The sequence below is a fragment of the Phaeobacter sp. BS52 genome (assembly GCF_045040595.1).
Classification (GTDB): Bacteria; Pseudomonadota; Alphaproteobacteria; order Rhodobacterales; family Rhodobacteraceae; genus Phaeobacter; species Phaeobacter piscinae.
Window position 1 is genome coordinate 458,056 of sequence record NZ_CP090662.1, and the last position, 115,343, is coordinate 573,398.

94 protein-coding genes, 17 pseudogenes and 1 riboswitch (2 of these 112 only partly in view) are annotated in these 115,343 nt (G+C 60.6%); of the genes and pseudogenes, 69 read left to right on the plus strand and 42 right to left on the minus strand.

Going from position 1 to position 115,343, the window contains the following annotated elements:
* Positions 1–1,571 carry the 3' portion of an AsmA family protein gene (locus L0Z65_RS02240; protein WP_405110383.1) on the plus strand. The gene continues 382 nt to the left of window position 1, outside the view, so only the last 1,571 of its 1,953 coding nucleotides appear in the window; its start codon lies beyond the left edge, outside the window; its stop codon occupies positions 1,569–1,571.
* Between the two features lie 78 nt (positions 1,572–1,649).
* On the opposite strand, the pseudogene L0Z65_RS02245 reads toward L0Z65_RS02240, so the two are convergent.
* From L0Z65_RS02245 to L0Z65_RS02260, 4 genes and pseudogenes are all read right to left on the minus strand, one after another.
* A pseudogene (locus L0Z65_RS02245) lies at positions 1,650–3,147 on the minus strand (phosphomannomutase/phosphoglucomutase).
* A 21-nt stretch (positions 3,148–3,168) separates the two neighbouring features.
* Positions 3,169–4,002 carry a 3-deoxy-8-phosphooctulonate synthase gene (kdsA, locus tag L0Z65_RS02250; RefSeq protein ID WP_405110386.1) on the minus strand — a complete coding sequence of 278 codons (834 nt, stop codon included), beginning with the start codon at positions 4,000–4,002 and terminating at the stop codon, positions 3,169–3,171.
* Positions 4,003–4,006: 4 nt separating this feature from the next.
* Positions 4,007–5,715, minus strand: a pseudogene (locus L0Z65_RS02255) (capsule biosynthesis protein).
* Entirely contained in the window at positions 5,693–6,352 is a 660-nt protein-coding gene (locus L0Z65_RS02260) for an ABC transporter ATP-binding protein (RefSeq protein ID WP_014875338.1), read from the minus strand. The pseudogene L0Z65_RS02255 and the gene L0Z65_RS02260 overlap by 23 nt, the downstream one beginning before the upstream one ends.
* Before the next feature lie 279 nt (positions 6,353–6,631).
* On the opposite strand from L0Z65_RS02260, the gene L0Z65_RS02265 reads away from it, so the two are divergent.
* Together L0Z65_RS02265 and L0Z65_RS02270 are read left to right on the plus strand one after the other, a co-directional pair.
* Positions 6,632–7,225 (plus strand): uracil-DNA glycosylase family protein, encoded by a 594-nt coding sequence (locus tag L0Z65_RS02265; RefSeq protein WP_096871862.1) that lies wholly within the window; start codon positions 6,632–6,634, stop codon positions 7,223–7,225.
* Entirely contained in the window at positions 7,222–8,019 is a 798-nt protein-coding gene (locus L0Z65_RS02270; protein WP_405110390.1) for an SseB family protein, read from the plus strand. The genes L0Z65_RS02265 and L0Z65_RS02270 overlap by 4 nt, the downstream gene beginning before the upstream one ends.
* 98 nt (positions 8,020–8,117) lie before the next feature.
* On the opposite strand, the gene yghU is transcribed toward L0Z65_RS02270, so the two are convergent.
* Entirely contained in the window at positions 8,118–8,999 is an 882-nt protein-coding gene (gene yghU / locus L0Z65_RS02275) for a glutathione-dependent disulfide-bond oxidoreductase (protein WP_405110393.1), read from the minus strand.
* A gap of 394 nt (positions 9,000–9,393) precedes the next feature.
* Between yghU and L0Z65_RS02280 the strand changes: the two genes are divergently transcribed.
* Positions 9,394–9,912, plus strand: a complete 519-nt coding sequence (locus L0Z65_RS02280; protein WP_096871858.1) for a YHS domain-containing (seleno)protein — start codon at positions 9,394–9,396, stop codon at positions 9,910–9,912.
* A gap of 153 nt (positions 9,913–10,065) precedes the next feature.
* Here L0Z65_RS02280 and L0Z65_RS02285 read toward each other — a convergent pair.
* Positions 10,066–10,675 (minus strand): annotated as a pseudogene (locus L0Z65_RS02285) (GcrA family cell cycle regulator).
* Between the two features lie 315 nt (positions 10,676–10,990).
* On the opposite strand from L0Z65_RS02285, the gene L0Z65_RS02290 reads away from it, so the two are divergent.
* On the plus strand, positions 10,991–11,827 hold the full coding sequence (locus tag L0Z65_RS02290; protein ID WP_405110397.1) for an ABC transporter permease: 837 nt from the start codon (positions 10,991–10,993) through the stop codon (positions 11,825–11,827).
* Here the strand turns inward: L0Z65_RS02290 and L0Z65_RS02295 are convergent.
* Positions 11,809–12,738: a DMT family transporter gene (locus L0Z65_RS02295; protein WP_040174117.1), complete on the minus strand. Its 930-nt coding sequence runs from the start codon at positions 12,736–12,738 to the stop codon at positions 11,809–11,811. The genes L0Z65_RS02290 and L0Z65_RS02295 overlap by 19 nt on opposite strands.
* Here L0Z65_RS02295 and L0Z65_RS02300 point away from each other — a divergent pair.
* The 3 genes and pseudogenes from L0Z65_RS02300 (at position 12,737) to argF (ending at position 15,298) form a co-directional block, all read left to right on the plus strand.
* Positions 12,737–12,910, plus strand: coding sequence for a hypothetical protein (locus L0Z65_RS02300; protein WP_405110401.1), 174 nt, complete (start codon positions 12,737–12,739; stop codon positions 12,908–12,910). The two genes, L0Z65_RS02295 and L0Z65_RS02300, sit on opposite strands and share 2 nt — an antisense overlap.
* A 164-nt stretch (positions 12,911–13,074) precedes the next feature.
* Positions 13,075–14,262: pseudogene (locus L0Z65_RS02305) on the plus strand (aspartate aminotransferase family protein).
* A gap of 109 nt (positions 14,263–14,371) precedes the next feature.
* The gene (gene argF / locus L0Z65_RS02310) at positions 14,372–15,298 is read left to right on the plus strand and encodes an ornithine carbamoyltransferase (protein WP_118068341.1); all 927 of its coding nucleotides are present in this window, start codon (positions 14,372–14,374) and stop codon (positions 15,296–15,298) included.
* A gap of 105 nt (positions 15,299–15,403) precedes the next feature.
* On the opposite strand, the pseudogene L0Z65_RS02315 reads toward argF, so the two are convergent.
* The 3 genes and pseudogenes from L0Z65_RS02315 to hrpB form a co-directional block, all read right to left on the minus strand.
* Positions 15,404–16,886 (minus strand): annotated as a pseudogene (locus tag L0Z65_RS02315) (inorganic phosphate transporter).
* 90 nt (positions 16,887–16,976) lie between these two features.
* Entirely contained in the window at positions 16,977–17,435 is a 459-nt protein-coding gene (locus tag L0Z65_RS02320; RefSeq protein WP_040174005.1) for an NUDIX hydrolase, read from the minus strand.
* Positions 17,436–17,618: 183 nt separating this feature from the next.
* Positions 17,619–20,126 (minus strand): annotated as a pseudogene (gene hrpB / locus L0Z65_RS02325) (ATP-dependent helicase HrpB).
* Between the two features lie 142 nt (positions 20,127–20,268).
* On the opposite strand from hrpB, the gene meaB reads away from it, so the two are divergent.
* The 5 genes and pseudogenes from meaB to L0Z65_RS02350 all read left to right on the plus strand — a co-directional run bounded on the left by meaB (position 20,269) and on the right by L0Z65_RS02350 (position 23,573).
* Complete coding sequence (gene meaB / locus L0Z65_RS02330; protein ID WP_405110405.1) at positions 20,269–21,291, plus strand: methylmalonyl Co-A mutase-associated GTPase MeaB; 1,023 nt, start codon at positions 20,269–20,271, stop codon at positions 21,289–21,291.
* A 310-nt stretch (positions 21,292–21,601) separates the two neighbouring features.
* On the plus strand, positions 21,602–21,892 hold the full coding sequence (rpmB, locus tag L0Z65_RS02335) for a 50S ribosomal protein L28 (protein WP_024096446.1): 291 nt from the start codon (positions 21,602–21,604) through the stop codon (positions 21,890–21,892).
* A gap of 183 nt (positions 21,893–22,075) precedes the next feature.
* On the plus strand, positions 22,076–22,432 hold the full coding sequence (locus L0Z65_RS02340; RefSeq protein WP_405110408.1) for a DUF2946 family protein: 357 nt from the start codon (positions 22,076–22,078) through the stop codon (positions 22,430–22,432).
* Positions 22,433–22,485: 53 nt separating this feature from the next.
* Entirely contained in the window at positions 22,486–22,956 is a 471-nt protein-coding gene (locus tag L0Z65_RS02345) for a copper chaperone PCu(A)C (RefSeq protein ID WP_040180187.1), read from the plus strand.
* 160 nt (positions 22,957–23,116) lie between these two features.
* Positions 23,117–23,573: pseudogene (locus L0Z65_RS02350) on the plus strand (low molecular weight protein-tyrosine-phosphatase).
* A gap of 3 nt (positions 23,574–23,576) precedes the next feature.
* Here the strand turns inward: L0Z65_RS02350 and L0Z65_RS02355 are convergent.
* From L0Z65_RS02355 to L0Z65_RS02370, 4 genes are all read right to left on the minus strand, one after another.
* Positions 23,577–24,542, minus strand: coding sequence for a LysR family transcriptional regulator (locus L0Z65_RS02355; RefSeq protein WP_040174015.1), 966 nt, complete (start codon positions 24,540–24,542; stop codon positions 23,577–23,579).
* Positions 24,543–24,709: 167 nt separating this feature from the next.
* Entirely contained in the window at positions 24,710–25,021 is a 312-nt protein-coding gene (locus tag L0Z65_RS02360) for a hypothetical protein (RefSeq protein WP_014875319.1), read from the minus strand.
* A 192-nt stretch (positions 25,022–25,213) separates the two neighbouring features.
* The gene (locus L0Z65_RS02365) at positions 25,214–25,396 is read right to left on the minus strand and encodes a hypothetical protein (RefSeq protein WP_096871845.1); all 183 of its coding nucleotides are present in this window, start codon (positions 25,394–25,396) and stop codon (positions 25,214–25,216) included.
* Between the two features lie 175 nt (positions 25,397–25,571).
* Positions 25,572–26,828: a hypothetical protein gene (locus L0Z65_RS02370; RefSeq protein ID WP_405110413.1), complete on the minus strand. Its 1,257-nt coding sequence runs from the start codon at positions 26,826–26,828 to the stop codon at positions 25,572–25,574.
* On the opposite strand from L0Z65_RS02370, the pseudogene lepA reads away from it, so the two are divergent.
* The 7 genes and pseudogenes from lepA (at position 26,775) to L0Z65_RS02405 (ending at position 35,321) form a co-directional block, all read left to right on the plus strand.
* A pseudogene (lepA, locus tag L0Z65_RS02375) lies at positions 26,775–28,590 on the plus strand (translation elongation factor 4). The gene L0Z65_RS02370 and the pseudogene lepA overlap by 54 nt on opposite strands.
* A gap of 426 nt (positions 28,591–29,016) precedes the next feature.
* Positions 29,017–30,252, plus strand: a complete 1,236-nt coding sequence (locus L0Z65_RS02380) for a helix-turn-helix domain-containing protein (RefSeq protein WP_405110416.1) — start codon at positions 29,017–29,019, stop codon at positions 30,250–30,252.
* 609 nt (positions 30,253–30,861) lie between these two features.
* Positions 30,862–31,125 (plus strand): hypothetical protein, encoded by a 264-nt coding sequence (locus L0Z65_RS02385; protein WP_405110419.1) that lies wholly within the window; start codon positions 30,862–30,864, stop codon positions 31,123–31,125.
* Between the two features lie 376 nt (positions 31,126–31,501).
* Positions 31,502–32,017, plus strand: coding sequence for an alkylphosphonate utilization protein (locus tag L0Z65_RS02390; protein ID WP_096871832.1), 516 nt, complete (start codon positions 31,502–31,504; stop codon positions 32,015–32,017).
* A gap of 105 nt (positions 32,018–32,122) precedes the next feature.
* Positions 32,123–32,776, plus strand: coding sequence for a protein-L-isoaspartate O-methyltransferase (locus L0Z65_RS02395; protein WP_096871830.1), 654 nt, complete (start codon positions 32,123–32,125; stop codon positions 32,774–32,776).
* 136 nt (positions 32,777–32,912) lie between these two features.
* A pseudogene (locus L0Z65_RS02400) lies at positions 32,913–34,332 on the plus strand (TolC family outer membrane protein).
* Positions 34,333–34,460: 128 nt separating this feature from the next.
* Positions 34,461–35,321: a hypothetical protein gene (locus tag L0Z65_RS02405; protein WP_405110423.1), complete on the plus strand. Its 861-nt coding sequence runs from the start codon at positions 34,461–34,463 to the stop codon at positions 35,319–35,321.
* A gap of 318 nt (positions 35,322–35,639) precedes the next feature.
* Here the strand turns inward: L0Z65_RS02405 and L0Z65_RS02410 are convergent, their stop codons facing one another.
* The 3 genes and pseudogenes from L0Z65_RS02410 to L0Z65_RS02420 form a co-directional block, all read right to left on the minus strand.
* Entirely contained in the window at positions 35,640–35,813 is a 174-nt protein-coding gene (locus tag L0Z65_RS02410; RefSeq protein WP_405110426.1) for a hypothetical protein, read from the minus strand.
* 78 nt (positions 35,814–35,891) lie between these two features.
* Positions 35,892–37,353 (minus strand): annotated as a pseudogene (locus L0Z65_RS02415) (cobyric acid synthase).
* Between the two features lie 190 nt (positions 37,354–37,543).
* Complete coding sequence (locus tag L0Z65_RS02420) at positions 37,544–37,861, minus strand: DUF6280 family protein (protein ID WP_008207990.1); 318 nt, start codon at positions 37,859–37,861, stop codon at positions 37,544–37,546.
* 216 nt (positions 37,862–38,077) lie between these two features.
* Here L0Z65_RS02420 and efp point away from each other — a divergent pair, with 216 nt between their 5' ends.
* Entirely contained in the window at positions 38,078–38,641 is a 564-nt protein-coding gene (gene efp, locus L0Z65_RS02425) for an elongation factor P (protein WP_014875305.1), read from the plus strand.
* Positions 38,642–38,732: 91 nt separating this feature from the next.
* Here the strand turns inward: efp and L0Z65_RS02430 are convergent, their stop codons facing one another.
* The 3 genes and pseudogenes from L0Z65_RS02430 to L0Z65_RS02440 form a co-directional block, all read right to left on the minus strand.
* The gene (locus L0Z65_RS02430) at positions 38,733–39,302 is read right to left on the minus strand and encodes a hypothetical protein (protein ID WP_102898185.1); all 570 of its coding nucleotides are present in this window, start codon (positions 39,300–39,302) and stop codon (positions 38,733–38,735) included.
* A 101-nt stretch (positions 39,303–39,403) separates the two neighbouring features.
* A pseudogene (locus L0Z65_RS02435) lies at positions 39,404–40,145 on the minus strand (YgfZ/GcvT domain-containing protein).
* Between the two features lie 56 nt (positions 40,146–40,201).
* The gene (locus L0Z65_RS02440; protein ID WP_405112432.1) at positions 40,202–42,043 is read right to left on the minus strand and encodes an ABC transporter ATP-binding protein; all 1,842 of its coding nucleotides are present in this window, start codon (positions 42,041–42,043) and stop codon (positions 40,202–40,204) included.
* A gap of 417 nt (positions 42,044–42,460) precedes the next feature.
* Between L0Z65_RS02440 and L0Z65_RS02445 the strand changes: the two genes are divergently transcribed.
* Positions 42,461–43,714, plus strand: coding sequence for a pyridoxal-phosphate-dependent aminotransferase family protein (locus L0Z65_RS02445; protein WP_405110431.1), 1,254 nt, complete (start codon positions 42,461–42,463; stop codon positions 43,712–43,714).
* A gap of 25 nt (positions 43,715–43,739) precedes the next feature.
* Here the strand turns inward: L0Z65_RS02445 and L0Z65_RS02450 are convergent, their stop codons facing one another.
* Positions 43,740–44,849 (minus strand): pyridoxal phosphate-dependent aminotransferase, encoded by a 1,110-nt coding sequence (locus L0Z65_RS02450; protein WP_405110434.1) that lies wholly within the window; start codon positions 44,847–44,849, stop codon positions 43,740–43,742.
* A 205-nt stretch (positions 44,850–45,054) separates the two neighbouring features.
* On the opposite strand from L0Z65_RS02450, the pseudogene L0Z65_RS02455 reads away from it, so the two are divergent.
* A pseudogene (locus L0Z65_RS02455) lies at positions 45,055–45,775 on the plus strand (crotonase/enoyl-CoA hydratase family protein).
* Positions 45,776–45,905: 130 nt separating this feature from the next.
* On the opposite strand, the gene L0Z65_RS02460 reads toward L0Z65_RS02455, so the two are convergent.
* The 3 genes from L0Z65_RS02460 to secG all read right to left on the minus strand — a co-directional run bounded on the left by L0Z65_RS02460 (position 45,906) and on the right by secG (position 49,270).
* Positions 45,906–46,808: a fructose bisphosphate aldolase gene (locus L0Z65_RS02460; protein WP_405110437.1), complete on the minus strand. Its 903-nt coding sequence runs from the start codon at positions 46,806–46,808 to the stop codon at positions 45,906–45,908.
* Between the two features lie 192 nt (positions 46,809–47,000).
* Positions 47,001–48,644: a CTP synthase gene (locus L0Z65_RS02465; protein ID WP_024096471.1), complete on the minus strand. Its 1,644-nt coding sequence runs from the start codon at positions 48,642–48,644 to the stop codon at positions 47,001–47,003.
* A gap of 263 nt (positions 48,645–48,907) precedes the next feature.
* Positions 48,908–49,270, minus strand: a complete 363-nt coding sequence (gene secG, locus L0Z65_RS02470) for a preprotein translocase subunit SecG (protein WP_014875296.1) — start codon at positions 49,268–49,270, stop codon at positions 48,908–48,910.
* 249 nt (positions 49,271–49,519) lie between these two features.
* Here secG and nthA point away from each other — a divergent pair, with 249 nt between their 5' ends.
* The 8 genes from nthA to L0Z65_RS02510 all read left to right on the plus strand — a co-directional run bounded on the left by nthA (position 49,520) and on the right by L0Z65_RS02510 (position 56,002).
* Complete coding sequence (gene nthA / locus L0Z65_RS02475; RefSeq protein WP_405110441.1) at positions 49,520–50,146, plus strand: nitrile hydratase subunit alpha; 627 nt, start codon at positions 49,520–49,522, stop codon at positions 50,144–50,146.
* Positions 50,143–50,847, plus strand: coding sequence for a nitrile hydratase subunit beta (gene nthB, locus L0Z65_RS02480; RefSeq protein ID WP_405110444.1), 705 nt, complete (start codon positions 50,143–50,145; stop codon positions 50,845–50,847). Before nthA ends, nthB begins: the two co-directional genes overlap by 4 nt.
* Positions 50,844–51,200, plus strand: coding sequence for a nitrile hydratase accessory protein (locus L0Z65_RS02485; RefSeq protein ID WP_405110447.1), 357 nt, complete (start codon positions 50,844–50,846; stop codon positions 51,198–51,200). Before nthB ends, L0Z65_RS02485 begins: the two co-directional genes overlap by 4 nt.
* Positions 51,201–52,124: 924 nt before the next feature.
* Positions 52,125–52,802 carry a hypothetical protein gene (locus L0Z65_RS02490; RefSeq protein WP_405110450.1) on the plus strand — a complete coding sequence of 226 codons (678 nt, stop codon included), beginning with the start codon at positions 52,125–52,127 and terminating at the stop codon, positions 52,800–52,802.
* Between the two features lie 11 nt (positions 52,803–52,813).
* Positions 52,814–53,854: a hypothetical protein gene (locus L0Z65_RS02495; RefSeq protein WP_405110453.1), complete on the plus strand. Its 1,041-nt coding sequence runs from the start codon at positions 52,814–52,816 to the stop codon at positions 53,852–53,854.
* Positions 53,818–54,519 (plus strand): hypothetical protein, encoded by a 702-nt coding sequence (locus tag L0Z65_RS02500; RefSeq protein ID WP_405110456.1) that lies wholly within the window; start codon positions 53,818–53,820, stop codon positions 54,517–54,519. Before L0Z65_RS02495 ends, L0Z65_RS02500 begins: the two co-directional genes overlap by 37 nt.
* Before the next feature lie 172 nt (positions 54,520–54,691).
* Entirely contained in the window at positions 54,692–55,015 is a 324-nt protein-coding gene (locus tag L0Z65_RS02505) for a hypothetical protein (RefSeq protein ID WP_405110459.1), read from the plus strand.
* 18 nt (positions 55,016–55,033) lie between these two features.
* Positions 55,034–56,002, plus strand: coding sequence for a calcium-binding protein (locus tag L0Z65_RS02510; RefSeq protein WP_405110462.1), 969 nt, complete (start codon positions 55,034–55,036; stop codon positions 56,000–56,002).
* 656 nt (positions 56,003–56,658) lie between these two features.
* On the opposite strand, the gene L0Z65_RS02515 is transcribed toward L0Z65_RS02510, so the two are convergent.
* The 4 genes from L0Z65_RS02515 to L0Z65_RS02530 all read right to left on the minus strand — a co-directional run bounded on the left by L0Z65_RS02515 (position 56,659) and on the right by L0Z65_RS02530 (position 59,056).
* The gene (locus tag L0Z65_RS02515) at positions 56,659–57,168 is read right to left on the minus strand and encodes an IS3 family transposase (protein ID WP_405110465.1); all 510 of its coding nucleotides are present in this window, start codon (positions 57,166–57,168) and stop codon (positions 56,659–56,661) included.
* Complete coding sequence (locus tag L0Z65_RS02520) at positions 57,126–57,515, minus strand: IS3 family transposase (RefSeq protein ID WP_405110468.1); 390 nt, start codon at positions 57,513–57,515, stop codon at positions 57,126–57,128. The genes L0Z65_RS02515 and L0Z65_RS02520 overlap by 43 nt, the downstream gene beginning before the upstream one ends.
* A gap of 158 nt (positions 57,516–57,673) precedes the next feature.
* Positions 57,674–57,970, minus strand: coding sequence for a transposase (locus L0Z65_RS02525; protein WP_405110471.1), 297 nt, complete (start codon positions 57,968–57,970; stop codon positions 57,674–57,676).
* 294 nt (positions 57,971–58,264) lie between these two features.
* Positions 58,265–59,056 (minus strand): helix-turn-helix domain-containing protein, encoded by a 792-nt coding sequence (locus L0Z65_RS02530; RefSeq protein ID WP_096872038.1) that lies wholly within the window; start codon positions 59,054–59,056, stop codon positions 58,265–58,267.
* Positions 59,057–59,166: 110 nt separating this feature from the next.
* Here L0Z65_RS02530 and L0Z65_RS02535 point away from each other — a divergent pair, with 110 nt between their 5' ends.
* The 10 genes and pseudogenes from L0Z65_RS02535 to L0Z65_RS02580 all read left to right on the plus strand — a co-directional run bounded on the left by L0Z65_RS02535 (position 59,167) and on the right by L0Z65_RS02580 (position 70,972).
* Positions 59,167–61,146, plus strand: a complete 1,980-nt coding sequence (locus L0Z65_RS02535) for a CocE/NonD family hydrolase (protein WP_405110475.1) — start codon at positions 59,167–59,169, stop codon at positions 61,144–61,146.
* Between the two features lie 22 nt (positions 61,147–61,168).
* A complete protein-coding gene (locus L0Z65_RS02540) occupies positions 61,169–62,731 on the plus strand; it encodes an ABC transporter substrate-binding protein (protein ID WP_096872034.1) in 1,563 nt (520 codons plus the stop codon).
* Between the two features lie 18 nt (positions 62,732–62,749).
* The gene (locus L0Z65_RS02545; protein WP_096872032.1) at positions 62,750–63,688 is read left to right on the plus strand and encodes an ABC transporter permease; all 939 of its coding nucleotides are present in this window, start codon (positions 62,750–62,752) and stop codon (positions 63,686–63,688) included.
* Positions 63,689–63,701: 13 nt separating this feature from the next.
* On the plus strand, positions 63,702–64,580 hold the full coding sequence (locus L0Z65_RS02550; RefSeq protein ID WP_405110479.1) for an ABC transporter permease: 879 nt from the start codon (positions 63,702–63,704) through the stop codon (positions 64,578–64,580).
* On the plus strand, positions 64,577–65,554 hold the full coding sequence (locus L0Z65_RS02555; protein WP_405110482.1) for an ABC transporter ATP-binding protein: 978 nt from the start codon (positions 64,577–64,579) through the stop codon (positions 65,552–65,554). Before L0Z65_RS02550 ends, L0Z65_RS02555 begins: the two co-directional genes overlap by 4 nt.
* Positions 65,551–66,480 (plus strand): oligopeptide/dipeptide ABC transporter ATP-binding protein, encoded by a 930-nt coding sequence (locus tag L0Z65_RS02560; protein WP_405110485.1) that lies wholly within the window; start codon positions 65,551–65,553, stop codon positions 66,478–66,480. The genes L0Z65_RS02555 and L0Z65_RS02560 overlap by 4 nt, the downstream gene beginning before the upstream one ends.
* A gap of 10 nt (positions 66,481–66,490) precedes the next feature.
* The gene (locus L0Z65_RS02565) at positions 66,491–68,131 is read left to right on the plus strand and encodes an amidohydrolase (RefSeq protein ID WP_405110488.1); all 1,641 of its coding nucleotides are present in this window, start codon (positions 66,491–66,493) and stop codon (positions 68,129–68,131) included.
* Positions 68,128–69,654, plus strand: coding sequence for a M81 family metallopeptidase (locus L0Z65_RS02570; protein ID WP_405110491.1), 1,527 nt, complete (start codon positions 68,128–68,130; stop codon positions 69,652–69,654). Before L0Z65_RS02565 ends, L0Z65_RS02570 begins: the two co-directional genes overlap by 4 nt.
* Positions 69,655–69,833: 179 nt before the next feature.
* Positions 69,834–70,503, plus strand: a pseudogene (locus L0Z65_RS02575) (NAD(P)(+) transhydrogenase (Re/Si-specific) subunit beta); the annotation flags it as partial.
* Positions 70,504–70,537: 34 nt separating this feature from the next.
* Positions 70,538–70,972 (plus strand): BLUF domain-containing protein, encoded by a 435-nt coding sequence (locus L0Z65_RS02580; RefSeq protein ID WP_405110494.1) that lies wholly within the window; start codon positions 70,538–70,540, stop codon positions 70,970–70,972.
* A 26-nt stretch (positions 70,973–70,998) separates the two neighbouring features.
* Here L0Z65_RS02580 and L0Z65_RS02585 read toward each other — a convergent pair whose 3' ends face one another.
* Positions 70,999–71,172 (minus strand): hypothetical protein, encoded by a 174-nt coding sequence (locus tag L0Z65_RS02585; protein ID WP_405112615.1) that lies wholly within the window; start codon positions 71,170–71,172, stop codon positions 70,999–71,001.
* On the opposite strand from L0Z65_RS02585, the gene L0Z65_RS02590 reads away from it, so the two are divergent.
* The 3 genes and pseudogenes from L0Z65_RS02590 (at position 71,153) to L0Z65_RS02600 (ending at position 74,799) form a co-directional block, all read left to right on the plus strand.
* Complete coding sequence (locus L0Z65_RS02590) at positions 71,153–72,007, plus strand: XdhC family protein (protein ID WP_405112435.1); 855 nt, start codon at positions 71,153–71,155, stop codon at positions 72,005–72,007. The two genes, L0Z65_RS02585 and L0Z65_RS02590, sit on opposite strands and share 20 nt — an antisense overlap.
* A 1,231-nt stretch (positions 72,008–73,238) precedes the next feature.
* Positions 73,239–74,554 (plus strand): annotated as a pseudogene (locus L0Z65_RS02595) (adenylosuccinate synthase).
* The gene (locus L0Z65_RS02600) at positions 74,554–74,799 is read left to right on the plus strand and encodes a DUF2842 domain-containing protein (RefSeq protein WP_014875282.1); all 246 of its coding nucleotides are present in this window, start codon (positions 74,554–74,556) and stop codon (positions 74,797–74,799) included. Before L0Z65_RS02595 ends, L0Z65_RS02600 begins: the two are co-directional and overlap by 1 nt.
* 172 nt (positions 74,800–74,971) lie before the next feature.
* Here the strand turns inward: L0Z65_RS02600 and L0Z65_RS02605 are convergent, their stop codons facing one another.
* The 3 genes from L0Z65_RS02605 to L0Z65_RS02615 are packed head-to-tail and all read right to left on the minus strand — an operon-like array spanning position 74,972 to position 77,256.
* Positions 74,972–76,375: a hypothetical protein gene (locus tag L0Z65_RS02605; RefSeq protein ID WP_405110497.1), complete on the minus strand. Its 1,404-nt coding sequence runs from the start codon at positions 76,373–76,375 to the stop codon at positions 74,972–74,974.
* Positions 76,308–76,664: a hypothetical protein gene (locus tag L0Z65_RS02610; protein ID WP_405110499.1), complete on the minus strand. Its 357-nt coding sequence runs from the start codon at positions 76,662–76,664 to the stop codon at positions 76,308–76,310. Before L0Z65_RS02610 ends, L0Z65_RS02605 begins: the two co-directional genes overlap by 68 nt.
* Entirely contained in the window at positions 76,618–77,256 is a 639-nt protein-coding gene (locus tag L0Z65_RS02615; protein WP_405110502.1) for a hypothetical protein, read from the minus strand. The genes L0Z65_RS02610 and L0Z65_RS02615 overlap by 47 nt, the downstream gene beginning before the upstream one ends.
* Positions 77,257–77,338: 82 nt before the next feature.
* Here L0Z65_RS02615 and L0Z65_RS02620 point away from each other — a divergent pair, with 82 nt between their 5' ends.
* Positions 77,339–78,004 (plus strand): thiamine diphosphokinase, encoded by a 666-nt coding sequence (locus L0Z65_RS02620; RefSeq protein WP_405110505.1) that lies wholly within the window; start codon positions 77,339–77,341, stop codon positions 78,002–78,004.
* A 21-nt stretch (positions 78,005–78,025) separates the two neighbouring features.
* Here L0Z65_RS02620 and L0Z65_RS02625 read toward each other — a convergent pair whose 3' ends face one another.
* The 3 genes from L0Z65_RS02625 to L0Z65_RS02635 form a co-directional block, all read right to left on the minus strand.
* The gene (locus tag L0Z65_RS02625) at positions 78,026–78,988 is read right to left on the minus strand and encodes a DMT family transporter (RefSeq protein ID WP_405110508.1); all 963 of its coding nucleotides are present in this window, start codon (positions 78,986–78,988) and stop codon (positions 78,026–78,028) included.
* Between the two features lie 112 nt (positions 78,989–79,100).
* Positions 79,101–80,474 (minus strand): L-serine ammonia-lyase, encoded by a 1,374-nt coding sequence (locus L0Z65_RS02630; protein ID WP_102896635.1) that lies wholly within the window; start codon positions 80,472–80,474, stop codon positions 79,101–79,103.
* A complete protein-coding gene (locus L0Z65_RS02635; protein WP_102896636.1) occupies positions 80,474–81,181 on the minus strand; it encodes a glutathione S-transferase family protein in 708 nt (235 codons plus the stop codon). The genes L0Z65_RS02630 and L0Z65_RS02635 overlap by 1 nt, the downstream gene beginning before the upstream one ends.
* 182 nt (positions 81,182–81,363) lie before the next feature.
* Between L0Z65_RS02635 and L0Z65_RS02640 the strand changes: the two genes are divergently transcribed.
* The 7 genes and pseudogenes from L0Z65_RS02640 to L0Z65_RS02670 all read left to right on the plus strand — a co-directional run bounded on the left by L0Z65_RS02640 (position 81,364) and on the right by L0Z65_RS02670 (position 88,802).
* The gene (locus L0Z65_RS02640; RefSeq protein WP_405110512.1) at positions 81,364–81,750 is read left to right on the plus strand and encodes a hypothetical protein; all 387 of its coding nucleotides are present in this window, start codon (positions 81,364–81,366) and stop codon (positions 81,748–81,750) included.
* A 207-nt stretch (positions 81,751–81,957) separates the two neighbouring features.
* Positions 81,958–82,746, plus strand: coding sequence for a ribose-5-phosphate isomerase RpiA (rpiA, locus tag L0Z65_RS02645; RefSeq protein ID WP_024096485.1), 789 nt, complete (start codon positions 81,958–81,960; stop codon positions 82,744–82,746).
* Positions 82,747–82,808: 62 nt separating this feature from the next.
* The gene (locus tag L0Z65_RS02650) at positions 82,809–83,375 is read left to right on the plus strand and encodes a hypothetical protein (protein WP_405110515.1); all 567 of its coding nucleotides are present in this window, start codon (positions 82,809–82,811) and stop codon (positions 83,373–83,375) included.
* A gap of 165 nt (positions 83,376–83,540) precedes the next feature.
* Positions 83,541–84,896 (plus strand): glutathione-disulfide reductase, encoded by a 1,356-nt coding sequence (gor, locus tag L0Z65_RS02655; protein ID WP_096871794.1) that lies wholly within the window; start codon positions 83,541–83,543, stop codon positions 84,894–84,896.
* A 69-nt stretch (positions 84,897–84,965) separates the two neighbouring features.
* A pseudogene (hflK, locus tag L0Z65_RS02660) lies at positions 84,966–86,125 on the plus strand (FtsH protease activity modulator HflK).
* The gene (gene hflC, locus L0Z65_RS02665; RefSeq protein WP_118068308.1) at positions 86,125–87,015 is read left to right on the plus strand and encodes a protease modulator HflC; all 891 of its coding nucleotides are present in this window, start codon (positions 86,125–86,127) and stop codon (positions 87,013–87,015) included. The pseudogene hflK and the gene hflC overlap by 1 nt, the downstream one beginning before the upstream one ends.
* 287 nt (positions 87,016–87,302) lie before the next feature.
* On the plus strand, positions 87,303–88,802 hold the full coding sequence (locus L0Z65_RS02670; protein WP_405110520.1) for a Do family serine endopeptidase: 1,500 nt from the start codon (positions 87,303–87,305) through the stop codon (positions 88,800–88,802).
* A 556-nt stretch (positions 88,803–89,358) separates the two neighbouring features.
* Here L0Z65_RS02670 and L0Z65_RS02675 read toward each other — a convergent pair.
* Positions 89,359–90,120 carry a Crp/Fnr family transcriptional regulator gene (locus tag L0Z65_RS02675; protein ID WP_405110523.1) on the minus strand — a complete coding sequence of 254 codons (762 nt, stop codon included), beginning with the start codon at positions 90,118–90,120 and terminating at the stop codon, positions 89,359–89,361.
* Between the two features lie 42 nt (positions 90,121–90,162).
* Positions 90,163–90,747 (minus strand): peptidoglycan-binding protein, encoded by a 585-nt coding sequence (locus L0Z65_RS02680; protein WP_405110526.1) that lies wholly within the window; start codon positions 90,745–90,747, stop codon positions 90,163–90,165.
* A 321-nt stretch (positions 90,748–91,068) separates the two neighbouring features.
* Here L0Z65_RS02680 and L0Z65_RS02685 point away from each other — a divergent pair, with 321 nt between their 5' ends.
* The gene (locus L0Z65_RS02685; protein WP_014875267.1) at positions 91,069–91,392 is read left to right on the plus strand and encodes a 2Fe-2S iron-sulfur cluster-binding protein; all 324 of its coding nucleotides are present in this window, start codon (positions 91,069–91,071) and stop codon (positions 91,390–91,392) included.
* 51 nt (positions 91,393–91,443) lie between these two features.
* On the opposite strand, the gene L0Z65_RS02690 is transcribed toward L0Z65_RS02685, so the two are convergent.
* A complete protein-coding gene (locus L0Z65_RS02690) occupies positions 91,444–91,629 on the minus strand; it encodes a hypothetical protein (RefSeq protein ID WP_405110529.1) in 186 nt (61 codons plus the stop codon).
* A gap of 15 nt (positions 91,630–91,644) precedes the next feature.
* Between L0Z65_RS02690 and L0Z65_RS02695 the strand changes: the two genes are divergently transcribed.
* The 4 genes from L0Z65_RS02695 (at position 91,645) to L0Z65_RS02710 (ending at position 94,241) form a co-directional block, all read left to right on the plus strand.
* The gene (locus L0Z65_RS02695) at positions 91,645–92,175 is read left to right on the plus strand and encodes an FG-GAP repeat domain-containing protein (protein WP_405110532.1); all 531 of its coding nucleotides are present in this window, start codon (positions 91,645–91,647) and stop codon (positions 92,173–92,175) included.
* 287 nt (positions 92,176–92,462) lie between these two features.
* Positions 92,463–93,599 (plus strand): DUF1217 domain-containing protein, encoded by a 1,137-nt coding sequence (locus L0Z65_RS02700; protein ID WP_405110535.1) that lies wholly within the window; start codon positions 92,463–92,465, stop codon positions 93,597–93,599.
* Entirely contained in the window at positions 93,568–94,071 is a 504-nt protein-coding gene (locus L0Z65_RS02705; protein WP_405110538.1) for a DUF1217 domain-containing protein, read from the plus strand. The genes L0Z65_RS02700 and L0Z65_RS02705 overlap by 32 nt, the downstream gene beginning before the upstream one ends.
* A gap of 5 nt (positions 94,072–94,076) precedes the next feature.
* A complete protein-coding gene (locus L0Z65_RS02710) occupies positions 94,077–94,241 on the plus strand; it encodes a hypothetical protein (protein WP_405110541.1) in 165 nt (54 codons plus the stop codon).
* A 639-nt stretch (positions 94,242–94,880) separates the two neighbouring features.
* Here the strand turns inward: L0Z65_RS02710 and L0Z65_RS02715 are convergent.
* The 3 genes and pseudogenes from L0Z65_RS02715 to purD all read right to left on the minus strand — a co-directional run bounded on the left by L0Z65_RS02715 (position 94,881) and on the right by purD (position 98,123).
* Positions 94,881–95,513, minus strand: coding sequence for a LuxR C-terminal-related transcriptional regulator (locus L0Z65_RS02715; RefSeq protein ID WP_040174078.1), 633 nt, complete (start codon positions 95,511–95,513; stop codon positions 94,881–94,883).
* Positions 95,514–95,780: 267 nt separating this feature from the next.
* Positions 95,781–96,541: pseudogene (locus L0Z65_RS02720) on the minus strand (bestrophin family protein); the annotation flags it as partial.
* 316 nt (positions 96,542–96,857) lie between these two features.
* A complete protein-coding gene (gene purD, locus L0Z65_RS02725) occupies positions 96,858–98,123 on the minus strand; it encodes a phosphoribosylamine--glycine ligase (protein ID WP_405110545.1) in 1,266 nt (421 codons plus the stop codon).
* 144 nt (positions 98,124–98,267) lie between these two features.
* On the opposite strand from purD, the gene xseA reads away from it, so the two are divergent.
* Entirely contained in the window at positions 98,268–99,833 is a 1,566-nt protein-coding gene (xseA, locus tag L0Z65_RS02730; RefSeq protein ID WP_405110548.1) for an exodeoxyribonuclease VII large subunit, read from the plus strand.
* Between the two features lie 100 nt (positions 99,834–99,933).
* Here xseA and L0Z65_RS02735 read toward each other — a convergent pair whose 3' ends face one another.
* Positions 99,934–100,347, minus strand: coding sequence for a hypothetical protein (locus tag L0Z65_RS02735; RefSeq protein WP_405110551.1), 414 nt, complete (start codon positions 100,345–100,347; stop codon positions 99,934–99,936).
* 228 nt (positions 100,348–100,575) lie between these two features.
* Between L0Z65_RS02735 and L0Z65_RS02740 the strand changes: the two are divergent.
* The 11 genes and pseudogenes from L0Z65_RS02740 to L0Z65_RS02790 form a co-directional block, all read left to right on the plus strand.
* A pseudogene (locus tag L0Z65_RS02740) lies at positions 100,576–101,254 on the plus strand (lysoplasmalogenase).
* Between the two features lie 111 nt (positions 101,255–101,365).
* Positions 101,366–102,616 carry a signal recognition particle-docking protein FtsY gene (ftsY, locus tag L0Z65_RS02745; RefSeq protein ID WP_405110554.1) on the plus strand — a complete coding sequence of 417 codons (1,251 nt, stop codon included), beginning with the start codon at positions 101,366–101,368 and terminating at the stop codon, positions 102,614–102,616.
* A gap of 93 nt (positions 102,617–102,709) precedes the next feature.
* Complete coding sequence (locus L0Z65_RS02750; RefSeq protein ID WP_405110557.1) at positions 102,710–103,612, plus strand: EamA family transporter; 903 nt, start codon at positions 102,710–102,712, stop codon at positions 103,610–103,612.
* A 123-nt stretch (positions 103,613–103,735) separates the two neighbouring features.
* Positions 103,736–104,350: an inner membrane-spanning protein YciB gene (locus tag L0Z65_RS02755; RefSeq protein ID WP_405110560.1), complete on the plus strand. Its 615-nt coding sequence runs from the start codon at positions 103,736–103,738 to the stop codon at positions 104,348–104,350.
* Positions 104,351–104,512: 162 nt separating this feature from the next.
* Positions 104,513–104,592: riboswitch (SAM riboswitch) on the plus strand.
* A gap of 60 nt (positions 104,593–104,652) precedes the next feature.
* On the plus strand, positions 104,653–105,843 hold the full coding sequence (gene metZ / locus L0Z65_RS02760; RefSeq protein ID WP_405110563.1) for an O-succinylhomoserine sulfhydrylase: 1,191 nt from the start codon (positions 104,653–104,655) through the stop codon (positions 105,841–105,843).
* A gap of 210 nt (positions 105,844–106,053) precedes the next feature.
* Positions 106,054–107,157 (plus strand): GTP cyclohydrolase FolE2, encoded by a 1,104-nt coding sequence (gene folE2, locus L0Z65_RS02765; RefSeq protein ID WP_102896652.1) that lies wholly within the window; start codon positions 106,054–106,056, stop codon positions 107,155–107,157.
* A gap of 224 nt (positions 107,158–107,381) precedes the next feature.
* Positions 107,382–108,128, plus strand: coding sequence for a hypothetical protein (locus L0Z65_RS02770; RefSeq protein ID WP_405110567.1), 747 nt, complete (start codon positions 107,382–107,384; stop codon positions 108,126–108,128).
* A 64-nt stretch (positions 108,129–108,192) separates the two neighbouring features.
* The gene (locus L0Z65_RS02775; protein WP_096871776.1) at positions 108,193–109,641 is read left to right on the plus strand and encodes a TrkH family potassium uptake protein; all 1,449 of its coding nucleotides are present in this window, start codon (positions 108,193–108,195) and stop codon (positions 109,639–109,641) included.
* Between the two features lie 157 nt (positions 109,642–109,798).
* Positions 109,799–111,037 (plus strand): aspartate kinase, encoded by a 1,239-nt coding sequence (locus L0Z65_RS02780; RefSeq protein ID WP_040170303.1) that lies wholly within the window; start codon positions 109,799–109,801, stop codon positions 111,035–111,037.
* 45 nt (positions 111,038–111,082) lie between these two features.
* Positions 111,083–113,323 carry a phosphoenolpyruvate--protein phosphotransferase gene (gene ptsP, locus L0Z65_RS02785; protein WP_040170305.1) on the plus strand — a complete coding sequence of 747 codons (2,241 nt, stop codon included), beginning with the start codon at positions 111,083–111,085 and terminating at the stop codon, positions 113,321–113,323.
* 676 nt (positions 113,324–113,999) lie between these two features.
* Positions 114,000–115,343, plus strand: partial view of a bifunctional salicylyl-CoA 5-hydroxylase/oxidoreductase gene (locus tag L0Z65_RS02790; RefSeq protein WP_405110572.1) — the 5' portion only. It continues 951 nt past the right edge of the window; only the first 1,344 of its 2,295 coding nucleotides appear in the window; the start codon lies at positions 114,000–114,002; its stop codon lies off the right edge, out of view.

Below are 115,343 nucleotides of genomic sequence, written 5' to 3' on the forward strand. Positions count from 1 at the left end.
CCATTGAAGACGGCCAGACTGGGGCCGCGCCAGCCGCAGAGGGCCGCATGGAAAGCCTGCCGGTCAGTATTGAGGCGCTGAACCTCACTGGCGCCAGCCTGCGCTACGCCCCCCATGGCGAAACCCCGATTGAGCTGACCCAGGTTGATCTGGCGCTGCAGTGGCCTGAGCCTAACGGGACTGTGCTGGCCGATATCACGCTGCGTCCGGCTGGCGCGCCGGTGCAGATCGCGGCGGAGATCGGCACGTTTGAGGCATTTCTGGCAGGGCAGGTTGCCTCGGTCGGGGCCAGTGTGACCGCTGATGAGACCGAACTGCGGTTTGACGGGCGGGCCACTATCACTGGCGCCGCGACGGGTCGCCTGACTGGCAAAAGCTTTGATCTGGCGCGCAGCCTTGCGGTCTTGGGCGGCGCCGAGGGCGTTGAGACACCCGCGGTGAAGACCTGGCTCATCGGGTCGGATCTCACCTATACCACCGATGGGCGTCTGGCGCTGCGTGATCTGACACTGGAGGCAGATGCCAATCGGTTGCGCGGCGCAGCGGATGTGGTGCTCGGCGATGTGCCCAAGGTGACCGCGCGTCTGAGCGGTGACCAGCTGGATTTCTCGGCGTTGCTGCCTGCGGGCGATGCGGACCTGCCTGCGGCGGCTGCGGCTGGCAAGGGTACCGATCCGGTCAGCGACGGCTGGTCGCGCGAGCGCATGGATTTCGGCTGGCTGGCGGCGCTGAATGCGGCGATTGCACTGGATGTTCAGGGGGTCGACACCGGCTTCGTCAAACTGGGGCCAAGCAAGCTGGACCTTGCGCTGGACAACTCTCGTGCGGTTCTGAAATTCCAACCTGCCAGTGTTTTTGACGGTCAGGTGCAGGGACAATTGGTGGTCAACAATCGCAATGGTCTGTCGGTCGGTGGCAAGCTGAATTTTCAGGACATCCGGCTGGAACAGGCGCTGGGGCAAACCATGGGATATGATCGCCTCAACGGTGAGGCGCTGGGTGAACTGGAATATCTGGGTGTCGGCAATTCAGTGGCGGAGATCATGTCTTCGCTCAGCGGCAAGGGCTGGCTGGAGGTCGGCAAAGGGTTCTTTACCGGCTTTGATCTGGAACAGCTGATGCGCAGCGGCAGTGGCAATGGCGGCAGCACCGTGTTTGATCAGCTGACCGCCAGCTACACGATGGAAGGTGGCAATCTCCTTAACCGGGATCTGCTGCTGACCCTGCGCGGGCTGCGCGCCGAGGGGGAGGGCCGCATCGGGCTTGGGGCGCAGGATCTGGACTATCTCTTTACCCCCAGCATCCAGCGCGGCGATGGCAGCACCCGCCTGTCGATCCCTGTGGCCATCACTGGCCCCTGGAGTGATCCGAAAATCCGCCCCGACCTGAAACGGGCGCTGGAGCCGGAAATCGACGCGGTCGAACAACAGGCCAAGGATCGCCTGCGCGAGAAGCTGAGCGAAGAGTTGGATACAGAGATCGCGCCAGAGCAGGATATCAATGAGGCCATCCGCGACCGGATCGAGAAAGAGGCAAAGGACCAGTTGCTGCGGCTTCTCGGTGGCGATTGATGCTGCGGCGAGATCACGTGCCCTACAACAGAAAACGCCCGCCAATGGCGGGCGTTTTCACATCAACTTTGAGGATGATCAGAAGGTCTGATCATAGTCACCGACCAGCGGTTCGGTGCGGATCACCGCGTCAATCTCGGCAAAGATTTCGCGCAGTTCCGCTTCGCTCTCGCTGCTCTCGCAGACCACCACGAGGTTGGGCGTATTGGACGAGGCCCGCACCAGCCCCCAAGACCCGTTATCAAGGATCACACGCGCACCGTTCACGGTGACGACCTCCTTGATGGGGCGGCCTGCCAGGGTATCGCCAGCCTCGGCCTTGGCAACCAGCTTCTCGACCAGACGCTCCAGTACGGTGTACTTCTCGGTATCGGCACAATAGGGCGACATGGTGGGCGTCGCCCAGGTCTTGGGCAGCGCCTTCCTCAGGTCGGACATGCTCTTGTCCGGGTTGCGGTCCATCAGTTTGCAGATTTCTACCGCCACGCGCATGCCGCAGTCGTAGCCCCGGCCCACAGGTTCGGCGAGGAAATAGTGGCCGGATTTCTCAAACCCTGCCAGCGCGCCGATTTCTTTCACCCGCCGTTTCATGTGGCTGTGACCGGTTTTCCAGTAGTCCGCCGTCACGCCATTGGCCTTCAGCTCGGGATCGGAGGCAAACAGCCCGGTGGATTTCACATCCGCCACAAAGGTCGCATTCGGGTGCAGTTTGGACAGATCGCGGGCCATGATGACACCGACCTTGTCGGCAAAGATCTCTTCGCCCTCATCATCCACCACGCCGCAACGATCGCCGTCGCCATCAAACCCCAGCGCCATATCGGCGCCGGAGGCTTTCACGCTGTCGGACATATCGTGAAGCATTTCCATGGCTTCGGGGTTCGGGTTGTAGTGCGGGAAGGTATAGTCCAGCGCATTGTGGCTATCGACCACCTCGACCCCCATCCGTTCAAACAGCTCCGGTGCAAAGGCGGAGGCGGTGCCGTTGCCGGTGGCGCAGACCACCTTCAGCAGGCGGGACATTTTGAAATCGCCGACCAGATCGTCGAGATAGGCCTCTTTCACACCATCCACAAACTGATAGGAACCGCCCGGGCGGGCAATACCTTCGCCGTTCAGAACGATGTCACGCAGTTCACCCATTTCGTCCGGACCATGGGTCAGCGGGCGTTCAAAGCCCATCTTGACCCCGGTCCAACCATTGGGGTTATGCGAGGCTGTGACCATGGCCACCGCAGGCACATCCAGATGGAACTGCGCGAAATAAGCCATCGGCGACAGGGCCGGGCCAATGTCGCGCACCTCGATGCTAGGCCTGCATCAGGCCGATGATCAGCGCGTGTTTGATAGAAACCGAATAGTCGCGGTAGTCATTGGCCACCGCAATCACCGGCGGGATGCCGCGCTTGTGCATTTGCGTGCCAAGCCCCAGCCCCAGCGCCGTCATGCCGGGCAGATTGATTTCCTCAGGGTATTTCCAGCGCGCGTCATATTCGCGAAAACCGGTGGGCGTGATCATCGGATCGCGCAGGAAACTCCAGGTGTTCGGGCGCACCTCGGGGATGGGTTTGGTCATGGGATTACGCTCTCTTGTCGATCAGATGCGGATAGGGTCGGCCTTGGCCAGCGCATCAAAGCGCATCAGGCTTTCGATCAGCTTGGGCATCTGGTCCAGATAAATCATGTTTGGCCCGTCAGAGGGCGCGTTGTCCGGGTCCTCATGGGTTTCAATAAACACCGATGCGATGCCCAGCGACACTGCCGCACGCGCCATCAGCGGCGCAAATTCGCGCTGTCCACCAGTGGAGCCACCCTTGCCACCGGGCTGCTGCACAGAATGGGTGGCGTCCATCACCACCGGGTAGCCGCCCTGCGCCATCTGCGGCAGCGACCGCATGTCGGCGACCAGTGTATTGTAGCCAAATGAGGTGCCGCGCTCGGTCAGCAGGATGTTCTTATTGCCGGTGCTTTCCACCTTGGCGACGACATTGGCCATGTCCCAAGGGGCCAGAAACTGACCCTTCTTGATGTTCACGGCTTTGCCGGTCTTGCCTGCGGCCAGCAGCATATCGGTCTGGCGGCACAGGAAGGCCGGGATCTGCAGGATATCCACGGCCTCGGCCGCCACTGCACATTGCGCCTCCGTGTGGACATCGGTCAGCACAGGCACGTCAAATTCCTTGGCGATGGTTTGCAGAACCTTCAGCCCCTCATCCACGCCCAGCCCACGTTTGCCGGACAGCGAGGTGCGGTTGGCCTTGTCGTAGGAGGCCTTGAACACATATTGCGCGCCATATTTTGCGCAGCCCTCTTTCATCCGACCCGCGATCATGCGCGCATGATCCAGGCTTTCCAGCTGGCAGGGGCCAGCAATGAGGGTCAGCGGGCGGTCATTGCCGATGCTGAGGTCGGCGACGGAGATATTTTTCATGGCGTTATGACGAAACCTGTTCTCGGAGGATGGACGCAGTAAGCGAGCACATCAGGTAGATACCGGAAAAGATCAGGAATGCCAAAATCGTATTTTCAAATCGGCGGGGATAGGACGCTTCCTCACTTGGGACAGGTTCCACCGCTGTCGTCAGATAGCGCACCTGACGGTTTGCCTCCATCCGGGTCTGCTCCACCTGTTGCAGCGCCGATTGCAGCATCATGTCACGGGTGGCCAGATCGGCCTGCGCCATCTGGATCTGCACCGTCAGGCTGGCGAGCGAGTTTTCGTGCGGCTGAGGCGTCAATCATGCGGTCATTCAGCCGCTGAATGAGGCTGTTCAGCCGCGCGATGTCGGCGCGCGCGCCATCCACCTTGGCCTGGTTGGGGCGGGCGTTGTCCAGCAGGGCGGCCAGCTCCAGCTCCTTTTCCTGACGCTGCAGTTCAAAGGTGCTGATCTGTGAGCGCAGCGACATGATCACGCCCTCGGGGTCAAGCACGGTGCCACGCTGTTGCAGCTTGACCAGCCGTTCCTGGGCATTGCGGCGTTTGTCCTCCGCCATCTCCAGCGCGGTTTCGGCATCGCCCACCTGATCGGAGCGTTTCTGCACCGACAACTGGTTCACCTTTTCCTGCGCATAGCTGATCAGCTTTTGGGAAAACTCGGCCGAGACCTGCGGGTCGGCGGCGGTGACCTCCATCCGGACAACGCCCTCCGTCGGGTCATAGCCAATCTTCACGTTGCGTGAATAGGTCTTATAGGCTTCCTCGTTGGTGGGGTTGTCTTCCAGCCGCTGGATCGGGTCGATCCACTCCTGCGTGAAATGGGATTTGAACCCGACCTCCCGGTCCAGCCGCAGCATCGCCTCCTTCGATTGCAGGTAGCTTTGCACCGCGATCAAATCCTGACTGGTGGCAAACTGCGTGCCACTCAACAACCCGCCCAGCCCGCCGCCACCGCTCGGCGCTGTCGGCCTTGAGCACCAGAAATTCCGATTTCGCGGCGTACATCGGCGTCGCAACGCCATAGAAATAATAGCCCGTAAGCGCCGTTGGCAGCATCACGAAAAACGCCAGCCGCGCGCCGAGCAGCAACAGCTTGCGACGACGGCGACGGGCGATATCGCGCTGAATTTGCTGGATTTCGCGGTTGCGCCGCTCCGCCGGGCTCAACTCGGTTGCGGGCAGGGACACCTTGTCGGACGGCACCGTTTGCGGCAGCTGTACGCTGCCCGGTGCCTGCGGCGCACCAGCGGGCTGGGCCGTGTTGGGCTGCACCACCAGCTCCAGCATGTTGGCGCGCTGGAACGGGTCGATCCCCTTCAGTCGCAGCTGACGCACAGCATCGAAATCGGAGGTGGCGGGCAGGTTGTTTTTCTGCGCGATGCGGCGGGCCAGCCGCAATTGGCGTCCCGTTAGCCCCTCCTTGCGGATCTCATCCAGATCGGTGGAGGGTTTGCCGGTCTTTGCCTTTGACGGCTCCCTAATGGAGATCGCCTCATCCGCAGGTGAGGTCCCGACGCTGCCAGGCGCCCCGGAGCCGATCTCTCCGGCGTCAGTCTTGCCTGCAGCTGTCGCCGATGCAATGGGCGGAACAGCCTGGGCCGCGTCAGCGGCGCTGGGCGGCGGTACGGGGCGTGCAGCCGCGGGCTGCGCTGCGGCGCCACCACTGCGGCGGACCCGAAATTTCTTAGCCTTGGGTTTGGTAGTCATAGAGCTGTTTCGCTTCTTCCAAGGTTTCAAACATATGCAACTGGCCATCCACCAGAACAGCCGCAGAACGAACAAATTTCTCCAGCGTCTTGGGCTGGTGCGACACCATGATAATGGTGGTGGTTTCAAGCCGTTCCTGCAGGATTGACCCGGCTTTCTTGTTGAATTCCACATCCGTGGTGCTGGGCATCCCCTCGTCGATGAGGAAGATATCAAAATCCAGCGCCAGCATCAGCGCAAAACTGAACCGCGCCCGCATACCGGAGGAATAGGTGCCGACAGGTTGGTCAAAATACTCGCCCAACCCACAGAGCCAGCGACAATAGGCTTCGACATAATCGGGATCCAGCCCGTAGAGATTGGCGATATAGCGGGCATTGGCCATCGCCGACAGGCGGTTGATCACCCCGCCCATAAACCCCAGCGGAAACGAGATCCGGCAGCCACGGCGAATTTCACCCTCATCGGGTTTCTCCAGCCCGGCCATCATATTGATAAGGGTGGTTTTGCCGGTGCCATTGGGCGCCAGCACCCCCATTGATTTGCCGAGGTCAACGCGAAAGGACACCCGGTCAAGGATCACCTTGCGCTGGGTGCCGGTCCAGAAGGACTTGCTCACGTTTTCAAACTCAAGCATCGCGTGTTCCGGTGCTGCTCTCGGCCCCGTTCAGGGGCCTCTGGTCCTCATGATGCGTCAGGCGGATCCCGACGGCCTTATGCCTGCACTAACAGATTTGTGTTAACGATATAGGCTGCTATTTGGACCATATTATGTCCAATTGTTATGGGATTTATCAACGCTCCGTTAACCAGATGACGCGGCTTTGATCACGTGGCAGCGTTCTTGCAGGCTGCGTAGCAGGTGAATGGACAGGGTGCCACGAGGCTGCGAACGGGCAGATAACAGGGGGCAGAGATGACCACAACCGAGCATCTGAGGCAGGAGATTCGCGCCTGTCGGCTATGTGCGGAACGGTTCGCCGCAACCGTGACCCGGCACAGCCCGCGCCCGGTGGCCTGGTTCGACAGTGCCGCGCGTATCCTGATCGCCGGTCAGGCACCGGGCGCGCGCGTTCACGCCAGCGGTCGCCCCTTCACCGATCCGTCCGGGGATCGCCTGCGGGAGTGGTTGGGGTTGAGTGAGGCGCAATTCTATGACCAGTCGCTGGTGGCAATCGTACCGATGGCCTTCTGTTTTCCGGGATACTCCGCGAAGAAGGCCGATCTGCCGCCCCCCGCGATCTGCCGCACCACCTGGCATGATCGGGTGATGACCAGCCTGCCCAATATCGGTCTGCGCGTGCTGGTTGGCGGCTATGCTCACAGCTATCATCTGGGCGGCAAACAGTCGGTGCAGGCGCGGGTCGAGGGCTGGCGAGACCATGCGCCGCAAGAGTTTCCCTTGCCACATCCGTCCTGGCGCAATACCGCATGGCTGAAACGCAATCCCTGGTTTGAGACCGATCTGCTGCCGGTCCTGCGCGCCCGGGTTCAGGAGCTGATATCATGACTGACGCCACCCCTCTGGATCACAGCCACGCCGCAATGCTGGCCGCCCCTCAGGACGATGCGGCCCGCCTGCGGTTCTACGAGCGGCTGGCAGATAGCGAATTATTCCTGATGCTGACCAAAGAACCCGAGGGCGACACCATTGCGCCGGAGCTGTTTGAGACCTCCGATGGCACCTTTGCACTGGTGTTTGATCGCGAAGACCGGCTGGCAGAATTCGCCGGGCGCATCGTTCCTTATGCCGCTTTGTCGGGTCGGGTCGTGGTGCAGATGCTGGCGGGGCAGGGGGCAGGGGCCAAAATTGGCCTTGGTGTTAACCTTGATGTGGCGCCGTCCGCGATCTTGATCCCGGCTGAGGCGGTGGCCTGGTTGCATGACACGCTGGGCCAGACCCCGGCTGAGGTCGATGCCGAGATCGAGGCGATCACCGCGCCCAAGGGCCTGCCGGAGATGCTGATCACGGCGCTTGACACCAAACTCGCCACGGCTGTGGGGCTGGCTCAATCCGCCTATCTGGTGGGACTGCACTATCGTGGCGGCGGGCAGGGCCATCTCTTGGGGTTTGTTGATGCCAAGGAGGCTGCGCAATCCGCATTGGCCAAGGCGGTGGGAGAGGCGCTGACCTTCTCCGGGGTTGAGGCGGGCGCGCTGGATGTCGGCTTCTTTGCCAGCAGCGATGCGATGGCCGCGCGGCTGGCGCAGGCCGGGCTGCGGTTCGATCTGCCGCAACCGGCGGAACCGGCGCTGCCTTCGGCGCCCGGACGCGACCCGGAAAACCCGCCCCGGCTCAGCTGAGGCAGTAGGTCTCAAACAGAAACATCGCGGCCCTGTTCGGGGCCGCGATGTCCAGTGTCTTCTGCCGTGGTGACAGGCGGGGCAGGCCCGGCACGCGGTCAGCTGTCCGCGTCAGCCGGTTCCAGTTTGTCCTGCGTCTTGGTCTCAAAATCGGACGCATCGTGACGTTCGCGCAGCTGGGTGTGCAGCTCACCAAAGGCCCGGTTGACCATGCGGCCCCGTGACACCGCCGGACGCGCGTCGATTTCCTTCGCCCAACGCAGCACATGGGTGTAGCTCTCTACATCCAGGAACTCTGCCGCCTCATAAAGACGGCCCAGCACCAGCTGGCCGTACCAGGCCCAGATCGCCATATCGGCAATAGAATAGTCATCTCCCGCGATATAGCGGTTGTCGGCCAGCTGCCGGTCCAGCACATCCAATTGGCGTTTGGCTTCCATCGAGAAGCGATTGATCGGGTATTCGTATTTCTCCGGCGCATAGGCGTAGAAATGGCCAAATCCACCGCCGAGATAAGGCGCGCTGCCCATCTGCCAGAACAGCCAGTTGATCACCTCGGCGCGGGCAGCGCCGCCTTTGGGCAGGAAGGCGTCGAATTTCTCCGCCAGATGCACCAGGATTGAGCCGGATTCAAACACCCGTACCGGCGCATCGCCGCTGCGGTCCATCAATGCCGGAATCTTGGAGTTCGGATTGACCTCGACAAAACCCGAGCCAAACTGATCCCCTTCGCCGATATTGATCAGCCAGGCGTCATATTCGGCGCCACTGTGGCCAGCGGCCAGCAGCTCCTCCAGCATCACCGTGACCTTCACCCCGTTGGGTGTGGCGAGTGAATAGAGCTGATAGGGATGCTCGCCCACCGGCAGGTCCTTATCATGGGTGGCCCCGGCAATGGGACGGTTGATCGAGGCAAAGCGGCCGCCGCTTTCCTGTTCCCAGGTCCAGACTTTTGGCGGGGTGTAGGTTGTGTCACTCATCTGTTGGCCTTGTTTTGAAACGGTTTTTGAATGTGTCAGGCGGGCATGTTGCGCCGCCCGGATTAAAGGGGCGACGCGGCATTGTGCAAAACATAAGCAGGCCGCGCAAAATTCCAATGACTGGAAGGTCTGCCGCCTACACTTTTTGTTGACCATCGCTGGGCCAAGGTCGCTGGCGTCGATGTCATGATGCCACGACACATGTCTCCACCCAGAACCCGCCTGTAACAAAACATGCGCCTCAGATCACGCAGGCTCCGTATCGGACACAGGGGCGTGAGCCCCCCTTCGCATCGCGGCGGATCTGAATATTGTCTAGCCAGCCCGACTGTGATGGTCGGCGTCCAGTTTTGCTCCGGGGATCCTTTGACCCGTGCCCTTGAAAGGATAGTCTATGAAACGCGTTCTCTTTGCCGCCCTTGCCGCTGCCTCCTTTGGTCTGCCTGCGTTTGCCGGGGATCAATATATCGACAGCACCGGCTTTGCGGTCTCCGGCTATGACGTGGTGGCCTACCGCGATCTGGCGCAGAACCCCGTTGGCAGCGCCCAACCCGCAGCGGTGCCGGGCAATGCGGCCTACACGGCTGAGCATAACGGCGCCACCTTCGCCTTCTCCAGTGCAGAAAACCGCGACAAATTCGCGGCCAACCCTGATTATTACGCGCCGCAATATGACGGCCACTGTGCTTATGGCGTCTCCAAGGGTGGCAAGGTTCCGGGCAATCCAAACCTGTGGCGCATCGTGGATGACAAGCTGTATCTCAACATCACCAAAAACGTTGTTGGCTTCTGGGAAGAGGATATTCCCGGCAATATCAACCTCGCTCAGGGCAACTGGCCCGAGATTGAACCGGCGGACGCCTCCAAAAATGTGATCCCGAACTTCACATCCTCTGCCCCGGAACAGGGCTGATCCTAGCGATCCGTTAAGGAGAGGGCAGGGGGTCGCCCTGCACCCTCCCCAACGGCTGCACCCAAAGAAAACAGCGCCCCGGAGCAATCCGAGGCGCTGTTTTGATCTTCAAGCGATGGCCGACCTTTCGCAAGGTCGAAGCCGACCCGCAGCTTACCGTTTGCGGTCGCGGCGTGCGCTCATCGGCTGGAACGCCACTCCCACATGGGCTTCGCAATAGGGTTTGCCCTGCTGAACAGGCAGGCCGCAGAACCAGAAATCCTCGGTCGCGGGATCACCCACGGGCCATTTGCAGGTCCGTTCGGTCAGTTCCATCAGGCCCAGCTTCTTGGCTTTCTTCTCGATCTCGTTGACCTTGGCCAGCGCTTCGGGGCTGATTTCATTGGCTGAGGGCTGCGGCGGCAGTGGCTGGTCGAGCCGGAATGATCTGGCGGCGTGCAGGCGTGGCCGGGCGACCTTCGGCAGAGGCCGCAGGCTCAGGCGTCACCGGGCGGGCCGGTTCGGTCTTGGGCTGCGGCTTGGGCTTGGCCGGTGCGGCCGCAGCTGCGGCGGGCACCGGTTTTGGCGCCGCGGCGGGTTTTTCCTTGGGCTCGGCGGCGGGTTTGGCCGTACCGCTGTTGCGGTTGGACAGTCCCAGGCGATGCACCTTGCCAATCACGGCGTTGCGGGTCACGCCGCCCAGTTCTTTGGCGATCTGGCTTGCAGATTGCCCTTCGCCCCACATTTTCTTGAGCAGTTCGACGCGCTCGTCTGTCCAGGACATCTGTTGCCTTTCCAAGCTAAAAGCGGCCCCAGATCCTGCGGCCGCCATCGAATTCCGTATCAGGCCCCTATTCTAATCACTGCGTGCCGAGTTACAAGAGCGTCTTGCGCCTCGGGGTCTGCTCTCTTGGTCCTTATTGGATCCTGCCAGCCTGTGGCAGAGGCGCTTTGGGGGTGAAAGCCGCTTGCCCCGGCAGGGTGGGCATGGTTTGACGCAGAAGATCGACCGATGAGGAAGACCTGTGGCCGTCACCGATCGGCAAGCCCACAAGATTGGCCCGCAGATAGTCCCCGCAGATAAGCAAAGAGGCGCGACATGGCACAGCACACCCCAGAGCAGACAGCACCGGCGACACCGGCCATCGCCCTTGGAGAGCGGCGCTTCGGGCGGATGAACTGGCTGGGTCTGCGCACGCTGGCGCGGCGCGAAATCACCCGGTTTCTGGTGGTCTGGACCCAGACGCTGATGGCGCCGATGGTGACGGCCGCCCTGTTCCTGATGATTTTCAACATCGCCATTGGTCCGGGGCGGGGCAATGTCATGGGCGTGCCCTTCATCGAATTTCTGGCCCCCGGGATCATGATGATGACGGTGATTCAGAATGCCTTTGCCAATACATCATCGTCGATTGTAATCACCAAGGTGCAGGGCAATATCGTCGATACGCTGATGCCGCCCTTGTCGGGGTTTGAAATCCTGCTTGGCTATCTGGCCGGGGCGGTGGCGCGCGGCGTTCTTGTCGCGCTGGGCATTGGCACCGGGTTGATGCTGGTGCTGGGTGTGGTGCCGGAACATCCGCTGGTGGCCCTGCTGTTTGTGGTGCTTGGTGCGCTGTTTCTGGGCGGGCTGGGCATCGTCGCCGGTGTCTTTGCCGAGAAATTCGATCAGATGGCGGCGATCACCAATTTCATCGTGACCCCGCTCGCCTTTCTCTCGGGCACATTCTATTCAGTGGAAGCGCTGCCGCCGGTGCTGCGGCTGCTGTCACATCTCAACCCGGTGTTCTACCTGATCGACGGGGTGCGATTCGGGGTGATCGGCACCTCCGACAGCTCCCCTCTGCTCGGACTGCTGGTCTGCAGCCTGTCCAGTGCGGCGATTGGCACATTGGCCTGGCTGATGCTGCGCAGCGGCTACCGGCTGAAGTCCTGATCCGCCTGCGCGCCCGGATCCACATGCAGGGTCGGCACCCGCTGCCGCCCCTCGCGCCAGGCCAAGAGCGCCGCGCCCGCCAGGATGATCACTGCGCCCAGAACGGTGATCGCATCCGGCGCCTCGGCAAAGACGGCAAAATCATAGATCGCGGCAAAGATCAGCGTGGCATAGCTGAACGGCGCCACAAAAGAGGCATCCGCCCGCGCCATTCCATTGATGAAACAGCCCTGCGCACAGGCCATCATGGAGCCAAGCGCAACCATCAACGCCCATTGCTCGGCTGTTGGTGGCTGCCAGACTGCCATCACCGCAACGCTGGCAATCACGGACCCCAGCAGATTGTTGAACCACAGGATCTGCAGCGGCTTCTCCCGCCCGGCCAACCGTTTGATAAAAATCAGCTCCAGCCCCATCACCGCAGCCGCCGCCAGCGCCAGCAGGCTTGCGGGCTGAAAACTGGCAGGGGTGGGACGCAGCAGAACCATCGCCCCCAGAAGCGCAATCGCTGCCGCCGCCCAACGCCAGCGCCCAACCGTTTCCCCGAGCAGGGGGATCGCCAGCAGCATCCCGAATACCGGGTTCAGAAAGGTGATCGCGGTGGCATCGGCCAGTGGGATATAGGCCACGGCGGCAAACATCAGCGTTACCCCCATCCAGCCAAAACTGGTGCGCCCCAGATGCAGCCCCCAATGCGGCGCGGTAAACCGGGGGCGCCGCAGCGCAACCAGGGTGCTGATCGCCAAAAACGCAAACACGAACCGGCCAAAACTGATCTGCAGCGGATGCAGCGGCGCCCCCAGAGCTTCTGTGCCAAGCGCTTTGGCCACCAGCGTGGTGCCTGCGATGAACACCGTGGCGAGCAAGATCAGCGCAGCGGCGAGGGCGGGGTTCTGACGGGTGTTGATCATGCTGCCAGCACTGCCCGTTGCTGCCACCAAAAGCAAGCCACCAGAGGGGGCATCGTGGGTGAGCTGGCTGGCGTATCTGCCGATTACAACAGCTGACACCTTCGAATTGATCAGTGAGGCTGACAAACAGTCTTTTCTTTTCCTGAAACCTCCGTTATGGATGCAATCATGATCACCGCTGCACATATCACTCTGCTGCGACGCCGACGCCACAGCGCGTAATCCGGCCCCGATCCCCCGTGCCCTGTTGCGGCACCTCCAACTTCTCCAATATCGTTGACCCTGCGGCCCGGCTGCGTCACTGCTTGGCCCAACATGTCCAAAAGGAAGATCCCGATGATCCCGTCCGTTCTGCCCACCTATAATCGTGCGCCCCTCAGCTTCGTGAAGGGCGAAGGCGCCTGGCTGATCGAGGCGGATGGGCGACGTTTTCTGGATCTGGCAGCGGGCATTGCGGTGAATGCGCTGGGGCATGCCCATCCGGCCCTGGTGAAGGCGCTGACCGATCAGGCCGAAACCCTCTGGCATGTCTCCAACCTCTACCACATCCCTCAGCAGCAGGCGCTGGCCGACCGGCTGGTGGAGCACAGCTTTGCCGATACGGTGTTTTTCACCAACTCCGGCACTGAATCCTGTGAACTAGCGGTGAAGATGGCGCGGAAGTATTTCCACGACAAGGGCCAGCCCGAGCGGGTGGAGATCCTCACCTTCTCCGGCTCATTCCACGGTCGCTCCTCGGCCGGGATCTCCGCTGCTTAGCTCTGAAAAAATGACCGGTGGCTTTGGGCCCATGTTGCCGGGGTTCAAACATCTGGCGTTTGGCGATCTAGATGGTGTCACGGACGGCATCAGCGAACAGACTGCCGCCATTCTGATCGAACCGGTGCAGGGGGAGGGCGGCATCCGCCCGGTGCTTGACACCGAACTGAAGGCGCTGCGCCAGATCTGTGATGAGCATGGTCTGTTGCTGATCCTCGATGAGGTGCAATGCGGCGTGGGCCGGACCGGCAAGCTCTTTGCTCATGAATGGGCAGGCATCACCCCGGACATCATGATGGTGGCAAAGGGCATTGGCGGCGGCTTCCCTCTGGGCGCAGTGCTGGCCACCGAAGAGGCTGCCTCCGGCATGACCGCTGCGGCACCCATGGCTCCACCTATGGCGGCAATCCCTTGGGCTGTGCGGTGGGCTGTGCGGTGATGGATCATGTCACCGACCCGGAATTCCTTGCCGAGGTGAACCGCAAGGCCGGTCTCCTGCGCCAGAAGCTTGAAGGGCTGGTGGCCGCCCATCCGCAGGTCTTCGAAGAGGTTCGCGGCAGCGGTCTGATGCTGGGTCTGAAATGTGTCGCGGCCAATACCGATGTGGTGGCCGCAGGCTATCAGGCTGAAGTGGTCACCGTGCCCGCCGCCGACAATGTGGTCCGCCTGCTGCCGCCGCTGACTCTCACCGATGAGGATATCGCCGAGGCCTTCACCCGGCTTGATCAGGCCGCCACCGCTGTGGAGGCCAAAGCGGACGCCTGAGGCGTCATCTTTCCAGAAATACTCCGGGGGTGCGGGGGCTGGCCCCCGCGCCTGGCCGCAACGGCACCGGCCCCGGCAAGACACAAGCACAACGAAAGCGACGTTCGATATGAACCATTTCCTCGATATCCATAAAACCGACGCCAGCGCCCTGCGCAGCATCATCGATCAGGCCAGCGCCACCAAACAGGCCCGCCTCGGTCGCCCCAAGGCAGCGCCGGATGATGAGCTGCCGCTGAAGGATCGCATGGTGGCGCTGATTTTTGAAAAACCCTCCACCCGGACCCGCGTGTCCTTCGACGTCGGCGTGCGCCAGATGGGCGGCCAGACCATGGTGCTGTCGGGCAATGATATGCAGCTGGGCCACGGTGAGACCATCGCCGACACCGCCCGCGTGCTCAGCCGGTATGTCGACATGATCATGATCCGGACCTTTGATGAAACCGTGCTGACCGAAATGGCAGACTATGCCTCGGTGCCGGTGATCAATGGCCTCACCGATCGCACCCATCCCTGCCAGATCATGGCTGATGTCTTGACCTATGAGGAACATCGCGGCCCCATCAAGGGCAAGAAAGTCGTCTGGTGCGGCGATGGCAACAATGTCTGCGCGTCTTTCCTGCATGCCGCCGCGCAGTTCGAATTCGATCTCACCTTCACTGGCCCGTCCCAGCTTGATCCGGAGCCTGAGTTCATCGGCCTTGCGCGCAAGGCAGGGTCACAGGTGATCATCGAACGCGACGCTGCCAAAGCGGTCGAGGGCGCTGATCTGGTGGTCGCCGACACGTGGGTTTCAATGCACGACAGCCAGTCCTCCAAGGAGCGCCGCCACAACATGCTGCGCGGCTATCAGGTGAATGACGCGCTGATGGCCCATGCCAAACCCGATGCGCTGTTCATGCATTGCCTGCCTGCCCACCGCGAGGAAGAGGTCACCTCCGCCGTGATGGACGGCCCGCAGTCGGTGATCTTTGACGAGGCCGAAAACCGCCTGCACGCACAAAAGGCGATCATGCGCTACTGCCTCGGGGCCTGAACCAGGCTCCTCAGCCCGTGAAGAGCGCAATAAAAAACCGCCGCACCCGATCAGGATGCGGCGGTTTTTCTATTTCAGGTCGGGGCGTCAGGCCGGGGGCCGGGATCACATGGTGATCGCGGTCAGCGCCAGGAAGACACAGCCCGACAGCAGGGCGGCGGCTAAGCACGGTGATTACCCAGGCCGCAGCAATGGTCATGAAGTGGCTGCGACGCACCAGCTTGCGACGACGGCGCTCTTCCGGTGCAATCCGCTTGGTTTCAGGCCGCGTGGCGGAACTGCGCTTCAGACGGCGTTCCATATGCCATTCACGGAAGAAACCCACGCCAAACACCGCCCCCACCGCGATATGGGTGGAGGATACTGGCAGCCCCAGCCAGCTGGCCACAATCACGGTGATCGCTGCCGACAGCGACACACAATAGGCGCGCATCGGGTTCAATTTGGTGATCTGGCTGCCGACCATGCGGATCAGCTTGGGGCCAAACAGGAACAGACCAAAGGAGATGCCAAAGGCGCCGATCACCATGACCCAGGTCGGGATCGCCACTTTGGAGGCGATATCGCCAAACTCGGTGGTGTGCACAATCGCTGCCAGCGGACCCACCGCATTGGCCACATCATTGGCGCCATGGGCAAAGGACAAGAGCGCGGCAGAAATCACCAGCGGGATTGAAAACAGCACCTTCAGAGATTTGTTGCGGTTCTCCATGCCCTCGGACTGACGCTTGATCAGCGGCGCGGTCACCACATAAGACAGCCCGCCAACCGCGGCACCAATCAGCAGCGCAATTTCCAGATCAATCTTGATGATCCGCTTCAGGCCCTTCAGCGCCAGATAGGAGGCAAACGCCCCCGCCATGATGCCCACCAGCACCGGCACCCAGCGGCGCGCAGCGGCGATCTTGTCATCCTGATAGATGATCTTGGCCTTGATAAAGGCCAGGAACAGCGCCGCAATCACGCCACCCAATACGGGTGAGATCACCCAGCTGGCAGCGATCTTGCTCATGGTGGGCCAGTTCACAGCCCCAAACCCGGCCGCAGCAATGCCTGCGCCCATGACGCCACCCACAACCGAATGGGTGGTTGAGACCGGCGCGCCGATCCAGGTCGCGAGGTTGACCCACAGAGCTGAGGAAATTAGCGCCGCCATCATGGCCCAGATGAACACTTCGGAGCTGGCAACGCCCGCCGGATCAATGATGCCTTTGGAAATGGTCGAGACCACATCGCCGTCTACCAGCAGCGCACCGGCGCTTTCGGCGAGCGCAGCGATCACAATGGCCCCACCCATGGTCAGCGCATTGGCGCCAACCGCAGGCCCCATATTGTTGGCCACGTCATTGGCACCGATGTTCAGCGCCATATAGGCGCCAAAGGCTGCAGCCGCGATCACCACAAAGTTCGACGGCGCCGAGCCGAGGAACACCGCAGCACCAACACCGGCGAGGGCGATGAAGACCAGCGCGATGCCGGGGGCAACCAGCGGGCGCGACACATAAGATGTCGCCAGTTCAAGTTGAGAAATCCGGTTAAGATCCCGGTCCAGTGTCTTCCACTGCGGTCGCTGCGGTGCGTCGCTCATTGTATCGATCCCGATTCAAAAGTTGCGCACGCGCCTAGCGTCCCCGTTGCAGTCATGCAAGGGGTTTGTCATATTTCAATCACGGATCTGTTACAATTGACGCAGAAGATCGCTCAATTCAGGCTCCGCCACCAGCTCTGCCGCGGCCTTCGGGGACATCCACTCACGGGTCCGCTCGGACTGTTCCGGGTAATCATCAGAAAGCTCCAACACCTCGGCGACATAGACCAGAGTATGGACAACTTCCTTGGTGCCGTTGTCTTGCAATTTGACATATTCATAGGTGCCGACCGGGTCGCCCTCAATCCGGGCTTCGCGCACACCGGCCTCTTCCCAGGCTTCCTGCAGCGCTGACTGCGGGCCGTTCATGCCCTTGATGGGCCAGCCCTTTGGCACGATCCAGCGACCGGTGCCACGACTGGTGATCATCAGAACCTCTTTGCCCTCAGCACCAGTGCGATAGCACATGGCGGCCACTTGCAGCCGCTTGGGACGAAAGAACATTGGCCGGAGATACTCCTCCCAGGCGCTGGACATGATATGTTTCATTGCTGCTCAGCTTTCTCGTGCCCGTGGTGAACTGCGGGCCCGTTTTTTTGCTTTGTAACAATCTTTGCACGTTAGGGGCGAAATACAAGAGGGGGCGGGCGGTAAAATTCGGGGATTTACCGCATATCGGTGCAAAATACCGTGAAATTGCGGGGAAATTGCGTGTTTGGGCGTCGTTTTTGCCTATTTGCGCGGTTTGGCCCGCAATGTCGGATCGGCTTGTGTGGGGTCTTCGGGCCAGGGGTGTTTGGGATATTGCGCCCGCATGTCCTTACGCACATCCGCATAAGACCCGGACCAGAAACCGGGCAGGTCGCGGGTGATCTGGATCGGTCGCTGCGCTGCAGCGACAGCAGGGAGACCTTCAGCGCCACGCCACCCACCGTGGGATGGCGGGTGACCCCAAACATCTCCTGCAGCCTGACGGAAATCTCCGGCACTTCCTCTGCGTAATCAATCGGCACCTTGCGCCCCAGTGGCGTGGTGAAATGTGGCGGCGCCATCTGGTCCAGTCGCTGCGTCTGCTCCCAGGTCAGCGCCGTGCGCAGCGCGGGCAGCAGGTCAAAGCGTTTCCAGTCCTCGGCGCTACGGACCCCCTCCAGCATCGGCAGCAACCAGTCTTCCAATGTCGCCAGCAAAGCCTCGTCGCTGAAATCCGGTAGATCCTCGCCATCCGCCTGCAACAATCGCACCCGCGCCACAAACCGCGCAGCGGCGCCGCTCAACCTCAGACCCAGCTCGCGCACCCCTTCCAGCATGGCGGTGGCGATGGCCTCGGCGGGAACATCCTTCCAGATGTGATCCTCCAGCACGATGGCCCCCAGACACTGCTGGCGGCGCGCCACCACCCGACGGTCACGTTTGGACCATGTGCAGGTCTGCTGCGGTGTGATCTGGTCGGCAAATTCGGTGCGCAGTTCCGATAGGGAGATCGGCGTGGCCAGCCGCAGCCTCGCTTCACGCGGGTTGCCGTCACTGTCCAGCCCCACCAGAAACGGGGAGGCGGCAAGGCTGTCCTCCGGTGGCAGCACCGCGCCCTTGCCCCCGGAGAGCACATAGCGTGGCGCATCGCCCTTGCGGCGCTGTCCGATCCGGTCGGGGTAGGCGGCGGCGGCCATCACGGCAGCACTCGCCGAAGCTGAGGGGGTGCCACGAGGGGCCTGCCGCGCCAGTCGCCTGGCCTCGCCTTTGATACGCTCCAGTGTGGGGACATTCAGCTGATAGCTCCGGCGGCGCTGAAACCCTCTGGCATCGCGCAGCGCCTCCAGCCGCAGCGCCAGATCCACCGGCGCACCGCGCAAGGGATCGCGTTCCGCCAGCAGAGCCGCCAGCGGTGCCGCATCAGCGCCAAACCGCGCCAGCATATGCCCCAGACGCGGATGCAGCGGCAGCTTGGTCAGAGCCTTGCCATGGGGGGTGATCCGACCCTCCCCATCCAGCGCGCCCAGCAGCCGCAAGAGCGCCTGCGCCTCCTTCAGCGCGCCGTCCGGCGGTGGCGTGAGAAACGGCAGATCATCCGGAGCCGCCCCCCAAAGCGCCAGTTCCAGCGCCAGTGATGTGAGGTCAGCGGCCTGGATTTCCGGCGGTGGGAAGGCGGCCAGCGCCCCGTCTTCGCCCTTGGTCCACAGCCGGTAGCCGACCCCCGCCGCCACCCGGCTCGGCACGGCCCTGCCTTTGGGTGGCCTCGGCGCGGGTCACACGTTCGGTGACCAGCCGCGACATGCCCGACCCCGGATCAAACCGGCTGCGCCTTGCCAGCCCCATATCCACCACCACGCGAATGTCCTGAATGGTGAGTGAGGTTTCCGCAATGGAGGTCGCCAGCACCACCTTACGCAGCTTTGGGTCGGGCTGGATCGCGGCGCGCTGCTCGGCAAAAGGCAGGGCGCCAAACAGCGGGCGCACCACGCAATCGCCGGGCAGCCGACCAGCCAGCGCGGCAGCGGCTTTGCGGATTTCGCCCTCGCCGGGCAGGAACACCAGAATGCCGCCGCCCTTGGCCTCGGAGCTGCCATTGCCGCCAGATCCTGCGGGTCGAGTCTCCGCCTCGGCGCGTTGCACCAGATCGACCAACGCATCCAGCCGCCGGGGGCCACGTCCGCTGCGGCTGTCCGCTGCCAGCGGCGCCTCCAGCCAGCGCGTCTCCACCGGATAGCTGCGCCCCTCGGAGGTGACCAGCGGCGCCTCCATCAGTGCAGCCACCGGAGCGGCATCCAGTGTCGCCGACATCGCCAGCAGGATCAGATCGTCGCGCAGCGCGCCCGCCACCTCAAGACAGAGCGCCAGACCAAAATCGGCATTAAGGGAGCGTTCGTGGAATTCGTCGAAAATCACCGCGCCAACGCCGGGCAGATCCGGGTCCGATTGCAGCATCCGCGTCAAGATGCCCTCGGTTACCACTTCGATCCGGGTGTCTGCGCTCACCTTCGCTTCACCGCGGATCCGGTAGCCCACGGTCTGCCCGACCGGCTCGCCCAATGTGTCGGCCATGCGCTCGGCGGCGGCGCGCGCGGCCAGTCGGCGCGGCTCCAGCATGAGGATGTGCCTGTCGCACAGCCCCGCTTCCAGCATCGCCAAGGGCACCCGCGTGGTCTTGCCCGCCCCCGGCGGGGCCTGCAGCACGGCGCGTTTCTGGCGCTGTAGCGCGGCAATCAGTTCGGGCAGGGCGTCATCAATGGGCAATCTGGTCATGCTGCCTTATCGCCAATGGCGCGGGTCTGGTCCAGCGCCGACCGCACCGGCTTTGTCCTCCTGCGACGGATGCTCTCTGGACAATCGCGGCCCGGCTGCGCCATCAATGCGCGACAGGCGGATGGGAGCGGGAGAGGCCGATATGTCAGCAACAGACAAACCTAAAGGTGCCACGCGGGGCGCCGTGCCGGATATTGACGATCTGGCCACCTGCATTCTGAATGGCGAACGCCGGGCGCTGGCGCGGGCCATCACGCTGGTCGAAAGCGGACGCGCCGATCACCGCGAGGCCACCACCCGCCTGCTGGACCTGCTGGCCCGCGAAAACCGCCAATCCCTGCGCATCGGCCTGTCCGGCACGCCGGGGGTGGGGAAATCCACCTTTATCGAGAGCTTCGGCATGATGCTGATCGCGGCGGGCCTGCGGGTGGCAGTGCTGGCAGTGGACCCCAGTTCAACCCGCTCCGGCGGGTCCATTCTGGGCGACAAGACCCGGATGGAGCACCTCAGCCGCGAGAAAAACGCCTTCATCCGCCCTTCACCAAGTCAGACACATCTGGGCGGCGTCGGCCGCCGCTCCCGCGAGGCGGTGGCGCTCTGCGAGGCGGCGGGATTTGACGTGGTGCTGATTGAAACCGTCGGGGTCGGGCAGTCCGAAACCGTAGTCTCGGAAATGTCCGACCTGTTCCTCTTGCTGTTGGCCCCGGCGGGGGGCGATGAGTTGCAGGGTGTCAAACGCGGCATTATGGAGATGGCCGACATCATTTTGGTCAACAAGGCGGATGGCGATCTGAAGCCCGCTGCAACCCGCACCTGTGCGGATTATGCCGGGGCTCTGCGCCTTTTGCGCAAACGCCCGCAGGGCCCGGATGGTTATCCCAAGGCGCTGATGGTCTCCGCCGCCACCCGTGACGGGTTGGAGGCCGCTTGGGATGATATGCAGATGCTGGCCGACTGGCGGCGCGAAAACGGCCACTGGCAGCGGCGGCGCGGCGAACAGGCCCGCTACTGGTTCGGCGAAGACGTGCGTCAGGCGCTGCTGGCCCGGCTGGAGACACCCTGGGCGCAAGGCCGTATGGCCGATCTGTCAGAAGAGGTCGCCGAGGGGCGCGTCACCCCGGCGGCGGCAGCCAGGGACCTGCTTGCAGGGCTGGGGGTTGGCTGAGCGGTCTGGCTCCGGGCGCCGGGCGGTTGGCGGGAACGCCACCCATGACGACACCGAAAACCTGCGATCAGCGCTGGATTTCACAGCTGAGGCAGGCTAGAAGGGCGCGAACCTTGGATGCGGGAATGGCCCGTTAGGGGGTGTGCACAGGTTGTCCCATAAAACCGTTTCATATGGCTTGACCCTGCACGCGATTCCTCCTAAACGCATCCAACCAGTTTTCGGGCGCAGCCAATGGCCGCGCCCCTTGTAATTTGGTGCTCGATTCGAACCATGATCAACGGGCGCCCCAGATACGAAGGATGAACCTATGTCGCGCCGTTGCGAACTGACCGGAAAAGGCCCGATGACTGGCAACAATGTCAGCCACGCCAACAACAAAACCAAGCGTCGCTTTCTGCCGAACCTGAACGACGTTACGCTGCAGTCCGAGACACTGAACCGTGGCATCAAGCTGCGCATCTCCGCTGCTGCTCTGCGCACCGTCGACCACCGTGGTGGTCTGGACGCCTTCCTGGCCAAAGCCAAGGACGAAGAGCTGTCCAACACCGCGCTGAAGGTCAAGAAAGAGATCGCCAAGGCACAAGCCGCAGAGGCCTGATCGCCGACCTCCCCGCCCAAGGGCCGGGACAGAGATTTTAAACGCCGTGCATGAGATCATGCGCGGCGTTTTCTTTTGCCGATGCGGCCGTTGGGGCCGGGACCGGCCTGTTGCATGTGCCTTTGCCTGCGTCGCTTTTTCGCCTTGCGGCGGCGAGGTTACAGGCGCATATCTCATCCCGACATGACCTTTCTGCGATCATATCTGGCGCTTGCCCTGATCGCGCTGATGGCTCTCACCGGCGTCAGTGCTCAGGCCGGGATGCGTGATGCGACCGGTCAGATGGTGATCTGCACCGGCACTGGCCCGGTGATGGTTTATATCGACAGGGATGGGCAGCCGGTGTCACCGCCGATGGACTGCCCCGAGTGTCTGACCTTTGTTGCGGATCTGGGCCTGCCCCTGGCGGTCTTTGGGCACAGCACCCTGCCGCAAAAACTGCCGCGAGACATAGTGCAGAGCGCTGAGATACGGACTGTGGTGTGGTTGGCGGCCTTTGCCCGTGGGCCGCCGGAACTGGGACGTTCCCGCGCGGTATGACCGCGCTGTTTCTGACCCAAATTCCAAAGTCTACGTATCAAGGATCAAAGACCATGACCTTCAAGACCACGATCGCCGCCACCTTCGCCGCACTCAGCTTTGCCACTGCGGGGCTCGCGGCTGACGTCACCGTGACGGATTCCTACGCCCGCGTGTCCTCCAAAGCGGCCAAGAGCGGCGCTGCCTTCATGATGATCGAAAACGCCACTGACAGCGATGACCGGCTGATCGACGCGCGCAGCGATGCCGCAAAGCTGGTGCAGCTGCACACCCATAAAGAAGGCGAAAACGGCGTCATGCAGATGCTGCACGTCGAGGAGGGCTTTGCCATTCCCGCAGGCGACACCCATATGCTGCAGCGGGGCGGCGACCACGTGATGCTGATGGGACTGACAAAATCGCTGGAGCATGGCGACGCCATCGACCTGACACTGGTATTCGAGAAGGCCGGTGAGGTCACCGTGACCGTCCCCGTCGATCTTGAGCGCAAGCCCGATCACGGCGCGATGAAACACTCGCATTGATCGACCCGTTGATCAGGGTCTGATCTGACACCTGATCAAACACACTATGGCCAATCCGCGCTCTGCTGCATGGGTTGGCCATTTTCTTTTGCCGCAGTCAGGTTACGATAGATCTCGCAATTGGTGCCGGGTGGCGGTGCAATCTTCAAGGGAGATAATAATGGCGCAAAAGATCCTCTTTGTCTGTCTTGGCAATATCTGCCGCTCGCCCGCTGCTGAGGGTGTGTTTCGCGCCTTATGCCCGGAGGTGGACACCGACAGCGCCAAGCACTGCCAGCTACCACGTGGGGTCACCGCCCTATGGGCCGATGCAGGCCGCCGCCAGCGCGCGCGGGATTGACCTCTCCGACCTGCGCGCACGTCAGTTCGCGCCGCAGGATTTCACCCGGTTTGATCTGATCATCGCAATGGACGGCGACAATCTGGCAGACATTGAGGCGCAGCGCCCCGTGGGCAATACCACATCGGTGCAGCTGTTCACCGATTACGCGCCGGGGCAGGGCGCTGATCACGTCCCCGATCCCTATTACACCCGCGATTTTGAGGGCTGTCTTGATCTGATTGAGAGGGCCGCCGCTGGCTTGACCAAGGCGCTGCGCAACAGCGATGCGGGCTAGGTCTTAGTCTTCCAGCACTTTCAGATCGCCCGCCAGCCAGGGCAGGCGCTGCACGGCAGGATCAATCATATGCCCCTGCACCAGCCGCCGCATGGTCTGCGCCACGTCGCGCGGCACCCGGTCGGCCCAATCGGCGCTGGAAAACAGCGAAATCCGCCGCGAAAACGCGCCAAAAGGCAGCGGGAAAGCCTCAATCTCATCGTGGAACCGCGCTGCCCGCATATAGCCCAGCGGCGTGGTGATCGCCCAGCCAATCCGACGCGCCACCAGCGCCATCAGCGACAGGTGGGAGCCGATCTCAAACCGTTCTTCAAACAGCAGTTTTTGCCGCGCCAGATGCGCCTCGATCTGCTGTGAGATCAACTGGCTGCCCTCGTAGCGCAGAAACGGCAGCGCGTTGAGGATATCCTGTTCTGCCTCTGGCTTGCGCAGCATCCCACGCGGCGCCACCAGCATGAAGGGATCCTGCACTAGCGGGTATTCGGTGATCCCCTCGCGCAGGGCGCCAGAGGTGGCCGCCACCGCGATATGCAGCTCGCGCGCGTCCAGCGCGTCCAGAATGTCGTGGCTGGAGGCGGTGATCATCTTGAAGCGGCAATTGACCAGGCTTTCGGCCAGAGTGGTCGCCAGACGCGGGGTCAGATCATTGTCGAAATCGTCAATCAGCCCGATGGACAGCGTCGACAGGTGGTTGAGGTCAACCACGCTCAATTCGCTCTGTGCCAGCCGCAGTTCCGTCAGCACCGCCTCTGTTCTGGCCAGAAAATTGCGCCCGGCAGGCGTCAACACCATCGGGCGGCGGCCATGGTTGACCAGCTCCGCCCCCAGCGCGCTTTCCAGATTGCGCAGCTGCTGGCTGACCGCAGGCTGGCTCAACCCGGTGAGCGCGGCGGTCTGCGCCACGGATCCGGTTTTTGCCAGCGCTTCGAACACTTCAAGCCCGCGCAGCGTCACCCCTTTCATCAACATATCTGCGGTCCTGCCTGATGTTGCGGGCGCGGTTCTGCGTCCCGTCGATGGGAAAGGGGAGGGGCGATGCGGATCGTCTACTCGGCTGCGGTCCGCGTTGGCGTCTTATGCGATTTCATCCGGGCAGAGGGGGAGGTGCGCTATTGCACCAACCCTGCCAAGTCGGATCAGCTGCAGACGCGTGCGGCATTCTCGCCAAAGGATTTGTAGCGCTTCCACAGCCGTTCATCCGAGCTGCGGCTCGACTGGCGCACCACTTGTGCCTGATGCGGATCGCTGAACCATTTGGAGACGGTCTTGCGCTCACTGCGGTTGAGGCTGGCGTTGGCCACCGACTGAATGCAGCGACACAGCGAGGGTGAGGCGGCGGTGCGGTCCGACTGGCGGCAGGCTTTCTCGATCGCGCCGGCACCGGCGGGGGCAGGCATCACCCCGGTGATCATCACGGCGCATAGCGTGGCGGTCAGCAGTAGCTTCATCTTCATTGTCCCTAGAAATCTGCAAGTGCTCTGATCTGAGCGGGTCTATCGCCCGCGCTTGCCGGGACTATGCCGCAAGCGGCGGGGGCTTTCAATCTAGGTAAACAGGGGGTTGAGCCTCGGCGGAAACCCGCCAATGGGGGTATCCCAGTTTTTGGAGCAGGGGCGCTGACAGGGCCAGCACCCCTCCGGTCAGGACTGGTTTGGCCCACGCAGGGACAGGAGCATCTGGCGCACGGACTTCCAGTCCTCGGCCTCCGCAGTCTTGCCAGCCTCCTGACAGCGCCGCATTTTCTGCGCCACTTCGGCCACAGCCTTGTCGCCATGCGCCGAGTAAAGCGCACGGGCATATTCAGCACTTCTGATCGCATCCATATCAAAATCCTCCTGAGCAGTGGGATCCCCCGCAGCGGGGGCGCGCGTCTCGCGGAATAGCCGCAGTATAGCGCATTTTTAGCCCTCCCGCAGGAGGCCGGGTGAATTTGCGGTGTTTTGGCGAGGATGCGCTGAGGCGCGTGCCTGACCCTTGAGGCCGGGTGGAAGAGTTATTTCAGCCGGGCGGCAGCGTTTTGACAAAGGCCCAAATGGCTTTGGCAACCGATTGCACGCTTTCTGTCTGCGCAGTGACAGTCACTGCGGTTGCTCCAGCGGTCCATTTGGCCCCGGCCTTTGCCAGTTCTTTGGATCCTTCGCGGATCATGCCGTCTGCAACCGATCCGCAGTAAGCCGCCAAGCGCCGTGAAATATCCCAGAGAACCTCGGCGATTTTTTCCAGGTGCGAAGGGGAGGGGGATGGCTTTGCAATTTCCTCCTCCAGCTTCTCAACCTGTTTCCAGATCAGCGCAAGGTCGGTTTGAAAAGCACGCGCCGGGGCGTCCTCCAGCGGTGGCCCGCCATTGTCGCCGATCAAAGAGGCTGCGGGAGTATCCTGAACGATTGCCAACTGCTTCTTTAGGTTGGCAATTTCCTGTTCCAACTCGTAGCGGCTGCGGATGCGATCAATCTCGGCAGCGACGGCTTCGGGGCCTGCGTCCCAGGTCGCACCGTTGATCAACGCAATGCGGCGCTGGAGTTCCCAGTCGAGCGGTTTGCCATCGAGGAAACCTTGGTACCATTCGCGCCAGAAAACCCACGGAGAATTGGGGGCCTGTGCCATGTTACGCAGGATTTCCCATCCGTCTTTTGAGCCAGTGAACATAGGAGTAAGGTTGGATGTAGGAGGCATGTCCTCAGCGATCCCGTCGCGAACTAGTATTTCCTCGGCACGTAGAAATATTAGAAGTTCATCATCTTCGACGAATGCGGATACGGAATCCAAGATGTCTTCCAATCTCGCCAGAGCTGGTTGGCGTCGTCCTCTCGACTTCGCGAACTGGGTGCAACTTAAGAGTATTGACCTGTATGAGCTGTCTACAGTTTCAAGCTCGCGTTCAGGTGATCGGGCGCGAAACCCACGCTTGGTCTTGTGCTCCCCAATGGAGTGGTAGGCATTGTATGTCGCCAGAAGTGCTGCTCGTGTGGCCTGTAGTCGAAAATCTTCGATACGTAGTCTGTCAACGTCGTTTGCGGAAGCAGAAAAGATTCTTGGCCATACACGCATGGCCATCCGCCATCCGAGCAGTCGGATAAGCGATGCATCTTGGGTAGGCATTTCACAGTCTAAAAATTCTTGAATGTTATCTGGCAGCATAATGTTCCCTTGGGCAATCATCCAATCTTGACCAAACCCTAAAACCAAATCATATCCCCTTGCATGACAGACCTCGCTCACATCCGCAATTTCTCCATCGTCGCGCATATCGACCATGGCAAATCCACCCTCGCTGACCGGCTCATTCAGGAGACCGGAACGGTTGAGGACCGCGATATGAAGGAGCAGCTGCTCGACTCCATGGATATCGAGCGCGAGCGCGGCATCACCATCAAGGCCAACACCGTCCGCATCGACTACACCGCCGACGACGGTGAGACCTATGTGCTCAACCTGATCGACACCCCCGGTCACGTCGATTTCGCCTATGAGGTCTCCCGCTCCATGCGCGCGGTTGAAGGCTCGCTTCTGGTGGTCGACAGCTCGCAAGGGGTGGAGGCGCAGACGCTGGCCAATGTCTACCACGCGCTGGACGCGGACCATGAAATCGTGCCCGTCCTGAACAAGATCGACCTGCCGGCCTCCGACTGTGACCGCGTCGCCGAACAGATCGAGGATGTCATCGGCATCGACGCCTCCGAGGCGATTCAGGTCTCCGCCAAGACCGGCCAGGGCATCCGCGACACGCTGGAGGCCATTGTCCAGCAGCTCCCGGCGCCCACCGGCACCCGCGATGCGCCGCTGAAGGCGATGCTGGTGGACAGCTGGTATGACGCCTACCTCGGCGTGATCGTTCTGGTGCGGATCATGGATGGCGTGCTGAAAAAGGGCATGCGGGTGAAGTTCATGTCGAACAACACCCTGCACCATGTGGACCGTATCGGCGTGTTCCGCCCCGCGATGCAGGTGGTGGATGAGCTGGCGCCGGGCGAAATCGGCTTCCTCACCGCCTCGATCAAGCAGGTGCGCGACACCCGCGTCGGCGACACCATCACCAATGACCGCAACGGCACCGAGGTGGCGCTGCCGGGCTTCAAACCTGCGCAGCCCGTGGTGTTCTGCGGCTTGTTCCCGGTCGATTCAGCTGAATTCGAGGACCTGCGCGACGCCATCGACAAGCTGGCGCTGAACGACGCGTCGTTCAGCTTTGAAATGGAAACCTCTGCCGCCCTCGGCTTTGGCTTCCGCTGCGGCTTCCTCGGCCTCCTGCACCTTGAGGTGATCCGCGACCGGATTGAGCGCGAATATAACATTGAACTGATCACCACTGCGCCCTCCGTGGTCTACCATGTCTATATGAAGGGCAAGGACGGCGAAGCGGGCGAGATGATGGACCTGCACAACCCCGCCGATATGCCCGACATGTCGAAGGTCGACCACATCCAGGAACCCCGCATCAAGGCGACCATTCTGGTGCCGGATGAGTATCTCGGCGATGTGCTGAAGCTCTGCCAGGACCGTCGTGGCATTCAGGAAGACCTGACCTATGCCGGTTCCCGCGCCATGGTGGTCTATGACCTGCCGCTGAACGAGGTGGTGTTTGATTTCTACGACCGGCTGAAATCGGTGACCAAGGGCTATGCCTCCTTCGACTATCAGATGACCGGCTACCGCGAGGACGCGCTGGTGAAGATGTCGGTGCTGGTCAACGACGAGCCGGTGGATGCGTTGTCGATGATGGTGCACCGCGACCGGGCGGAGATGCGGGGCCGCGCCATGTGCGAAAAGCTCAAGCGACCTGATCCCGCGCCACATGTTCAAGATCCCGATCCAGGCCGCCATCGGCGGCAAGGTGATCGCCCGCGAAACCCTCTCCGCCCTGCGCAAGGACGTGACCGCCAAATGCTACGGCGGCGACGCCACGCGTAAGCGGAAGCTCTTGGACAAGCAGAAAGCGGGCAAGAAGAAAATGCGCCAGTTCGGCAAGGTGGATATCCCGCAAGAGGCGTTCATTTCCGCCCTCAAAATGGACAGCTAAAGCTGGCCATTTTGAGGGAGGGCGGGCGAAAGCGGTTGGCAAAGCCAATTGCGTGCCCGCACCCTGGCAATGACGCGGTGACTATGCGACACCTTCAAACGCATGCAAAACGGGGCCGTGGCCCCGTTTTTTGTTTCGACGATTGCCACTGTCCCGCCCGGCCGAGAGGCCGGGCAGCGCCCGACCCTCCCGTCAAACCGCAGGTTTGCCTTTGGCAAACGGGGGAGGGCGCTTCGCACCCACCCAGGGTCGGGCGCTACCCTGTGGCTTTTCGGAAGAGAGGCCCGGGGTAAGAGTATAGTAGCTAGTTCTGATTTCTGGCTTCATTAGATCTTCTGACGCAAAAAGCATTTTAGCACTTCACGGTCTTGTGAAACGGCTCTATCGGCCCAATATAAGCACTTAACCATTCGAGGTGTGAAATACGTGAAAAGAAGTGAATACTCACCTAAAGAGCTGAGAGTTAGGGCGGTAAATCAGGTCGTGGACCTGCTGGATGAGTTTATAGAGAGAATGCCTGCGCAATTTGATCGCAGGTTGTTTTTGGAACTTCGTAATAGAACTTTTTCTCAAGCTGAATGGGCCGCCGCTGCAGGAGTAGCTCAAGGCACCATTGGTAACTGGGAGCGAGGATACACCTCACCCACAGGTACTTACCGGCACTCGCTCAAGCGGGCAGCGGTGATGCTTCGAGGTGCATTCATCGCGCGGCACACAGACGATTTAGCGTCAAGTCACTCGCTTTTTGACCCTATTGCAACTAGTGACCAACTTCAGAAGTCCATCTTGCGCGCTGCTCTTACGGACTTTGAGTTTGATTCAACAAGCAACCAAATCATCCCTGTGCCGTTTGCTTCTGATTGTGTGAAATCAAACATTCAAGAGATTGAGGCAGACAGGGAAAACCTTATTGCGTCTCTGGTTCAACAAGCAGATTCCTTGCTTGAGGATCTTGATAGCGGTGCGAATGCTCCGACCGGAAAGGTTAGAAAATACCTTGAAAGGTACAAGTCTGCAGCGGAACAGGGGGCTCCTAACCCCAGGCTGCTAAACCGCTTTGGGCAGATAATCTCGCGTTCGATCAACGAGGAGGATTTCAGTTCAGCGTTGAATGATGTGGACAACGCAGCGCTCCAAGGGTTTGCAAGTGACCACATGGAGCTGATGAGGCTTTACTTTAGAGAAGCTCTGGCTAGGTCGCAGGAAATCGAGGCATCCGAGATCTCAGACGAAACTGAGATCGACGATGGCACTCAGTTTGTTGAAATTGCAACCCTTATGGACAAGGCGCAAGCAGAAACTGGCGCGCCCCTTGTTAACAAGGACATTCCCACCATTTTGCGTGATATCGCTCAGGAAATGAGAGATATCTCGGATGCTATTGCGTTTTCGGTTGATCCGGCTCGGCTTAAGGTCTTGTCTAGAAGGCGGGCACAAGCTTTTAAAACTGGATCAGTTTATGTAGGAAGGTTTGTCTTCTTCGGTGCCTTGATGTCTGCGGTTTCAGACGGGGGCGTTATGTCGATTTCTGGATCACTCGCCTCCATTCTGGGTGTTATAGAAGTCGCCGTTCCGGGAACTATTCGCGGACAATATGAAAAACTCCGTCAAAGGTTTCCCATACTGCCAGCTCTTCCGGAGGTCAAAAGCGAAAAGAGCTAGACGTGCTCTGTTATCGCAATTTTCCGCATCCAAAAGCGCCCGACCCTCCCGTCAAACCGCAGGTTTGTCTTTGGCAAACGGGCGAGGGCGCTCGCACCCACCCATGGCCAGACACGCCCCCTCTGCGGTGTCACACGACCCTGGCGAGCCAACAAAAAAAACCGCCCAACCCCTCGGGCCAGACGGTTCCTCTCTTCCCTTCAACCCCAACGAAATCAGAGGCTGTTCTGCACGTCCTGTGCGGCGCCGCTGATCGCCTGGCTTAGCTTTGGAAATGTCGCGGCCTGCGCCTTTGGTGGTTTCGCAGGCGGTCAGGCCAAACAGCGCGCCGGTGAGGGCAAGCGTGGTGAGGGTGGTTCGGATCATCTCATATCTCCCGTGGTCGATCTTGCCCAACAGATAGCAAGGCGGACTGAGCCGTTCCAGTGGTTTGCGGGGCGATATATCGGCGGCATTTTCACGACTGCCATCGCGCTGGACCCCATCGCCGACACTGACCCCATCCCCCATATCCAGCGAGTACCACTTTGGGATAAAACCGCATAGGTTGAGTCGGGCCGATAAAATTTCGTCAGCAAAACCTGTCACCGATCCGGGGAGGACCTCTGAATGAACCACGCCGCTCAAAAGGACATACTGACACATTTGCGCAAGGGCCTGCCAGCCGTTGGCGCGCCGATCACTGCTGAGGCCACTGTGGTGCCGCTGGCGCCCCGGCGCGCAAGCCCGGCCATGGCGCAGCCGTCCGAGGCCGTGCTCAGCCGCAAATGGCTGGAGCTGCGCCGCGATATCGACTGTGCCCTGGCCCGTCTGGATGAGGGCCCTATGGCTATTGTCAGATCTGCGGCGATCGGATCTGCGACAGCCATCTGAGTGCGCATCCAACCACGGCGTTCTGCGCGTCCTGCGCGGGCTGACGGCGCCGCGTTATTGCAGGGCTGGCGTGTTGCGGGATTGGCGCGTTGTGGGACTGGCGCCTCCAACCAGTGCCCGCAACATCCTCCAGCGCCGACGCAGGCCCTGCCAAGGCAAGCCCCTGCCAACGCAAGTCCCAGGCCAACGCAGCCCCCGGCAGGCCCAATCCTCCGCAAGCCCAATCCCCTGTGGATCCGCAGCACATCTCCGCGCTGCATCCCAACTCCGCCCGCGCCTCCACGCGGGCGCTTTTCTTTTTGACGGTTTTCATTGTCGGCCCGCTCCCCTACAGCAGAACCATCCTGTTCTGACCTGCCCCGATGGAGCTTTGCCGATGTCCTGCGCCCTATGTGCTGCCGAAACCCCGCTGGTGTCTTATGAGGTGACCGGCGCCCCCGATGGCCAGTCCCCGGAGGTGGCGCTTTGCGAGATTTGCGCGGAACAGGTGGCCGGGGACCTTGATCCCAATCACATGCGCTGCCTGTCCTCGGCGATGTGGTCCGAAACCCCGGCGGTTCAGGTGCTGGCGGCCCGGCTGCTGGCGCGGCTGGCGGATCACGACTGGGCGCGCGACCTGGCCGAGCAGCTCTGGCTGGAGGATGAGACCCGCGCCTGGGTCGAGGCGGCACCGGCCACCAGCGCCCACCGCGACAGCAATGGCGCGCCGCTGGCGCAGGGCGATTCCGTTGTGCTGATCAAGGATCTGCCAGTGAAGGGCGCAGGCTTCACCGCCAAGCGCGGTACGGCTGTCCGCAACATCTCCCTCGTTGCCGACAATCCCGAACATATCGAAGGTCGGGTTGATGGGCAGCGCATCGTCATCCTCACCAAATTTGTGAAAAAGAAATAGGCGACCCAGTCGCCACAGGGCCGCAGAAATGCGCGCCCGCCCGTTGCCGCTCTGTCCCGGATGTGGCACAACCGGATCAACTGACTGAACAGATGAGTTTAGCATATGACTGACTTTGCCGAACGTCGCCGCATGATGGTCGACACGCAGATCCGCCCGTCGGATGTCACCAAATTCCCGATCATCGAAGCCATGCTGGCGGTGCCGCGCGAAGCCTTTGTGGCGGATGCGCAGCGCGAAGCGGCCTATGCCGATGGCAATCTGGATCTCGGCCCCGGTCGCGTGCTGCTTGAGCCGCGCACCCTGGCCAAGATCCTTGATGCGATTGACGTGCAGCCGGATGAGCTGGTGCTCGATGTGGCCTGTGGTCTGGGCTATTCCACCGCAGTGATCGCCCGCGTCGCCCAGATGGTGATCGGCGTGGAGGCGGATGAGTCCATGGCCGCTGAGGCGCAGGACCAGCTGTCGGCGGTTGGCGCCGACAACGCCATTGTCCACACGGGCGCGCTGGAGGCGGGAGCCGCCGAACATGGCCCCTATGATGTGATGATCATCGAGGGCGGCGTGGAAACCGTGCCGGAGGGGCTGCTGGATCAGCTGAAGGACGGCGGTCGTGTCGCCGCGATCTTCATGTCCGGCCCACTGGGAGAGGTCAAAGTCGGCTATAAGAGCGGCGGCCAGATCTCCTGGCGGCTGGCGTTTAATGCCGGTGCTCCGGTGCTGCCCGGTTTTGCGGCGGCAGAGGAATTCGCTCTCTGATCCGCAGGGGGTTTACCTTCAATCCGCGCGGATCCTGATCGGCGCGGATTACAACAGACGGGCGCCTGACATTTCGCAGCGCCAGAGAGCAGAACGGCACTGCCGCGTCGGTGGGCCGGACCACATGAGGCTAAAGATGCGCAATAAACTGACGGCAAACCTGTTCAAGGCCTTCGTCTTCGCCGGAAGCGCAGCATTGCTGCTCGGCGCCCCGAAACAGGCCGCCGCCGATAATCTCTCCGATGCGATGATCGGCGCTTACAACACCAGTGGCCTGCTGGAACAAAACCGCGCATTGCTGCGGGTACAGGATGAAAATGTGGCGGCGGCTGTTGCCCGTTTGCGGCCGGTTGTCGACTGGGTCACGCAGGCGGAACGTCGGTATGTTCGCACCGGGTTTGGCAACTTTGCGGTCTCCAACCACGATTCGTCGATTTCAACCGGACTGGATCTCACCTGGTTGCTGTTCGATAACGGGGTCTCCCGCCTGAACCAGATGGCCGCACAGGAAACCGTTCTGGCCACGCGTCAGGCATTGATCGACATTGAACAGCAGGTGTTGTTCGCGGCGGTTCAGGCCTATGTCAATGTGCTGCTGCAGCAGGATACGGTGTCATTGCGCAGCAACAACCTGCGTCTCCTGCGGGAGGAACTGCGTGCCGCCAATGACCGGTTCGAAGTCGGCGAGGTCACTCGGACCGATGTCGCCCTCGCGGAGAGCCGGGTTGCGGGCGCGCAGGCCAGCCTGATCGAAAGTCAGGGCGATCTGCTCAATGCAAAAGCAACCTATGTCCAGGCCGTCGGCCGGGAGCCGGGGACAATTGCGGGCCAGCCGCCGCTGCCGCAACGGGTCGCCTCGTTGCAGTCCGCAGAAGCCATTGCCATGCGCAATCATCCCAGCCTGCTGACACAGCAGCACGCGGTCAAAGCTGCCGATCTGAGCGCTCAGAGCGCTTGGCCGTGGCCTTGGCCCGACAGTGAACCTCCGCGCCAGCGCGGCCCACGGTGAAGACCCCAGCGGCTCCGGCACAAGTGACACGTCAAGCGCAAGCATTGTGCTCAGCCAGCGTCTTTATGCAGGCGGGGCAGTGGCTGCGGCCCGGCGCGCCAGTATCGCCCGCCTTCAGGCCGAACGCGGCGCATTGATCACCACCCAGCGCAGTGTGGTGCAGGACGTCTCCGAGGCCTTCGTGGTGCTGGAAGCCGCGCGCGCCAGCCTTGTCTCCTCCAACGAACAGGTCCGCGCCGCGCGCGTCGCCTTTGATGGTATCCGCGAGGAGGCCACGTTGGGCGCCCGCACCACGCTGGATGTGCTGGAGGCAGAACAAGAGCTGCTGAACGCCCAGACCGCCCGTGTTCAGTCGCGCGCCAATCAGGCCCTCGCAGCCTATGCGCTGTTGCAGGCGCAGGGGCTGCTGACCGCAGAACACCTTGGTCTGGCTGTGGAAATCTACGATCCGACGCTGTATTACAATCTGGTGAAGGACGCTCCGGCCCATGTCAGCCAGCGCAGCAAGGATCTGGACCGGGTCATGCGCGCTCTGGGCAAGAACTGAGGCCCGGTTGACCACCAATTGGAGGCCCGCCAGTGCGGGCCTTCCTAAAAACCACCTGATTCACACGGTTGTCTGGACCGGGACAGGTCGCTACACTCAATCGCAAGAGGCGAGAGTGATAAGCAAAAATGTCCGAACCGGTTACCCAAGCTGAAATTGAAGACGTCCTGTCATCGATCCGCCGTCTGGTGAGCGAGGACAGCCGCGCCGCTGGCTCCTCGCTTGGCAAGGGGGCAGAGGCGGCATTGGCCGCGCAGATCGCCAAACCCGTCCCGGCAGCACCCGGGGGGCAGGGCGTCGGCGCGCCGGGACCCGCCAATGGCGCCACAAATGGCAGCAGCCAGCCGGTCACCCGTCTGGTTCTGACACCGGCGCTGCGCGTCCCCGAAAGCAAGCTGACCCCCGTCGCCCCAACGCCAGCAGCGCCAACACCGGCCGCGATCACTGAAACCGCCCCGGTGGACACCGCCCCGCATCCCGACGGCGAAGCGGCATCCGGGAAGGCCCGATTTGAGGCGCTTCTGGCGGCAGACGCCATAGAATTCTGGACTGAGCCGAAGGACCTCATCGCGCAGGGGATCGCCCTGCATGACAATGATCCCGGCAATGAGGATCTGGCCTTTTTCAACGGGATCACCGCCGCCACAGCGGCCGATGAGGCCGCCGACGAGGCCCAAGATGCGGCGCCCGCCGCCGCAGATACGCCCGGCACGCCAACAGCGCAGGCTGAGGCGGCGCTCAACACTGAGGCGCCTTGGACTGATCCCGACGCCACGCTCTATCAGGCCGCCGCCAGCACAGATCACGAGGAGGAGACGCGGGCCGGGGACTCCGTTGCGCTAGGCGCCCCCGACAAAACCCGCGTCGCAACTGAACCCGAAGGTCGGCGCGGTGGTGCAGAAACTGGCGGAGATGGAAGCAGCCAATACGGCCCGTCCGGTCCTGTGGGAACCCGACGGAACCCGCGACACGCCCTACGCCGGCAGTGATCTGGAAACACTTGCCTGGGATGATCAGGACAGCGACACGGATGCACAGGGCCAGACGGAACCCGTCGATCAGACCCAGAGCGTTGCGGATGTCGTCATCAGATCCGAGGGGGAGGATACGCAGTCTGAGGCTTCGCAGGCCGAGGTCCCGCAGCCTGAGACATCGCAGATCGAACCGTCCCCCCTCAGCCGGAGCAGCACACGCAGGCAGAGGCGCCCGCCGCCGATACCGCGGTTGAGGAGAACACACGCACCGACATCCCAGCAGCGCCAGCCGCATCCACCGCCGACGAGGTTGATCGCGATCTACTGGAGACATCAGTCACCGAAACCGCACTTGAGGCGCTGGACGCTCTTGGCTCCGATGAGAGCTTTCTGGATGAGCACGCGCTGCGTGAGCTGGTTTCGGAAATCGTGCGTGAGGAGCTGCAGGGCGCCCTGGGTGAGCGCATCACCCGCAACGTCCGTAAGCTGGTGCGCCGCGAAATCCACCGCGCTCTCTCGGCCCAGAACCTGCTCTGAGGTTGCCACCTCGGGGGTGACGGATCTGAGACGATGCAGATGGCGCGCTTATGCGCTGCGTACCGGCTCTGCCAGCGCCAAGAGCGCATCCAGATCCATACAATCCTCAAGGTGATCTGCCAGCGCGTCCAGCGTGGCCTCAACCCCGTCGTCGTAGCCCGCGACACTCTCATGGCCGAGACCGGAGAGCACGGACGCCCGAAACGCATCCGAACTGAACAGCCCGTGCAGATACGAACCGCGCACTCGTCCATCGGGGGAGACGGCACCTTCCAGACGGCCATCAATCTCCAGCCAGGCGCGGGCGCAATCCGTCCCATCAGTGCGCCCCATGTGGATTTCATAGCCGCTCACAGGCAAGTTGCCATCGCGGGTCACCGCCTCGGTCAATGTCACCCGCTTTTTACCGGCCATGACGGTATGCACATCCAGCAATCCCAGCCCGTCAACCTTGCCCGGATGGCCATCCACGCCGTCCGGGTCATCAACAGTCTGCCCCAGCATCTGATAGCCACCACAAAGCCCCATGACATGGCCACCCCGACGGTGGTGGGCGCGGATATCAATGTCCCAGCCCTGCGCCCGCAAATAGGTCAGATCGCCAATGGTGGATTTGCTGCCGGGGATCAGAACCAAATCCGCATCACCGGGCAGGGCGCGGCCTGCAGGCACGATTTCCACCGTAACATTGGGTTCCGCTGCCAGCGGGTCGAGGTCGTCGAAATTGGCCATCCGCTCCAGCTGCGGCACCACGATCTTGCAGGCGCCACCGGGGCGGGAGGCGATGTCCATCATATCCTCAGCTCGGCAGTTTCCACGCATCCCAGAACCACGGGATCACCCCCATTGAGGGCCAGCCGGTGCGCGCTGCGATATCATCGCGACCGGCATCGAACAGGCTGCGATCCCCGCGAAACCGGTTGACGGCAAAACCCTTGATGCGCGCCAGATCCTGCGGGTCCAGCACCGTATGGGTGCCGACAATCTGGGCAATCACACCGCCACGGTGGATATCACCCACCAGCACCACCGGCACCTCCGCCGCGCAGGCAAACCCCATATTGGCGATGTCGTTCTTGCGCAGGTTGGTCTCAGCGGGGGAGCCCGCACCTTCGATCAGGACCAGATCCACATCCGCCGCCAACCGGTGAAAGCTGTCCAGTGCCGCCTCCAGCAGGCCGGTCTTGTCGCGCATGAAGGATCCGGCCGCCTGTGTGCCCCGTCGTTTGCCCTGGACAATCACCTGCGCGCCGGTCTCCGTCTCCGGCTTCAGCAGCACCGGGTTCATATCGGTGTGGGGCGGGCGCATGGCCGCGCGGGCCTGCAACGCCTGTGCACGGCCAATCTCGCCGCCTTCGGGCGTCACGGCTGCATTGTTGGACATGTTCTGCGGCTTGAACGGGGCCACCGACAGGCCACGGCGCACAAAGGCGCGCGCCAGCCCTGCAACGATCATTGATTTGCCGACATTGCTGCCGGTGCCTTGGATCATGATCGCCCGTGCTGTCATGGCGGCCTCTCTCATGCTGTTGGTGGTATGATCTCTTACCTGTCAGCCATGGCGGATTTTTCCCGTCCTGAAAAGGCCGCAGAGCGGCCTATTCCGCGTTGAAACCGCCACCGCAAGAAGAAAAAACGCGCCCCCCAGGACGCGCTTTTCTTCGACAGTCATATATAGTCTTTCAGACTGGCAGGTCTGATCAGGCCGCTTCGGCCTGTGCCGCATTGCGGCGTTCGCTCTCTTCGCGCGACAGCGCAACAGAGGTGCGGACACCCCGGCCCACAAATTCCATCAGGCCGCCGACCACACGTTCGTTCGGGTCGATGCCTGCACAGCTCAGCACTTCGCGCCCGTCGCGCGACCGTGCCCACCGAGCGATCTGCTCGGGGCCGTTACCATATTTCTTGTCATCGGCAATCGCATCATCAAGTGCCGCCAGCACAACCGCCGCAAACAGCTTGCGTGCCCGGTTGCCTTGCTCGTTATTATATGCGGTGCCGTCAACGAAATCTCGCATCGTGCTTCCTTTTTGTTCTTGCTATTGCAATTTCGGCGTGGCGCTCCTTATGGCGGAATTGTGACGATTCGGATAGCCTGCAAACGCATATCTTTTATGCGCAATTTGCATAGCTCTCCGGTCTGTCACACGACATATCGTTGTCTTGCCAGCCGACTCCCTGCCAGATATAGGGGCAGTTAACAGTTCATCAACCACCCGAGAGGGATTTTTGTCATGCCCAAAATCAACGGTAACGAGATCCGCCCCGGCAATGTTCTCGAGCACAATGGCGGTCTGTGGGCCGCTGTCAAAGTCGATCATGTGAAGCCCGGCAAGGGCGGCGCCTTTGCTCAGGTCGAGCTGCGCAACCTGCGCAACGGCTCCAAATTGAACGAGCGTTTCCGCTCCGCCGACAAGGTTGAGAAGGTTCGTCTGGAGCAGAAAGATCAGCAGTTCCTCTATGAGAGTGACGGCATGCTTGTGTTCATGGATGCTGAAACCTACGAGCAGATCGAACTGCCCGCGGAGCTCTTGGGCGACCGCCGTCCGTTCCTGCAGGATGGCATGACCATCGTTGTTGAATTCCACGACGACGAGGCGCTGAACGCCACCGTGCCGCAGAAAGTCACCTGCAAAATCGTCGAGACCGAGCCGGTCGTCAAAGGGCAGACCGCCGCCAACTCTTTCAAGCCGGCGATCCTTGATAATGGCGTGAAAGTTATGGTGCCGCCCTTCGTTGGTCAGGACGAGATGATCATCGTCAACACCGAGACCATGGAATATTCTGAACGCGCATAAGCAGTTAGCGCCAACAGATCCGTGAAACAGCAAACCCCCGCAGCCCGGCTGCGGGGGTTTTTTCTTGCGCCGAAGGTGCTGACAGCTGCCCTCAGTTATAGTCGATATCGAGTTTGCGCAGCTCCAGACTGTGGCCGCATTCATCCATCATCTTGCCGTAGGCGGCAGTAAATCCGGCCAGAGATGCGTCCAGAACCATCTCGCCAGCGGCATAGGGCACCACCGTGCGCACCTCCATCCGCTGACCGTTCTGCATCCACAGAATGCTGTTCAGCGCGTCCATCCAGCGGATCTGCGCGCGCGCCTCAGCGAGGCCTTCGTCGTTGATTTCACCGTTGGCGACCCCGTAGAACACCGCTTCCCGATCAATGATGAACCCAATCGCCTGACCATTCTGTACCTGTGTCGGGTAGTGGCGCGGGGCGCTCTCAAACAGCTCCAGCTGCGGGTAAGTTTCCGGCGGTCCGACATCGCCTTGGGTCACCGAAAGCCTCAGCAGCGGCAACCCGTCGCCGCCGGTCCAGGCCGTGCAATCGCGCCAGTCATGCTGTTCCGTGACCCGAATTTCAGCGGCGACAGACCAGTCCTGATACTCCCAATACTCCGTCGCAAGGGCGGGCAGGGGCAGCAGGCTGAGGGCAAGACAGGGGAGCAGGCGCATCGGCAATTCCTCGAAAAATGATCCCTCAGACATAGCCGAGCGGTGGATCAACCCTGCTGTGACGTCGCGTCACAAGCTGAGGGCGCGGCCACAGAATTGCCTCAGGTCTTACCCGGCCAGTCGATCCGCGCGTCCTGCGCACACATGTCGTCACCGGCGCGGTCGAGATCGCAGATAGGCGATGGCCTGATTTCCGGCCTGCGTAAACAGCGTGCCGACGGGTTTATCGGCGCGCCGGATCTCGGTGCCGATGGGGGCCGCGCCCGTAACAGTGACCGTGGTCAGCCCCTTGCGCAGGGTGGTCTTGTGCTTCATCCGGGCGGTGACCTCCTGGCCGACATAGCAGCCTTTGCGGAAATCGACGCCGTTCAGCCGTTCAAACCCGGCTTCCGAGATGTAGCTGTCCGGCCCCAGCTCAATGCCGGTTTCGGGGATGCAATGGGCGACGCGGATCGCGTCCCAGTTGCTGCCGTCGTCGCCCGCCTCAGCGCCATAAAGCCGCCAGCCGAGATCCGGGTGTCGCGGATCCGCCAGAGCGCCCTCAGGCGCGGGTCCGGTGCCCCGGCGCACGGCCAGATCGGTTTCCTCAATGGTGATCTTGGCGCGCAGCCGGTACATGGTCAGCCGTTTGGCCAGACTGGCGGCCAGGCTCTCGTCCACATCCAGCAGCAGATCTTCGCCATCCGCAGCGACAAAGAAATCCGCCAGATATTTGCCCTGTGGCGTCAGCAGGGCGGCATAAACCAGCCCCTGATCGACCTTGGCGACATCATTGGTGATCAGCCCCTGCAGGAAGTCACGGGTCTCGGCACCGGAAAGGCGCAGGATGCGGCGGTTGCTCATAGGTCAGGCTCCTGAAGGATCATGAGAGGCAATGTAGGTCGCGGGGTGGGTAAGGCCTAGCCGAACATGCGGCGGGCCAGTTTCTGGAACCAGCGGGGCTGGTCACCGCCATCGCGGACTTGTTTCGGCGCCTGTGCGGCGACGCCTTCGCGGTCGACCAGCGTTTTGCCGTCCTGAAACTGTAGTCGGTAGAGATCCGCATAGATGCCGCCGCGCTCCAGCAGCTCTTCATGGGTGCCATGGTCCATCACCTCGCCGCGTTCCATCACCACGATTTTATCGGCATTGCGGATGGTCGACAGCCGGTGCGCGATGACCAACGTGGTGCGCCCGCCGGAGAGTTTCTCCAGCGCTTGTTGCACCACCTTTTCAGATTGCGCATCCAGGGCCGAGGTCGCCTCATCCAGCAGCAGGATCGGCGTGTCCCGCAGCAGGGCGCGGGCAATCACCACCCGCTGGCGCTGTCCCCCAGACAGGGCCGAGCCACGCGGCCCCACCAGCGTATCCAGCCCATTGGCCAGCTTCGGCAGGAAATCCGCCACATGGGAGGCTTTCAACACCTCCTCAAGCTGCGCATCACTCACATCGGTGCGCCCCAGAAGGATGTTCTCGCGCAGGGTTTCGTCAAACAGCAGCGCCTCCTGTGTGACCACGGAAAACAACCCGCGCAGGTCATCCAGATCCAGATCCCGCACAGCGACACCACCCACGGTGACGGATCCCTCCTGCGGGTCCACCAGCCGGGTCAGCAAGTTGAAGATGGTCGATTTGCCTGCACCCGAGGCGCCGACCAGAGCGGTGGTCTTGCCTGCCTCTGCCACCAGCGACAGCTGGCGCAGCACATCCGAGTCGCCATAGCGCAGGGTCACATCTGTCAGCGCCACTTCTGGCAGGCCCTTGGGGGGGGCGACGGGGTTTTCCGGCGATACCAGTTTGATGGGCGAGTCCATCAACTCCTTGATGCGTTCCATCGCGGCGGCGGCCGCCTGCCAGGTGCCGCTGATCGACGCCAGACGGCGCATCGGATCAAAGGCCAGACCGATGGCGGTGAAGAAGCTCATGAACTCACCAACGGTTTTCTTGCCCTCTATGATTTCTGCGCCGCCGTAAAGCACCACGCCCATCACGCCCAACCCGGCCATAATGTCGATCATGCCAGTGGTGGAAGCCACGCCAAAGGAGGCGCGCACTTCTGAGCGGACAAACTGATCCATATGGCCGCCAAACCGGTCGGTCTGATAGTCCTCAAGATTGTTCAGCTTGATTGGAACGATGCCGTGAAAAATTTCATCCAGCCGGGTGGAGAGGGACGCGCCCAGATCCCGTGCCTGCGAGGCCTTGCGTCGCACGTAGCGTTGCACGGCTGCCAGCGGCAACAGCAGCATCGGTAAGCCAACCAGCATGATCGCGGTCCAGCGCCAGTCCACGCTGATCGCCACCGCCAGCACGGCAACCATCTGGGTGACATCGCGGCCCGCCCCGGTGATCAGCGCCTGCCAGACCGAATTGATCGCCATCACATCGCTTTGCACCCGCTGGATCAGAAACCCGGGCGGGTTCACCTGATGAAACGAGGGATCCTGTCGGATCAGCCGCGCCAGCATATCTTTACGCATATGCGCCGCAGAGGTCTGGGAAATCTTGCTGAGGATCACCTTCTGGCAGACGCTGGACAGACCCCGCATGGTAAAGATGATCAAAAACGCCAGGCTGACCCAGAACAGCGCATTGGTATTGCCCGCGACAAACACCAGATCGAACATCGGCTGCATCATGTAGCTGAGGCCACCAACGGTGCCGCCCTCAATCAGCATGAACAGGATCGCCAGACCCAATAGCCCCATGTAATGGCGCAGATAGCCCCGCCAGAGCCAGCCGAGCAACTCGCGCGAGGACATGTGTTCGGGCTTGCTCTTGATGGCCGGGGGCTCCCCTGTGACGGGGGGGTTTGCCACGGTCTGATCCGTTGCGGGAGCTGTGGCCTGCGTCGGCGATGCGGCCTCCGTGGACGCGTCCGTGGCGGGGGCCGTGTCCGGCGCTGCGGGCGAGGGGGTCTTGGGGTCAGTCTGGGGCAAGGGGTCCAACCGCTGTGGTTTTTCTGGCGCTGACATCTGCGTCAGACCTGCGCCATTTAAGCAGCTGAGGGGAAAGGTGCAAGCATTGGCGCGGCTGTCACCCGTTGCAGGCGGGGCGCCGACCGGGATCACGACATCGCTACGTCAAATTTATTTGCACGGCAGCGCAAGGGCTTGCAGCCTGTGACCCCGCAGGCCACAGTCGCCGCAATCAGACCGTTTGCAGGACAGGAGTGCAGCATGACAGCGGGTGTTTCCCTTGCCGCGGGGCGCGGATATCTGGCGATCCCCGGACCGTCGGTCATTCCGGATGCGGTGTTGCAGGCGATGCACCGCCCGTCGCCGAATATCTATGCCGGAGAGCTGGTGGAGATGACCGCGACGCTGATCCCTGATCTGCGCCGGGTTGCGCGCACGGATCATCATGTGGCGATCTATATCTCCAACGGCCACGGTGCCTGGGAGGCGGCGTTGCAGAACACGCTGAAACCCGGCGACACGGTGCTGGTGGCCTCCTCCGGTCGCTTTGCCATCGGCTGGTCCGAAATGGCAGAGGCGCTGGGGATCCAGGTTGAGCTGCTGGATTTCGGCACCGGCGCGCCCTGGGACATGGACCGGATCGCCAGCCATCTAGCGGCAGATACCGCGCATCGGATCAAGGCGGTTCTGGCAGTGCATGTCGATACCTCCAGCTCCATCCGCAATGATGTGGCGGCGATGCGTGCGGCGCTGGATGCCTGCGATCACCCCGCATTATTGATGGCCGATTGCATTGCCTCGCTCGGCTGTGACCGATTTGAGATGGACGCCTGGGGCGTCGATGTGATGGTTTCTGCCTGCCAGAAGGGGCTGATGGTGCCTGCGGGCATGGGGTTTGTGTTTTTCAGCCCCAAGGCCGCCGAGGCCCGCGCCCGCCTGCCGCGAGTCAGCCGCTATTGGGATTGGGAGCCACGCGCCAATCCGGAAGAATTCTACCAGTATTTTGGCGGCACCGCGCCGACGCATCATCTCTATGGTCTGCGGGCCGCGCTGGATCTGATCCACGCTGAGGGCATGGAGACCGTCTGGGCGCGGCATCATCATCTGGCGCGCGCGATCTGGGCGGCCTGTGACGCTTGGGGCGCGGATGGTCCGCTGCGGATGAATGTGCAGGACGTTGCCTTGCGCTCCAATGCGGTGACCTCCCTGCATCTGGGCGGCGATCACGCCACCCGCCTGCGCACGTGGGTTGAGCAGACCCTGGGGCTGACGCTGGGCATCGGCCTTGGCATGGCGCCGCCGAACAGCCCGGAGTGGCACGGCTTCCTGCGCCTGGGTCATATGGGCCATGTGAGTGGTCAGATGATCATGGGGCTACTGGGCGGCGTTGATGCCGGGCTGAAAGCGCTGGAGATCCCGCATGGATCCGGCGCGCTGGAGGCTGCGGCATCTGTGATCGCCGGGGCTGGCAGCACAGAAACCAGCGCGCCCTCAAGGCTGAGCTGCTGCGGGTGATCCGCTGCAGGCCTTGCGCGCGGCCTCAGCCGTTGCGCGCCCGCGCCAGCGCCATAGGCAGCGCGCGGGCGAAGGCGTCGAGCTGTTCCTCCGGCCCGCAGCTCACGCGGATGCAGCGGTTTTGCGGCGCGGCAAAGGGCATCCGCACAAACACGCCCTGATCCACCAGACCGTCCAGCACCGATTTGGCAAAAGCGCCGTCTCTGCCACAATCGATGGCGACAAAATTGGTGGCTGAGGGCAGCGGCGTCAGCCCATTGTCGAGGGCAATTTCGCCAATCCGGTCGCGGGCGGTGCTGATGCGGTCCAGAACCTCAACCAGCCAGCCCTGATCCTGCAGGGCCGCCAGCGCGCCAATCTGGGCGGTGCGGTTCATGCCGAAATGATTGCGCACCTTGTTGAAGGCGGCGATCAGTTCCGCCTCTGCCAGCACGTAGCCCACCCGCGCTCCGGCCATGCCATAGGCCTTGGAAAACGTTCGCGTGCGGATCACGCGCGGATCATTGATGTCGATGGGCAGGGCAGTGCCTTCCGGCGCGCAGTCGATATAGGCCTCGTCTAAGAGCAGCAGGCAGCCCTTTGGCAGGGCATCCATCGCCGCTAGCAGATCGGCGCCGCTGTGCCAGCTGCCCATCGGATTGTCGGGATTGGCGAGATAGACCAGTTTCGCATCGACCTCGGCCGCCTTGGCAAAGAGCGCGGCGGGGTCTTCGTGGTCGTCCTTATAAGGAACGGTATGCAATACGCCACCAAAGCCTGCGACATGGTAGTTGAACGTCGGATAGGCCCCAAGGGAGGTGACCACCGCATCGCCCTCGCCAATCATCAGCCGCACCAGATAGCCGAGCAGCCCGTCAATGCCCTCGCCAATCATGATGTTTTCCGGTGCAACGCTGTGGTGGGCGGCCAATGCCGCGCGCAGGTCGTGGCTTTCGGCGTCGCCGTATTTCCAAATCTCCGTGAGCGAAGTCTGCATCGCCGCAATCGCCTTTGGCGAGGGGCCAAAGATATTCTCATTTGCGCCCAGCCGTGCCTTGAACACCGCGCCGCGCTGGCGTTCCTGGGTTTCCGGCCCGACAAAGGGAACCGAAGCGGGGAGGGATTGGGCGAGCGGGGTGTAGCGTGGCTGTGTCATGGGGGCAGATAACGTGATCGGACCCTCTCGGGCAAGCGCAGGTCACAGCCTGCCGCTTTGCCCCGGCGTTACGCTGGCGCGGGCCGGGGATCCGGGGCAGTCTGCGGCCAAGAGAATGTCCGAGAAAGAGGGGGCCGACATGGCACGGGTATCGGTAGAGATCGAAGACCACATCGCACGGGTGACGCTGACCCGCGGCGACAAGATGAACGCGCTGGACAGTCAGATGATCGAAGAGATCATTGCCGCAGGCGAAAGCCTGATGGACAGCAAGGCGCGGGTGGTTGTGCTCTCGGGCGAGGGCAAGGCGTTCTGCGCCGGGCTGGATCTGATGAGCTTTGCCCAGATGGGGCTGAAAAACCCTGAAGAGTGGCTGATGAGCCGCTCTCACGGTGATGCCAATCAGGTGCAACAGGTGGCGATGGTCTGGCGGCGGCTGCCAATGCCGGTGATTGCGGCGGTCAATGGCGTGGCCTTTGGCGGCGGGCTGCAACTGGCGCTGGGGGCCGATATCCGCATTGCCGCGCCGGATGCGCGGTTTTCAGTCATGGAGATGAAATGGGGTATTGTTCCCGACATGGGGGGCATGGTGCTCTTGCCGCAGCTGTTGCGGTCCGATGTGCTGCGCCGAGCTGACCTATACGGCGGAGAAGGTCTCGGCGCCGCAGGCGCTGGACTGGGGGCTGGTTACGGAACTGGCCGAAGATCCCGTCGCCCGCGCCCATGAGCTGGCGACCGTGATTGCAGGCCAAAGCCCGGCCGCCATCCGCGCGGCGAAAGCGCTGATCGAGACGGCCGAGGCCAGCACCGACAGCGCCGAGGTGCTGCTGGAGGAATCCCGCGTTCAGGTCGGTCTGATCGGCAAGCCCGAGCAGATGGAGGTGGTCGCCGCCCAGATGCAGAAACGCGCGCCCAAATTCGACTGAGCCCGGCGTCAGCCAGGTCCGAAATGAACCGGTGCTGAAATGAACCCGTGATGAAACGAAAAAGAGCCGCGCCGGGATCTGACCGGCGCGGCTCTTTCCTTAGTGTCTTACCCCGTCAGGGGCGCGCGCGTCAGATCGAGGCGCGGTAGATCTTGTCGATGTTGGAGCCAAGCGCCGCGTTATAGTCCTCATCGCTCATGGCCACGTTCAGACCTTCGGTCAGGGCGCGGCTGAAGGAGGCGATCATGGTCTTGTTCTGGGACAGCTTCTCACAGGCGTCATCGGTGGTGTAACCGCCGGACAGGGCCACGACGCGCACCACATTGGCGTGGGCTGCCAGATCGTCATAAAGACCGGCCTCGGTCGGGATGGTCAGCTTCAGCGCCACTTTGGTCTCGGCGGGCAGGGCGTTCAACTCGGCCAGAATCGCGTCTTTCAGCAGCGCTTCTGCTTCGGCTTTGGTGGCGGAGTGGATGTCCACCTCAGGTTCGATGATCGGCAGCAGGCCGGCAGCGGCAATCTGGCGACCGATGATGAACTGCTGACCTACGACATTCTTGATGCCGGTAGCATTCGCGCCCTTGATGACCGACCGCATCTTGGTGCCGAAAATCCCGGCCTTCACCGCGCGCGACAGCAGCGCATCAAGATCAGGCATCGGTTTCATGGTCTGGGCGTCGTCCGCCTCATCCGCGAGGCCTTTGTCCACTTTGAGGAAGGGCACAACACCGCAAGTGTTCCAGAGGTAGGCAGGCACCGGGGTGCCGTCGATGGCCGCATCCATGGTCTTTTCAAACAGGATCGCGCCGAGGATTTTGTCGCTGTTGAAATCGGGCGCGGTGATGATGCGGGCGCGCATCTTCTGGATCTCGCCGAACATCTCGTCGTCATTGCCATAGGCGTCTTCGGTCACACCATAGAGCGCCAGCGCCTTCGGGGTGGAGCCGCCGGACTGATCGAGCGCCGCAATGAAGCCCTTGCCGTTTGCGATACGATCAAGCTGTGCGGTCTGGGTCGAAGTTTCTTGCGCCATAGGTCGGGTCTCCACGAAAAGGGATTGTCTGTCTGGCACCGTCTATACCGCGCCTGCGGCAGGAAACAACTATTAGCATCAGGTGGTTGCGCTAACGCCGTCGCTAACATGACGCGTGGGCAAGAAAAAAGGCAGACCGCGCGGGCCTGCCTTTTTCGTTGTAATGATCTGTGGCGCATGCGGCGCCGGGCGTCACACCAGACGCGAGGCTTCCTTGGCGGCGCGAACGAAATCGTCGAACAGCGGGTGCGGATCAAACGGTTTCGATTTCAGTTCCGGATGGAACTGCACGCCGATGAACCAAGGGTGATCCGACCATTCGACGATTTCGGGCAGGCGACCATCGGGGGACATGCCGGAGAATTTGAGGCCACAGGCCTCCAGCTGTTCGCGGTATTTGGTGTCCACCTCATAGCGGTGACGGTGGCGTTCCTCGATCTTGGTGGTGCCATAGACTTCGGCCACTTTGGAGCCTTCGGCCAGCGTGGCGTTGTAGGAGCCCAGACGCATGGTGCCGCCCTTGTCGTCATCGACCTTGCGCGCGACAGTGTGGTTGCCCTGCACCCATTCTTTCAGGTGATAGACCACCGGCTCAAAGCGTTTCTTGCCCGCCTCGTGGTCGAATTCTTCCGAACCCGCCTCGGAGATACCTGCAACGTTGCGCGCGGCTTCGATCACCGCCATCTGCATGCCAAGGCAGATGCCCAGATAGGGCAGCTTGTGCTCGCGGGCATATTGCGCCGCCTTGATCTTGCCCTCGGTGCCGCGCTCGCCAAAGCCGCCGGGAACCAGAATGGCGTTATAGCCCTGCAGGTAAGGCGCGGCGTCTTCCTTGTCGAACAGCTCGGCGTCGACCCATTCGATCTTCACCTTCACGCGGTTCGACATGCCGCCATGGGTCAGTGCCTCGGCGATGGATTTATAGGCGTCTTCCAGCTGGGTGTATTTGCCCACGATGGCGATTTTGACTTCGCCTTCGGGGTTGTAGATGCGGTCGGCCACGTCTTCCCAGCGGGCCAGCTTGGGTTTCGGGGCGGGGGCAATGCCAAAGGCATCCAAAACCGCCTGATCGAGACCTTCGCGGTGATAGGCCAGCGGCGCCTCATAGATGGACTTGAGATCTTGCGCCGCAATCACAGAGTCGGCGCGCACATTGCAGAACAGCGCCAGTTTTTCGCGTTCTTTATGCGGGATCGGACCCTCGGAGCGGCAGACCAGAATATCGGGGGCCAGACCGATGGAGCGTAGCTCCTTCACGGAGTGCTGGGTCGGCTTGGTCTTCAGCTCACCGGAGGCCTTGATATAGGGCAGGAGGGTGAGGTGCATGAAAATACACTGGCCGCGCGCCTTGTCATTGGCGAACTGACGGATCGCCTCAAAGAAGGGCAGACCTTCGATGTCGCCGACGGTGCCGCCGATTTCGCACAGCATGAAATCAACTTCATCTTCGCCGATGGAGATGAAGTCTTTGATTTCATTGGTCACATGCGGAATGACCTGAATGGTCTTGCCGAGGTAATCGCCGCGGCGTTCCTTTTCCAGCACGTTGGAATAGATCCGGCCCGAGGAGACCGAGTCGGTCTTGCGGGCGGCCACACCGGTGAACCGTTCGTAGTGGCCCAGATCGAGATCGGTTTCGGCGCCGTCGTCAGTTACGAAGACTTCGCCATGTTCGAACGGGCTCATCGTGCCCGGATCGACGTTCAGATAGGGGTCCAGTTTGCGCAGGCGGACGGAATAGCCGCGCGCCTGAAGAAGTGCCCCAAGAGCGGCGGATGCCAGCCCTTTGCCCAGAGATGATACAACACCGCCAGTAATGAAAATGAAACGCGCCATGAGTGTTCGGCTGCCCCCGTGAGAAGTCAGAATTCAGCTGCCCGGCGGTTGCAGAAACCGCAGCATCACGGGGCTTTACGTATAAAGGATTCGCGCAAAATGCGCAAGCAAGCCGCAAGATGCTGTTACGGCTGCTTTTGTTCATTCTAAGTGTAGTGGATTCTCGCGAATCCCGCGTCAGACGCAGTGGTCATTGTCGGATCTGCCCAAAGCGGTGAGATCCGCCGGGCCGATCCAAAGGTCCGGACCTGAAAGGGCCGGATTTAGTCTGCGCTGGGAACCAGCGGTGCGTTGTCGCCCTGAACCGGCGGCAGCAGATCGCTGCCGAGCGGCGCTTCGGGGGCATCAGCGGCACCCTCTGCGGCAGGGGCGCTCAGGCGGTCGGCGACCGAAGAGCCTGCGGATTTCTGTGCCGCCAGAATGGTCAGCGTGATCGAGGTGCCGATAAAGGCCACGGCCAGGATCCAGGTCAGCTTGCTCATCGCGGTGGCTGCGGCCCGGCCAGACATGGCCCCGCCACCGCCGCCGCCCATGCCAAGGCCGCCGCCTTCGGAACGCTGCAAGAGGACAACGGCAATCAGCCCCAAGGCCAGAAGAAGATGGATGATGAGTACGACGTTTTCCATAGGATCCTACGGCGGTTGGCTGAGTATCGGGCGGTAAATAGGGAAGATTGCTCTGAGGGGCAAGAGCTCAGTTTGCCGAAGCGTGGAGAACGCGGCGCTGTGGCCTCTGAGGCGGCTGAAATGTGCAAGAAATAGCGCAGGATCGGCGCCTGCGGGAGGAGGCGATGGCGCCTTGCATCAGGCCCGTTGATCCCATCCATGACGGATTGTGACTGGACAGGTTTGCGCTGTGGCGGGCAGTCTCACCCCATGCCTCATGATCACGCCGACGCCCCGCATAGCCTCTTGCCCTCGGATCCCGCCCTGCGCGTCAAGGCGCTGGAAACCCTGTTGACCCAGAAGGGGCTGATTGATCCGGCCGCGCTGGATGAGATTATCGACACCTATCAGAACCGCATCGGTCCTGCGAATGGCGCGCGGGTGGTGGCACGCGCCTGGTGTGATCCGGACTTCAAGGCGGCGCTGCTGGCTGACGCCGATCCGGTGCTGGCAGATCTTGGCTACTATGGCCGTCAGGGCGAGCATATGGTGGTGGTTGAGAACACCCCCGCGCAGCACAATATGGTCGTCTGTACCCTGTGCAGCTGTTACCCGTGGCCGCTCTTGGGCATTCCGCCGGGGTGGTACAAATCGGATGCCTACCGCGCCCGCGCCGTACGCGAGCCGCGCCGGGTGCTGGCGGAGTTTGGCGTGACCTTGCCTGCGGACACATCGGTGCGGGTCTGGGACTCCACGGCCGAGGTGCGCTATCTGGTGCTGCCGATGCGACCCGAGGGCAGTGAAGGGATGAGCGAAGAACAACTGGCCACATTGGTGAGCCGTGACAGTATGATCGGCACAGGATTGGCGATCGCGCCCGAGGTGGTAGCGTCATGAGCCGGGTCCATGACATGGGGGGACGATTCGGCGATGGGCCGGTGACGCCCGAACCGCAAGGCGCCCCGGTTTTTGCCGAAGACTGGCACGCCCGTGCGCTGGCGATAACGCTGGCCTGCGGCGCGTTGGGGCAGTGGAATATCGACACGTCGCGCCATGCGCGCGAACGGCTGGCACCGCTGGATTACACGCGGTTTTCCTACTACGAGAAATGGCTGGCGGGTTTGGCAACGCTGCTGGTGGAAAAACGGGTGCTGAGCGCCAAGGATTTGGCCTCAGCCACTGACGGCAGGGATGGCACGGGTGCAGATCGCGCGGCCCCGCATCCGCTGGCTGCCCGTGCCCTGAAGGCGGCGGATGTGGCCGCAGCACTGGCCAAGGGTGGTCCGGCAGATCGCCCCAGTGATGTGGCCGTTGCCTTTGCCCCCGGTGACCCTGTGCGCTGTCGCCGCCCCGGCGGCAATCGGCTGGTGGCGGGCGGCCACACGCGGCTGCCGACCTATGCGGTCGGGGCGCGGGGGTGGATTGTGCGGGTGCATGGGACGCATGTTCTGCCTGACAGTGCCGCCCATGGTCTGGGCGAGGCGCCAGAGCCGCTTTATGCGGTGGCCTTTGCGGCATCGGACCTGTGGAGCGCGCCGGAGCATCCGGGTGACGAGGTGGTGCTGGATCTGTGGCAGAGCTATCTGGAGGCGGTATGAGCGGATTTGAGAATTTGGCACAGGCGCAACCGGACCCGGCCTTCGGGCAACCTTGGCACGCGCAGGTCTTTGCGCTGACGGTGCACCTGAATGAACGCGGGGCGTTTTCCTGGGGCGACTGGGTGGCGCGGTTTTCTGCGACGCTGCGCCGTCACGGGTTGGCGAAGGATCTGAATGGTGGCGAGGATTATTTTGCCGCTTGGCTGGAAACGCTGGAACACTATCTGGCCGAGGCTAGCACGGTAGCGGTCGAGGACGCCGCGGATATGCGCCTGAAATGGGAGGCGGCCTATCTCACCACGCCTCATGGCCAGCCGGTGCGGCTGGCAGAGCCCGCAGCGCAGGAGGGCTGAGCCCGCGTTATGCACAACGGGCGGTTCCGCTGCGGCGGGTTCTTAAACAGGGTGTTCAGACACTGTTGGGGGCATGGTGCTGTGTTGGTGTCTGCGGCTGGATGTCTCCGGTGTGACCTCTTGGTCAGATGGGGGTTGTTCGGTGTCTCCTCTTATGGATAAAGAGGAAAGAGGGCGGCGCCGCCGCTAAAGCTCTGGTCAGGCCCGGGTGGGGCCTGGCGGACAGGATATCCTGATCTGCCCCCGCATTGCCTGGCGTGCCAACTGCGCTCAAACGCAGCACCCTGCAGATGCGGAGCCGATCTTGGGTCGTCTTGGTTGGTGGCGCAGCAGGGCGGTTATGCCGACTGCGCAGAGATGATCGGTCATCGGTCAGTCTGGCAGATTTGCGGGTAATGATCGTGAAGAGGGCGCGCGGTGGCTGTGCAACGGGTCGCACAGGAAGTGGGCTTTGCGAGGTTTGGCCAACGGCCGATGGACCACCTTCGTGACAGGCAAGTCGGATGTCCGTTTCCAGCCCAAAGCAGACATTCGTAGAGTCGGCGGCGCTACCATGCCGCAGGTGCCTAAACGCCAGCCAGTTTTCCCGAAAGCAGACGTGCAAAGGTAAGTCACTATCCCAGCTGGTGCTGCGAGGGTCATCAGCGATGTTGATGCGCCGTTACAAACGATGAGGCCGGATCGAGCTCATATTCGAAGGGATCAAGCACTGGCGGTGAATGACCAACACACATCGAATGCCTTCTATAGTCTTCGAACTTGACAAAAACCATAACTGCTCTTGCCACCTATTGGCTACTATTTGCAGCACCCTTCTTGCATGAGATGTAGTCCAACAATACAATCGCCATGTTACAGCATCAGAGTGATGCGACACCTATCTTTTGTCGGATAAGATTAAGATCTTTACACTTTAGAATCGCAATGAAAAGTATTGAATTAATAATTACCTACATACTTACGTCAATTTTTTATGCGAATGGAGTCTGCGCGGAAACGTCAAACGATATCTCCATCTCCATCTCGGGTGAAACAATTAGGATCCCGCTGACAGAAAATTTATATAAAAAAGATACTTACCAAGCACTAAAGCAAGAATGTGGGGGTAAGCCTATAGCATTCAGTGAAGTTATAATTCTAAACTCAGTACCCGGCACCAGTCCCATTCTGGAAACTCTGCTCGATCAAAATAGCAATTTTCGCATAAGTCAAATAGGATTCGGATTTATCGCTGAGGAGGAGTTGGTGGAATGGCCGAACAAACACCCACGCTTTGAAGTGTCTCGACGCGGCAATAAAATTTTTCTTGTAAACACGCCAGGTCTTTTTGGGAATGAGGTAAAGGTAACTTGCCGAGCCAATCTACCAATCTATTCTGATGATGATAATTCTTATGCCTGCCTGGGCATTGGTGTTCGGCCCAGCGGCATGATTATTGATTTTTCTTTTTTTACGGGAGAGGATTTGAAAGGGCATTGGCCAAAGCCGCCAGATATGGAAATGGAGTTTGACGACTTCAGCTGGAGCGAGCCACTGAGTGTTATCGAAAAGTCAATTGAAAATAGAGTTTACTCACTAGAGGAAGAAGTATTGTGCAACTAAGTGCAATCTAAATGGAATTCATTTCAGCTCTGATGGAAGGAAACTTCACTGCAGAGCATGTCAATGGTTTGACGGAGGATCTATTTCCATTAGCGACTGGGCTTATAACAGAAGGTATTATTGACAGCCATCCAGAAGCAGCATTCTACCTTGCGCTTGCTGTGATGGTCGAAGGGCAACCAGGTGTGGAACCCCCTGTCTGGCTTTGGCTGCGAGGCGCAGCAGAAGTAAATATTGGTGTTGGAAATCAAGCAAACTGTATTCGAAATTACAATGACTCACAAGCCGGAGCACGTACCGGAGATTCGGTGCCATTTGATGAGATCAGTGATATCTCAAATATAATGGCACAAAGACTATTTCTCGACATAAAGAGAAGCTCTGGAGTCATTCCTAATTTGAATTTCATTGCGGAGAACGATGCGCGTGCGGCGGCAGGGATATTGTTTCAAGACGGGGATTTCGGTGGATGGGCCGGATCCCCACTGTTCTTGGCGCTCGGGATCAACGACTACTTTAATAGATGTATTGTTGGCGACCAAAACGGTACTTATGACGCATTTGCAATGCTCAAGTTCATGCTTGAAAGTTACCAATCTGCCAACATCGTTGATGCGCTGCTACAAATCTACCAATGCCCAGATGGAGCTGATGTGGCTGTTACGGCAGTGGCTAGCTTGGCTACGTTTCTGGAAGAACATTATGGAGTAGACGGAACAAACCTACTTGCGTACTTAACCGTTGGCACAGATATTAAATTGGGCAGGTTGGGTTCAGACGACACGCTCTCGGCGACTGATGAAATGGACGCCATTCATGGCGGCGCTGGGAACGACACGGTAATTGGTGGGAGTGAGCAAGCCGGTTTTTTTGACGGTAACGACCTTTTAGATGGTGGAGACGGTTTGGATAAAGTGAATTTTAACCAAGCCATCGAAACCAAAGCGTTAAACAAAACATTTACGTCTTTAGGTGGCGGAATATCCGGGAACATAAGTTCTGTGGAAATCGAAAAATGCGTTTTTCTCAGATTTCAGGTTTTGAAGCGCTAGAACTGGGAAAAATAAACGACACTGTACGCATAATAGATTCCTCTGATGTTACGACTATTGATGCGAGTTCTGAAACCGAGGGCGCTGGTGATATTTTCGATCTGAGCCAACTAAAAGTCGGAGCTACGGTCGACATCCAAGAAGAAGCGCTCGAATTTTCGGGAATTCATGTTGAAGTTATTGATTTTGAAACAGTGTTGGGATCTGATCACTCAGATAGCATTACGGGCAACGAAAAGAACAGTCTTCTTTTGGGAGGTGACGGAGCCGACGATATAGATGGCGGCGCTGGCGATGACGTCCTGGTCGTAGACTCCTCTGACCTAGGCAGCTCTGTGAGCATAAATGTATCCGGCGGCGAAGGTCGTGACATCCTCTATGTTGATGACACAGATGGCGTGAAAGCCGATATGGCGGCTTTGAATGTGGAAGTCGCCGTAGGAAATTCTGGCGATGATGAGTTCTATATGGATGCATCCCATGGCAGCCAAATGGTCGCAGGGGGCGCTGGCGACGATATTTTTGCTGTTTGGTCAACAGATGAAGACGGCCCAGCAATTATTTGGGGCGGCGCCGGTGCTGACCAGTTTCATACAGGCGGCGGAAATATGATCGTGGCGTCAGTTTCCGGCTTGAGCACGGAAACTTCGAAAATTTCGAACTAGACCTCTTGGGGCTTGGAGAGATTTTTGACTGGAGTGACATATCTGCAGTGATTATTAACTCAGGTTCCTCAGATGAATTCTACAGAGGAATGAAATACGATTTCAATTCGGAGACTATGGTGCCCGACAGAATGGGTGTTGGAACTCATAGATCAAATTACTAGAAACTAAAGTGGATGAAGAAGATTCAGCATTCATTGAGATGTATCCTGAAACAACCAATTATTCACTTTCTGAGATAGAAGGTCTTCGGGAACCCGAATATGCCGAAGACAGAAGCGACATACATAGTGGGGCGGTGAGGTTTGGTGATGTTTCCCTTAATGTTCAAACCTCTGTTTACGCAGCTTATACATCGGCACGATACTGGGGTCCAGAAGGGGACGATGATGGGCTGGTCGGTTGGCCCATTAACGGCTATGGACCACATATGGATGAGCTTTCAAGTTATGAATTTGCATCGGGAGCAGAAAATGGACCGTTCATTGATAAATAATACAGAACGCATCAATCATTGACAGAAGGTGAAACGGTTATTGGTGATATTGAATTTCCCAATCAAATCTCAGACCTTATCTCACATTGGTCCGTTGCAGGAGGTAAATTTTCCGGAACATCTTTAGTTTCGAATGGTTCAGTAGCTGCGGTTATGCCGGTAGACAGCGAAACTCCTTCTACTCTTGAGATCTTGCAGAAAATTGAGTTGACGCACAATATCAAAAATCACACTGATCCGGACGGGCTTACCGCAGAAACCGGATCTTCTGGAGCTGATAGCTTCACGCTGGTCACTGGTGGCCGATCTACGATTATTACCGAATTTGAACCAGAGTATGATAACTTACTTATAAATGGGGAAATACTAATCCCAAACACTTCAGACGATAGGGTTTCAATTGAGCAGGCGGGAAACAACGTAACAGTCACACTAAAGACTAGTGAGATGGTAATCCTGCAAGACGCCGATTTGGAGATCTGGCGAAACTTCGCTGATGTGAGCGATGGAATTGTAGAAGGAACTGAAAGTGCAGATTTAATCGACCGTTCCTTCGCGGATGGCGGGGGCGATAGCGTTCAAGAGGATAGCGCAGTCTCTGACACCGTTTACGGCTATGGTGGAGATGACCGGATCCACCTCTACAATGGCAATGATATCGCCTATGGCGGCGAGGGTAACGACGTGATTTATGGTCAGAAGGGCAATAATTCACTCTACGGGGGAGCAGGGAACGACTTCCTTCACAGTGGTGATCACAGCTCAATACTGAACGGTGGCGATGGGGATGATGAGCTCAGAGCCAAACTCCTTAAGGGTGGTGATCACATCCTTACTGTCGGTGCTGGGGCGGATCTTTTTGTGTTTGGAACTAACAAAGCAACAAATTCGTCGATTCTGGAAATTACTGACTACGAAGTCGGAATAGATCGCTTAACCATCGAAGGCTTCGATATCGAAACTTGGAAAAATCTGCGTTGCCTGTAGGTTTCACAACCACGAGTGCTGTTGGGGGTGATTTGATATTCCATTTAGATGGAAGTGGCCAGTTAACATTGCGCGGGATCACTGAAGTAGAGTTCTTTGAATAGTGTTACTTTCGAATTGGAACGATTTTCTGCCGTCAATTTTCTACGACAGAAAATCACCTTAACCTCTCAATTTCGCACATTTTCACCTCCGATGTCACCAACGCAAGTCAGCTTTGAACCCATTGCTACAACTCTCTCATCGGTTAGCATTGGTCGATGAAAACACTCGATTTGCAGATCTCTAGAGACATCCATCCGAATACCAAGTCGCTTGAGGTTTGGGGTAGTGATAACAGGCATGTCGCGGACATCATTCGGTATGATGATACGACCCAAATATAATCAAAACCTATTCGAATGAATTGGACGTCGAGACGCTCGAGAGAATAATAGAATTGGCCAGCGAACACCTAGGTGATTTTGAAGATGACACACCTCTTCAGGAATCAAATCTATCAACTAAGTGCTTTAGCTAGACAGTCGCTTTGTTCGTACAATCGCCGATCGAAGCCGCCAGAGGCATGCGCTTGCAGCGAAGGGAGGCTTCTCGACGCGGCGGCGCAGTGAAAACCGTGGCCGAACTTGGCGACAGAGATGACCTTGCAAAGGTCGCTATCTGCGCATCGCGACCGCCCCTGGTCGTTCGTGCTGCGCCTGCAGCGAATGGCCGGAAGGTCCGCATCTTCCCAGTTGGAGTTCACCCCGATTTCCGGACAGATTGATTATTGACCCTATGCTGCGCTTTTCCAAGTCATGGTTTCGTATGCTTGCGCGGGGGTTTGGTAGGCTATGGCGGAGTGCTTGGCGCTGGCGATTGTAGAAGACCTCTATGTATTCGAAGATCGCAGCCTTTGCCTGGGAGCGCGTTTTGAAGCGCTCCTGGTGGACCAGCTCCTTTTTCAGGGAGGCAAAGAAACTTTCCATTGGAGCGTTATCCAGGCATTCGCCGGTTCGGCTCATTGATTGGATGATCTTCGCAGACCCGAGCAGCGCACGGTATTCGCTGCCAGCGTATTGCACGCCGCGATCCGAATGGTGAATGAGCCCAGGCACCGGACCACGCCGCCCCAGGGCCATGTTCAAGGCATCACAGCACAGTTTGGATCGCAGATGATCGTCCATTGCCCAGCGACGATTTCACGTGTTGCCATGTCTTTGATGGCGGCGACGTAGAGCCATCCTTCGTCCGTATCGACGTAGGTAATGTCGGCCAGCCAAACCCGGCTTGGAACGGAACAACCGAACTGTTGCTCCAACAAATTCGGCGATGGTTTCAGAGAGTGATTGCTGTCAGTCGTGCGCGGCTTCCGGCGCTTGCGCAGACGCGGTGAGATACTGTTTTCTCTCATTATTCTGGCGACGCGTCGCTCCGAGACTGCCTCGCCATCGGCTTTCAGATCCTGGTGGACCCGCTTTGACCCATATCGTGTTTTGCTTTGAGAAAACGCCGCTTTTATCTTTGGCAGCAACTCGGCGTCCCGGTCGGTACGCAGCTTTTGCCGCTGATCTCGGGTTGGTTGCGACTGAGTAAAACCATAAAATCAACTGCGGCCGATCCCCAGAATGCGACAGAGCAGGGAAATGGGATAAAGAGCCTTATGGGCAGCGACAAATGCATGTTTCGCAGTCATGTCTTCGCTGCTCTTGAGGCGAAAAAAGCGGAAGCTTTCTCAAGGATTGCATTTTCCAGCTTCAAACGTTTGTTTTCCTTCCGAAGACGATCCAGTTCCGCCGCATCCGCCTGCTGCCTGCGCAGTGCCGCCGTTGATCCTGCTGCTTCGATCTGCAAGCGCCACGTCTTTAATTGCGAGTTCGTCACTCCAAGCTCCTTGGCAACACCACCTTGTGTGGCACCAGGCTTATAAAGCCGACCAACAGCTGCGGCTTTGAATTCATCTGTGAACGTCCGTCTCGTTTGTCCCATTCCATGCTCCTTTCCTAGACAGGGGTAAATTACCCTGGTGTCCGGGAACAGGGACGAAGTTCAACGACAGCGAACCACAAGAATGCGGACATTAGGGCGGCCCGTTGAACCTAACATCGGTTGCGGATTCGTTGGCTGGGTCTCAGTGGTCTTGCAAGCGCTGACGTATCCGACAACGATAGAGATGGCCAAACTCGCCCAACAGTCAAACCGCCCTTAGGCTGCGAAAACTAATGTATGGGCCTGGAGATATCAGAGGCCAATATTGCTATGATTTGTAATAGGAAAGGGCTGCTACTCCTCTCCCGTTAGGCCCGATTTTTCGAGCAAGAAGTTGCGCACGGTGGGATCAATGGCTTTATCGTCTATCCGATAAACGCCACATTTGTTGAGAATTTCGCTCGCCACTGTAGTTGCTTCCGTTCGCTTCCAAATGACACGTGCGGAATAGGGCATGCGACGCGGCCGCCAGGATATGCCCATCGTCAGGCCTCGCAAATAGGTACGCTGTTGTCGGTGCGAAGGGTACAAGATTGTTTCGGTAAATGACCCGTCCTGATCTGGTTCAAACTCGACAACGAAGATTCGGCTACCGTGATAGCTTGCCTTACCGTCATATCTAGTCCGCTGAAGCAGTTCCCGTTCCGGTCCGAGGCCACGTTCGATGGTTCGGGTCAGGATTTGCCCCTCATATTCATCCAGAAATGTTGCCCCGATCATGACGTTGCCCGGCCAGGACGGCGACAAGAAATGAATGTGATAGGCCCCCAAAAAGCCGCGCAACCGGGCAAGATCACCGGGGAAGGCGTTGGCAAAGGGATCTTTGCGTTGCGGTATAGCGCCTTTATTCGACAGGCCGCGCAGCGCTTTGAACGTTGCGTGATCCGCCAGTAAGTCCTGCTCCTCCACCTCAAAATACAGGCAAATTCTGCGCAGGTTATGCGCAGACGGCATGCCCGCCCCTGACAAGTATCGATTGAACTGCTGCGGATTGATTCCAATTTCGCGACACACTTGCGCGACCGATACTCTCTCCGCGCAGATGTGGCGGAGATTTTTGGAGAACTCAGAGCGTTTTTGTTTCATTTATTAGCGATCTTACGCAACATCGTACATTTTCGCTAACTTTAGCGTAATCTCGTCTAGTTGTCATGGCCCTGTCGTCCGGCTCAGACTCTCGGATCTTTGGGGGTCATGTGACACATATTACTGTTATAGAAAACGAATGGATCGTATTGCCGGACGGGCGACGTCTGGCGACGCGGATCTGGATTCCGGCGGGCACTGGTCCGTTCCCTGTCATTCTTGAATACCTGCCCTATCGTAAGCGCGATGCCACCGCGTCGCGTGATCAGACGACCCATGGGGTTTTTGCGGCGGCGGGTTATGCCTGTGTGCGGGTGGACATCGCCGGCACCGGCGATTCAGACGGAGTTTTTGATGATGAATATTCCCAACAGGAATTGAGCGACGGCGAAGCCGTTTTGGCTTGGATCTCCTGTCAGGATTGGTGTGATGCCAATATCGGCATGATCGGAATTTCGTGGGGCGGGTTTAACGGCCTGCAATTGGCCTATCGTCAGCCCCCCGCGCTGAGGGCGGTTGTCAGCGTGGCTTCGACCACCGATCGCTATGCGGATGATATACATTTTATGGGCGGCTGCCTGCTGAGCGACAATGTAAATTGGGCCGGGCAGATGTTCGCCTATAATTCGCGCCCGCCTGACCCGTTGCTGCGCAGTGACTGGCGCGAGGTCTGGCAGGAGCGGATGGAGAACCTGCCGTTTATGGCCGCTGACTGGCTGGCCCATCCAAACCGGGATGCGTTCTGGAAACACGGCTCGGTTTGCGAGGATTATGCGCGGATCAAGGTGCCGGTGCTTGCCACCACCGGCTGGGCGGACGCCTATGTGAATGCGCCGTCCCAACTGGCGGCACATCTGAACGGCCCTGCCAAAGCCCTAATGGGGCCATGGGAGCACCGCTACGCCCATATGTCAAAGCTGGGCGCGTCGGACTTCCATTCCGAGGTTCTCGGATGGTTTGATCGCTGGCTCAAGGCCGAGGAGAACGGTGCAGAGGACTTGCCCGATTACCGCGTTTTCATGCAGGAACATTTTGACCCGACGCAGGCCAATAAGCCGCGCAAGGGGCGTTGGATTGCCGAACAGCGCTGGCCCTCGCCGAATGTCACGCCCCGGATGCTCTGGCTGGGCAACAATGGCTTGAGTGACCGTGCAGAAAACGCACAGCTGAACGTCTCCACTGCGGCGGATGTGGGTCAGGCCAGCGGTGTCTTCTGCCCCGGCATGCGCATCGACAATGAGCTTGCGGGTGATCAGAGCGGCGACGACGCGCGATCGGTCTGTTTTGATCTGCCTCTGGATGCCTCGATGGAATTGCTGGGTCGCGCCGTGCTCAAGATCGCCTTTACGGTTGATCAGCCCGCAGCGCAGATTGTCGCGCGGCTGTGTGACGTGTCCGCGGATGGCGTGTCGCAACGGATCAGCTACCGAGCCTTTAACCTGAGCCATCACGCCGGGCATGACCGCCCAGAAACACTGGTGCCAGGCCAACGCTACGAGGTGGAATTTGCCCTGAACGAATGTGCGCACCATCTGCGCGCCGGTCACAGGCTACGGCTTGCGTTGTCTAACAGCTATTGGCCGATTGTCTGGCCTGCACCAGTGCGTACGAATGTCATGCTTGATTTGGCGGGCTGTGCGCTGACGCTGCCTGTGCGGTCTGTCATAGAGGAGATTGATCCCTGTGCACCGGGCGCGCCCCAATTGGGACCAACGTCTCATAATGAAACCTTGCGGGCCGCCGATGCCAGGGTGTCAACCGTTACCCAAGCGGATGGCACCATCGTTCAGGAAACGTTCGATGACTTTGGCGCGACGCGCGATCCCGATCACGGAATGGAGGTTGGGAGCCACGTCACGACCCGCTACTCCATTCATCCCGATGATCCGGTCACCGCCTGTTTCCAATCCGCTTGGAACTTCGCGTTTAGACGCAAGGATTGGCAGGTTGAAATCAACACTGAAAACGCCATGACCTGCGATACACAAAATTTCTATTTGCACCGCAAGTTGCGCGCCACAGAGGGCGCGACACGAACCGAAGTTCTGACAAAGGAATGGTCGCAAACCATTCCACGCGGACATTTATGACCAACTCAAAGGGAGACAAGACATGAGAATTGAATGGAAAAAGGCACCTGTCGGACGACGTGGTTTCCTGAAAGGGGCCACTGCACTGGGGGCCGCTGCCATGCTGCCGATGGGTTATGCCGGACGCGCGATGGCGCAAGCCGATGGCGTTTTGCGGGTGCGCAACTACGGCGATCTCAGCACCATGGACCCGGCGCACAGCGTTGGTGTTGTGGATGAGACGATCCACGCCGCTGTTTACAACAAGCTGATCCAGTATACGCCGGGCTCTGAGTGGGGCTGGAAACTGGACGCCGCCGCAATGATCGAACAGGCCGATCCCACCCACATCAAATTCGCCCTGCGCGATGACATCGGGTTCACCAATGGCCACGGCGCGATGACGGCAGAGGATGTGAAGTTCTCGTTTGAGCGCATCATCGCAGATGCCACTGAATCGCCCAACAAGCCCGACATGGGCCCGCTCAGCCACGTTGAAGTGACAGGCGAGCGTGAAGGCACAATCGTGCTGAACGATCCCTTTGCCCCGCTTTGGACCATCGCTCTGCCCTATATCACCGGCAACATTGTGTCCAAGGCCGCCACGGAAGCAGCCGGTGGTCGTATCGGCGTTGATCCGGTCGCTGAATCCGGCCCCTATCTGCGCACCAGCTGGGCGGCCAAGGAAAAAACGGTTCTGACACGCAATCCCGATTGGAAAGGGGAGGCTCCCGCCTGGGATAGCATCGAGATTCTGCCGATTGACGACGAAAGCACCGCCGAAATCGCGTTTGATTCAGGCGAGATCGACCTGACACGTGTCTCTCTGGGATCGGTCGAACGCTATCGCGCGGGCGTGCCGAATGGCGGGACATTGGTTGAAAACCCATCGCTGTTCTACGTCTGGCTGGGCATGAACCTGGACCACCCAAAGCTGCAGAACCAAAAGCTGCGCCAGGCCATCCAGCATGCCATCGACGTGCCGTCGATCCTTCAGGCGGCGTACTTCGGTGCGGTTGAACCCTCCACCGGCATCATCGCACCGGGTCTTGCGGGCAACCGCCCCGAGAGCCTTGTGCCTCCGGCGGCGGACTTCGCCAAGGCCGCGGAACTGCTGGCGGAATCAGGGGAAACCAATGTCACGCTGAAGTTGGATGTGCTGAACAAGAACGAGTTCACTACAGCCGCGCAGGTCATTCAGGCCACGCTTGCCTCCATCGGCATCACGGTCGAGATCAACCTGCTTGAATCCGGCGCGTTCTGGTCCAGCGGTGACAACGAAGACCTGCAGCTCGTGCTTAACCGGTTCTCCATGGCACCTGATCCGTCCTATGCGACGGCCTGGTTCATCACCGAACAGGCTGGCATCTGGAACTGGGAACGCTTCAGCAACGAAGAGTTCGACAAGATCCACGCCATGGCTTCGCAAGAAACTGACCTTGAGGTCCGTGGCGAGATGTATCGCCGCGCGCAGGATCTGATGGAAGAAAGCGGTGCTTACCGTTTCATCACCCATGAGGCTACGCCGGTTGTTCACTCCGCACGTATCACACCGGGCCTGCGGCCTGATGGTCTGATGCTGCTGCGTGACTTTGGCAAAGCGTAATTAAACAGGAGCGTCGCAATGTTGAAATTCACTCTCAAACGTTTCGCCCTTGCGGCGCTCATCCTTGTGGTGGCTGTCACGATCATGTTCCTCATGATCCGTGCGGTGCCCGGTGACCCGGTGTCGATCATGCTGGGACCACGGGCGACGCCAGAACTCAAGGCGCGGCTGATTTCGGAAATGGCGCTGGATCAGTCGATCCCAAAACAGCTGTTGCTGTTCTTCGGGGGCCTCTTGCGCGGCGATCTTGGCGTTGATGTCTTTTCGGGACGCTCGGTCACCGAGATTGTTTTCGAACAATTGCCCCACACCCTGAAGCTAATTTTCTCGGCCATTGCTTGGTCGGCGATTTTAGGTATTGCACTCGGTTGCTATGCTGCGGCGCACCCCAACACTTGGATTGACCGCGCTGCGGCGACACTTTCGGTCAGTTTTATTGCGGCCCCCGCCTTTGTGGTCGCCCTTTTGTCGCTGCTGATATTTGCGGTGCAATTGCAATGGTTTCCGGCCATCGGCGTCGGCGAAGGGTTCTGGGACACGGCGTGGCATCTTGTGCTGCCCTCTTTCGCCATCGGCCTCAGCTGGGTGGGCTATATTGCCCGGCTGGTGCGCGCCTCCATGCTGGAGGTCATGGGCGAAAGCCACATCCGCACCGCCCGCGCCTTTGGCCTGAGCGAGCGTCGCATCATCGGCGTCTATGCCCTGCGCATCGCGATCCTGCCCGTGGTGACCGTGATTGGCGTCGGCATGGGGTTCCTTCTCAGCTCTGCCGTCTTTACCGAAATCGTCTTCGCCCGTCCCGGTCTGGGCAAGCTGGTGATCGACAGTATCACCACCCGTAATTACCCCATCGTGATGGGCGCAGTGCTGGTGTCGACCGGGCTGTTCGTTGTCTCAACCGCATTGGCTGATCTGATCAATGCGCTACTCGATCCGCGCGCGCGGACGGCCACATAAGGGAGCCCTGATCATGACAGATGCAACAGCCGTCCCCACCAAAAGCAAATCCGAACTGGCCATCATCATCGCAGGCGTTGCGCGCGACCCCTTGGGGTTAATGGGCCTGATCATCGTGGGTGTCATCGTGTTCTCCGCAATATTCGCATCCTGGATCGTGCCTTATGATCCGGTTGCGATGAATATTCAGGATCGGATGCAGGGGCCGTCCGCCGCGCACCTGCTGGGCACGGACCAATTGGGCCGGGATACGTTCTCGCGGGTCATCATGGGCGGACAGGTCGCGCTTAAGGTCGCCCTGCCCGCGATTTTCGGTGCCATGGCGATTGGCCTGACGCTGGGCATGATCGCGGGTTACGGCCCCAAATGGCTCGATAACTTCCTGATGCTGCTCTTTGACACCATCCGGTCCTTCCCGACCGTGATGTTCGCCCTCGCGGTTGTCGCGCTTGTCGGCCCTAGCCTGCAAACCGTGGTGTTCGTGGTCATGGTCACCTCTATCCCGACATATGGGCGGGTTGCCCGCACCCAGACGCTGACCCTGCGCAACAGCGAATTCATTCTGGCCGAGCGCGCCATGGGGGCCAGCATGGCCCGCATTCTGGCGGTGCATATGCTGCCCAACATCATAGGTGTTTTGGCGGTGCTGGTGGCGATGGACATCCCAACCGTGATCGCCCTTGAGGCGGGCCTGAGCTTTCTCGGTCTTGGCGTGAAACCACCAACCCCAAGCTGGGGTGCACTGTTGAAAGACGGCTATGCGCTGATCCGCCAGACCCCATGGCTGGTTGTGGGGGGCGGTCTGCCCATCGTGATCGCAACCCTTGGGTTTACCTTCCTGGGCGAAAGCCTGCGCGACGTGGTTGACCCAAAACTGAGGAAGAACAGATGACAGAGACATTGCTCGAAATTGACAACCTCAGCGTTGATTATGAAACCGCACGGGGTGACCTGAAGGCCCTGCGCAACATCACCTTTGATGTGAACAAAAGCGAGATTGTGGGGATTGTGGGCGAAAGCGGCTGTGGGAAATCCACGCTGATTTCCTCCATCCTGCGGCTGATCGCCCCCAACACGCGGTTCCGCGAAGGCGAGGTGCGGTTCAAGGGTGAAGACTTGCTGACAGCCACCGAACGTCACATTCGCGATCTGCGCGGAGATGATATCTCAATCGTGTTTCAGGGCCCGATGCAGACCCATAATCCGGTAATCTCCATCGGGCAGCAGATGGTGGATATCCAGCACCGTTCCAAGGCCAGCAAGGCCGACAAACGGGCAAACGCGGCCAAGATGCTGGGCGCGGTGGGCATCCCCGACCCGGAGGCGCGGTTGAACCAGTTCCCGCACGAATTCTCAGGCGGGATGCGGCAGCGGATTGCGATTGCGATGGCGCTGATGTCCGAACCTGACCTGCTGATCGCGGATGAGCCGACAACCGCCCTTGATGCCACGCTTGAGGTGCAGATCATCGAGCGGCTCAAAGACCTGCAAAGCGACTTTGGCTGCGCCATCCTGTTCATCTCGCACCATCTGGGCGTTATTGCGGAACTGTGTGATCGGGTGGTCGTGATGTATGCCGGAGCGGTCGTGGAAAGCGGCACGGTGCGCGAGATTTTCCATCACCCCAAGCATCCCTATACCCGCCGTCTGATCGAATGTGATCCCGGTCATATCAAGGAACGCGCGCGGGTGTTGCCGACCATTCCCGGTGAGGTGCCCGATCTGACCAACTTGCCCAAAGGTTGCATTTTTCGCGACCGCTGTGATCAGGCCTTTGCGCGCTGCGCCGAAGTGCCACCGTTGACGCGCCTGAGCGAGGGGCAAAACGCGGCCTGTTGGCTGAACCATGCGGAGGAGCCAGCATGAGCCCGATCCTAGACGTGAAAGACCTCCAGACCAGCTTTGGCGCTGTGAACGTTCTGGCAGGTGTCAGCTTTGCCGTCGAACAAGGCGAGACCTATGCCATGGTTGGCGAGAGCGGCTCCGGCAAGACCACCGTGATCCGCGCCATTGCCGGTCTCGCGCCCGCGCAGGCGGGATCGGTCAAATTCGATGGGCAGGAAATCCGAGGGATGAGCGAGAAGAACCTGCGCCCCCTGCGCAAGGACATCGCGATGATGTTTCAGGATCCCACCGGATCCCTGTCGCCGCGCCTGACGATCCGCAACCTGATCACCGAGCCTTACAAGATCCAGGGCATGAAAGACCGCGATCTGGATGCCGAAGCCAAGCGTCTGCTAGAGCTGGTCAATCTGCCCGCTCATTTCGCGGATCGCTATCCCTACCAGCTGTCCGGCGGTCAGGCGCGGCGCGTTGGCGTGGCCCGCGCGCTGGCGTTGGAGCCCAAGTTGATCTTGGCGGACGAGCCGACGGCAGGGCTGGATGTGTCGGTGCAGGGGGAATTGTTGAATCTTCTCAACGACCTGCGCGAACGGCTGGGCCTTTCGATGGTGATCATCACACACAACCTGAACGTCGTGCGCCATGTGGCGGACCGGATGGGTATCCTGTACTTGGGCCGTCTGGTTGAGGAAGGCACGACAGAGGCGATCTTTGCTGAGCCACGTCACCCCTACACCAACTGCCTGCTCAGCGCGAACCCGGAGCCCGACCCCGATGCACGGCTGGAACGCATCGCCCTCAAGGGCGAGCCGCCCAGCCTAATCAGGCGCCCCTCGGGTTGTGAGTTCCGCGACCGCTGCCCCGTAGCCAGCGACATCTGTACGCAAGTCCCACAGTTCGAAGTGACCGATGGTCACGCGGTCAGATGTCTGACCCCTCTGCACCTGTGAGCATACTGGAATGACCGCTTCAACGCTGTATTTCAACGGCCCGATCCTAAGCATGGATGCTCAAGACTCCATGCCAGAGGCGGTGTTGACACGAGGTGAAACCATCATAGCCGTCGGAACGCAGGCCGATCTGCGCGCTCAGATGCACTCAGATACGACTCTGGTCGATTTGCAGGGGCAGACGATGATCCCGGCGTTCATCGACCCCCACGGGCACTTTCCGGATTCCGGCTTTATCGCGCTGTTTCGCGTCAACCTGTCGGCACCACCTCTCGGGACCTGTCCGGATATGGCGACCTCCCTTGCGCGGCTGCGCGACCGGGCTGACGCCACGCCGAAGGGCGAATGGGTCATGGGCGTGTCGTTCGACAATACCGCCATTGCAGAGGGCCGGATGCCCACGCGGGCAGAGCTGGACAGCGTCTCGCTAGAGCATCCGATTTGGGTGATCCACGCCTCCGGCCACAACGGCGCTGCGAATTCCGTGGCCTTGGCGCGGCAGGGGATCACCGAAGATACCCCGAACCCGCTCGGCGGCCGCTATGACCGCGACCCCGAGACCGGCGCGCTGACCGGCCTGATCGAGGGGATTTCCGCCATGGGCGCCTTGGGGGACACCACGTTCCTGATAGATGAGGTACAGTTTTGGCAAGGGTTCGCCGCATCACGGGATGAATACCTGTCGCATGGTGTAACATATGGGCAAAATGCCTGGGCCAACGCAGACTTGCTGTCCCGCTTTGCCGGTTTCCCTGCCGACAAGGATCCCGGATTTGATTTGACCATTCTTCCGATTGCGGAACTGGAGCCCAATCTTAGTCAGGGCCCCAAAGCGATGAGGGAATTCGCAAATCCGCATTTCACAATGGGCCCACGCAAGCTGTTCTCAGATGGGGCGTTCCAACTACAAACCGCCTACCTGCGTGAGGACTACTACCGGCCGGTTGCCCCGGAGGCGCCGCGCGGTGTGCCCTATGCGGATGCGGACCACCTGACCGCTGAAGTCCGCAAACTGCACGACATGGGGTTTCAAATCCATTGCCATTGTAATGGCGATGCGGGAGCTGATCTGTTCCTTGATGCGGTTGAGGCTGCTCAAATGGCCAACCCGCGCCACGATCACCGCCACACGATCATTCATGGTCAGTTGCTGCATGAGGATCAGTTTGAACGCATGGTGCAGCTGGGCGTCACGGTCAGTTTCTTTTCGGCTCATATCTATTACTGGGGTGACCGCCATCGCAGCACATTCCTCGGCCCTGACCGGGCAGCGCGCCTCTCTGCCGCCGCATCCGCCGCGCGTCACGGTATCCGGTTTACCCTGCACAATGATGCCTCGGTCACGCCAACGCGGCCCATTCATCTGGCCCATTGCGCCGTCAACCGGCTGACCGCGACCGGGGGCACGCTGGGCGAAGAGCAGCAGATATCTGTGCTGTCGGCCCTGCGGGCGCAGACGATTGATGCGGCGTGGCAGGTCTTTCAGGAAGGGCGGCGCGGCTCCATCGAGGCTGGAAAACTGGCGGATCTGACGATCCTATCCCGCAATCCGCTCAACGACCCGGACCGCCTGTTGGACACGAAAGTCACGAAGACGATCCGCCGTGGCACGCCCGTGTTCGAAAACGCTGCGGCTTCAGACATCAAATGACGCGACCAAGAATAGCGATCGCCGGGTTTCAGCATGAAACCAATTGCCATGGCCTGACACAGGCAGGATTGGCCGAATTCGAAATGGCGGATTCCTGGCCCGGCATGCTGCATGGCCAAAAGGTCATTACCCAGACACGGGGTATGAATTTGCCCATCGCGGGATTTGCAAACGCTGCAGAAATTGCGGGGTATGAGATTATCCCGATCCTTTGGTGCGCGGCGGAACCTTCGGCCCATGTGACCGATCACGCCTTCGAGACAATCTCCGGGATGATCCTGGATGCTCTGCGCGCCGCTGGCCCGCTCGACGGTGTCTATCTTGACCTGCATGGCGCGATGGTCACTGAAAGCTTCGCAGATGGCGAAGGCGAGTTGTTGCGACGCGTGCGCGCCCAGATCGGGGAGGACATCCCGCTAGTGGCTAGCCTTGATCTGCATGCCAATGTCTCCGCCGAGATGTGCGCGCACGCCGACTATCTGGCGATTTTCAGAACCTACCCGCATCTAGATATGGCCGAGACCGGCGCGCGCTGCCAGCCTGTACTGGCGCGTCTGTTGCGCGGCGAGGTTTTGCACAAGGCGCTTCGCCCCGTGCCCTATTTGATCCCGCTGCACGCACAATATACCGGCTCACCGCCTTTCAGCACGCTTTATGGCAGCTTGCCAGACCTGCAACAGCAAGGCGTTGAGGCAGATATCGCCCTTGGATTCACGGCAGCAGATTTCCCGGATACCGGACCGTCCTGCGTTGCCTACGCGAAAACGGCGGCACAGGCTGAGGCTGCGGTAGATACAATCCTGTCGCACTTTCTGGCCATGGAGGATCGTATAGATCGTTCGCTGTTGTCGTTGGACGCGGCGGTTCAGCTGTCTCATCATCGCAGGGACAAGCCGCTGATCTTGGCGGATGTGCAGGACAACCCCGGTGCGGGCGGCACGTCGGATACCACAGGGCTGCTAAGGGCTTTGATTGATGGCAAATGCCGCAAAGTTCTAAGCGGCATGTTCCACGATCCTGAACTTGCACAAAAAGCGCATGCCGCCGGTTCTTCCGCCCGGTTTAAGGGTGAACTGGGGAGTAAATCAGGCGTCCCGGGGCAGACTCCGGTGACCGGATTGTTCGAGGTTCTGTCCCTCAGCGACGGCGACTGCCCCTACACCGGAGAAATGTACGGCGGCGGTATTGCAACCCTTGGGAAAAGTGCCGCCCTCAGGATCGTTGACGCCTATGCGCAGATTGATGTTGTCGTCACAAGCATCAGAAACCAATGCCTTGATCTGGCGCATTTCACGCATTTTGGACTAGATCCTACCGACTACCAAACCATCTGTGTCAAAAGCACTGTGCATTACCGGGCCGCTTTTGATCCAATCGCCAGTGAGGTGAAGTCTGTTACGTCACCCGGCGTATTTGCATGTGACCTCAGAAACGCAGACTATCAAAATTTGCCCTCCGGAAAGAGAGCTGAAGCGTATGACCAATATTTAGAAGCTCAGAAAGCTGGAGGCGGCTCAAGTTAGGGATTTTCGATTCTTGATCGTCTCTACAGCGGGCAAATTAGCCTCTTCGCCGAAGGGCGCAGAATGAGTTGCCGATATGCGTTAGCCAAGATTGGTCCCTCCGACCAGTAATGAAAGCGCCGGAACTCAAAACTTCCATATGACTGCAATTAGTCAGGCAGCGGAAGTTTGCTTCCAAGCTCCTGATCGTGGTCGGCGCGCTGGTGGGCTCTTCGGGTGCGATCCTCTCCTACATCATGTGCAAGGCGATGAACCGCTTCCTTTGTCAGCGTGATTCTGGGCGGCTTCGGCGGCGCCACCGGTCCCGCGATGGAAGTGGAAGGCGAGCAGATCGCCATCGACGCCGACGGCGTTGCTGCGGCGCTGGACGAGGCTGACTCAGTGATCATCATCCCCGGCTACGGCATGGCGGTGGCCCAGGCGCAGCAGAACGTCGCCGAACTGACCCGCCGCCTGCGCGCCAAGGGCAAGGAGGTGCGCTTTGCCATCCACCCGGTCGCAGGCCGCCTGCCGGGCCACATGAACGTGCTGCTGGCCGAAGCCAAGGTGCCCTACGACATCGTGCTGGAAATGGATGAGATCAACGAGGACTTCCCGGAAACGGATGTGGCCATCGTCATCGGCTCCAACGACATCGTGAACCCGGCCGCCCAGGAAGACCCCAACTCCCCCATCGCAGGCATGCCGGTTCTGGAGTGCTGGAAGGCGAAACAGGTGTTTGTCTCCAAACGCGGCCAGGGCACAGGATACTCCGACATCGAGAACCCACTGTTCTTCAAGGAAAACACCCGCATGTTCTACGGCGACGCCAAGGCGTCAATCGAGGGTTTGCTGCCAAATTTGGGCTAGGGTGTCACATGGATCGTGAAAGGCGGAAAAACAGATGAAGCACATAGTTTATGTCAGCCAGGCCGAGCACCCGTTCTCGGCCTGGGAGCTTGCAAATCTGCTGGAAACCAGCCGTGCCAGAAACGTGAGTGATGGGATCTCCGGACTGCTGATCTACCGGCTCAACCCAGAGTACAATCGTGGGAACTTCGTTCAAGCGATTGAGGGGCCGGAAGCTGAAATCGACAGTCTTTGGAGCAGAATTACCAGAGACAATCGCCACCACACAATTGTGGTTGTGCAGGAAGGTTCGATAGAGGCCCGTATGTTTGACGGCTGGTCCATGGGGTTCAAAAACGCTGATGCGGAAGATTTGGCCGGTTTCGCAGGGTTTTCCGACCTGGGCAGTGACACTTTCTGGAGTGATATCAGCCCGGCTTCTGCCGCGGGCGCACTTGAGCTGCTGAGAAACTTTTACGATGGCGCATGATCGGGATGTTAGCTGCGAGAACCATACTAGGTCAGCGTTTGCGGTTTTCTTCCTCCATTGCGCTGCCATACCTGTCTTGAATGGAGGTGAGAAATTCCTGTGACCCCCAAGCATAAGCCTCCAGATGCAGCGGCCTTAGAACCTTTAAAGGCGTTATCAAGCGCTTCTGCACCCGGTGTATTGGCAATAATCACCGACATTGAAGGTCCTTCATACCGACCGCTTGGTGCTACGATGGCAATCTTGGACGACGGATATTTAGTAGGGAATCTGCCCTCTGGCTGTATTGAGGCCGACATAGCGCTTCATGCAGCCAATTGTTTGCAAACAGGTGAAACAGTCAGCATTGTCTATGGCCGCGGCTCGCCATTCAGGGATATCCAGCTTCCTTGCGGCGGGGGGCTGGAAATTACTTTGATACCAAACCCCGAGCATGCGGTCCTGCGAGACCTAGTCGCACGCAATACTAGGCGGCAGACCTGTGTGCTATCAGCACATACATCTTCAGGATCGTTGTCAATTCAGGACCAGGGCGAGACCAGGCGCGACAACGCAGCCATCACGATCAGATTCGAGCCCGAGACATTATTTTATGTTTTCGGTAAAGGCCCGGAAGCTGTGGCATTTTCGGGACTGGTTCAGTCCACCGGATTTCCTGCTTTGCTTATGTCCCCCGATGAAGAAACTCTGGCGGCCGCGGCGGAATCTGGGTGCCGTACACGTCATCTTACGTCAGCAAAGTTTCCAAGGGATCTGGTCGTTGATCGCTTCACAGCGGTTGTCTTATTTTTCCATGATCACGAGTGGGAGCCGCCAATCTTGCAGCGAGCGGTTGCTACAGACGCTTTTTATATCGGAGCCCAAGGCAGCCAGCGGGCAGCCGCTGTGCGACTGGCGGAAATGGCTGCTTTGGGGGTATCTGGTTCAGATCTCGAGCGGATAGCGGGTCCTATAGGGTTAATCCCATCAGTTCGCGACGCACGGACTCTGGCCGTCAGCGTTTTGGCTGAGATTTTACAGAAACGCCAGAGCTAGGCCAGATGTCTTCAGATTGCCGTCGTAGAGTTACGCCCGGAAGTTCGAGGAGGTGCAGGCCAGCTAGCGCTATGCCCAAGTGGAGCAGACGGAACTCCATGCGGCAACATTCAGGTACTTCATACAACGATGTTCCCGGTTTAGCCGGTCCATGGCTCACTCCCCCTTTGGGACCTCTGGGACTCTTGCCCTGCGTGATCGCAACTACCCGTGAATGGCCATTCGGAAGCTGCTTGGCAGTTGCGTGGATATTGTCCCAGCTCTGTCCGCCGACTGCGGCATGGTGCATTGCAACGCCGGGGGATCAAGAGCAATCAGACCAATCGGTCTCGGGAGGCCCAGAAATCTTGATTAGTGAATCCACAGTGAACTAGCGCATTGCTTGAGCCCCTCGCTTTTTGGCTAAGGCGCAGTGAAAGAACGGTTTGAACTCCGCCAATTTCCGCGGGCCCGGATGGCCGCAAACGGGAAGTTCGCCGCTCTGCCGAAAGTCTCGCCCCGCGGGAGCGAGGATTTTCTGCGTGAGCAATAACTGCAAGAGCAAAAGGCGGCTCAGTCCCGCTCCTCGATGTTCGGCCCAGGTCGCGGCGAAAGGGTGGATTGAATTTGGTCTCTCGGGCTGACTTTCGACGGCAGGTTTGGCTACACATGCCGCTTCACAGCGAAAATCACGCCGCAGTCGCGAGCGGATGCTGCGTCAGCAAACACCTAGAAGGGCAATGGCAGCAAAGTCCGGATCCCGTCCGTTCGATGATGGTTGGTGGCTGCTCTTGCGGCGAAGGTCCGCTCTTCCTCGTGCGGCTGCGGCATTGATCGCTCGTCATGGCACCAGATCACCCCGAGTTTGCGAAGTCCGCAACCCGCGCAGATCGGCCATTGGAACGGAGGGCAGCGAACGGCCGCTCTCTGCAAAGGGCGCTGGTTACCTATGCCCGCTCTGGACCGCGCGCCATTGTCGCCTGCGGAAAACCTGACTGCCCTGCGCGCGCATTAAGGTGGGGCTGAGGCGGTCTTGCGTTTCGCGCGCGGCTTTGCGCCGGGGGGAATCGACGTGCCTCAGGGGCGTGCGCCGGGGCTGGGGGCGGCTTGTGGTCTGTTTCGGAGGGCTCAGCGGCCTAATATCCTATGGAAAAGCGGTGCGCAGGCGGGGTGCGGCGAAAAACCGGTTCCCCTGTCTGCGCTGCCTCGTTATACGGAGCGTCGGTTTCAACCAGCATACAGAGGACCTGAGATGGCCAATGTCGTGGTAGTCGGTGCCCAGTGGGGTGACGAAGGTAAAGGCAAGATTGTCGATTGGCTCAGCGAGCGCGCTGATGTCATTGCGCGTTTCCAGGGCGGTCATAACGCCGGTCATACGCTGGTGATCGACAGCAAAGTCTACAAGCTGCACGCGCTGCCCTCGGGTGTGGTGCGCGGCGGCAAGCTCTCGGTCATTGGCAATGGCGTGGTGCTGGACCCCTGGCATCTGATGAAAGAGATCGAGACCGTGCGCGCGCAGGGCGTGGATATCTCACCTCAGACGCTGATGATTGCAGAAAACACGCCGCTGATCCTGCCGCTGCATGGCGAGTTGGACAGGGCGCGCGAAGAGGCGGCCTCCAAGGGCACCAAGATTGGCACCACCGGGCGCGGCATTGGCCCGGCCTATGAGGACAAGGTGGGCCGCCGGGCGATCCGCGTGGCGGATCTGGCGGATGAGGCGACCCTGATTGCCCGCGTTGATCGTGCGCTGCAGCACCATGATCCGCTGCGCAAAGGCCTGGGCATCGAGGCGGTGGACCGTGACGGGCTGATTGCTCAGCTGAAAGAGATCTCCACAGAGATCCTGCCCTTTGCCGCGCCGGTGTGGAAAGTGCTGAACGAGAAGCGCAAGGCAGGCAAACGGATCCTGTTTGAAGGGGCGCAAGGCGCGCTCTTGGATATTGATTTTGGGGACCTACCCGTTTGTGACCTCCTCCAATGTGATCGCCGGTCAGGCGGCCACGGGTGTGGGCATTGGTCCGGGCTCCATCGATTATGTGCTGGGCATTGTGAAGGCCTATACCACCCGTGTGGGTGAGGGGCCGTTCCCGACCGAGCTGCTGAATGCGGATGGCACCCCGGATGCGGATGGCGAGCGTCTGGGGACCCGTGGTCATGAGTTTGGCACCACCACGGGCCGTCAGCGGCGCTGTGGCTGGTTTGATGCCTGCCTCGTGCGCCAGACCTGTGCCACCTCCGGCATCACCGGGATTTCGCTGACCAAGCTGGATGTCCTGGACGGGTTTGAAACCCTGAAGATCTGTGTCGGCTATGAGCTGGACGGCAGCCGTCTGGACTATCTGCCGACGGCGGCTGACCAGCAGGCGCGTTGCACCCCCATCTATGAAGAGATGCCGGGCTGGAGCGAGAGCACTGAAGGGGCGCGCAGCTGGAACGATCTGCCTAGCCAATGCCATCAAATACGTGAAGCGCGTGGAAGAGCTGATCGACTGCCCGGTCGCGCTTTTGTCCACCAGCCCGGAGCGGGACGACACCATTCTGGTGACCGATCCCTTTGCTGACTGATGTCTGACGAAAGTGGTCTGAGCTACAAGGCGCGGCGGCGTTGGGCGCTGGTGATCCTGCTGATCGGCATGCCGCTCTATATCGTGCTGGCGGTCAATGTGATCAGCTGGCTCGACCGGCCCTCGCTGCTGGTGGAGTTGGTGGTCTATGTCCTATTGGGTGTGTTGTGGATCCTGCCGTTCAAATTTGTCTTTCGCGGTGTCGGCAAGGCAGACCCCAATGACCCGGATCAGGATCAGGGCTGAGTTTATGATATTGGCGGGGAAGGGGCGCTGCCCCTCTTGACCTTGCGGTCAATTCACCCCGGAGTTTTTGTGGAGAGATGACGGGCGGTTTGCCCTTAACATCTTGCCCTAGACAGAAAGAAGGCGGCCATTGGAGGCCGCCTTTTTCATGTGTTGCACGGGGGGGCAGGGATCAGCCGACAGCGCGGTTGCCGGGTTGAAAGCCGATCTGGCCGGAGGCGGTGAAGCGACCGTTGTCGGCGCGTTCGATCTTGCCCTCGCGCAAGAGCTGGCCAAAGCTGCGCAGCCCGTCTTCGCGGTTGAACTCGGTCCCGTCGACGCCGCGAACCTTGTTCATCAGCTGTGGGCGGGAGAAGTGATCGCGCCCTTCCACAAAGCTCATGTAGGCGGCAGCGGCTTCGAGCAGCTCGCCAAGTTCGACTGCGCCGGTTTCTTCGGCGTAGGCAGCAAAGCCGCCTTCGGTGGCGCTGGTTGCCGGGGCGTCTTCGGTCAGGATCGCAGCGGAGACCCGGCGCGGGCGTACCGGTGCTGCTGGGGCGGCACTGCTGTCGTCGATGCGCTGCTCCTGTACCAGTTTCAGCGGTGCCGGGCGGCTGGCGGGTTTGGCGGGGCGCTGGTCGGCGCCGCTGCGGCCCTCACCGCTGGAGGTTGGGCGGGCATCGGGGCGGCGCGGGCGCACCACGCTGGCCAGATCATCGCGGTAGACCTGCGCGTCATCCTTGTTTTCCAAGGCGCCACCAGCGCTGCGTTCGGTGGAGGCCGCGGCCATCACGGCGCGCAGCTGGCTGTAGGTTTCGCGCGAGGTGCTGTTTTCGGGGTCTTCCAGACGTTCGTCGGCGGCGGCCATCAGGCGGGCGATATCGCCGTCGGCGGTGCTGGTGGCGCCGCGTTTGGGGCCCGGTTGCGGCGCCACGGATGCGGCGGCCTCCTCCGGGGTGCTGATGGATTGGGGGGCCTCTGTCAGCTGCGCAGGGTGCTGGCGCGTTGCCGTGTCGTCGGGCTGCGGCTCAGCGCTGTCATCTTCGTCGTCATAGGCCGCCTGCGTATCTGAGATATCATCGATATCGTCAGCACCGAGCAATTCCGCCTCCACCGCGGCGAGTTCGGCCAGCAGTTCGGCCTCGTCATCGGGGGACAGGCTGCTGTCGGCGGCAGGTTCTGGCGCGGGTGTGCTGGTCTGAGGTTCCGGGGCGGCGGTGCTGTCGGCCGCTGGGGCGCTGGCCTCTTCATCGACCGCTTCCAGCGTGCCGCTGGCCATGGCGCCTTCGATCTCGCGACGCTTGACGCGCAGCACGCGGCCCCGCTTGCGCGGCGTTTCGGGTTTTGCGGGTTCGGCCGCGTCAGCTGTGACCTCAGTCTCTTCGGTCTCTTCGGGCTGGGAGTTTGCAGCGGGCGTATCGCTGTCCTGTTCGGCGGCGATATCATCCAGACCGTTCAGATCATCGCTGGTCTCTTCGTCTGAGGTGTCATCCTCAGCCTCGGCTGTGCTGCTGTCGGCGAAGAACGCCTCAGCGCCTTCGGGCACGTTGGGGATGGCCGAGCGTGTCAGAGGCGTCAGTGTCTGTTCCAAGGTCAAGGCGGTTCAGCGCCTCGGCGATATCGGCGTCGCTGTCGGCATCGGCGGTTTCTGTGGGGGTCTCGTCCGCGCTCTCTGCATCCACCGCATCGTGATCGGCGGAGAGCGCATTGGTGATGTCTTTCACCGCGTCTTCACGCGCCTGTTCGGCGTGCTGATCTTCGGTGAACTCCTCCGTTGGGGTCTTGGCGACAACCGCGCGAATGCGGCGCAGCTTGGCGGCGATGCTTTCGGCGGAGCTGTCAGTCTCGGCCTGAGCGGGATCGGCCTGGACCGTCTCGGGCTCCACGGTCTCGGCTACAGCCGTATCGAGCCGGCGCGGCGACGGGTGTGGAGGGCGCAGTCTGTTGCACAGGCTGCAGCGGTACCTCTGCCACTTGAACTGGGGCCTCGGCGGCGGGCTGGATCTGCGGCGCGGCAGGCGCGGCTTCAACGCGTCTGGCGGTTGGCTCAACCGGGTCTGCGGCGGTGACCGGAGCCGCAGTCGGGGAGGCGAGGGCGCTGGGAACGCGGTGCTGCGGAGCATCACCTGCGGGCTGTGTTGGCGTTTCGGCGGCGGGGCTGGTCAGGGTGGCGGCGCGCAGGTGGATGCCTTCGGCGCTGGTGCGGGCCTCGACCTGGCGGGCAACCTCACGCTGGGCAATCCGGGCCAGCATCTCGGCGTCCGGCTGTGGCGGTTCTGCCCCGAAATAACGGTCATCGGAGGCGAGATCGCGAAAATACTCCGCAATCGCCTTCATGGTGCCAAATGAATCGTCGAACCCTTCCAATGTGCAGGAAAAAGTCCCGTAGGAGACTGTCAAAACCTTGTTGTTCTGTACCATCGGATAGGTGTCCTCGCCAAAGTCATTGCCGCTTACGTTGCTGGCGCAGAGGGTCAAATTGCGCCCGAATCCGTGCAATTGATCGTATCATTTTGTGTTCAGATTGTGGTCTGTTTCCTTTTCTGCGAGTAATCCCGGTATGAAAGAGCTGATTGTTGAGCGGGTTGAGCCGGTGACGCTGGTTGGCGCCGGGGTGCTGGGACCGGATGATCTGGAGGTGGCGCTGGCGTTGGCTCCGGTGCTGGTTGCGGCGGATGGCGGGGCGGCGCATGCGCTGGCAGCGGGGCATCGCCCGGTTGCGGTGATTGGCGATCTGGATTCGCTGGCGGCGGAAGTGCAGGCGGATCTGTCGCCGGGGTCGCTGCATCATGTGACCGAACAGACCTCTACGGATTTCGACAAGGCGCTGCGGATGATCGGCGCTCCGGTGGTGCTGGGGGTTGGATTTTTGGGCGGGCGGATCGACCATCAGCTGGCCGGGTTCAATACGCTGGTGCAGCCACATCCCAGTCCCTGCGTGCTGCTTGGCCCGCAGGAGGTGGTGTTTCATCTGCGCGGTGAGACTGCGCTGCCGCTGACGGCGGGGGAGGTGGTGTCGCTGTTTCCGATTCAGCAGGTCACCGGCTGGTCGGAGGGGCTGGCCTGGCCCATTGAGGGCTTGCAGCTGGATCCGATGGCGCGGATCGGGACTTCCAACCGGGCGACGGGGCCGGTGCGGCTCAGGGCGGATGGGCCGGGGATGCTGGTGATCTTGCCGCGGGCGCGGCTGGCGGATGTTGTCGCCGCGTTACGGGCGCAGGGGTGAAAGTCTGACAGGCAGCGCCGGTCAGACCGCTGGCTGCTCGGGCGCGAGGGGCGGGTCCTCGAGCAGCAGCGCAGCCTTGTCGGCGGCCGCCTTTTGTAACTGGATCTGGCGTTCGCGCAGGATCACGAAGAGACCGGCGGCGATGGTGATCAGGATGCCGATCGCGGCGAGGCCGTTCGGCAGCTCGTCAAAGATCCATAGACCAATCAAAGCGGCAACCGGAATTTCCAGATATTGCATTGAGGCCAGGGTGGCAGCGGGCGCGTAGCGCAGGCTCCATGTCATCAGCAGATGCGCGGCGGTGCCCAGCAGACCGATTGCGGCCAGAAGGCCCCATTGCTCAGCGTTTGGTGTGATCAGCGCCAGCACGGGAAGATCCGCGATCTGGCCCAGTAGCAGCACGGGGGCCAGCAGCACGCAGGCCATGGTGCCGGAGACCGCCTGCAGGCCCACGGGATCGGTATCCTTGGCGATCTGGCGGGTGACCAGCATGAAAAGCGCAAAGATCACCGCCACCATCAGTGGCCAGAGCGCGTGCCAGCCGACAGCCACAAAGCTGGGCTGGATCACCAGAAGCGTGCCCGCAAAGCCGACAATGCAGGCCAGAAGACGGATCATGCCCACCTCTTCGCCCAGCACATATTTGCCAAGGAGCAGCATGATGAACGGCATCACAAAGGCAATCGCCACCGCGTCCGCAAGGGGCAGGTGTTTCAGTCCGGTGAACATGGCGCCGATGCCTGCGATATGCAGCAGCGTGCGCACAAAGGTGAGGCGCAACACGCGGCCCTGCATCCGCCAGATCCTGCCCGTCGCCCAGATCAGCGGGGCGAGCAGCAGAACCTGAGCAGCAAAGCGGACAAACAACAGTTGGCCAAGAGGGATATGCGCCCCCAGCAGTTTGGCCACCGCATCCCCCATCGGGGCGGTGACGCAGAAACCAAGCATCAAAAGGATGCCGAGAGAGGGGCGATCATGGGTCATGCGGCCACGCTAGGCGCGGGCGCATGGGGATGCAAGCAGAGGTTGCGATTTGGATCTGGCGGGATGCGTCAGGTGTACGCTGCACAGCCCGCCAGAACGAGCTTTCGGGACTTCAGCAGTTCGGCACGTTCACCGCGAGGCCGCCGAGCGAGGTTTCCTTGTACTTGTCATGCATGTCCTCGCCGGTCTGGCGCATGGTCTCGATACAGGCATCCAGCGGCACGAAGTGCTGGCCGTCACCGCGCAGGGCAAGCGAGGCTGCAGAAACCGCCTTGATCGCTGCCAATCCGTTGCGTTCGATACAGGGCACCTGCACCAGGCCCTTCACGGGGTCGCAGGTCATGCCCAGGTGATGTTCCAGCGCGATCTCGGCGGCGTTTTCCACCTGTTCGGGCGTGCCGCCCATCACTGCGCAGAGGCCTGCGGCGGACATCGCAGCGGCAGAGCCGACCTCGGCCTGGCAGCCTGCCTCAGCACCCGAAATGGACGCATTGTATTTCACCAGACCCGCGATGGCGGCGGCGGTCAGCAGGAAATCCTCGACATGGCTCTCAGACGCGCCCGGCACATGATCGAGATAGTAGCGGATCACCGCCGGCAGGGTGCCTGCGGCGCCATTGGTCGGGGCGGTGACCACCTGACCGCCAGCGGCGTTTTCCTCGTTCACCGCCATTGCATAGACGCTCATCCAGTCATTGATGGTGTGGGGCGCGTTGATGTTCATGCCACGTTCGGCCTGCAAGGCATCGTGGATCCCCTTGGCGCGGCGGCGCACATTCAGGCCGCCGGGCAGGATGCCGTCGCGTTCCAGACCCCGGTTGATGCAATCATTCATCACCTGCCAGATGCGGGCGGTGCCTTTGGCGAGGCTGACCTCGCAGCCGCGCGCGATCTCATTGGCGCGTTTCATGCTGGCAATGGATTTGCCGCTGGCCTTGGCCATGTCCAGCATTTCGGCCGCGGACTTAAAGGGGTAGGGCACCGGCTCGCCTTCGTCTGTCGCCTTGCCAGCGGCCAATTCTTCCTCCGTGAGGACAAAGCCGCCACCGATGGAGTAATAGACCTGCCGCAGGATCACGTCGCCCTGCGCATCGGTGGCCATCAGGATCATGCCGTTGGCATGACCGGGCAGGGCGTGATCATAGTCGAAGATCATATCCGCCTTGGGGTCGAAATGCAGCGCGCCGAGACCTTCGGGGTGCATGGTGTGGGTCTTATCCAACTCAGCGAGGAAGGCGGTCGCCTTCTCATCATCATAGTCGTGGGCGACAAACCCGCCGAGGCCGAGAATGGTGGCGCGGTCGGTGGCATGGCCAACGCCGGTAAAGGCGAGCGAGCCGTGCAGAGAGGCGCGCAGACCGTGGAATTCAAACGGCGAGGCGCGCATCAGGTCCAGGAACTTTGCTGCGGCCACCATCGGCCCCATTGTATGCGAGGACGAGGGGCCAATGCCCACTTTGAACATGTCGAAAACGGAGAGGAACATTAGGTGGCTGATCCTTCTGAGGGATTTGCGTAGGATGGCTGGGTAAAGGGGGCCGGGCCGAGGCCTTCGGCCTCGCAGGCCACGGTCACGGCAGTGCGGCTTTCCAGCCCGGCGCAGAGACGCTGCAGGCTGGGGTAATGTGCCAGAGTGAACCAGGATCGGTCGGCCTGCGCCGGATAGAGCGCCATCCAGCGTATCTGGCAGGCCAGATAATAGTCCAACACTGAAGGTTGCAGCGCACCAAACCATGAGGGGCGGGCCGCGGCGGCCTGATCAAGGTTGGTGAGATGCTGATGCAGACGCTGACGCAGCACCTGTTGCAGCTGGGATTGCTGATCGGCGTCCGGGCCGATGTATTTCTTCGGATAAAACAGCATTCGCAGATCGGCGTGCAGCGTATTGGACGCAAAGAACAGCCACTTCAGGAAGGCTGCGCGCTCTGGGCTGCCAGGGGGCGGGGCCATTGCGCTGTGCCGTTCGGACAGCCACAACAGAATGGCGGCAGTTTCAAATACGGGTCCGTCCGGGGTTTCCAGCACCGGGATCAGCCCGTTCGGGTTCAGCGCCCGGTATTCCGCGCTGGTCTGCGCCTTGGCCCTGCGATCAACCAGTACGCATTCATAAGGCTGGCCAAGCTCCTCCAGCACCAGCCGGATGACCAGCGAGGCGTTATCGGGAGCGTAATGGAGGCGGTAGCTGTTCATCATGGAACCATTCTAAGCTGTCTGCAGGCGTTGGTAACGCCCGTTTCCGACGTTTCCAATAGGAAACACGCAGTTTGCGCAAACCTTCCGGCAGGGTCGCAAGTGGAGGCTTGGTGTACGGAATGAAATGCTTATGCTCCGGTTGTGAGAGGCAGCGCCGCTGCCGAGCCAGACGGAGTGACTGGATGTCCCGCCCTTCATTTGACGATCTCAACGACTGCCAGAAGCTGCTGTTTGGAAATGGGGTTGGGCCCTACTGGCTGCCGGAGCGGATGCGAGAGTTGATTACCGAGACAGCCAGCTGGTTTTTTTGCGATGCCAGCTGGCGGCACCATGATTTTGGCTATGCTGTCGGCGGCGACCGCTGGGACCGGGCGCGCTGCGACTGGAAGTTCTTTGTTGCGATGCTGCATGACGCGGTAACGCAGCGCTGGCCATGGGCGCTGGTGACGGTGCCAACGGCAGTATTGCTGAGTGTTCTCTTCTATCTGGCGGTGCGACTGGGTGGCCAGTTTGGAGCTTTTGATTACCGCGAAGACTATGCCACGCTGGCAGAGATCCTTGCCGAGTGAGGCACTTGCAGTGGCGCGATGTGGCGATCTGACGCCGGGTCTCGGCAGGCATCCGGTCAACGAGGCTGGTGCAGACCCACGTGGCCGCGCTGCGGTTTCGCAGCACTGGTGCTATGGGCAACTCGCGCAGCGCCCCCTCGCGTCTGTTGGCAACAATGCGTATAACACATTGAGAACACGTCAATGCAGTCTCATGGAGTCGCGGTCATGACCGGAGAATTATCCCCCATCGACAAGGCCAAATTTGTTGCCGCCAAACGTGCGGCGGAGATGGTTGAGGATGGCATGCGGGTAGGGCTGGGCACAGGCTCCACAGCCGCCTGGCTGGTGCGCTGTCTGGGTGAGATGGTGCAGAACGACGGTCTGCGGATCAAAGGCGTGCCGACCTCCACCCGCACGGCGGAGTTGGCCCGCGATGTGGGGATCGAGATCCTGACACTGGATGAGGCGAAGTGGCTGGATCTGACAATTGACGGCGCTGATGAATTCGACCGCGATCTGAACCTGATCAAGGGCGGCGGCGGGGCGCTGCTGCAGGAGAAGATTGTCGCCACCGCCTCTGACCGGATGGTGGTGATTGCCGACAAGGCCAAGGAGGTCGAGAGCCTTGGGGCGTTTCCCCTGCCGGTGGAGGTGATCCCCTTTGGCTGGCAGACCACGCAGGCGCTGCTGGAGGAGACTTTGGTGGCGATGGAGGTCATGGGCCGGAAGACGACGCTGCGGATGAACGGGGATGCGGCGCTGGTGACGGATGAGGGAAACCATATTCTGGATCTGCACCTCAATCGCATTGGCAATGTGCGGCAGATGGCGCTGGTGCTGAACCAGATCCCGGGCGTGGTTGAGAATGGTCTGTTCATCGACATCTGCGACACCGTTGTGGTGGGTTACGGCGATGGCAAGGTTGAGGTGCGCGACATCAATGAGGGCACGGTGGAGACCGACCGACTTGATTTTGTGGAGACCGAGAACCTGTTTACCGATCTGAGTGACTGAGGCGAGACGAATGAGGCTCGTCGACTGGACCTTTCTTGAGATACTGCTGTATTTGGGTCCATATGATGACAAAGTTCTCTCAAATCAGGCCTGCTGTATCTACCGATGACCCTTCGCAGACGCATGAGCCGGTTTCGCTGTCGGTGAAGCTGCGCGTGCCGGTGAAACTGCTTTTGCTGTTCTCACTTGCACTGCTCCTGATTGAGGTGGCGCAAAAATTCGACTGGTGGGGATTGGATCAGAGCGGGTATGAGGTCCCTTACATAGGACCTTTGACCTACATAAATATCGTATTGTTTTGGTGCGTTATATCGAGCGGCCTGACTCTCAGCTGGGCGGAGGTTTCCTCAAAAGGAATTGCTACACGCAGGGTCTTGCGTTCATCCTCCTCTACGATCCCCTGGTCCAGAGTTGTTGCTGTTCAGGAAAAGCCTGTAGCTCTGCGCTTGTTCCCCTCCGCACCCTACCGGTACGCGTGGATCCTTGTGCGTCTGGAAGACGGTGCATTGACCAGACTGCGATGCCCGCTGGAAAACGGCGATGCAAAAGAAACGCGACGGTTTCAGGACGCGTTCGCGTCGTATTGGCCGGATTTGCCCTCGCCGGATGCCAAGGCGGCTTTAGGCTAGACCGGTTGTTGCGATCGCCCCGGTGCTCTTCACGCGGTTTTCACGGTTTCGCGAGTACACCGCCCTCAGGCATTATAAACCGCGCAGCGCACCCCCACCTGCGAGACTGGCAATTCCTTCTGCGCTATGTGATACCTCGCGCAAGACATCAGAAAGGCGACGAACATGAGCTTTGACTACGATCTCTTTGTTATCGGCGGCGGCTCCGGTGGGGTGCGTGCCGCGCGGGTGGCAGCACAGCGCGGCGTCAAGGTCGCCCTGGCGGAGGAGGACCGCTACGGCGGCACCTGCGTGATCCGGGGATGTGTGCCGAAAAAGCTGATGGTCTTCGCCAGCGAATACGCAGGTATGGTTGAGGATGCGCAGGCCTATGGCTGGGATCTGTCCCCCGGCAGCTTTGACTGGGACCGCTTCAAGACCAAGTTGCACGCCGAGCTGGACCGGTTGGAAGGCATCTATCGCGGCATTCTGAAGAACAATTCGGTTGAGACCTTTGATCAGCGCGCCAAACTGGCGGATGCCCATACGGTTGAGCTGGCAGACGGCACCCGCAAGACCGCGAAACATATCCTGATCGCAACCGGCGGCTGGCCGGTGACGCCGGAGTTCCCCGGCTCCGAACTGGCCATCACCTCCAATGAGATCTTCCATCTGGAAAAACTGCCCGAGACCATGCTGATTGTCGGCGGTGGATATATCGCCTGCGAATTTGCGGGCATCATGAACGGGTTGGGGGTCAAGACCACGCAGTATTATCGCGGCGCGCAGATCCTGCGGGGGTTCGACGATGAGGCGCGCGGGCTGATCTCTGAGGAGATGTGCCAGTCCGGTGTCGATCTGCATCTGGGCACCAATGTGCTGGAGATGCGCAAAGAAGGCGACAAGATCTGGGTGAAGGCCACCAATGGCGATGAGACGCTGTTCGATCAGGTGATGTTCGCCACCGGTCGCAGCCCCAATGCCGACGGCCTTGGACTTGAGGAACTGGATATTGAGCGCGACCGCGCCGGGGCCATCGTGGTGGATGAGTACAGCCAGACCGGCGTGCCGTCGGTCTATGCCGTCGGGGATGTGACCAACCGCGTGAACCTGACACCGGTGGCCATTCGCGAGGGCATGGCCTTTGTTGAGACGGTGTTTGCGGGCAACCCGACCAGCCCTGATCACGACCTGATCCCGACCGCGATCTTTACCCAGCCGGAAATGGGCACTGTTGGCCTCAGCGAGGAAGCGGCGGCGGAGCAGGAAGAGATCGAGGTCTATGCGACTTCCTTCAAGCCGATGCAGCAGGCCTTTGCCGGGCGGGCACAGCGGGTGCTGATGAAGCTCATCGTCTCCAAGGCGACGCGCAAGGTGCTGGGATGTCATATTGTCGCTCCGGGAGCGGGTGAAATGATCCAGCTGGCAGGCATCGCCGTAAAAATGGGTGCAACAAAAGAAGACTTTGATCGCACCGTGGCGGTGCATCCGACGATGTCGGAAGAGCTGGTCACGATGAAGACACCGGTGCGGACGGCTTGATTTTTCAGGCAGAAACCACAGGTAGGAACAACAAGCCGCGATGGGCGGTGAGATAGGGATTGGACACATATGGCGGGCAATAACGGTGGCCCCTGGGGGGGCGGCGGCTCTTCTGGCGGCTCAGGCAACAGAGGCAACAACCAAGGCGGCGATGACAATCGTGGGGGCGGACGCCGTCCTGATGATGGTCAGATCCCCGAGATCGACGAGCTGGTCAAAAAAGGCCAGGAACAGCTGCGCGTCCTGATGGGCGGCCGCGGTGGTGGCACAGGCGGCGGTGGTCGCGGTGGCGCTGGTGGCGGCGGCGGTGGTCCGCAGCTGACCAAGGGCACCGTGGCGCTGGCTGCGCTGGCGGCTGTCGGCTTCTGGGCCTTTGCAAGTTTCTACACCGTGAAGCCGGAAGAACAGTCGGTTGAGCTGTTCCTCGGGGAGTATTCCTCCACCGGTCAGCCGGGCCTGAACTTTGCGCCCTGGCCGCTGGTGACCAAGGAAATTCTGCCGGTGACCCGCGAACAGACCGAGGATATCGGTGTGGGCGGTGGTCGTGGCTCTGAGGCCGGGCTGATGCTGACCGGCGACGAGAACATCGTCGATATCGATTTCCAGGTGGTCTGGAATATCAATGATCCGGCGAAATTCCTGTTCAACCTGCGCGATGCCCGCACCACCATCCGCGCGGTGTCTGAATCCGCGATGCGCGAGATTATCGCCCAGTCCGAGTTGGCACCGATCCTGAACCGGGACCGTGGCGCGATTGCCTCGCGTCTGCAGGATCTGATCCAGTTCACGCTGGATGACTACGACAGCGGCATCAACATTATCCGCGTGAACTTTGACAAGGCGGATCCGCTGCAGCCTCGGTTATTGCGGCGTTCCGCGATGTTCAAGCGGCTGAGCAGGAACGCGACCGGCGTCAGAACGAAGCCGACGCCTATGCCAACAACGCGCTGGCCGAGGCCCGCGGTCAGGCGGCTGAGCTGCTGGAAAAAGCTGAAGGCTACCGCGCCCGCGTCGTGAACGAAGCGCAGGGTGAAGCCAGCCGTTTCTCTGCGGTTCTGACCGAATACGAAAAGGCCCCCGACGTGACCCGCAAGCGTCTCTATCTGGAGACGATGGAAGAGGTACTGGGCCGCGTCGACAAGATCATCCTGGATGAGCAATCCGGCGAAGGTCAGGGCGTCGTTCCCTATCTGCCTCTGAATGAACTGCGCCGTGGAGGTAGCAACTGATGCGTAAATCGACCCTTTTGCTGCCCGCACTGGTGATTATCGCCATCACCGCGCTGTCGTCGGTGTTTATCGTGGATGAGCGCGAAAAGGCGCTGGTTCTGCAGTTTGGCCGCGTGGTTTCCGTCAAGGAAGAGCCGGGTTTGGCGTTTAAAATTCCGCTCATTCAGGAGGTTGTGCGTTACGACGACCGTATCCTGAGCCGTGACATCGATCCGCTGGAAATCACCCCGTCGGATGATCGCCGTCTGGTGGTTGACGCCTTTGCTCGGTATCGGATCACTGATGTGAACCGGTTCCGTCAGGCCGTTGGTGGCGGCGGTATCACCGCTGCTGAGAGCCGTCTGGATTCGATCTTGCGTGCGCAAACCCGCGAAATCCTCGGCTCTGTCAGCTCCAACGACATTCTGTCGTCGGACCGGGCGGCGCTGATGCTGCGGATCCGTAACGGCGCCATCGCTGATGCCCGGGCACTGGGGATTACCATCATCGACGTTCGCCTGAAGCGGACCGACCTGCCGTCTGAGAACCTCGATGCGACTTTTGAGCGGATGCGGGCCGAGCGTGTCCGCGAAGCCACCGATGAGCGGGCCCGTGGTAACGAGGCCGCACAGCGGATCCGGGCGCAGGCCGACCGGACCGTGGTTGAGCTGGTCTCCGAGGCGCAGCGCGAGGCGGAGATCATTCGTGGTGAAGCCGATGCTGAACGTAACGGTATCTTTGCGCAGGCCTATGGTGCGGATCCTGAGTTCTTTGAATTCTATCGCTCGCTCAACGCCTATGCCGCGTCATTGCAGGCCGGGAATTCCACCATGGTGCTTTCGCCGGACAATGAGTTTTTCAACTATCTGAAATCCTCCAACGGCAAGCCTGCGGCAGCTGCCCAACAATGATCACCGGTGCAGAGATTCTGCGCATGAGTGTGAGAGAACAGAGAAGGGGGCTGGCCGTTGGGTCGGCCCCTTTTTCGTCCGGCTTTTCCTGAGTGTGTTCCCCTGCGGAAGCTCACCGGGTTTCACTTCGAATTGAATACGTGCAACATTCGTTGTGACCGTTTTTGAAAAGACTACATTACAGCCCATGATCCGCTGCGGACCCAGAGGTGCATGCCCGTGCAGGCCCCGCCGCAGAAGATGGAATTTGGCGACAACTAAGGAGTAGTTTCGTGCAGCCACAGGCAATGAAAAATACAATCAGCAGCGCTCGCGCCGCTGCGCGCCAGCCCGCGCGCCAGACGACGCAGTGGCGCCTGCTCTGGCTGGCCATGATCAGCACCCTGATGGTGCTGGCGCAGGTGGCCATCGCGCAGGCCCGCCCCGAGAGCCTGGCGCCGCTGGCCGATAAGGTCAGCCGGGCGGTGGTGAATATCACGACGACAACCGTCGTCGAGGGGCGGTCCGGTCCGCAGGGTATCGTCCCCGAAGGCTCGCCTTTTGAAGATTTCTTCCGCGAGTTTCAGGACCGCAATGGTGGTCAGGGTGACCGCCCGCGCCGGTCTTCGGCGCTTGGCTCCGGTTTTGTGATTTCGGAAGACGGCTATATCGTCACCAACAACCACGTGATCGAAGAAGCCGATGAGATCGAGATCGAATTCTTCCCCGGCGAAGGCCAGCTGGCGCAGCCGCTGCCAGCCAAGGTCGTGGGCACCGATCCCAACACCGATATCGCGCTTCTGAAGGTCGAAGCGCCGATGCCGCTGACTTTTGTCAAATTCGGTGACAGCGATCTGGCGCGTGTTGGCGACTGGGTGGTGGCGATGGGCAATCCGCTGGGGCAGGGGTTCTCTCTCTCGGCGGGCATCGTCTCCGCGCGCAACCGCGAGCTGTCGGGGTCCTATGATGATTACATCCAGACCGATGCGGCGATCAACCGGGGGAATTCCGGCGGGCCGCTGTTCAACATGGACGGCGAAGTTGTTGGTGTGAACACCGCCATCCTGTCGCCCAATGGTGGCTCCATCGGGATCGGGTTCTCCATGGCGTCCAATGTGGTCAGCAAGGTTGTGAACCAGCTGAAGGAATTCGGCGAAACCCGCCGTGGCTGGCTGGGTGTGCGCATTCAGGATGTGACCAAGGACGTCGCCGAGGCGATGGGTCTGGACAGCGCCAAGGGCGCGTTGGTCACCGATGTGCCGGAGGGCCCTGCCAAGGCAGCGGGTCTGCTGGCGGGTGACGTGATCCTGTCCTTTGACGGTGTGGATGTGAAAGACACCCGCGCGCTGGTGCGTCAGGTCGGCAATACCGAAGTGGGCAAAGCCGTGCGTGTGCGGGTCTTCCGCGAAGGCAAGACCGAGACGTTGCGAGTGACCCTGGGACGTCGCGAGGACGCGCAGCGCCAGAGCACCCCGGCCAGTGGCGATGACACCGCGCCTGACATGACCGAAAAGCAGCTGCTGGGTCTGACCGTCAGCCGTTTGAGCGAGGATCAGCGCAGTGAGCTGAACGTGCCTGATGGCATGGACGGTTTGGTGATCACCTCGGTGGATGAGACCTCGGAGGCCTGGGAAAAGGGCATGCGCGCCGGTGATCTGATCACTGAGGCAGGTCAGCAGAAACTGACCTCGATCAGCGAGCTGGAAGCGCGTATCGACGAAGCGAAAGAAGCTGGTCGCAAATCGCTGCTATTGCTGGTGCGTCGCGCAGGGGAGCCACGTTTTGTGGCGCTGAACCTGTCTGAGTGACCTTTCGCTGCGGGCTGCTGCAAACAGTGGCCCGCTGCTGATGCGGTGCCTCGCTGCGCAGTCTCGAAACGCTGACGCAGGGGGGATATCGAGAGAGATCGCAAGACAAAAGGGCCGGGCAGGGATGCTCGGCCCTTTTGCGTGGATCACAACAGGGTGGCGAAATTGCCCCCAGCCCTTGGTCCGGCGCGTCACGGACTCGCGTCGGCGGAAGATGTCTGCACATAGGTCCAACGACCCCAGGCACCTCCCGGCACCGTCTGTTCGATCCAACGAGCTGTCCTTAGGTTTCCGCCGCCCCAGATGGCGCAGATGGTCCCCGGTGTGCGCCCGGCGGATGTCCCGGGTCCCGTCGAGCCATGTGCCGTGACACATGGCTCTTGATGGTACAGGCTGCCGTTGGGATGGAACGGATAACGACGGCCTGACACGAGCATGCCCCTAAGCCACGCGGTGGTCTGTAACCCAGTTCACAATTGAGTAAGATTATCGAGATGTGGTCCTGCGCGGCGGTCGGCGCCTGATCCGGGATCGGGGCTGGGGAACGCAGGGCGCGTCAGCCGATGTCGGGGTCGGCCAATAGTTTCAGCGCGGCCCGGTCGCGGATGGTCAGGCCACCACGGCTGATGTCAATCACGTCACTGCGTTTCCATTGCGACAGGGTTTTTGACACTGCTTCGCGCGTGGCACCGACAAATTCCGCAAGTTCGCTCTGCGACAGTGACAAACGTCCGTCTCTGCCCTCGGTGGTCAGATACAGCAGCTTGCGGGCCAGCCGCACAGGCATCGGCAGAAAGACCTGTTCACTGTATTGGGTGTTCATCCAGCGCATCCGTTGGCCCGCCAGCCGCAGCAGATCCCCGGCCAGCGCGGGGTGGTGTTGCAGCTTTGCGAGCACATCGCCGCTGCGCAGGCGGCGCAGGCGGCTGGGTTCCAGCGCCGTTGCGGTCGCAGTGCGCGGCCCGGGATCAAACAACGCGATCTCGCCAAAGACGGCGCCGGGGCGCATGATGTCCAGCGACAATTTGCGCCCGGCTGAGGAAAGAGTGGAGAACTCCACCGCGCCACTGACAATGGCATAGAGTGCGTCGCCCTCATCGCCCTGCTCAAACAGCTCTTCACCGGCCTGCAGCAGCACTTCGCTGGCCTGACTGTCGAGCATTTCCAGCAAGCGGTCAGAGGCACCGGAGAGAAAGCCGCGATCAGGCAGCAGCCATTTGCGCCGCGCAGCGGAGCGCGCGCTGCCGGAGCCTGTGGTGCTGCCGGTGGTGGTGCCGGAGCGGGGCAGAGCGCCGGGGGCAGGCGGCAGCGGGCTCATGCCGGGCCTGCGACGATGGCGGGAGGGCGATGGAGATCTGTCTCAGGTTTCAACGGCAACCAACCCCAGTTTGCGGGCGCTGAGCAGCGACAGTTGATCATTGTCGAACCCGTCCTGTTTCTGAAATTTGCGGACGGAGGCGCGGGTGGCACTGTCCAGCTGGCCGGTGATCTCCCCGGTGTAGAGGCCGCGTACCGCCAGCGCACGTTGCAAAGACCCGACAAGTTGCGGAGTCATATCCACCGGGCAGGGCGTTTCAAACCAGCTTTCGCGGCGGGGGCGCACGATTTCCTGACGGGTTTCACGGCGAAAGCGGGCCGGTGCAATCACCCGCCCGTCCGGCGCGGTCCTCGCTGGGCGGGTCATCACCTGAACGGTGACAGTCTCGATTACGGCAGGTGTGGTATGGGTGGCCCAGCAACTGCCGGGGGCCGCACCTGGCGGGGCGGCGGAGGCATTGCGGGAGACCTGGGTGCTGTTGCCACCTGCCGGAGGTTCCGCACAGGCGCTGAGCAGCAGCCCAGTCAGCACAAGCGAGACCAGGCGCAGGTTGGCCTGCCGCCAACGGCCGCGCCTGAAACAGGCCTGTCCCAGCCAGGGCCCGTGCGGGCGCAAGAGGTCAGCCATGAACAAAGTCCCCGTGACGAAACACCGTGGTGAAACGCCTGTGTCAAATTATCAGCAGCCGTGATGCCGCGATGGCCCGTCCGCATGGGCGCATCTGTCCTTAGGCTACCGCAATTCGGCCCCCGGCGCAAAGCCCCGTTGCCGCTGTACCGGGACCAGCGCGTCGAACGTCGCCACACGAAGGCCGGGAACGGCGTAAGTGGCGCTGGATGGGAGTCGCCAGAGCGCAGGAGTTTTGCTCAAGCCGCGGTTTCTGACTGGCGCGGTGGCCGGTGGTTGGCTACAACCTCGGACGCAACGCGAAAAAGGATGCAGCTGACGATGGCAAAGATCACTTATGTCGAACACAACGGTGCCGAACACGTTGTGGAGGTGGCCAACGGCCTGACCGTGATGGAAGGCGCGCGCGACAACAATATCCCCGGTATCGAGGCAGACTGCGGCGGTGCCTGCGCCTGTTCGACCTGCCACGTCTATGTCGATGCCGGTTGGGTGGAGAAGCTCCCCGCCAAGGATGACATGGAAGAGGACATGCTCGATTTCGCCTATGAGCCTGATCCTGCGCGCTCACGCCTGACCTGCCAGATCAAGGTGACGGATGATCTGAATGGTCTGGTGGTGCACATGCCCGAGAAACAGATCTGATGCTGTCGGGGTCTCAGGCGCGGCGGTCTCTGTCGCGCGCCTGGCCCCGGTTCATGCGCCGCGCAGCGCGGACCTTGCGTCGGTGGCGCGCTCGGCGTCAGTGGCGGTGTCACCAAACGCTCGGGTCACGTCGGGATCTGGGGCGTCGTCCTGTCGCTTGGCCTTGCTGGTGTCGGCGCGGGCGCGGACACGCTGTCGGCCCTGACAGACGCGCAGTTTGACGGACCCGTCACCCATTATCCGCATGGGGTCTTGGAGGATCGTATTGAGTATTCTGCGATGGTGCTGCAGGACAGCCATGGGCGCCGCCATCGCATCGACCTGCCTGCCGGTGGCGCGGTCTTTGAGGATTTGGCCCCGCGCCTATGGGATGTGACCGGAGATGGCCTGCCGGAGGCGGTGGTTGTCGAAAGCGATCCGCAGGCTGGCGCACAGCTGGCAATCTATGGGCTGCGCGGCGGGGCAGTGCGTAAGATCGCGGCAACGCCGTATATCGGCACCCGGTTCCGCTGGCTTGCGCCGGTTGCCGCGGCCGATCTCGACGGCGACGGCCATATCGAGATCGCTTATATTGACCGCCCGCATCTGGCCAAAACCCTGAGGATCTGGCGCTACCGCAACGGGACGTTGCAGGAGGTGGCACAGCAGGCAGGGCTGACCAATCATCGCATCGGTGAGGATTTCATCACCTCCGGGCTGCGTGACTGCGGCGCGGGGCCTGAGCTGATCACGGTCGATGCCGATTGGACGCGCATTATGGCAACGTCGCTGGTGGACGGCTGAGCTGATCAGCCGCGACATTGGCGCATTTTCGCATCGGGACCAGCTGGCGGCAGGTTTGCGCTGCCTGGATCCCGCATAGCCGCCGGATAGGGGCGCGGCGGACGCCATCGCACCCATTGGTAAAGTTGCGCGTATTTTTTTCCCACGGCCTGAGCTGAGTGCCCGTTGCGTTGCAGGTTTGTTCACCACTTTGCCCGTAGTCTCTTGTCAAAGACACCTCCCGGGATGCTGCGGATTCGACCGGGGCGAACCGTGGTGGACCTCGTTTGTAAGCAGGAGACAGGCGCGTGACCTTTTCACCCTATGTGCTGGGCACCGGTATCGCCGGATGGAATTTCCTGGACCGGACCCGCGTCCAACAGCAGCAGATATTCGAGAAATCGCCGATCCTGGATCGGGCGGTGCAGGATTTCACCCAGAAGATTGAAGGGATCCAGAGCTCCGACCAGCTGTTGGACGACTATAACGTGCTGAAGGTCGCGCTGGGGGCCTTTGGCCTTGAAGAAGATATCAACAACCGTGCGTTCATCAAGAAGTTGCTGGATTCCGATCTGTCAGAGCCGACGTCATTCGCCAATCGCCTGAATGACAACCGCTATCTCGGTCTTGCGCAGACCTTTGGCTTTGGTGGTGAGACGGGGCCGCAGCTGCCCAGCTCCAGTGTTGAAAAACCCTATGCAAATGTCGCCAGCCCGGAAGATCTGTTGTCTAACCAGACCCTGCTCAATCAGGCGCTCGATGATTTCGGTCTGAAAAAATACGCAGGCAATGAGTTCTTTCTGATGCGGGTGCTGGAATCCGACACCACCGATCCTGCGTCGTTTGTGAACCGCTTGAGCGACAGCAAACTGGCCGATTTCGCCAATGCGTTTCAGTTCAATCAGCCACCTGAGTACACCAGCAGCATGGAGGCGCTGGTGGGGGAGTTCAATGCCATGAATGATGGCAATGGGCTTACCACTGCGGATGAGTTGTTGGAGAACAAGGACCTGCTGGCGGCGGTCGTTGAGAGCTTCGATCTGGAGTATACCAATACCATCTTCCTCAAGCGGATGCTGGAATCCAATCCTTACGATCCGAATTCGCCGGTGAACCAGCAGGAGGATCCGCGCTATCTGGCGATGTCGCGGGCCTTTGGCTTTGGCATTCCCGACATCAACAGCTTTACCAGCCCGGAGGAGCTGCTGGCGCAGCCTCAGCTGCTGGAGGATGCGCTGGAGCAATTCAACCTAAGCAACCCCGGTGAACAGTACATCCGGGACGTGCTGGAGTCGGATCTGTCCGATCCAAATTCCTTCGTGAATCAGCCCAGCAATCTTGCCTTTTACGATTTTGCCGAGGCCTTTCAGAATGAGTGGCCAAGCGCGCCCAGCCGGATGCAGGTGCTCGCCAATGAGGTGGGGGGCAAACTGGCTAAGCTATGAGCTGCCACAAGAGTTTGTCTTTGACTTCGACGCCTTTGAGGCGGGGCTTGATGTGTTCAACATCAGCGAGCGGGAGTTGGATTTTGACGTGATGATCAAGGCGTTCGAATCCGATCTTTCCTCTGAGATTTCATATGCAAACCTGCACCGCGATCCGAACCTCAAGGCGATGGCGCATGCTTTTGCCTTCAACCCGGGCGGCAGTGATCACACCTATCCGGCTGGCTTTGCACAGGAAATCGCGGATCTATACAAGGATCGGAACTTCGAAATCGCCATCGGGGAAAGTGATCCGAACATGCGCCTGGCGCTGTCGCTGGAGCGTGAGTTGCAATCAATCGCGGATGCCGGGGGCAGCGAAGATGCGCATTGGTTCGGGATTATCGGCTCGCCGCCGCTCAAATCCATGTTCGAGACGGCGCTTGGCCTGCCGCAGCGAGCTTTGGGCAGCTCGATGTCGACCGTCAGGTGAATGAGATGAAAGAGCGTGCGCAGACATCTTTTGGCACGACACATCCGGCTGATTTGCTGGAAACCGAGAAACTGGATGAGTTTCGTAACCGGTTTCTGCTGCTGAGCGGTCTGAACAGCGATCAGGCGGCAAATGGGTTCAGTGATCCGATCTTCACCCTGTTCCAATAGGGCTGATTGGGGGGGCGTATCTGTGACGGTGGCGCCGTTCGATATCGGGCGTGCATGCCTGACTGTTGGGGCGGCGTGTCGAAGCGACCAGCGTGGTATAGAGTTGGGTCTATACAAGTGTGCGCCTTATCTGGCTGTGGGTGCACAGATAAAATAATCTGCCACATGCGTCCTGACTCCGTGATTTTGATAGCTGCCCTAAACTTTGATAGATGCAATAAACAATGGTCGGCGCATGCAGAGCCAGATCTCAGTAAGCTTGGTCATACCTGTCTGAGCCATCAGACTTGATCACTTTGGACTGTCTCACATTGGGCTCCATCAGACTTGGCTGCCTAATATTGGGATGGACCAAACCGGCCGTGAATAATCTGAAGCTGGATTGCCTTGCGCCAGGCAATGATGAGCGTTGGATGTTTTCTGCGCCGCGTGCCCGAAATGGGCAGGAAAAGGACGCATGACTGCGCCGATCAGATTGAACGGGCAGAAGAGTGTGCGTACCAATGTGGACGAAAACCGGTGAAGCCCGCAGATCGACACGGACCGAGCGATCTGTCGTGGCTCATCGGCCAACCCCTGCTGGATCTGGGTCGGCTCAGGTCCGAGATTGCCGCCCGGCGCAGAGACCGCAGCGGAGGATCAAGGATCGGGGCTGCCCACCACATGGTCCCCGTCGATATCGCCAAGCGACGAAAACAAGGCGGCGGTATTGCTGACCCCCATCTTTTTCAGCAAGCGCGCCCGGTGCACCTCCACCGTGCGATAACTCAGGCCGAGGCTGCGGGCGATTTCCTTGCTGGTTTTGCCCTCGCAAAGCAGGGAGTAAACTTCCCGTTCACGCCGGGTCAGTGGCTGATAAGGGCGTGAGCGTGACAGGTCAGCGAAGCTCCAGACCGCGCGTGCCAAAGGATCCTCAGGGGTGAAACTGTGGCCACGCACCCGCACCCAGAACAGGCTGCCGTCCTTTCGCCGCATGACCCGTTCATCCCAATAGGGCGCCCCGGTCCCCAACGTATCGTCACCACGGCTGCGCAGATTCAAAAACTCCTCCTCGGACGGGTAGAGAAAGGCAAACAGTTGGTCCAGAAGGTCGTCCCGGGGATAGCCGAACATTTCGCAGAACCGCCGGTTGCAGTCCCTGAGCACCCGGTTTTCCGTGACGACGATCCCGACCGGCAGGAAATCATAGGCCAGCTGCATCAGGTCACGATCGGCAAAAAGCTGGTCGAGTGTTTCGGGGCTGGGGTGGGTCTGCGGGCGTTGGGCCGTCATCTGATCCTGCTGGTGCTCCTCGGGTGGCGATAAGGCTGCGCATACCTGCTGACACAGCATGAGCAGCGGGGGTTATGGCCATTGTTGCGGGAACCTTAGCGGAGGGAGAGCAGCGTGAAAACCGGCTGCGGGACGCGCGGGTGATCAGGACAGGTAGTAGTCCACCGGCTGCAGCGGCGGTGGCGCGTCCTGTCCCAGCTTCGGCGCCAGCGCCCGCTCTACCGTGCGACAGATCGCGTCCAGCGGCAGGCTGTTCACCGTCTCACCAAAGGGATGCGACAGCTCTTCGGTTACCTCGGCAAGGCCGAAGAACACATAGGCGACAATGCCCACAAATATCGGTGTCAGCCAGCCCGCGCCGTCAATCAGCGCAAAGGGCAGGAGCAGGCAGTAGAGATAGGTCGTGCGGAACACCAGCAGCGAATAGACATAGGGCAGTGGCGTGGTGGCGATGCGCTCACAGCCGGCCTGCGCCAGCGCGATGCTGGCGGTGCGCTCGGCCAATGCCTTGCGAGCGAAGCCATCGTCCGCACCAAGGGCAACCGTTGCGGCAAGAGCGTCCAATGCGGCGCAGGGGGCATGAGGGGATCCCGCAAAATCATCGCCTGCCCAACGGATTGCGGGGGTTGTGTCTGTCTCTTTGCGCAGATTGATGCGGTGCAGATGCAGGAACCCAAGGGCGAGCCGCAGGATTTGCGCCCGCCTGTCCGGGTCAGCAACGAAAAGGTCGACCTCGCGGCTGAGACTGCGCAGATCCGCAACCAGCTGGCCCCACAACCGCTGCAGCCCTCCCACCAGCGGTCATAGGCGGCGTTGTTGCGAAACCCCAGAAACAGCGAAAGCGCGATGCCAAACACGGCAAAGGGCGCCGCATTTGTATGGGGCAACGGCAGGACGTTGGCGTCGATCCACAAGACCAGCGCAGACAGGGCCGAGAGCCCGAGGATCCGGGGCAGAATGCGGGGCAGGACGGAACCGCGCACCGCAAACAGCAGCTGCATCAGTCCGGGTTTGTCGCGAAGGATCATCGGCGGTGGCTCCGAGGGAGGAAAAGGGGACAAATAGCAGCTGGCGCGTGGCTGGCAGATCCCTGCGCCGATTGTTGGCGCGGGCGTGGGCAGTGGCAGCTTAGACCGCAATCCAGCCTATCGCCTTGCAGAAAACGGCAGCTGGCAGGCGTTCGCGGCGGTTTTCTGTCGGATCTGCAAAGGTGCCCAGATAGTCTAGCCTTCAGGGATCAGATTGGCGGTGGTGCTGCCGGGCGCCATGCGCCCGGCCATGCCCAACTGTGTCGGGCTATTTTTGATTGGTCGTGAACAGGCGGGGGGGCCTGCTGCGCGGGTCCTATTTCAGCGCGCGCCAGCCGATATCACGGCGGAAGAACCCCTGCGGCCAGTCGATGCCATCGACCATCGCATAGGCGCGGTCGCGGGCCTCTTGCAGAGTGTCGCCGCGCGCCGTCACGTTCAGCACCCGGCCGCCAATCGCCAGTACCTTACCATCTTCGGCCTTGGTGCCCGCATGGAACGCCATATTGCTGCTGTCTTCGGGCAGGCCTTCTAGGCCTTTGATTTCAGACCCCTTTTCATAGGCGCCCGGGTAGCCTTCCGCCGCTATGACCACAGTGATCGCATGATCATCGGCCCAGTTTACCTGCGTTTCAGCCAGACGGCCCTCAGCGGCAGCCTGCATCAGGTCCAGCGCCTGCGCGCCGAGGCGCATCATCAGCACCTGACATTCCGGGTCACCAAAGCGCACGTTGTATTCCACCAGCCGGGGTTGCCCGTCCTTGATCATCAGGCCCGCATAGAGCACGCCCTGATAGGGCATGCCGCGTTCCGCCATCACCCGCATGGTTGGTTTCACGATCTCTTCCATCGCGCGGGCCTCGATCTCCGCTGACAAGACCGGCGCGGGCGAATAGGCGCCCATGCCGCCGGTGTTGGGGCCGGTGTCGCCCTCGCCGACGCGTTTGTGGTCCTGGGCGGAGCCGATGGCCAGCACGTCTTCGCCATCGACCAGCACAAAAAGGGAGGCCTCTTCGCCTTCCATGAATTCCTCGATCACCACCTCGGCACCGGCGCCGCCAAAGGCGCCACCGAACATATCGTCGATGGCGGCGATGGCCTCGGCCTCGGTCATGGCGATGATCACGCCTTTGCCCGCGGCCAGACCGTCAGCCTTGACCACCGTGGGGGCGCCGTGGTGGCGCACATGGGCCTTGGCGGCCTCGGCATCGGTGAAATGGCCATACCCGGCAGTGGGGGCGTTTGCCGCGTCGCAGATTTCCTTGGTAAAACTTTTGGAAGCTTCCAGCTTGGCCGCAGCCTCGGACGGGCCAAAGACCAAGAGCCCTGCGTCGCGGAGGCGGTCAGCCACACCGGCGGCCAGCGGCGCCTCCGGGCCGATGATCACGAAATCAATGGCGTTTTCCTCGGCGAAGGCCGCCACCGCCCCGCCATTGTCGATGTCGAGAGAGGCGCAGTCAGCGATCTGGGCAATGCCGGCGTTGCCCGGTGCCACGATCAGCTTGTCGCATTTGGGGTTCTGCATCACCGCCCAGGCCAAAGCATGTTCGCGCCCGCCGCTGCCGAGGATAAGGATGTTCATTGACGCGTTCTCCGATCTGCCTGAGCCCTATGACTCCCCAGCGCCAGCCGGGGCTTGCCTTGCTTGCCGCGGGTTCTATGCTGCGCGGACTTTCAAAACAAGAACTCAGTAGGTGCCTTTGCGCCGCAGGAGAGCAGCCCCGCCATGTCAGACCTGTTTGATGATCCAACCCCATCCGACCGGCCCGGGCAGAATGCCCCCGAATTCACCGTCTCGGAAATCTCAGGTGAGGTGAAGCGCACGCTGGAGGGCACTTTCGGCCGCATCCGGGTGAAGGGCGAGGTGGGCCGGGTGTTCAAGGCGCGCTCCGGGCATCTTTATTACGACATCAAGGATGACCGCTCCGTGCTGGCCTGCACCACGTGGAAGGGGCAGATCGCCAGCCTCTCCGTGGTGCCGGAAGAGGGGCTGGAGGTGGTTGTCACCGGTCGGCTGACAGCGTTTGGCGGGCAGTCGAAATACAATATGAACGTCGATGAGGTCGCGGTTGCCGGGCAGGGCGCGCTGATGGCGCTCCTGGAAAAGCGCAAGAAACAGCTGGAGGCGGAAGGCCTGTTTGCGCCGGAGCGTAAGAAGCCGCTGCCGTATCTGCCACAGATCATCGGGGTGGTGACCTCACCCTCGGGGGCGGTGATCCGCGATATCCTGCACCGGCTGCGCGACCGGTTCCCGCGCAAGGTGCTGGTCTGGCCGGTTGCGGTGCAGGGCGCCAACTGCGCGCCGGAGGTGGCCCGCGCCATTGAAGGCTTCAACCAGCTGACACCGGGGGGCGCGTTGCCACGACCGGATTTGATCATTGTGGCCCGTGGCGGGGGCTCGATTGAAGATCTGTGGGGCTTTAACGAGGAAATTGTCGCCCGGGCTGTCGCGAACAGCCAGATCCCGCTGATCTCAGCCGTGGGGCATGAGACGGATACCACGCTGATTGATTTTGTGTCGGATCGTCGCGCGCCGACCCCGACGGCGGCAGCAGAACTGGCGGTCCCGGTGCGGTTGGAACTGCTGGGCTGGACTGAGAATCAGGGGGCGCGGCTGGTGCGCTCTGCCGGGCAGGCGGTGCAGCAGCGACGGCAGCGGCTGAACGATCTTGCGCGCGCTCTGCCAAAGCCCGATACGCTATTGGAAACGCCGCGCCAGCGACTGGACCGGGTGTCTGAACGGCTGCCCGATGCGCTGATCCGGGGGGTGGAGCGTCGACGTCTGCGGCTGAGTGAGGCGGCGGCTGCGCTGCGGCCCAGCACGCTGCGTCAGCTGGTCACGGCCCGTCAGGATCGGCTGCGCAATCTCTCGTCACGGCTGACGCTGCGCCCGATCCAGCAGGATCTTACCCGCCAGCATGATCGTATCGGCCAGCTGGCGCAGCGGCTTGAAACCGTGCAGACACAGCGGCTGGACCGGCACCGGCAACGGCTGGATGCAACGGGCCGACAGCTGGAGATCCTCAGCTACAAGGCCACGCTTGAGCGTGGCTATGCCGTGGTGCGCAGCGATGACGGTGTCATCACCCGCGCGGCAGAGGCCACGACCCAGCCACGGTTGCGGATCGAATTTGCCGATGCAGAGATTGACGTGACGCCTGCGCAAGCAGCTGCCGGAGACGGGGCGATATCGCCAGCAAAGACACCCAGCGCGCCCAAATCAGAAGGGTCCAAAGCAGGGAAGCGCCAAAGCGACAAGGCGCCGTCAGATGATCAGGGGTCGCTGTTCTAAAGCGCTCTCGTCGCTGAGGTCACGCGAAAGCACCACATAGGCCACATCGATATGGGCACAGGGCCCGGCGCGTGGATCAGGGGGCGTGCATCGATGTCTGTCAGACGCCGATCTTGGGACCAAGGCAGAGCATGTCCTCGCCGATGTCTTCGGCCTCATACAGCTCGGTGGCCTCCGGGTCGCCGTCGAACTGCGCAATCAGCCCGTCGTCGCCTATTGAGAACTGCCAGCACTGCGGCGTGCCGATATCATCATAGATAAAACAGATCTGATCTGCCTCAGGGTACCATTCGCCGTCCTGGCATTGGCCGTCCAGAAACGACCAGATCACCCGGCGGTTTGGCAGATAGCGTTCAACCCCGTAGGGCACCCCATCAAAGCCGTAGAACAAAGTGCGGCCTTGGGTGTAGCGGTCGAACTGATCAGCGGTGAGCGGCGCGCCCGCCCAGACGGGGCGGCCCTCGGACACAGCGCCACAGAGCGCCGTCAATAGAATCAAACAGGGCAGTCGCATACGGCAACTGTGCCAGAGGGCTGCGGCTCTGGCCAATGTTTCCGTGAACCATGTCCGGCGAAAGTACAGGGCCCGTTCGACGGTCGGCTTTGCGACTGGCTTGCGCGGCGTCACCTTTGACCGGTGGCGGAGAGGCGGGCAACATCAGTCAGATACCGGCCAATTTAAGGCACGGCACGCAATGCAAGCACCGGCGCAGACCGCAGCTGCAACGAAGGGGAGAGCGACATGCCAGATTTTGGAAGCAGCCCGGTCGGGGATGTGTTGATTTTGGCGGCTGCGCTCTCGGCTCTTTTGTATCTCGGCCTGACTGCGCGGTCTCCCACAGCGCTGCGCAGCGTGACCAAGACGCTGGCGGTGCTTTTGCTGGCCGTTGCCGCATGGCTGGGGGGAGGGCCGCTGCTGCTGACCTTGGCGCTTGGCCTCTGCGCGGTTGGCGATTTCTGCCTGTCGCGCGACGGGGAAAGCGCGTTCATGGCTGGGGTGGGCGCCTTTGCGGCTGGCCATCTCGTCTATATTTTTCTGTTCCTCGGTCAGGAGAGCAGTGATCTCGCAAGGTTGGTCCAGCTGCCGCAACTGGTTGGCGTGCTGGTGCTGGCTGTGGCCGGGCTTGCCATGGCACGGCTGCTGGCGCCGCGGGCCGGTGCATTGAAGGGGCCAGTGCTCGCCTATGTGCCGATCATTCTCGGCATGGGGCTGGCGGCGCTGACCTTGCCGCTGGGCATTGGGCTGGCGGGTCTGGTGCTGGTGCTGCTTAGCGGCGGTGGCCTTCATGGCTTCTGATATCGTACTCGCGTTTGAGACCTTTGTGTTGGGCGAAGATCACCCGGCGCGGCGGATCACGCCTTATGTGGTCTGGCCGCTTTACTGGGGGGCGCAGGCGGGGTTTCTGCTGGCGTTTCTCTAGGTCGGGACCGGATTTGCATCGGTTGATGCGGCGAGGTGCTTTGCACTTGCCGCAAAACCGCATTAGGTGTCCGCGTAACAACTCGCACCGACCCAATCTGCGGAGACCGACATGGCGTTTTTCTCAAAACTGAAGGACCGGCTGTTCAAGTCGTCGAACAAGCTTGAGGAAGGGCTGGATGCCATCGTTGAGGAGGGCGCAGAGGATGTGGCCCCGCAACAGTCCGTACCGGAACAGACGCCCGAGGTGCCGCCGTCCACACCGCCGGTCGAGGCTCCAGTTGAACAGTCTGTCGAGGCCCCAGAGGCTGCGCCAGCGGAGGTGCCGTCTGAGATCCCCGTAGATGTGCCTGCTGAGATCCCGGTCCAGACGCCCGAACAATCGCCCCGCCCGGCGGAGCCCGTGACGAAACCGGCGGAGCCGATGGCGAAACCATCGATCAAGCCGACGGCGTTGCCGGACCCTGCTCCGGCAACGCCGGGGCTCTTGGGGCGTCTGATGGGGCGCGGCAAAGCGGATGAGCCGCGCCGGGCGCTGGATGATGACATGCTGGAGCAGCTGGAGGACCTTCTGGTCGGGGCAGATATGGGCGTTGATACCGCGCTGCGTGTCACCGCCAATATGGCTGAGGGTCGATTTGGCAAACGGCTGTCCACCCGCGAGATCAAGGAACTGCTGGCCGCAGAAGTGGCCCGGATCATGGAGCCGGTGGCCCGCCCGATGCCGATCTATGCAAAACGGCCGCAGGTGGTGCTGGTGGTGGGGGTCAACGGCTCCGGCAAGACCACCACGATCGGCAAGCTGGCCAGCCAGTTCAAAGCTGCGGGCAAGAAGGTGGTGATTGCCGCAGGCGACACCTTCCGCGCGGCAGCAGTGGAGCAGTTGCAGGTCTGGGGTGATCGGGCAGGGGTGCCGGTCCTGACCGCACCGGAGGGGTCTGATCCGGCCAGCCTTGCCTTTGATGCGATGACCCGCGCGCAGGAAGACGGCGCGGACCTTCTGATGATCGATACCGCCGGACGCCTGCAGAATCGCGCTGATCTGATGGAAGAACTGGCCAAAATCGTCCGCGTGATCCGCAAGAAGGACGAGACCGCGCCGCATAATACGCTGCTGGTGCTGGATGCGACCACTGGCCAGAACGCCCTCAATCAGGTGGAGACGTTCCAGAAGCTCGCAGATGTCTCCGGTCTGGTGATGACCAAGCTGGACGGCACCGCCAAGGGTGGCGTTCTGGTGGCATTGGCGGATCGCTTCGGCCTGCCGATCCACGCCATTGGTGTGGGTGAGCAAATCGACGATCTGGCGCCTTTCGATCCGGAAGAATTTGCAGCCGCTCTCACCGGTCTGGAACGTTCCTGACCAACGCCCGCCCGTGTTCTGGCTGAATATATCCTCCGGGGATCCGGGGGTGGTTAACTCCCGGTCATCTGTCCTGGTGCAAAGGTATTTCATTTGAGCGATTGGCTGATCTCGCTGGAAGGCACGGAGGCGGGGCATCATATGGCCCTTGCTCTGGCCCTGCTGGCTGCGCTGTTGCATGCGGTGTTCGGCGCGCTTCAGAAAGGGCGCTATGATCCTTGGCTGTCGCGCGGGGCGATTGATTTTTCCTATGGGATGATGGCGATGCCGTTGGCGTTGTTCGTCGTGCCCTGGCCTGAGCCACATATGTGGCCAATCTTTGCGGCCGTCTGGGGGATCCATGTGCTCTACAAGATCCTGCAGGGGCTGGCCTACAGTAAGGGCAGCTATACTGTTGTTTATCCGGTCGTGCGGGGGACGGGGCCCTTGTTCACAGTGATTGGCGCCTCGGTTCTGTTTGATGAGCGATTTACGGCGGTGCAGTGGCTGGGGGTTGGTGTGCTTCTGGCGGGGATCTTTGGCCTTGCGCTCTACAATTTTCGCAATCTGACCAGCCACCGCGAGACACTGGGCAGTGCGCTGGCACTGGCTGTGGCGACCGGTGTCTTTGTGGCGCTCTATACCACTTATGATGCCTATGGCATCCGCGCGACGGCGGATCCGTTCACCTTTCTGGCGTGGTTCTTCTTCATCGACGGGCTGGCGATGCCGCCTTATGCCTACATGCGTTGGCGGGCGATGACGCCACGCCCGGATCCCGGTCCCCTGATGGCCAAAGGGCTGTTGGGCGGTCTTATTGCCTTTGGCTCCTTTGGTGCGGTGATGCTGGCCACGCGGCTGGACAAGGTGGGCGAGGCGGCGGTGCTGCGCGAGACCTCGACCGTGTTTGCGGCCCTGATCGGCTGGCTGGTGCTAAAGGAAACCGTTGGTCCGCGCCGGATTGCGCTGATGGCTTTGATCGCGCTGGGGGCCGTGATAGTGGAGATGGGCGGCTGATCCGCTGGTCCCTCACCACCCCTTGATGATCGAACAGGTTGAAGACCAGAGGCAGGCAACCCAGATTTCGCAGAACGGAGCGCGACCGCAGATCATGCGCGGGCGCAACAGGCAGGAGATCCCATGGCGGGCAAACCCATCAACCCAACCCTGAAACTGGTGCTGGAATACGGCCCGCTTGTTGCGTTTTTCGCAGGCTATCTGTGGCTGCGCGACGAGGTGTTTGTGATTGGCGGGGAGGAGTATCGGGGGTTCATCATTGCCACCGCAGGCTTCATCCCTCTGATGATCCTCTCAAGCCTGGCGCTGTGGCGGCTCACCGGGCATATCTCCAAGATGCAGGTCGGCACGCTGGTCATCGTGGTGCTGTTTGGCGGGCTGTCTGTCTGGTTCAATGATGAACGGTTTTTCAAGATGAAGCCGACGATCCTCTATGTGCTGCTGGGCGGTACCTTGGCGATCGGTCTTCTGCGGGGGCAAAGCTATCTGAAGGTAGCAATGGATGAGTTGATGCCGCTGCAGGATGCCGGATGGATGATCCTGACCCGGCGGCTGTGTTATTTCTTCTTTGCGCTGGCGGTGACCAATGAGCTGGTCTGGCGCAGCATGAGTGAAGAGACCTGGGTCTACTTCAAGACGTTTGGTCTGTCGCTGGCGATGTTTGCCTTCTTTATGACCCAAGCGCGGGTGTTTCAGGCCTATGCGCTGCCGGATGCCGAGGTGGATGAGACGGAGTGAGCCGGGGCCTTCGCATTGGCATTGTCGGCTGGGGTGTCGCATGTCGCGGGCCTCTCGTCGTCTTTGAGGTTGGGTCACGCGGGTGTGATGGAGCGCTAGGCGCTGAAGGGCGCGCAGCGCCGCTGCGGACTTGACCAAACGGCGGTTTCGGCGTATCCGAAGCTTACATATCGTGGCGATTTGTTAACCGGATTGCGGGCCACGTAAAACAATCCCGCTAAAGAGGTCAGGATGTGAAGGATCCCCTTTCGCTTGGCCGAACGGGGGTTTTTTAATGCGCATTGCGCGCAAGGAGACAGAAGATGAGCGAGACCTGGAACAAGCGCACCAAACTGGTGCATGGCGGCACCCGGCGCAGCCAGTACAATGAGGTCAGCGAAGCGATCTACCTGACGCAGGGCTTTGTCTATGATAGCGCTGAGCAGGCCGAGGCCCGGTTCATTGAGACCGGTCCAGATGAATTCATCTATGCCCGCTACGGCAACCCCACGGTGGCTATGTTCGAAGAGCGGATTGCCGCGCTGGAAGGGGCCGAGGACGCCTTTGCCACCGCATCCGGCATGGCGGCAGTCAACGGCGCGCTTACTTCGATGCTGAAGGCGGGTGACCATGTGGTATCAGCCAAGGCGCTGTTTGGCTCCTGTCTCTATATTCTTGAGAGTATCCTGACCCGCTTTGGCGTTGAGGTGACTTTTGTTGATGGCACCGATCTTGACGCTTGGCGCGCGGCGCTGCGGCCCGACACCAAGGCGGTGTTTTTTGAATCCATGTCCAACCCGACGCTGGAAGTGATCGATATTGCAGCGGTGGCAGAGCTGGCCCATGCGGTCGGTGCCACCGTCGTGGTGGACAATGTGTTCTCGACCCCGGTGTTCTCAAACGCCATCGAACAGGGCGCGGATGTGGTGATTTACTCCGCCACCAAGCATATCGACGGGCAGGGCCGAGTCTTGGGCGGTGTCATTCTTGGCACGCGCGATTTTATCCGCGGCACCGTTGAACCCTATATGAAGCATACGGGCGGCAGCCTCAGCCCGTTTAACGCTTGGACCCTGCTAAAGGGGCTGGAGACGATTTCGCTACGGGTGAATGCGCAGGCGGACAGTGCGCTGGAACTGGCGCAGGCGCTGAGCGGTCATCCGGCGCTGTTGCGGTTGATGTATCCGGGGCTGGAAGATCACGCCCAACACGCGCTGGTCCAGCGGCAACTGGGCGGCAAGGGCGGCACTGTGCTGTCGCTGGATCTGAAGGGTGGCAAGGAGGCAGCCTTCCGCTTCTTGAATGCGCTCACCATCCCGGTGATTTCCAACAATCTGGGGGATGCGAAATCCATCGCTACGCATCCGGCCACCACCACGCATCAGCGGCTGTCGGAGGCGTTGAAGGACGAACTGGGGATCACCCCGGGATTGGTGCGGTTCTCCGTCGGGTTGGAGGATGCGGGCGATTTGATTGCGGATCTGACGCAAGCACTGGCGGCGGCTGAGGGCTGAACGGCGCGCCACCAAGACGCGGTTGGGGCAGGGGGCATATTGGGTTGCCTGCCTCAGCTGGGAACAGATCCTGAGTGATCTGGGGTCAATCGCCGGAAATACGCAAAACACGACGCTTTTGAATGATCTGTTTTGCGATCTGCCGCGTAACAGACTAAAACCAATCCTGCTGCCTGATGATCGGGCAGCAATAGCGGAGGTCTCTGTGTCATGAACTCTCACTCGCGTAATCTGACCAAGGCGCCTGATCGAGCGGACGCAAAAGAAGCGCTCGATCTGTTGCGCCAATGGGCCAGCGCGGCCACCGAGACCGAAATTGCCCAGTTGAACCCGGCGGTTGCACGGCTTCTCCCGGATGCACCTGCCGGTAATTATCCCGATCTGTCGCGGCACTATCCTGAGGGGTTTGTGGCTGACAGCAGCTATCGCGCAACGCTGCCGGACCTGCAGAACGGCCCCTCCAGCCTGATCCGCGGGGCGCATGAGCAGATCCAGCACGTGGGGATTTCCAACTTTCGCCTGCCGATTCGCTTTCACACCCGCGACAATGGGGATCTGACGCTGGAAACCAGCGTCACCGGCACCGTCAGCCTGGACGCCGACAAGAAGGGCATCAACATGTCCCGGATCATGCGGTCGTTCTACAAACATGCTGAGCGCACCTTCAGCTTTGAGGTGATGGAGGCAGCGCTGGACGATTATCTGACAGATCTGGAGAGTCTGGATGCGCGCCTCCAGATGCGGTTCTCCTTCCCGGTGAAGGTCGAAAGCCTTCGGTCAGGTCTATCTGGCTATCAGTACTATGATATTGCTCTGGAAATCGTCGATCACGACGGTGAGCGGACCAAGATTATCCACCTTGATTATGTCTATTCCTCGACCTGCCCCTGCTCGCTTGAGTTGAGTGAGCACGCACGTAGTTCACGGGGGCAACTGGCGACACCGCATTCGCAGCGCTCGGTTGCGCGGATATCGCTGGTGCAGGAACCCGGCGCCCCGGTGCTGTGGTTTGAAGATGTGATTGATCATTGCCGCCGCGCAGTGCCGACCGAGACGCAGGTGATGGTGAAGCGTGAAGATGAACAGGCCTTTGCCGAGCTGAACGCGGCGAACCCGATCTTTGTGGAAGATGCCGCGCGGTTGTTCTGTGAGGCGTTGCAGTCGGACCCTCGGATTGGTGATTTCCGGGTTGTGGCCAGTCATCAGGAGAGCCTGCACAGCCACGACGCGATCAGCGTTCTGACACAGGGGCAGACATTTGCGGCCCGCAGCATTGATCCCAAGATGTTTGCGACCCTCATTCATCAGGGCTGAGGGCGCCTGAGGCGTGCATTCCGCCACGGACCTGACCTCTCAAACAGAACCGCCTGCCCATTCGGGCGGCGGTTTCTTTTTTGGTAATCAATGTTCATCTGCGTCGCGGCTTTTTTTTGCTGCACTGCGGCAATAATCAGCTAAGCTTGCAACCTGAAGGGGTGCGCGTTGCGGCCCCTATCCTCAGGAGGCCGCAAAAGCTGCCCGCCAAACAGGAGATTTTGATGATCCCTCTACTCGATTTCACAGACCTTCCCCGAACACCTGCTGCGCTGGCTGGCACGATTGTTGGTAACCAGTTGCGATTCTGGCGTGGCGCCATGACCCTGATGGGGGCGGTGCCTGCAGCGCAGGTGGCCCTCGCCCGCGAGGCTATGTCTGCGACTTATGGCGTCACTGGCAAGACCGGCACCAAGACAGCAGTGCCGTCATCGGCCAACGATACGGTTGCAAAGCCTGCGCCTGCCCGCCGTAAGGCCACGCGCAAACCGGCCCGTCCGGCGCAATCGGCGGCTGTGAAAACGGGTGAAAAACCTGCCCCGGACCAGATCACCACACCAAAGGGCGCCAAAGTAGTAGCAACTTCAACCGGTGCGACCTCTGGCCAGAGCGGGTTTGCCAGCCAACGAACCACCAGCGGCGGTAGCGCTGCGAAGTCGGCTGCATCAACGCCCTCTGCGCCTGCGGCCCGTCGCAAAACACCTCGTGCGCCGTCGAAACCGGCGCAGATGCCAGCCCCTCTTACGTCGGCGGCGGCCAAATCTGAGGCAAAGCCTGTCGTGACCGATAGCCGACAGATGGGTTTAAAGCAGACCGGAACCACCAGCGCGCAGGCCTTGATGACGGGTCAGGCCGCAGGGGCGGCCCCGGGACAACAGGATGGTGGCAAACAGGCGGCTGCGAAGCCAGCCACGTCCAAGCCAGCCGCTACAAAGGCCAAACCTGCGTCTAGGTCACGGGCAAAACAATAGGGTCAGCCCGCCGGACGCGCGCAGTCTCTTGACAGTCTGTGCGGGGCAGGCCAACGCTGCGCCCATGTTGGATCTGCGTCCGGTTGGATATGTCATTGGCCTGTTGGTGGCCATTCTTGGGGCGACCATGGTGTTTCCTCTGGCCGTCGATCTATACGACGGGCAGGGGGAGTGGCCGGTTTTCCTCGAAAGCGCGGTGATCACCATCCTTGGCGGCGGGCTGATCGCGCTGTCCTGCGCCAATGGGGTGCGTGAGGGGCTGACCATTCAGCAGACCTTTCTGCTGACCACGCTGGTCTGGGTGGCGCTGCCGCTGTTTGGGGCCATCCCGCTGATGCTGGGCGCCACCGAGCTGCGGTTTGTCGACGCGTTTTTCGAGGCGATGTCGGGCCTCACGACCACTGGCTCCACCGTAATCTCCGGCTTGGACGATCTGCCGCGCGGATTGTTGCTGTGGCGCGGTATCCTGCAATGGCTGGGCGGCATCGGAATTATTGTGGTCGCGATGGTGTTCCTGCCCGAGTTGCGGGTCGGTGGAATGCAGATTTTCCGCTCCGAAGCCTTTGATACCATGGGTAAAATCCTGCCCCGCGCGCAGGCGATCGCGAAGCAGATTTCACTGATCTACGTGGGGCTGACCATCGCCTGCATGGTGGTCTATATGCTGTTGGGAATGGAGCCATTCGACGCGCTGGTCCACGCACTGACCACCTGTTCGACCGGCGGGTTTTCAAACTATGATGCGTCTTTCGGCACCTTCACGGGCGCACCTGAATATGCGGCATCAGTGTTCATGATCCTCGCGGCGCTGCCGTTCGTGCGCTATGTGCAGATGATCAACGGCCAGTCCAAACCACTGTTTCGTGACAGTCAGATCCGCGCGTTTCTGGCGACGATTGCCCTGCTGGTGGTGGTGACCGCCTGTGTGCTGGTCTACGTTTTCCCGCATCACCCGGAACAGGCCGTGCGCGAAGCACTGTTCAACATCACCTCGATCATTTCCGGCACCGGCTACGCCAGTGTCGATTATATGCAGTGGGGCAGCTTTCTGGTCATGCTGTTCTTTTTCATCGGTTTGATCGGCGGCTGTGCGGGCTCTACTGCCTGTTCGGTCAAGATCTTCCGCTATCAGCTGCTGTTCGCCTCAATCCGAGTGCAGATCCAGCGGATCCATTCGCCACATGGGGTGTTTGTGCCGCGCTATCAGGGGCGCACGGTGGACGCCGAGGTGCTGAGCTCGGTGATTTCCTTTTTCATGTTCTTTGTCGTGACGCTGGGGATCGTGGCCTGGGCGCTGGCCCTGACGGGGTTGGATTTTGTAACTGCGGTGTCTGGTGCTGCAACGGCTGTGGCCAATATCGGCCCCGGCCTTGGCGATCGGATTGGACCAGCGGGCAATTTCTCGACGCTGAACGACGGGGCGAAGTGGATTCTGAGTGCGGCGATGCTGATCGGTCGGCTGGAACTGATGGCCGTTTACGCCATTCTGACCATCCGGTTCTGGCGCAACTAGGCAGATCGACCGTCACGGACACGTCCGGCGCATCAATATTGCGTGTTGCCCCTGCGTTTCTATGTGTATCGCTACAATCCGCAGGCTTGCCCTCTTGGGGCCGCTCGCATAAGAGGCGGGGAGTTGAAACCCGCAAGCGCACGGAGAGTTTTGCCCAATGCCCGTTCTTGTGATGAAATTCGGCGGCACATCTGTCGCCAATCTGGACCGCATCCGCCGCGCTGCCAAACGCGTTGGTGTCGAAGTGGCCAAGGGCTACGACGTGATCGTGATCGTCTCTGCGATGTCGGGCAAGACCAATGAGCTGGTAGGCTGGGTCAATGAGACCTCGCCGCTGTTTGATGCGCGCGAATATGATGCGGTTGTGTCCTCGGGGGAGAATGTCACCGCCGGGCTGATGGCGCTGACCCTGCAGGAGATGGATATCCCGGCGCGCAGCTGGCAGGGCTGGCAGGTGCCGCTGAAGACCACCAGCGCCCATAGCCAGGCGCGGATTGAGGAAATCCCGCCGGAAAACATCAACGCCAAATTTGGCGAAGGCATGCGTGTGGCTGTCGTTGCAGGCTTTCAGGGGATCAGCCCCGAGGGCCGCATCACCACGCTGGGCCGGGGCGGGTCGGACACCACTGCCGTGGCCTTTGCGGCGGCGTTTGAGGCTGAGCGCTGCGATATCTACACCGATGTGGACGGGGTTTACACCACTGACCCGCGGATTTGCGACAAGGCGCGCAAACTGGATAAGATCGCGTTTGAGGAAATGCTGGAGCTGGCGTCGCTGGGCGCCAAGGTTTTGCAGACCCGCTCGGTTGAGCTGGCGATGCGCTACAAGGTGAAACTGCGCGTGTTGTCCAGTTTCGAGGAACAATCCGACGAGGCCGGAACCCTGGTCTGCGACGAGGAGGAAATCATGGAATCCAATGTTGTGGCCGGTGTGGCCTATTCCCGTGACGAAGCCAAGCTGACCGTCCAGTCGGTTGCCGACCGTCCCGGTATCGCGGCGCATATCTTCACCGCGCTGAGCGAAGCGGGCGTGAATGTCGATATGATCGTGCAGGATATCTCTGATGAGGGGCGCACCGATATGACCTTCTCCTGCCCGACCGATCAGGTTGCGCGCGCCGAGCAGGCGCTGCAGGCGGTGAAGGAAAAGGGCGAGCTGAACTATGCGGAGCTGCTGGCAGACCGTGATGTCGCCAAGGTTTCTGTGGTTGGCATCGGCATGCGCTCGCAATCTGGGGTTGCGGCAAAGATGTTCAAGGTGCTGTCGGACGAGGGCATCAACATCAAGGTGATCACCACCTCCGAAATCAAGATTTCGGTGCTGATCGACCGGAAATACATGGAACTTGCGGTGCAAGCACTGCATGATGCGTTTGAATTGGACAAGGCGGCCTAATCTGGACCTGGCCGCCTGACACCGAAATCTGTGTGAACGGCCCCCATGGTAAAGACGACCGAATCCGAAAGTCGCAACTTATTGATGCGCTTGCGCGAGGCGATGGCCGGTGATGACGCCGGTCAGGCCCGTCTGGACAAGATCACTCAGTTGATCGCCGACAGCATGCACAGCGAGGTGTGCTCGGTCTATCTGTTCCGCGATGACGAGACGCTTGAGCTTTGCGCGACGCAGGGACTGAACGTCGAATCCGTGCACCAGACGCGCATGCGGATCGGCGAGGGGCTGGTCGGCCGTGTGGCGCGCTATGGCAAAGTGGTGAACACGCCTGACGCGCCCAATGCCAAAGGCTTCCGTTATATGCCGGAAACCGGAGAGGAGCGTTTTGCCTCTTTCCTTGGCGTGCCGATCCAGCGTCTGGGTGAGATGCTGGGCGTGCTGGTGGTGCAGTCCAAAGAGGGGCGTGAGTTTTCCTCTGACGCGGTTTATGCGTTGGAGGTGGTGGCCATGGTCATCGCCGAGATGACCGAATTGGGGGCTTTTGTCGGCGAAGGCGCGGCCTTGTCTCCGTTGCACCAGCAGCCGGTCCTGTTGCGCGGCACCATCGCACAGGAAGGCGCTGTTGAGGGCCATGTCTGGCTGCACGAGCCGCGCGTTGTGGTGACCAATCCGATTGCCGACGACCCCCACCGCGAGCTGGAGCGCCTGCATGAAGCGGTTGAGGAACTGCGCGTGGGTGTCGACAAGATGCTGGAGGTCACCCAGACCGGCGACAAAGAACAGTTGCAGGTGCTGGAAGCCTACCGGATGTTTGCCAATTCCAAGGGCTGGATGCGCCGGATGGAAGAGGACATTGGCCGGGGCTTGAGCGCAGAAGCCGCTGTGGAAAAAGAACAATCGCAGGCACGTGCCCGGATGGGCCAGGTACAGGATGCCTATCTGCGCGAGCGTCTCAGCGATCTGGATGATCTGTCAAACCGTCTGCTGCGCATTCTGACCGGGCAGGGCAGCGAGACGGGCGCCGAGTTGCCTGATGATCCTGTTCTGATTGCGCGGAATATCGGTCCGGGAGAGTTGCTGGAATATGGCCGCAATCTGCGTGGTATCGTGCTGGAGGAAGGCTCTGTCGGCTCCCACGCGGCGATCATCGCCCGCGCACTGGCAATTCCGCTGGTGGTCCATGCCAAACGTATCACGACCGAGGCGCTGAACGGCGACCACATCATGGTCGATGGCGAGCAGGGCGTGGTGCATCTGCGTCCCGATGATACCGTTGTCGGCGCCTTCCGTGATAAGATTGCCATGCAGGCCAAAGCGCAGGAACGCTATGCCTCGATCCGGGACAAACAGGCGCTGACCAGGGATGGCCGCCGCGTGCATCTGCTGATGAATGCCGGGTTGATGGCGGATCTGCCGTCCCTGCAAAATTCCGGCGCCGAGGGTGTGGGCCTGTTCCGCACCGAGCTGCAGTTTCTGGTTCGCAATCAGATGCCCAAACGTTCAGAATTGGTGGCGCTGTACCAGCGGGTGCTGGACGCGGCGGGCGGCAAGCGGGTGGTGTTTCGCACGCTGGATATCGGCTCGGACAAGGTGCTGCCCTATATGAAGCCGACGGATGAGCCCAATCCGGCGCTTGGCTGGCGGGCAATCCGTGTTGGTCTGGACAAGCCCGGTGTGATGCGGATGCAGCTGCAGGCGCTGATGCGGGCCGCCAATGGGCGTCCCCTGACGCTGATGTTCCCGTTTGTGGCCCAGTTTGAGGAGTTCCGCGACGCCAAGGCTGAGGTTGCCAAAACACTGGAACGGGAGCGCCGTCTGGGCCATCCTCTGCCTGAGAAGCTGGAAGTCGGGGCGATGCTGGAGACCCCCTCTCTCGCCTTTGCGCCGCAGAAGTTTTTTGACGAGGTTGAGTTCCTGTCGATTGGTGGCAATGACCTCAAGCAGTTCTTTTTTGCCGCTGACCGCGAGAATGAGCGGGTGCGCAAGCGCTACGATACGCTGAATGTCAGCTTCCTGAGCTTCATCGCACAGATTGTTGAACGTTGTGAGAAATCCGGAACACCGCTCAGTTTCTGTGGCGAAGATGCTGGCCGCCCGATTGAGGCCGTCTGCCTTGCCGCGATGGGGTTGCGGGTGCTGTCCATGCGCCCGGCCTCAGTCGGACCGGTGAAATCACTTTTGATGCGCGTGGATCTGAATGACATCCGCAAAATCATCGCCGACGCCCGGCACCGGGGGGAGCAAACAGTGCGCCCGGCGGTCATGCAGTATCTGCGAGAGCTCTGAACACCTTGCAAGACAGCGAGGGTTAGAAACCAAAAACCGCGCGGCCCAACCCGTGCGGTTTTTTTACGGCTGCCTTTGCCTGCGGATTGCAGCCTATGGGCGTCCTTGCGTGGTGGTCTGTGGATAAATTATCGAAATCATCGCAACCCACATTTGATGGATAGCGATTTTTTGGCTGAAAATATCCAATAAAAATTTTGAAAATTGTGCATCGCCTTGCAGGATGCTGATAATATTCCACGTTTCGCGAGGTTTGCGATCCGGTCGCGCAAGGGTTGAGAGCTCTTAGGTTACCCCCGTACTTATCCACAGGCGTGACGGTGTATTAGAAATACATCTATGTTGTTGATATCGCTTATTTAAATGAGGTCGTATTCGCGAGGGGACGGGGCAGGTTTAATAAGTTCTCAACATCAACTATGGTGCCTAGATAGCTGAAATATAGAGAGAATATGCGGTGGTATGTCGGCGGATTTATCGCCCGCGTACCGATAGGCCCCGAAAAACCCGGGGTGTCCTGCCGCAGATCGCAGTTTTTCAGGTTTGGGTGAATATTCCCTTAACGGAGGAAATCAGTCATATTGGTAAAAGCTTCAAGTATAAAAGTTTAAGCTTGAAGTTTATTGCGATCCGCTTATCCTGTTTGCAGTTCAGACAGCAATAGGGGAGTGGCATCATGAAAATCGCCTGTTTGGGAGGCGGCCCGGCTGGCCTCTACTTTGCGATCTCAACCAAGTTGCGCCAACCTGATGCTGAAATCACGGTTTTTGAGCGTAACAAACCGGATGACACGTTCGGTTGGGGCGTTGTGCTGTCTGATGATGCGCTTGAGAACCTGACTGCGAACGATCCTGTCAGCGCCGGGCAGATCCGCGATAAATTTGCCTATTGGGATGATATCGCGGTGGTGCATGGCGGCGCGCGGACCGTCTCAGGTGGGCATGGGTTTGCCGGGATTGGTCGCAAGGCAATGCTGGTGATCCTGCAGGAGCGGGCGCGCGAACTGGGCATTGATCTGCAGTTTGAAACGGAAGTCGGGCCCGCAGCCTCCTATCAGGCGGACTATCATCTGGTGGTGGCCTGTGACGGGTTGAATTCCCGCGTCCGCAGTGAATTTGCGGACCAATTCAAGCCCAACGTCGATGTGCGCCCGTGTAAATTCATCTGGCTGGGCACGAAGCAGAAATTCGACGATGCCTTCACCTTTATCTTTGAGAAGACACAGCACGGCTGGATGTGGATCCATGCCTATCAATTTGATGCCGAGACTGCGACGGTGATTGTCGAATGCTCTGCTCAGACCTGGGAAAACTGGGGGTTTGAGGCGATGAGCAAGGATGAGATCCTGCGGACCTGCGAGGAGATCTTTGCCGATCATCTGGACGGGCATTCCCTGATTTCGAATGCCGATCACCTGCGCGGCTCTGCGGTGTGGATCAACTTCCCGCGGGTTCTGTGTGAGACTTGGCACCATGAAAACGTAGTATTGCTGGGCGATGCCTCGGCCACGGCCCATTTCTCCATCGGTTCGGGAACCCGGCTTGCGTTTGACAGTGCGATTGCATTGGCAGAGTTCATCACGACCGAACCGACGCTGGAACAGGCGTTTGTGCGCTATCAGGAGGAGCGGCGGCTGGATGTGTTGCGGCTGCAATCGGCGGCGCGCAATTCATTGGAGTGGTTTGAAGAGGTCGAGCGATATCTGGATATGGATCCGGTGCAATTCAACTACTCGCTGCTGACCCGGTCGCAGCGGATCTCCCATGAAAACCTGCGCCTGCGGGATGCAGACTGGCTCGCCTCGGCGGAGAGGTGGTTTCAGGAGGCTGCCGGAGCACCCGCAGATGCGCCGACCCGTCCACCAATGTTTGCGCCTTATAAACTGCGCGAGATGCAGCTCAAAAACCGCATCGTCGTGTCGCCAATGGCGCAGTACAAGGCCAAGGATGGCTGTCCGACCGATTGGCATCTCATTCACTACGGTGAGCGCGCCAAGGGGGGCGCGGGTCTGGTCTATACC

Coding starts and splice junctions, on each gene's coding strand:
- L0Z65_RS02465 (WP_024096471.1), bottom strand. CDS start 48,644: ATGGCGCGTTTCATTTTCATTACTGGCGGTGTTGTATCATCTCTGGGC.
- L0Z65_RS02630 (WP_102896635.1), bottom strand. CDS start 80,474: ATGTTCCTCTCCGTTTTCGACATGTTCAAAGTGGGCATTGGCCCCTCG.
- L0Z65_RS02555 (WP_405110482.1), top strand. CDS start 64,577: ATGACAGAGACATTGCTCGAAATTGACAACCTCAGCGTTGATTATGAA.
- purD (WP_405110545.1), bottom strand. CDS start 98,123: ATGAACATCCTTATCCTCGGCAGCGGCGGGCGCGAACATGCTTTGGCC.
- xseA (WP_405110548.1), top strand. CDS start 98,268: ATGTCAGACCTGTTTGATGATCCAACCCCATCCGACCGGCCCGGGCAG.
- L0Z65_RS02580 (WP_405110494.1), top strand. CDS start 70,538: ATGAAGCACATAGTTTATGTCAGCCAGGCCGAGCACCCGTTCTCGGCC.
- L0Z65_RS02550 (WP_405110479.1), top strand. CDS start 63,702: ATGACAGATGCAACAGCCGTCCCCACCAAAAGCAAATCCGAACTGGCC.
- L0Z65_RS02340 (WP_405110408.1), top strand. CDS start 22,076: ATGACCTTTCTGCGATCATATCTGGCGCTTGCCCTGATCGCGCTGATG.
- secG (WP_014875296.1), bottom strand. CDS start 49,270: ATGGAAAACGTCGTACTCATCATCCATCTTCTTCTGGCCTTGGGGCTG.
- L0Z65_RS02690 (WP_405110529.1), bottom strand. CDS start 91,629: ATGGGTGACGGGTCCGTCAAACTGCGCGTCTGTCAGGGCCGACAGCGT.
- meaB (WP_405110405.1), top strand. CDS start 20,269: ATGTCAGCAACAGACAAACCTAAAGGTGCCACGCGGGGCGCCGTGCCG.
- L0Z65_RS02705 (WP_405110538.1), top strand. CDS start 93,568: ATGAGGTGGGGGGCAAACTGGCTAAGCTATGAGCTGCCACAAGAGTTT.
- efp (WP_014875305.1), top strand. CDS start 38,078: ATGCCCAAAATCAACGGTAACGAGATCCGCCCCGGCAATGTTCTCGAG.
- ftsY (WP_405110554.1), top strand. CDS start 101,366: ATGGCGTTTTTCTCAAAACTGAAGGACCGGCTGTTCAAGTCGTCGAAC.
- L0Z65_RS02320 (WP_040174005.1), bottom strand. CDS start 17,435: ATGAAACATATCATGTCCAGCGCCTGGGAGGAGTATCTCCGGCCAATG.
- L0Z65_RS02620 (WP_405110505.1), top strand. CDS start 77,339: ATGAAAGAGCTGATTGTTGAGCGGGTTGAGCCGGTGACGCTGGTTGGC.
- L0Z65_RS02490 (WP_405110450.1), top strand. CDS start 52,125: ATGAAAAGTATTGAATTAATAATTACCTACATACTTACGTCAATTTTT.
- folE2 (WP_102896652.1), top strand. CDS start 106,054: ATGAACTCTCACTCGCGTAATCTGACCAAGGCGCCTGATCGAGCGGAC.
- L0Z65_RS02440 (WP_405112432.1), bottom strand. CDS start 42,043: ATGTCCTCGCGCGAGTTGCTCGGCTGGCTCTGGCGGGGCTATCTGCGC.
- L0Z65_RS02540 (WP_096872034.1), top strand. CDS start 61,169: ATGAGAATTGAATGGAAAAAGGCACCTGTCGGACGACGTGGTTTCCTG.
- L0Z65_RS02515 (WP_405110465.1), bottom strand. CDS start 57,168: ATGGACGATCATCTGCGATCCAAACTGTGCTGTGATGCCTTGAACATG.
- L0Z65_RS02385 (WP_405110419.1), top strand. CDS start 30,862: ATGAACCACGCCGCTCAAAAGGACATACTGACACATTTGCGCAAGGGC.
- L0Z65_RS02625 (WP_405110508.1), bottom strand. CDS start 78,988: ATGACCCATGATCGCCCCTCTCTCGGCATCCTTTTGATGCTTGGTTTC.
- L0Z65_RS02265 (WP_096871862.1), top strand. CDS start 6,632: ATGACCACAACCGAGCATCTGAGGCAGGAGATTCGCGCCTGTCGGCTA.
- L0Z65_RS02565 (WP_405110488.1), top strand. CDS start 66,491: ATGACCGCTTCAACGCTGTATTTCAACGGCCCGATCCTAAGCATGGAT.
- L0Z65_RS02270 (WP_405110390.1), top strand. CDS start 7,222: ATGACTGACGCCACCCCTCTGGATCACAGCCACGCCGCAATGCTGGCC.
- gor (WP_096871794.1), top strand. CDS start 83,541: ATGAGCTTTGACTACGATCTCTTTGTTATCGGCGGCGGCTCCGGTGGG.
- rpiA (WP_024096485.1), top strand. CDS start 81,958: ATGACCGGAGAATTATCCCCCATCGACAAGGCCAAATTTGTTGCCGCC.
- L0Z65_RS02635 (WP_102896636.1), bottom strand. CDS start 81,181: ATGATGAACAGCTACCGCCTCCATTACGCTCCCGATAACGCCTCGCTG.
- L0Z65_RS02545 (WP_096872032.1), top strand. CDS start 62,750: ATGTTGAAATTCACTCTCAAACGTTTCGCCCTTGCGGCGCTCATCCTT.
- L0Z65_RS02405 (WP_405110423.1), top strand. CDS start 34,461: ATGTCCGAACCGGTTACCCAAGCTGAAATTGAAGACGTCCTGTCATCG.
- L0Z65_RS02430 (WP_102898185.1), bottom strand. CDS start 39,302: ATGCGCCTGCTCCCCTGTCTTGCCCTCAGCCTGCTGCCCCTGCCCGCC.
- L0Z65_RS02530 (WP_096872038.1), bottom strand. CDS start 59,056: ATGAAACAAAAACGCTCTGAGTTCTCCAAAAATCTCCGCCACATCTGC.
- L0Z65_RS02485 (WP_405110447.1), top strand. CDS start 50,844: ATGAGCGGATTTGAGAATTTGGCACAGGCGCAACCGGACCCGGCCTTC.
- L0Z65_RS02680 (WP_405110526.1), bottom strand. CDS start 90,747: ATGGCTGACCTCTTGCGCCCGCACGGGCCCTGGCTGGGACAGGCCTGT.
- L0Z65_RS02775 (WP_096871776.1), top strand. CDS start 108,193: ATGTTGGATCTGCGTCCGGTTGGATATGTCATTGGCCTGTTGGTGGCC.
- L0Z65_RS02390 (WP_096871832.1), top strand. CDS start 31,502: ATGTCCTGCGCCCTATGTGCTGCCGAAACCCCGCTGGTGTCTTATGAG.
- L0Z65_RS02355 (WP_040174015.1), bottom strand. CDS start 24,542: ATGTTGATGAAAGGGGTGACGCTGCGCGGGCTTGAAGTGTTCGAAGCG.
- L0Z65_RS02260 (WP_014875338.1), bottom strand. CDS start 6,352: ATGCTTGAGTTTGAAAACGTGAGCAAGTCCTTCTGGACCGGCACCCAG.
- ptsP (WP_040170305.1), top strand. CDS start 111,083: ATGGTAAAGACGACCGAATCCGAAAGTCGCAACTTATTGATGCGCTTG.
- L0Z65_RS02770 (WP_405110567.1), top strand. CDS start 107,382: ATGATCCCTCTACTCGATTTCACAGACCTTCCCCGAACACCTGCTGCG.
- L0Z65_RS02395 (WP_096871830.1), top strand. CDS start 32,123: ATGACTGACTTTGCCGAACGTCGCCGCATGATGGTCGACACGCAGATC.
- L0Z65_RS02500 (WP_405110456.1), top strand. CDS start 53,818: ATGCGTTTTTCTCAGATTTCAGGTTTTGAAGCGCTAGAACTGGGAAAA.
- L0Z65_RS02585 (WP_405112615.1), bottom strand. CDS start 71,172: ATGTCGGTGATTATTGCCAATACACCGGGTGCAGAAGCGCTTGATAAC.
- argF (WP_118068341.1), top strand. CDS start 14,372: ATGAACCATTTCCTCGATATCCATAAAACCGACGCCAGCGCCCTGCGC.
- rpmB (WP_024096446.1), top strand. CDS start 21,602: ATGTCGCGCCGTTGCGAACTGACCGGAAAAGGCCCGATGACTGGCAAC.
- L0Z65_RS02525 (WP_405110471.1), bottom strand. CDS start 57,970: ATGGGACAAACGAGACGGACGTTCACAGATGAATTCAAAGCCGCAGCT.
- L0Z65_RS02780 (WP_040170303.1), top strand. CDS start 109,799: ATGCCCGTTCTTGTGATGAAATTCGGCGGCACATCTGTCGCCAATCTG.
- L0Z65_RS02370 (WP_405110413.1), bottom strand. CDS start 26,828: ATGGTCGATATGCGCGACGATGGAGAAATTGCGGATGTGAGCGAGGTC.
- L0Z65_RS02735 (WP_405110551.1), bottom strand. CDS start 100,347: ATGCGACTGCCCTGTTTGATTCTATTGACGGCGCTCTGTGGCGCTGTG.
- L0Z65_RS02560 (WP_405110485.1), top strand. CDS start 65,551: ATGAGCCCGATCCTAGACGTGAAAGACCTCCAGACCAGCTTTGGCGCT.
- L0Z65_RS02290 (WP_405110397.1), top strand. CDS start 10,991: ATGGCACAGCACACCCCAGAGCAGACAGCACCGGCGACACCGGCCATC.
- L0Z65_RS02600 (WP_014875282.1), top strand. CDS start 74,554: ATGTCTGACGAAAGTGGTCTGAGCTACAAGGCGCGGCGGCGTTGGGCG.
- metZ (WP_405110563.1), top strand. CDS start 104,653: ATGAGCGAGACCTGGAACAAGCGCACCAAACTGGTGCATGGCGGCACC.
- L0Z65_RS02715 (WP_040174078.1), bottom strand. CDS start 95,513: ATGACGGCCCAACGCCCGCAGACCCACCCCAGCCCCGAAACACTCGAC.
- L0Z65_RS02280 (WP_096871858.1), top strand. CDS start 9,394: ATGAAACGCGTTCTCTTTGCCGCCCTTGCCGCTGCCTCCTTTGGTCTG.
- L0Z65_RS02670 (WP_405110520.1), top strand. CDS start 87,303: ATGAAAAATACAATCAGCAGCGCTCGCGCCGCTGCGCGCCAGCCCGCG.
- L0Z65_RS02685 (WP_014875267.1), top strand. CDS start 91,069: ATGGCAAAGATCACTTATGTCGAACACAACGGTGCCGAACACGTTGTG.
- L0Z65_RS02710 (WP_405110541.1), top strand. CDS start 94,077: ATGAAAGAGCGTGCGCAGACATCTTTTGGCACGACACATCCGGCTGAT.
- L0Z65_RS02650 (WP_405110515.1), top strand. CDS start 82,809: ATGATGACAAAGTTCTCTCAAATCAGGCCTGCTGTATCTACCGATGAC.
- L0Z65_RS02360 (WP_014875319.1), bottom strand. CDS start 25,021: ATGAAGCTACTGCTGACCGCCACGCTATGCGCCGTGATGATCACCGGG.
- L0Z65_RS02495 (WP_405110453.1), top strand. CDS start 52,814: ATGGAATTCATTTCAGCTCTGATGGAAGGAAACTTCACTGCAGAGCAT.
- kdsA (WP_405110386.1), bottom strand. CDS start 4,002: ATGAAAAATATCTCCGTCGCCGACCTCAGCATCGGCAATGACCGCCCG.
- L0Z65_RS02460 (WP_405110437.1), bottom strand. CDS start 46,808: ATGGCGCAAGAAACTTCGACCCAGACCGCACAGCTTGATCGTATCGCA.
- L0Z65_RS02570 (WP_405110491.1), top strand. CDS start 68,128: ATGACGCGACCAAGAATAGCGATCGCCGGGTTTCAGCATGAAACCAAT.
- yghU (WP_405110393.1), bottom strand. CDS start 8,999: ATGAGTGACACAACCTACACCCCGCCAAAAGTCTGGACCTGGGAACAG.
- nthA (WP_405110441.1), top strand. CDS start 49,520: ATGCCTCATGATCACGCCGACGCCCCGCATAGCCTCTTGCCCTCGGAT.
- L0Z65_RS02450 (WP_405110434.1), bottom strand. CDS start 44,849: ATGACACAGCCACGCTACACCCCGCTCGCCCAATCCCTCCCCGCTTCG.
- L0Z65_RS02365 (WP_096871845.1), bottom strand. CDS start 25,396: ATGGATGCGATCAGAAGTGCTGAATATGCCCGTGCGCTTTACTCGGCG.
- L0Z65_RS02420 (WP_008207990.1), bottom strand. CDS start 37,861: ATGCGAGATTTCGTTGACGGCACCGCATATAATAACGAGCAAGGCAAC.
- L0Z65_RS02300 (WP_405110401.1), top strand. CDS start 12,737: ATGCTGCCAGCACTGCCCGTTGCTGCCACCAAAAGCAAGCCACCAGAG.
- L0Z65_RS02295 (WP_040174117.1), bottom strand. CDS start 12,738: ATGATCAACACCCGTCAGAACCCCGCCCTCGCCGCTGCGCTGATCTTG.
- nthB (WP_405110444.1), top strand. CDS start 50,143: ATGAGCCGGGTCCATGACATGGGGGGACGATTCGGCGATGGGCCGGTG.
- L0Z65_RS02445 (WP_405110431.1), top strand. CDS start 42,461: ATGACAGCGGGTGTTTCCCTTGCCGCGGGGCGCGGATATCTGGCGATC.
- L0Z65_RS02640 (WP_405110512.1), top strand. CDS start 81,364: ATGTCCCGCCCTTCATTTGACGATCTCAACGACTGCCAGAAGCTGCTG.
- hflC (WP_118068308.1), top strand. CDS start 86,125: ATGCGTAAATCGACCCTTTTGCTGCCCGCACTGGTGATTATCGCCATC.
- L0Z65_RS02675 (WP_405110523.1), bottom strand. CDS start 90,120: ATGAGCCCGCTGCCGCCTGCCCCCGGCGCTCTGCCCCGCTCCGGCACC.
- L0Z65_RS02755 (WP_405110560.1), top strand. CDS start 103,736: ATGGCGGGCAAACCCATCAACCCAACCCTGAAACTGGTGCTGGAATAC.
- L0Z65_RS02345 (WP_040180187.1), top strand. CDS start 22,486: ATGACCTTCAAGACCACGATCGCCGCCACCTTCGCCGCACTCAGCTTT.